This window comes from Dulcicalothrix desertica PCC 7102, assembly GCF_003991905.1.
In the GTDB taxonomy this organism is placed as follows: domain Bacteria; phylum Cyanobacteriota; class Cyanobacteriia; order Cyanobacteriales; family Nostocaceae; genus Dulcicalothrix; species Dulcicalothrix desertica.
This window is the reverse complement of sequence record NZ_RSCL01000001.1, coordinates 1-115,343: the sequence shown is the minus strand read 5'-3', so window position 1 is coordinate 115,343 and position 115,343 is coordinate 1. Positions and strand designations below refer to the sequence as shown.

The window sequence follows — 115,343 nt, the reverse complement described above, 5'->3', positions numbered from 1 at the left end:
CCGCTTTTCGTCAAAATAGGCAATGACCAGCAGGAACGCAACCCAAATTTTAAAGCGAAATCTCGATTTTGACTCCACAATGCGTCTTTTGAAATATCCTCTACAATTACTGACTCTTTAGTTCTCGCTGCCATAGTACAAGAACACGCATCGGCGCCAATATCAATACCATTCATGACTTGTACATATGTATCTGGTAAACTAGGAGCGGCGCCGTGATACAACTGTTTATTTTTCGGGTCTAACAGTAAAAACGAACACTTCATCTCCTTAGATAACCCTTCAATAACTAGAGCTAAGGCATTTAGCACTTCAGAAAGAGGAGTTCCTCGCACTATTAATTCTAAGACCTGGTTTTGCCCGATTAATATGGCTTCTGCGGTTTGCCGTTCTAATTCGAGTTTTTGTGACTGTAGCTGTCGCGATTTTACAGATTCGACCTCAAAGCTAATACTTTCGTGTAACCGACTAATTTCTGATGTCAAAATAATATCACTTACCCCTGCTTTCAAGGAGCGAACAGCGTCAACAGCATTAATTTGGTCGGCAATCAAAATTAACGGTATCGAATTAGAAGCTGCACGTAAAATTCTTAATATATCGACATGACACAAATTAGTATCACCGAAATCAGCGATAATCACATTCCAGTTGCTTGAAAATATCAGGTTCTCAAAATCAACCACAGTATTCACTTGCTGCCTTGCGACTATATACGACCGGACGTTGTTTAGTTGTTCAAATACTAAATCCGTATTTGTACCCGATTGCAATAGTAGTATGTGCAACGCTTGATTCACCATTTGCTCCTTCTCAAGCCTGCTGTCTAAAAAAATGTTTACAAATTAGGCAGTTGAAAACGCGCTCCTAACCTAGCTTCATAATGTAAAGTACAAGCCAATACACCGCTGACACAAGAAATCTAGCACTACACGTTTTCAAAGTTATTGCCAAATTATTTTTATTCTATTATCTCCCAAACATTTTTGCACTTGCTGTTTTTGATAATACATTTGATTTGCTTAGGTCAAGGATAATAATTTTTTTTAATTATTTATTGTCCCTTTTTTTATGCCAAAAAATAAAAATATATTAAGGAGACCAAGGGTTTTAGCTTATTTTATATTAACTTGATTTATACTTGCTAGTTTACCCATACTGTGTAGCAATACATCAAAGCCAGATTCATTCATTGGAATTAGCTTGATATTTGCTGGTTAGATAAACTATTAGATAAGACTTGAAGAAACCCGAAGAAACCAGGTTTCTAGGATTTTAAACATGGAACAACTATTTTATACTTAAACCTTATGATAAAAGTGCTGCTGGTAGATGACCAATACTTGATACGTCAAGGGTTGAGAGCTTTATTAGAACTAGAGCCAGATTTAGAAATTGTAGGAGAAGCTGAGAATGGCAGGGAAGCGATTGATTTAATAGCCCAGTTACATCCTGATGTAGTATTAATGGATATGCGAATGCCAGTTATGGATGGAGTAGGCGCCCAGCGAGAAATTCAGCAAAGATTTAGCAATACAAAAACACTAGTCTTAACAACATTCGACGATACAGAGTATGTAGCAGCAGCTTTACAGTATGGAGCAATGGGTTATTTACTCAAAGATACTCCATCAGAGGAGTTAGCGGTAGCAATTCGTGCAGTACATCGAGGTTACACACATTTGGGGCCAGGAATAGCTAAAAAACTATTTGCATTCTCTCAGGACGTAGAACCAACACCTCCACCACCAGCTTTAGAACAACTAACCCCACGTGAAAAAGAAGTATTACGGTTAATTGCAAATGGCGCCAGTAATCGCGAGATAGCCAAACAGTTATATATTTCTGAAGGAACAGTAAAAAATCATGTTACAAATATTCTCAACCGATTAAACTTGCGCGACCGCACTCAAGCAGCTTTATTTGCCAAATCATATTCATCTTTTCTCGAAGATACCTAAATCTAGGTAGGGCTATGCCTCACATACTATTATGTTTGAAACAAATCCATACATTCAAAGCGTAAAACTCCGCGTGTGACTGTAATATTTTTAAAACTCTTGGCAATTATTTCTTCACAAGAGATATCGATTTGTGATTGTTTTACTTCCATTAAATCTTTAATCGAGGCGCCGTAAACAATTTGTGATATTCCCGTCCATACACAAGCGGTGGCACACATTGGACAAGGCTCACCAGTTGTATAAATTGTATATCCTTCTAAAGAAGTATTTTTTAGATTAGCTGTTAATTTACGAATGGCGTTAATTTCTGCATGTGCGGTAGGGTTACAGTCTTGTCGCACGGTGTTATGGGCAACGGTAACAACTTCGTTATTTTTGACAATTACTGCACCATAGGGTGCATCACCTTTTTTTGCCGCTTCAAGTGCTATACGCATAAAATATTCATTATCCATATAATTTATCTCATGGGTTCTTTTTCTTCATTAAACAGTATTTATGCTACTGAGTAGAGAAAAAATCAATTTCTACCTCAAAGACCTTGACACACCAGCGGGAAAGATTATCAATCTAGCTATAGCTGGTTTAGTACTGATTTCATCTGGTATTTTTGTTGTTCAAACGTATACTTTACGTGCGGATTTTAATGAGTATCTAAATATAGTAGATAAAATTATTTTGGTAATTTTTGTCTTTGAATATGGTTTGCGGTTGTGGAGTAATAACTTTAATATTAGAGATTTATTAAGTTTTTATTCGATTATAGATTTACTAGCAATTTTACCTTTCTTTTTAGGCGCCACCGATATCAGTTATATTCGTTTACTACGTTGGTTCAGAATTTTACGTCTCATCAGGTTTGTAGATAGCAAGTACATGTTTGGTATCAGTAATGAAGATGGCGCCATTTTTGCACGGATACTATTTACATTATTTGCGATTATCTTTGTATTTTCTGGGTTAATCTACCAAGTCGAGCATCCAGTTAACCCTACTAGCTTTAGAACTTTTTTAGATGCATTTTACTTTTCGGTCGTTACAATGACGACAGTCGGATTTGGAGATGTAACACCGATATCGCAACCAGGACGTTTGCTTACAGTTTTTATGATTCTGACAGGAATAGCACTTGTTCCTTGGCAGATAGGTGATTTAATTAAACGATTGGTTAAATCAACAACTCAAATCGAAACCATTTGTACTGGTTGTGGTTTAGCGTTTCATGATGCAGATGCCCAGTTTTGTAAAAGATGTGGTACAAAGTTGGGTTAGTAGTGGCAACGGATAAAACTGATGTAACGGATAGTTTTATTAATTTTTTGTGGGGAATAAATATGAAGGTGTCGAAAATTTTAGGTTTGATTTTTATATTAGGTGGTATTTTTGGTTTTTCACAGGCGCCTGTAAGTGCAATGAGTCAAAGGTTGGTAGCAGCAGGTGATAATGTTGAGAGTGATACGTTGCCGACTATTAGTAGGAATGCGTTTTTCTATTTTTTGCGAGGTAACGAACGTTATAGTAGGGGAGATAAACGTGGAGCAATCGAAAATTTTAATCAAGCCTTAAAGTTAAAGCCTGATTTTGCCGAGGTTTATTATAATCGGGGTTTAGCGCGTGCGGAGTTGGGAGATAATTTAGGTGCGGTGGAAGATTTTAATGAAGCGCTACTAATAAATCCAGGTTATGCTGCTGCTTATAATAACCGAGGTAATGTGCGTAAGGAGTCTGGAGACGCAAAGGGAGCAATTGCAGATTATAATAAAGCGCTGCGGCTAAATCCTAATGATGCGGAAACATATAATAATCGTGGACGTGCGCGTTACAGCTTGGGAGAAATGCAAGCAGCAGTAAGCGATTATAATCAAGCGTTACAACTGAATCCGAAATTAGCAGAAGTTTACCTGAACCGTGCCAATGCGCGGGTAGACTTACAAGATATGGAAGGGGCAATGTCCGATTATAATCAAGCGTTACAGCTTAATCCCAAAGATTATCAAGCATATTACAATCGTGGATTAACTCGACGTGAGTTAGGTGATATGCAGGGGGCAGTTGCTGATTATACCCAAGCGTTGCAAGTGAATCCGAATTACGTTGATGCTTATAATAACCGGGGAACTACGCATTTACAAATGGGCAACAAGCCAGCGGCAATAGCTGATTTTAATCAAGCTTTGCTGCTCAACCCTAATCTTGCTGAAGCTTACTATAACAGAGGCAGAGCGCGCGCGGATATGGGAAATAAAAAAGGTGCGATTCAAGATTATAGTAGAGCGTTAAAAATAAATCCTGAGCTTGCTCAAGCTTATGGAAATAGAGGAGTTGCTCATTTTCAACTTGGTGACAGAAATAACGGCACTGCTGATTTACAGAAAGCTGCCCAAATGTTTAAACAGCAAGGACTTCCTGAATTTTCTCAGCGTGCGCTAGAAATCATCAAAAAGTTTGATAATTAAACACATTTACTCCCAATATTGTTTGTTGGGGGTAGTATGTTGATGTCTCGATAAATGTATAAATATGCCTCAAATTTACGTAAACCCGGTTAGTGGGAACGATAACGCCAATGGTAGCCAACAGGCGCCGTTAAAAACGATTACAAAAGCGCTTGAACGTGCAAGTGCAGGTATAACTATTCAGTTAGCTGATGGGAACTATAATACTACAAGTGGAGAAAAATTCCCTCTAAATATTCCAGGTGGCATTACAATTACAGGCAATGAAGCAAAAAAAGGTAGTGGAATTGTCATTGAAGGAAGCGGAGAATACTTAAGTCGTTTTTTCGCTCGCCAGAATGTAACTATACTAATGAATAGTGGCGCCGAGCTACGGGGTGTTACAGTTACGAACCCAGCAACTCGCGGAACAGGAGTTTGGATAGAATTAACAACTCCCTTAGTTGCCAACTGTACTTTTATAAAATGTAAGCGCGAAGGAGTTTTTGTATCTGGTGATGCCAACCCAATTGTTCGAGATAATATTTGTACTGAGAACGCAGCCAATGGAATTGCAATAGCAAAAAACGGTAAAGGTGATATACGTAATAACTCGTGCTTTAAAACTGGTTTTGGTATTGTAGTTAGCGATACAGCATCACCAAGATTAACCGACAACAAAATTTACGAAAACCGTTCAGGTTTTATTATCTCTAACGACGCGCGTCCAATATTGCGAACCAACGTATGTGAACGCAACGTTCAAGATGGTATGACTGTGATATCCAATGCTCTACCCGACATTGGTAGTACAAATAGCCCAGGTGGTAACATTTTCCGTAACAACGGTCAATTTGATATACAAAACGTTGGTTCCAATAAATTAGTATCAGTCGGAAACCAAATAGACCCAGCAAAATGCAAAGGAGAGATTGAAGTCGGGAATCAGGCGCCAACCCCTGTACCCACCCCTACACCAACACCCGTACCAACCCCTGTACCAATTCCCGTACCAACCCCTACACCACCACCAAACCCAACACCAGCACCAGTTCCGGCGCCACAACCTGAACCCGAACCTGAACCCGAACCTGAGCCAGTACCAGTGCCAGTACCAGTGCCAGTACCAATTCCTGTACCACCTCCAGCACCTCCAACACCCGTACCAGTACCAGTTCCAATTCCCGTACCACCTCCATCACCAGACAATAGTGAATTAAAAGATATAAATGGACATTGGGCAGAAGCATTTATTCGAGAATTAAATAAACTTGGTATAGTTACTGGGTTCCGCGATAAGACATTTAAACCAGATGCAACAATGACACGCGCACAGTATGCAGCGTTGTTAGTAAAAGCTTTTAACCCAACTGTGAAACGTCAACCGATAAAATTTAGAGACGTACCTGAAAGTTTTTGGGCACATGGCGCCATTCAACAAGCTTACCAAGGACAATTTCTCTCTGGATATCCAAACAATACATTCCGTCCTAACGAAAATATTCAACGAGTGCAAATAATAGTTTCGTTAGTTAACGGACTTGGACTTACCACTGCTACAAAATCACTCAAATCTTACGACGACCAAGGAAACATACCCAATTATGCAAAAGATGAAGTAGTAATAGCTAGTGACAAACGAATCATTGTGAATTATCCAAATATCAAACAACTTAACCCGACTCGCGAAGCAACACGCGCAGAAGTGGTGGCAATGGTGTATCAAGCTTTAGTAGATGCAAAACGTGTAGCAGCAATAGACTCTCCTTATATAGCTTAGATGTTAAGAAGTTGTGGCACAGGCATCCCTGCCTGTGCAATACGTATAATTCTTTTTACCACTAAGGCACATAGGACACAGAGGAACGAACCGCTGCATAGCGCTGCATAGCGCAAAGAAATAATTAAGATATAACCTAATTAACTACCTATTGGTCGAATGCTGCGATATCTATCGGTGCGAATATTTGTAATAACATTACGTATATGGCTTTCTTGTTCACCAAGAGTTGTGAGCAAGTGTCTACTGAGTTCTAATGCTGCTTCAAATTCTGGCTGCACAACTTCTTTGGCGCCCATCTGCGTCAAAATGTCAATTTCGCTGTTGTAGTGCTCATCAAAATTAAAGTCATAACCCGTTTATAGTATAATTGAGCCTATCTTTGGCATGAGCTTAAAGAAAAGGTGTAATAGAGAGTAAAAGGTTTATATTCGCCTTTACTCTCTATGAAAGCAAATCATTTTTACTAAGTATTTGTTAACTCTTGAATTAACTGCTCAGGAGTTATAATTCGCGGAGTCGTAATAGGATAATCTCTTGGGTTACGGGTAATAATCGCGTCTAAATTATTGTTGACAGCAGTACTATATTGAATAGCATCTTCAAAGTCTTTAAAGTTGCTGTTAAGTGCCATATTGATTGAAACGCTATCGACGTTAGCAATTTAGCAAAAAAGAACTAATTGTCTTAAATAAGTAATTGTCCACTCTCGACCTCTTGCTTTACGAATAATGTAATATAAATCACTAAAAGTTGAAGCTGAAATAAACCCTTCAACCCGTCTTTGTTCAATGAGTACTAAAACTTGCTCGCTTGTTTGCCAAAAAGGTTCGCGTTCAAGGGCATCATCGACAATAATATTAGTATCTAATAAAACTTTCACAAATTATATTTCTCCTTTAAAGCTTCCCACCTTGCTTCCAGAGGGTCAAAATCCGGAGGAACAGGAGGAGCATTTTCAAATAATCCCTCAAATGCTTTGACTTTAGACTTTCTTTTTGGTCTAGCTAATGGTGGCTCGCTTTTCTCTTCCGTGAAGCTAGCAATAGGTTCAAGATTTTGTAAAATAATCAATTCCACTTTACCAGGAGCGATGGTCAAAGGTTCGTCGAGAACTAAACTGCCTGATTCATCAATTGTTGCATTCAGTTTATAAGCTTGCATATCAAATTTCCTTTTTGCCTCAATATTAAATTATAAAAGAAGCATCATAGCTTATGCTTCTCGTCTAAATCTTTCCTGAAATTTTACTAGCGCCTTTCATGTGGGAGCTACATTAAATATCATCGGGTAAAATCCACTTGGGTGGTTCGGTTAATTTTTTGAGTCGTGCAGCTTCTGCCATTTCTATCATTTTATCGAGTGAGGTGTCTTCGATAAACTTGGATGCTGCTTCGCGAACTTCTTTGTTGGGACAATTTTCATCACCCAATACACAGCCATTAACGCATTGTACTTTGCAGTTGATTTCTTGTTCCACAGTGAATCTCCTCTCTATGCAGTGCTGGCCAACAGGTTATATGGGCGCCTGTGGGTAAGCATAATTACTAGTTATGATAGATAATTTTAGCTTTAAATGGAGGAGTTTTTGAGGCAGGCAGGGATGCCCGCTCCACAAGAGTCTATCCTATGGGTTCCTGTTTGGATGTTGCTGTATTTTGTTTGTTTAAGATTTGTAGGATAAGTAGTCCTGAGAGGGTACTTAATGCTATTGCTAACCATGCGTTTTGGGCAACGGTGCGTGACTGGTCTACTGCCCAACCTCCAACGATGGGCCCGACTACGTATCCTATTGTCCAGCATTGATAGGCTATTGCGGTGTAAACTCCCCGTAATGACGCAGGCGCCAGTTCAGAAATCCATGCGCTTGAGGTAGGTTTATAGATAATGCTTGCTATGGCGAATACTGCAAATATTCCTAATTCGTAAGCTTCACCCATATCAGCGAAGTAGCCTAAAACCCATACTAAGGCAAAACCTACACCCCAAATTGCCATTGATATAGAGAGTGAAGTTAAATAGCTCAATTTACTAATTGCTTTGACTACTGGTACTTGTAATAAGGCGCCTAACCCAACATATCCAATAGTAAATAAGTTGGCAACAGTCGCATCTGATGTACCACCAAAGTTGACAAAGTATAAGGGTAAGTTACCACCGACTAGGGCAATGTAAGTAATAAATAAGGTATTGACTAATAGATAAATCATTAAGCGCGCGTCGGTTAACGCTGTTTTCCAACCTTTCTGGATATTATGGGTTTCTCCCTGACTTTCGGAGCGAGTTTCTTTCATTGCCACAGCGAATAATAGCAGCAAAATCAAAAATGTAATTCCACCTGCTGCAAATAGCAATTTTTCAGGATGAAGTAATTTAAGCAACACTCCGCCACCAAACGTCCCAGCAGCAAAACCAACGTTATCTGCTACACCTAATAATGAAAAGGCGCCTTGCCGTTGTTCAGGAGTTGTGACATCCATTACCGAAGAATCTGCGGCAGTCCAGTACAAACCCGTACTAAACCCAAAAACTATATTAGTTACCAGTAGTAAAGTAAAAGTCGAAGTAAATACCGCTATAGCACATGTAATCACCGCAAATGTAGACGATGCAAGTAAAGTTCGCTTGCGTCCAAATTTCGGAGAGTCTGTGAGAACTCCACCCAAAAGGTTGCCAAGAAACCCTGCCACCGAACCACCACCAACCGCGAGTCCAACTTCGGTAGCTGATAAATTACCGTAGTTAACAAAAACAATTGGCATGTAAAACAGTAACACCGCCGAGCCAAGTTGATAAAGTCCGCGTCCAATTGTTTGTACCCACACTTGTGATGGGATTTGGTTGTTTGCCGGAAGTGAAATATTCATTGCTGAGAGTATAGGATGCCTTGTTCGATTATGTAAACAATTGTAAACGAGCTACACCCAACCATAGCGCATCTCTTGTAGCATAGGCGTCCTCGCCTGTGCAGTCACGTGTTTATTTTTACCACAGAGACACAGAGTCCACAGAGAGATGAGGAATAAACCGCAAAGGTACAAAGCGCACAAAGGAGGAATTATTAAGATATATGACCCACAAAATTTAATGATATGAAACGCTATTATCTTAATTTATGTAAATCACTTTTGAGTAATTATGGTTAGCATTTATGGCAGGCAGAAAGAAATTAGATAGAACAAATCTTCATGCACGAGTGGCGCCTTACACTGGAGATAAGCTTAAAGAAATTGCTTATGTGCTGGGATATGTACACGGTGGAGAGGGTTCAACAGGACAATTACTTGATGCTATAGCTGAGGGAAATTTAATATTAATAGCAACTATAAAAGTCAATAAAAATTAGCATAAATGGTTAATTTTATTATAATAAATGGTGTAAAACAAATATTGGGGATAAAAAAATCCCCCTTCTCGTGAAATTACAAAAAGGAGGTTATTTATTGAACAACAATGGTAACGGACATCGAGGTTTTTGGAATCCAGTTAAAGTTTTTATTCGGCTTATTCTTCAGAAATGGGAAAAAGACGATAAAGTATCTGGAGAAAAATACCTCGTTGACTCCGAAGATGTCAAAAGGGATTTGGACGATATAGCGGACGAACCGCAAAACAATTCCCATCCTGACAACTAATTAAATAAGTAGCCTTGCTTCTTGCCCAAGCTTGGCTATTTCCTGCAACAATTAATATTCTAATTACTATGTTAGATTCAGAGACTATTGTTCGTCCAGTTTACTATCGTATAATTGAGCGTCGCGGGAAAATCTGGGCGTTTAAGGAAGGTCAACCGTTTGTAAATTGGTTTAATGCTCCTAATCTGGAGATGGAGGACTTATTTTCCCTATTTGATACATCAATGGAAAATATTGCCGCTGAATTACGGCGCCATTTTGGTGGACAGCAAGGTTACTACATAGCAAATATCTTAGATAAAAAATACTACTACTGCGGCACTGAATGGAATGATGTAAAAACTAAATTTAGAGAATTAGGTATTGGTAGACCAGACCCAGCAGGAAGTTAAAATCTGACCATAAATGTGAATAAACAATAGTACAGACGTGACCTTTTTGTTTCAATGAATGCTATAATTATTACAAATTTGTTTTCTTAGGGATGCACGTAATTAGTAAAGCCAAGTTGCGCGAATTCTGGGTTCAGCACGCTGACTCTGAAGATGCTCTTAATGAATGGTATAAATTTGTCTCCAAAGCTAGATGGTATGACTTACTAGATGTTCAGCAAAAATATCCGAAGGCAGAAGCTGTTGGTAACTTTACTGTATTTAACATAAAAGGTAATAACTATCGTTTAATTGTTGATATTAGATATTTAGAACAAATAATTTATATTAAATATATTCTGACTCATGCTGAATACGATAAGGAGAATTGGAAAGATGACCCTTACTTCTAATCAAAAAACTTATACAGACCTGTTAATTCAATACCAGCCTAAGCCAATAACAACTGATGATGAGTATAAGGAGGCTTTGGCGATAGTAGAAGGAATGATGTCTGGTGAGCTAACGAATGCTGAAACAACTCTGCTTAAACTGCTGGTTCTTCTGATTGAGGTTTACGAACAAAAACATTATCCGATGGGTGAACCGACACTTGCCGCAACTTTGGAATCACTTATGCACGAGTTTGATGTGGTGCCAACTTCTTTAGTTGGCATATTTGGTTCTACTGATATTGTAAAGGAAGTACTCAGCGGTCAACGAGGAGTTAATGAAACTCAAGCAGAGTCTTTGGCTAAATTTTTTAATTCGTTAAACTCTGGACTTTGCCTCAAACCAGAGGATTTTTGGAAGTAGGTAATAAAGTAATGCGTGTTAAATGGCACCCGTTAATATTTCCCTTCCTAGCAGTAACTGTACTAATTATACTCACCAGTTGCAGTACCTTAACTGTTAACCAGTATGAAGCCACAGCCCTTACTAGTTATACATGGCAAGTTAAATATGCTGATAATTTAACTACAGCAAAATTACCGCGCTATGAAACTTTTGCTACTACTTCTCTACTTAATCGCAATGGCTTAAAACCAGATGGAGCGGTTACAGGCCCCGATGACAAAGGTTTGTGGTGGGCAGCTTTGCCAAAACGACCAACTGTTGATGAAATAGAACAACGGAAAGGGAAGGAACGAGAGGCAAGTACCCCTGAATTATTAAAATCTGTAAAGTACGAAATAACGTATGAAGCAGGCGCCCAACGAAGGACACTACCTACCAACTATGATGTCTACAGGCAAGTAGTAAAATCATATCCATCACGGGCGCCTTTAGAATTAACTTTAGCGTTAGACGAAAACTCGGTTGAAAAAGCTGAGGAACGTTGATAAATAATACTTTCGCCAATAATCAGGTAATCAAAACGTTAAAATGAGCCGTGTTAATTTTCTACAACAGGGATATACCATAATCAAACAAGTTATTTCTGAGCAAGAAGTTGAATATTGGAAAAGCGAAATATCTAAAAGTATTCAGCCTGACTCATTGCATGGGGCTAGACTTTTGCAAGAGACAATACCTATAATTTCTGACTTAGCTTATTCTTCAAAAATTATAGATAATCTACCAATATTGTTAAACATAAATTTCCAGTTAGTACGGGCACTATATTTTGATAAAACTAGTGAAGCAAATTGGAGTGTAGCTTGGCATCAAGATAAAACAATTGCAGTCAAAGAAAAAGTTAATATACCTGGTTATGAACCTTGGTCTATAAAACAAGGAGTTGTTCATGTACAACCACCAGTTGAAATTATGGAAAGTATAATAACTGTACGAATTCATTTAGATGATGCTGATGCAGAAAATGGTGCCTTGCGAGTAATTCCAAAATCTCATCTGCTTGGAATATTAACGCCAGATGAAATTCGTGATATTACCGCAAAAGAAAAATATGTTACCTGTAATGTAGAAGCTGGTGACGCATTAATAATGAGTCCACTAATTCTACACTCTTCGTTAAAAGCTAAAAATCCTAAACATCGCCGAGTAATTCACCTAGAATATGCATTTTGTGAGCTACCTGAGTGTTTAAGCTGGTATTAAAAAGGATTTCTACCTTTACGGCAAATTTTCTACTTGCTCTCAAGTGATATAGTTTCCTCTTGTAGAGCTTCTTCAACAATCACCTTTAGCTCTTCTAAAAGGTTCCTACCTTGGCGAGTTGCACGGACTTGGAGCTTTTCAATCACAACTGGGTCTAAGTTTTCAAGAATAATTTTATTAAAATCTACTTGCTTATTTGCCCAATTTGCAGCATTTTCAAGTATTGAAGTTGAGGCAAGTTTTGAGCTAGCGTCTTCCCAATTATCTATATAAAGTAGCTCAGGCGCCAAATATGTTTCTGCTATTTCTAGCATTGTGGAATTATTTTGTTGTTCTGATTGTATGTAAGCAGATTGGAAACGTTGTAATACCTCCTTATATGCTGGTGATGCTATTATTTCTGGTGTTAGCATACTCAGAATTACGGATGGGTCATAATATTTGTCGTTATTGCTTGTTTTAGGCGCCACTTTCTTCATCTGCGATAAACATAGTGCTGTTCCCGCTACTGATGGTTCGTTAATTGTTGTAACTAGGAATCTCTGAAATCTGGTATCTAAAAGTATAGGGCTAGATATTTTGTTCAGACCAGAACCTAAATCAATTAGTACATAGTCGGCGCCAACCGCTTGACCTAATTTATGAATGTAATCTCCTAATTCCCAACCTTTATTAGGATAAGTAATTATGTGTTCGGGTAAAATTTCAATGTCTAATAGTTGTTCATCATTAATATATGCAGGTAAAAAATATACAGTTGATTTTCCTTCTTGTTTAGAAGAATTTTGAAGCTCTTGAGCAATAAATAACAGTGTTTGCTCTTCATCAACAGGAGAATAATGGACAAGTTCTAAAAAATTAATATAAGAAATTGATGATTTGTCTGTTTCATTAATGTTCCAATAAGTTAACCCAGGTGTATTTAAGGCAGCATCAATAACTAAAACTTTTATCTGATTATCTAGCTGTTTTGCTTTATCTAGTAATGCCAAAAGATAAGCAACTAAATTTACTGTTTTTTCAACACCATCATTAAAAGAATAAAATGCCAATAAATTTGGATTTTCACGATATGGTTCTGGCAATTTGATTGCTGAATTCGCATCTATATAAGTAATCTCGTCCCAAAATGGGCGTATATACTTATCTTTTATACGTAACTGTTCTCCTGGGGAAAATTCCACTGATAAACTTTCATTACCTAAATCAAGCTGAATAATTGATTGGTTTTCTTGGTACGAATCACCAAACCATTCTTTTAAAGTGCTTTTAACGCTATCTATATTTTTGTCGCTATCAAGGCCAATCTCCAAAGCGTTGGAGAAACTATCCATCCTAGCGACTCCTTCTGGTAATTTAGTACCATAATTCGTTTTACGACAAATAGTTCTTCTAACATCAAGCCAAGTTAATAATCTTAAATTTTTCATGACTTTTATAGTTCTCTCTCAATCCATTCTACTATTTCTAGCAATTTGTTTTCTATATCGTGGTCTGTTACATCTGCAAGTGAACAGCTACCGCCATATCGCCACATCTGATTAACATCCCCAGGAGTAAACTTTCTTTCATCATAGCCATTCTGTGTTTTGATAGGTTTCATACTTATTTGTTCTGGTAGCCTTAAATCTGTTTTTGCAGACAAACAGATTAGTAGCTTGTTGATATCATGTTGGTATGCAGCAATTTCTGCACATAAATCGCTTCTTGTTATCTTACGCCTCTTCATCAAAACTGCTTTTAGTCCACATTCAACTGCGTAAAACAAAAGCAAACGGTGAGCATTAGTTCGTTGATTATTGTCAGAAGCTGACAAATTTTCACGCCAAGCTTTCTTCATCTCTTGGTATGTAAAAGGAATTGCCATTATGCAATTATCTGCCTCACACTTAAAAATTTTCTCTAATATATTACGTTAACAGTGTTTCAGTTTGAAATTATTGTATTTATATTTTGGTTATTTTTTTTGTTTGTAATGGTTGGTGTTGGGTTCATGCGAGCCTCCACCCAACCTACAATTTTAAGTTAAAATAGCGCCTCCCATTAAACGCTCATGTCGATATTTTAGTTCTTCTTTCATTAAGAACCAACGGTCTAATGTTGGGTCTATTTCCATGACTTTTTCTGCTGCATTACGTGCGAGTATTAATATTTGTTCGTCTTCTACTAAGCTTGCTAAGGTGAAGTCTGCTACTCCTGATTGTTTTCTTCCTAATACTTCGCCGGGACCACGAAAACGCATGTCCATTTCTGAGATGAAAAAGCCGTCTTGTGATTGTTCTAATACTTTTAATCGTTGTTGGGCATCGGCACTTTTGGAACTGCTCATTAATAAACAATATGATTGTGCGGCGCCTCTACCGACACGACCACGTAATTGGTGTAATTGTGATAATCCAAATCTTTCGGCGTTTTCAACGAGCATTACTGTGGCATTGGGTACGTCTACACCGACTTCCACAACTGTGGTAGATACTAAGATTTGTGTTTCTCCGTCCCTAAATTTAGTAATTGCTTCGTCTTTTTCTGCTGAACTCATGCGTCCATGCAGTAACCCAACTTTTAAGTCTGGAAATACAGCTTCTTGTAAGTTTTGATGTTCTTCTACGGCGGAACGTAAATCGAGTTTTTCTGATTCTTCTACTAATGGTAATACTACATATACCTGGCGCCCTTGAGCTATTTCGCGACGCATCAAATCATATGCATCTTCTCGCTGACTTGATGTTAGTGCGGTGGTTTTAATGGCTTGGCGTCCTGGTGGTAATTCGTCTATTTGGCTTACGTCTAAGTCCCCGTGAATAGTTAGTGCTAGGGTACGGGGAATGGGGGTGGCGGTCATTGTTAATACATGAGGTTGGGCGCCTTTTTGCTGTAGTTTGGCGCGTTGCTCGACTCCGAAGCGGTGTTGCTCGTCAATTACTACTAGACCAAGACGATTAAAGTTTACTGGGTCTTGAATTAAGGCGTGGGTTCCTACCAGTAATGGTAGTTCTCCGGTTTCGAGATGCGCGTGGATTTGGCGCCGTTTTGATGCCTTTGTTGAACCTGTTAGTAGTTCGACGGGAAGGTGCAATAAGTTAAACCAGCTTACTAGTTTACGATAGTGTTGTTCTGCTAATACTTCGGTTGGCGCCATTAATGCACCTTGATATCCTGATTGTATTGCTGCTAGTAATGCTATTACGGCTACTACTGTTTTACCAGAACCTACGTCACCCTGTACTAAGCGATTCATTGGTACTGTTTTTTGAAGGTCGCCAAGTATATCGTTTATTACTCGCTGTTGGGCGCCTGTGAGTTGAAAGGGTAATATTTTATAAAATTCGTCTACGAGTTGCCCTTTGGGAACAAGTACTGCACTAGTTTGAATTTGTTTGGCTTTGTGCTGACGTTGAAGTAAACCTAGTTGAAGGTAGTAAAATTCATCGAATACTAAACGACGACGGGCGCCTGTTAATGAGTCGCTATCAGGAGGAAAATGGATGTTGTTAATGGCATCTTTTAATTCCATTAAGTTGTATTTGTCGCGCAAACCTTTTGGTAATGGGTCTTTAATTAGTTGTGCTGCTGGCATTGCTGCTGTTACTGCTTGGCGAACTAAAGATGCAACAACTCCTTCGGTAAGGGCATATATTGGTACTACTCGTCCGATTGTTAAAGATTCTATTTCATCACCAGGATTGGCTAATACTTCTATTTCTGGATTATCTATTGTTTTACCGTATTTACTTGCTTTTACTAGTCCACATACTGCTACTACTGTACCAGCTGCATATTGACGCTTGATGCTTTCTTGCCAAGCTCGACTCGAATAACGGGCGCCTGCGTAAAAACGACCAATTTTAAGGCGCCCGGTGTTGTCGCGCAGTTGTAATTCTAATATTGTTAATTTTTTATTTTTTGGACTTGTAAAACAACTACAGCTTTTTATTGTTGCCACTATAGTTACTGTTTCTCCGGCTTGTAGTTCGTTGATGCGAACTTGACGCGCGTAGTCGATGTGGTCGCGTGGGAAATAATATAGTAAGTCACGCACGGTATATAAACCAAGCCGAGCTAATTTATCGGCTTGACGTGGACCAATTTCGGATAATTCGCTAATTTTTTGGTTGAGTGCTGGGGCAAGTCGGCGTGATATTTCGGGAGATAATGGAGATTTGGCGTTTGGAGTTTTATAGTTTGGTTTTGATTCTGATACTGAGATTTTTGGAGTGGCAATTTTCTCAACTTCCATCCCGGATTCAGTAGAAATAAATTGATGGATGTAGCGACGAGTTTGAGCGACTAAACTCTGGCGTGAGGCAATATCAAGACTTGAATAATCAGCATATTCGGCTGCTAGTTGTTGCCAACGGTCACGTTCTTCACTTGGTATTCCCGAAGGAAATTTACCAAATGTTAAGCACAAAAATTCACTGAAGCGGTATTGCCTCCCTACTAAGTCGGTGAAGCCTTGTTCCGCTTCTATTGCCAAAGCTTTTTGTAATCTTAACCAATCTGGTTTCTCAATAGCCATTTCGATTTCTGGATTTCGCTCTTTATCTATAAATCATCAAACCAACTTGCACGCCAAGCAGCTTCAGCTTGTGCAACTGCTAGTTCGCGTTGTTTTTTGAAGTAGTCACGACGCAGTTTATGTAACTGGCCATGAAGAATACGAAGTTGCTTACGGGTTACAGAAACTTGGGAATCAGCAAATTCAATTTCTGGTAACCGTAAGTTAACTGCCATAATTTGTGTCAGACTGGAGTCACCTTTTTTTTCACTTTCTACTTCTATTACAACGCTTAAAACATTGGGTGGTCCCGGCATCACATCGGCAGCTTCAGATACAGTTGCAGCAGCTTCTATAACTGGTTCGGGTAGTTTTTTAGGTAAAATGTCAGATTTTTGCAGTAGCAAATTAGCTTCGCGCGAAAGCTTTTTTAGTGCAAATTGTGTAGATATTTCAAGACTTTGCACCCATCGGTTAATTTCCATCGGGTTTGAAGCATTAATATCCGAAAAACGTAAAGGAACTGGATTTATTAGTGGAAATATTGGAATTTTAGGGAATCGACGAATCGTTTTCTTTGCTTCAGATTTTTTTTCAGGTTGCGATTGCGCCGATTCCTCTTCCTCGCTGTCGTCGGTGTCTTCGTCGTCGTCAAATTCCTCCATGTCCTCCATGTCCTCCATGTCCTCCATGTCTTCCATGTCTTCTATGTCCATGTCTTCTATGTCCATGTCTTCCATGTCTTCCATGTTAAAGGGAGACCCTTCGCTTGCTAATAACTCAATAAACGATAAAGGAATTGCTTCAGAGGAATTTTCTTGCTGATTTTTTCTCTCATCCTGCTCATCGTTTGCATATGCAGTGTCTATTTCTCTAGCATCTGCTTCTTTTACATCTGCTGGTTTTTGTTGTGTGGTATCGTGCAGTATTAATGTATCTTCTGGATTGGGTGCTGGCTCTGCTCCTGGCTTTGTGTACTTTTCTAACTGTTCTGCTGTCTGTGTGCCAAGATTACGGATTGATTGCTGCAATTTTTGCCTTTGATTCAAAGACAACTGTAAAAATATTTGTGGGTATCCTTGGGTACACAAGTGGTAGGTAGCTAAAATTAACTGCTGCCGTACTGCTTTACCTAGCGCGGCAAAATAATTAGTGTAAGAGTCTTGTAATGAGTTCGCAATTCCACTTGCGGCCTCTTCTAATGCTTTGATGTCTTTCTCAATTCGCTCAATCGCTCTCGCCATAAGCTTTTTCTGTCCATATATTTATATAACTACAAAAAATTTGAAAATCGTTACCTTAGTACTTGTGTATGTAGATATTATAGATTATAGAGTTTTGGAATGTTAAATCAAAAACAGGTCAGGCTCAAAGCTTGACCTGCCATGATATAAAGTGTTTATAAGCGCGCTCTTACTTGGCGCCTATTTGCGCTGCGACTTCATCAGCAAAGCTCATTTCTTGTTTCTCGATACCTTCACCTAGAACAAAGCGAGCAAAGCGCTTAACTTCGATGGTGTCACCGAGTTTGTTACTTGCTTGCTTAACTAACTCCTCAACGGTGATGCTTTGGTCACGAATATAAGGCTGGTCAACCAAAGTCATTTCTTTGAGACGCTTGTCAATTCGTCCCTGAACGATTTTTTCTTTGATATTATCAGGCTTGTTCGCGAGGTCATCGCGTCCCATTTCAATTTCTTTTTCTTTTTGAGCAATTTCAGTGGGTATTTCTTCGACGTTGACATACTCAACGTTTGGACATGCTGCAACTTGCATCGCGATGTTGCGTGCCAAAGTTTTAAATTCTTCGTTATTTGCAGCAGTATTTTGGCAGTCTAATTCAACTAGAACACCAACTCTTCCACCTGTATGGATGTAGCTTTCAACTACACCTTGTGTTCCGCTATTGAGTGAGAAATTTTCTAAGCGGCGCACTTGCATGTTTTCACCCAACTGTGCCACTTGTTGCTTTAAAATTTCAGCAACTGTTAAATCTTTATTCTCAATATAAGGTTGAGACAACAGTTCCGAAACGCTACTTGCGGTAACAGCTTGAAGAGCAAGATTGCTTACAAGAGCTTTAAAAGCATCATTACGCGCAACAAAGTCGGTTTGGCAGTTTACTTCTAGCAAAACACCAACGCGACCATCTTGTTGAACAGCAGTCTCAACAAGTCCTTCAGCAGTCACTTTTCCTGCTGCTTTATCAGCTTTGGAGATACCTTTTTGCCGTAACCATTCGGAGGCTTTTTCAATATCACCTTCGTTTTCTTTCAGTGCTTTTTTACAGTCCATCATGCCGGCGCCAGTTTTTTGGCGCAGCTCTTGGACAAGTTTTGCAGATACTTCCGCCATATTGCCTCAATCCCTAAACTAATGAGTTGAAAGTGCTGAGTGCTGAGTGCTGAGTGCTGAACCAAGAGTGCTGAGTTAAGAGTGCTGAGTGCTGAGTTAAGAGTTTAAATGTTATCTAACTCCTAACTCCTAACCCCTAACTCCTTACTTACTACTCAGCACTCAGCACTCAGCACTCAACACTCATTACTTACTATTGTTCTTCTTCGTCTTCCGACTTGTATTCGCTGTAGTCGGTATCATCTAACTCTTCTTCGCCACCTTCGTAGTCTTCGTACTCTTCTTCGGCTTCTAACTGACCGTGACGACCTTCGTAGATTGCGTCTGCGAGTTTGCCGATTATTAACTTAATCGAACGAATCGCATCGTCGTTAGCTGGGATAGGAATATCTACTACATCGGGGTCGCAGTTAGTATCTAACATTGACACGATGGGTATACTTAATTTTTGACATTCCTGAACAGCATTATACTCACGACGTTGGTCAACAATTACCACTACATCGGGTACTTTCCGCATCGTTTTGATACCACCGAGGTACTTCTGTAACTTTGTCATTTCTCGACGCAGCATTGAAGCTTCTTTTTTCGGTAATAAGTCTAAGGCGCCGCTTTCTTCACGACGTTCCAAGTCTTTTAAACGGTCTACACGGGTTTTAATTGTTGCCCAGTTTGTGAGCATTCCACCTAACCAGCGTTGGTTAATATAGTGTGAGCCACATCGAGCTGCTTCTTGAGCGATAATACCTGCTGCTTGGCGCTTGGTTCCTACAAATAGAAACTTTTTGCCGGACTCAGCTTGAGAACGCATATAGTTATATGCTTCATCCATCAACTGAGCGGTTTGCACCAAATCAATAATATGTACACCGTTGCGAGCAGTGTAAATATAAGGATCCATTTTAGGGTTCCAGCGGCGGGTTTGATGCCCAAAGTGAACCCCTGACTCCATCATTTGAGCCAATGAAACTACTGGCATGTCTACTTTTCTCCTATTCGGGTTAAACCTCCATCCTGGTGTATCTCCATATAAAATTGGAAACACCCGACGTATTCCAGGATGTGTGGAATTTAAAGAACCATACAAGGTTAACACATTTTAGCAGGGGCTTTGATGGCGGTTTTTATGAAAAAAACGGTGTATTTTCACCCAGTTGCACCTTGCCCTAGAAACCGGGCTTCTTTACGATAGATTACAAGTTCACGCACAAAATCTCATTAGAAGCCCGGTTTCTTTACGATAGATTACAAGTTCACGCACAAAATCTCATCATCAGCCCGGTTTCTTTACGATAGATTAGGTTTCATTTCCGCGTATGCTTGGTAAACTCCTTTAACGTTGTACCAATTTAGGAAAATTCTTGCTAGTTCTAATGCTAACTGCGATTTGCCAATACTTATCAACCAACGTAGTACGGGGAGCATCGTGCGTTCGTTCAAGAAACCGTTTAAAGAAAGGGTTCCCCACAAAATACGATGTAGCAAAGTCATTTGAATCATCATTCGCACTTCCCAAGTGGGATGCTTTTGATAGAATAAGACTCCCATGCGTCCACGCTGTATTTCTTTGTCTATTAAGTTGGGAATCTGGTCTGTGTTGAATGCTGGGTGCCAATGATAACCTACTGCTTGCGGACATTTGATTAATTTTATACCGAGATTTTTGAGCCGAACTCCAAGTTCTAAGTCTTCCCAGCCGTATAATTGAAAGCCTGTATCAAATAATCCTGCTTTTTCTAACCAGTGTTTAGGTATGGCAACATTACCTGTGGCAAAGAATGCTGCTGAAAAGTCTGTTATTTTATAGGGTTCTGAAGTTGGATTTTCAAAGTTAGCTGTGTTAATGACGGCGCCATATGTAAAAAATTTATCACTGCCTAGTTGAGCTTGCCCAGCCACAAGAGCATCAGCGTGAGACTGCAAAAAGGTTTCGGTAACAACTAAATCACTATCTATAAAGATAATTATATCACCATTGGCTTTCTCAACTCCCAAATTACGCGCAGCAGCAGGGCCAGCATGGTTTTGTTCAAAAGTTCGCACATGTGGAAACTCACTTTGATTTGAACTTAACCACTCTAAAGTTCCATCTGTCGAACCATCATCAACAACAACAACCTCATATCCTGTCACTGTTGATGAGCTAAGTTGCTGTGCTTCTAATGCTCGAAGGCATTTTTCTAATATAGGTTTACGATTATAAGTTGGAATAACAACGCTAAAATACACTTTCTCACCCACTATTTATATATACCTGTCTTTAAGAATAAGACAGTCACCACTTTATCGCAGTTCCTCTAGGTAACATTATCATCCCCTCTTGTGGCCATCTTGTGGAACAGGCATCCCTGCCTATCCAAAAATGTATGCTATTTATCATTATACATGTATCAATCAATAAATATTACAGAATGATTCACATTTGAATAAATATGATGAATAATCAAGTACCAATAAGTACAAAGACCAGCTGCATCCGCATATGATTGACCACGATGGTTTATTCAAAAAACTGTTAAAGAATTTTTTCCCAGAGTTCATAGAGCTATTTTTTCCAGATATTAGTAACTATTGGCAGCGCAACTCACTCCAATTCTTGCCACAAGAAATAATTACAGATATCATCGATGGTGAAAAGAAGATTGTAGATATATTGGTGCAAGCTTTGTTTCAAAATCAGGAAAAGTCATTTATTATACATGTCGAACACCAGTCGTATACTAAGAATAACTTTAACCAAAGAAATTTTTTATACTACACGCATTTGTATAAAGAGTATCGCCTGCCCATATATCCCATCGTTATATACTCTCATGATGCACCGTTAACCCAAGAGGCATCTTCTTTTAAAATTGACTTTCCTGAATGGGCGCCTCTTAAGTTTGAATACCGAGTTGTACAATTAAATCAATTAGACTGGCAAGATTTTGTTAATATCAGAAATCCAGTTGCTTGCGCTTTGATGTCTAAAATGCGAATGGGCACCGAAGAACGACCAACTGTAAAATTATTATCGCTACAATTACTTACATCTTTAGGACTTAACCCCGCACAAATTGAGTTAATCTCAGGATTTATCGGTACTTACCTTAAACTTAACGCGGCTGAAGAAGCTGAATTTCAAAGACTAATTGCTACTATAGAACCAAGAAAGCAGGAGGAAGTTATGGAAATCGTTACAGATTGGATGGAACGGGGAATAGAACAGGGAATGCAACAGGGAATGCAACGCGAAGCTGTCTTGTTCGCTCAACGTTTACTTAATCGTCGCTTTGGTAACTTAAGTACTCAGCAGCAGGAACGAATTCAAAGTCTTTCCACGCAAAAGTTAGAAGAATTGGGAGAAGCGCTGTTAGATTTTACTTCTATTGCTGATTTAGAAACTTGGTTAAGTGAGTGTTAAGACGATTCTGCCAAACCAGAAAATTTTAAATTTATTGTCTTATGGGGTTAGCATCCTTGCCCGCCCTGTTCTATATAATTAGTAAATTTTTGTAACAAGTATTAAGATTCCTCACAAGTTCCTCACATTCTCGAAATACTTTTGAAGTAGAGCAAGATTAAGCCTTGTAATACTACCAATGAAAGATGAGTGTTGAATATGAGTAACTGTCCTTGTTGTTCTAATGTATTGCTAAGGCATGTACGAGGTAATCAAGTTTACTGGTTTTGCCGTAATTGCTGGGAAGTTATGCCTGCTTTTGATGAAAAGTATGTTTCTTCAAGAGTCACTTTGCTAGAAACACGTAAAAAACAAGAGAAATGGGAGATATACTCCGCAGGATAGTTGTAAATTTAAAGTTTTAATTATTTAATTAGCGAAAAATTTGTTTAATTTACAATATGAACTCGGTTGATTAGGAAAACCGAGTTTATTTTAGTACTCTCATGTACAATTAAAGCTACTCAAAGTTAAAAGTTTAGATATAGATGATGTAACTAAATTTGGTAATCTAGTTAAAGCATTGCAGCAAGCAATCGAACTATCCCCTTTATCGACATCTGTGATAGAAGAAGTAGAAGAAGTAGAAGACGAACGAGCGGTTGCTCGGATTTTAGTAGTTGATGATGACCCCAAAATTTTAGCAGTTTTGGAAACTTTGCTTGCTCCGTGGGGGTTACAAGTTTGGACATTAGAGAATCCCCAGCATTTTCACAGTACACTTCAAACCGTTAAGCCAGATTTAGTAATTTTAGATATAGAAATGCCACAAATGAGTGGAATTGAACTATGTCAACAAGTCCGCAATGATAGCGACTGGAGCGATTTGCCTATTTTGTTTCTGACAGTTCATAATGATGCAGGAATTATAAATCAGGTTTTTACCGTCGGCGCCGATGATTTTGTCAGTAAACCAATAATTGGCCCTGAGCTAGTGAATCGCATTTTCAACCGTTTGGAACGTAATAAGCTGCGACTTTTGCAGGCACAAGCTTCGTTACGTCATGTAAATCGTATGCTTAAAGCTATGCAGGCTTGTAATAAATCATTACTACGCGCACAAAATGAGTTAGATTTATTACGCGATATCTGTAACACACTTACTGAATTTGGGAAGTATAAATATGTGTGGGTAGGTTTCGTAGAAACCGAAGAACCACTTAGTATTATTCCAGTAGCATCTTCAGGCAACACAGGAACAGATAATTTATTAGATGTCGCGATTAATGCTGTTACTACTGCGAAAACATGTCTATTTAAACAAGAAAATAATATTGGTGTCTCAATACCTTTGATATGGAAACACAAAGCATTTGGTATTATCAATATTTTTGGAGAACCAGATTCTTTTGATACTGAGTTTATTAAGCAACTAGAACAATTAACTGCTGATTTGGCGTATGGTATTATTTCACTACGTCGAGAACAAGAACGTACTAATGAACTAGTTAAAGTCAATCAAACTTTGCAGTGTGAACTTGAAAGACGTTTACAAATGCAAGAAGCACTGCGAAATTCTCAAGCTTTGTTTGCAGGTATTGTTAGCATTGCCTCGGATGCGATTATTTCGATTGATAGCGAACAGTGTATCACTTTGTTTAACTCCGGCGCCGAGAGAATATTTGGTTATTTAGCATCCGAAGTATTAGGTCAACCTCTCGATTTACTATTACCTCAAAGATATACTAAAATACATCGGCGCCATGTATCAGACTTTGAAACATCTCCAAACCAGTCCAGAAAAATGGGAGAACGACGGGAAATATATGGCCAACGAAAAGATGGTACAGAGTTTCCTGCTGAAGCTTCGATATCTAAATTAAAATTAGGGGATGAAACAGTTTACACGGTTTACTTGCAAGATGTCAGCGACAGAAAGCAAATCGAACGCATGAAAAACGAGTTTATATCAGTCGTCAGTCACGAACTGCGAACTCCATTAACATCAATTCATGGTTCACTGGGTATGTTAGCGAGTGGTTTACTCAAACCAGACTCACAACAAAGTCAGCGTTTACTGCAAATAGCAACTGATAGTACCGAACGTTTGGTCAGATTAATTAATGACATATTAGATATAGAGCGTATCGAGTCAGGTCGGGTTAAAATGTCTAAGCAAACTTGTAACGTTGCTGATTTGATCACCGAAGCTGTTAATGTCATTCAACCTCTTGCCGAAAAAGCAGAGGTAGTTTTATCGGTAACGAAGTTATCTGTAGATGTGTGGGTAGACCCAGACAGAATTGTTAGAACTCTGACTAATTTATTAAGCAACGCGATTAAATTTTCAAAATCAAACACAAATATTTGGTTAGAAGCTATTCAGCAAGAGAAAGAAGTGTTATTTATTGTTAAAGATAATGGACGTGGTATTCCGGAGGATAAACTAGAAATTATTTTCGATCGATTTCAACAGCTTGATGCTTCTGACGCACGTCGGCAAGATGGCACAGGTTTAGGGTTAGCAATTTGTAGAAGTATAATTCAGCAGCATAATGGAAACATTTGGGTAGAAAGTACCTTGGGTGAGGGAAGTACTTTTTACGTAACTATTCCAATCGAGTAAGGGCATTTGTTTATGGTGTGTATATGAAGCGCATTTTAGTAGTAGATAATGAAGAGTATATTCAAGAAGTTACGAAAATTTGCTTAGAAACTATTGCAGGTTGGGAAGTAATAACAGCAGGTTCTGGAATGGAATGTGTCTCAAAAGCTGAGACTGAGCTACCTGACGCGATTTTACTCGATGTGATGATGCCCGATATAGACGGTATTGCCACCTTCGAGAAACTTCAAGCAAATTCTGTCACCAAAAATATACCAGTAATATTACTAACAGCAAAAATTCAAGCTAGCGATAGGCGCCGTTATGCAGAGCAAGGCATAAAAGACGCTATCGCCAAACCTTTCAACCCAACAGAATTAGCAAATCAAGTTTCGGCTATTTTAGGATGGAAAGAAATAAGTAATGAGTAAATTACGTGCGCTTCTGAAAGGGAATTCAAAATAATTTCAGGCATATTTTTATACTAGGGTAAATTCCAGCAATCAAAAAGAAAAGCAATTTTTATCAAATATCTGTAGTATTTGCTACAAAATTATCAGTAAAGAAATTATTCGGCGCTCCGGGATGCCCGCTCCACAAGATACAAGATACAAGAGAAGAAAATAGTTTATACAAACCCTAAATAAATGATAGGGCAATTTATGGTTACATGTGATATACCCGAAGTAAGGGGGTATTTTCCCTGGTAACTAAAGCATCTATTTTAGGAGGTATGCAAGCTATGGTATTAACCAAGAACACTTTATCTCAATCCTCCATAGAACAAGCTTTTATCCTTTGGTTTGATTCGGTTGGTATAAAAGATATTCCTTTTGTTGGTGGGAAAAATGCCTCGTTGGGAGAGATGATTCAACAGCTTAAACCTCAAGGTGTTAATGTTCCTAATGGTTTTGCCACCACTGCATACGCTTATCGATATTTCCTACAGTCCGCACAGTTAGAAGAGAAGCTCCGCAAGCTGTTTCATGACCTTGATGTTGAAGATATTAATAATCTTAAACTTGTTGGTTCCGAAGCGCGCGCTTTGTTAATGAATACTCCTTTCCCAGCAGATTTGGAGGATGCAATAAGTGGCGCCTATCAAAAGCTTTGCGAGCAGTACAATGAAAATACTGATGTTGCTGTGCGTTCTTCTGCAACTGCTGAAGATTTACCTGATGCTAGTTTTGCAGGACAGCAAGATACATATCTTAATATTACTGGCATTGAAGCGGTTTTAAATGCGTGTCATCGCTGCTTTGCTTCCATATTTACTGACCGTGCAATATCTTACCGTGAAGCTAAAAACTTTAACCATTTTGATATTGCCCTTGCTGTTGGAGTGCAAAAAATGGTGCGTTCTGACTTAGCGACATCGGGGGTAATGTTTAGTATTGATACTGAAACTGGTTTTGAAAACACTGCACTTATTACTGCTGCTTATGGGTTAGGTGAAAATGTAGTCCAAGGAACCGTAAATCCCGATGAGTATTATGTATTTAAACCAACATTAAAAGATGGTTTTCGACCCATTATAAATAAAAAATTGGGTAGTAAAGCTTTAAAGATGGTTTATGAAGGGTCAACAACTAATAATATTCCAGTATCTAAAGAAGACCAAAATAGATATGCTCTTACGGATGATGAAATATTACAATTAGCTTCGTGGGCATGTTTAATTGAAGACCATTACTCAATTGTAAACGGCGCCACAAGTCCAATGGACATTGAGTGGGCAAAAGACGGTATTACAAACGAGTTATTTATAGTGCAAGCACGTCCTGAAACCGTACAGTCACAGAAAAACCATGCAGTATTAAGAACATATAAGCTGCTAGGAGAAGAGAAAAATCTTTTGGTGACAGGTCGTGCAGTTGGGGAGATGATTAATCGAGGTAAAGTTAGGGTAATTGTTGACACAGATAAAATTAATGAGTTTCAACCAGGGGAAGTACTCGTCACAGATAGAACTGACCCGGACTGGGAACCAATAATGAAGCGTGCAAGTGCTATTGTCACAAATTCGGGTGGAAGAGTATGTCACGCTGCAATTATTGCGCGGGAATTAGGAGTTCCGGCAATTGTTGGCTGTATTAATGCAACACAGGTGTTAGAAACTGGTCAAGAAGTAACTGTTTCTTGTGCAGAAGGTGAAGAAGGACGAGTTTACAGTGGGTTATTACCTTTTGAAGTTGAAGAAATACCGTTAGAGAATTTACCTCGTACACGTACTAAAATTTTAATGAACGTTGGCAACCCACAGGAAGCGTTGAAATTATCAATGATTCCTAACGATGGAGTAGGTTTAGCGCGCACTGAGTTTATTATTGCCAACCAAATTCAGACACACCCAATGGCTTTGCTACGTTACAACGAGTTAAAAGACGAAGTTGCAAAAGCGAAAATAGCCCAGATGACGGCACAGTACGAAGATAAATCGCAGTATTTCGTTGATAAGCTAACACAAGGTGTTGCGACTATTGCAGCAGCGTTTTATCCTAAACCTGTAATTGTCAGAATGTCGGACTTTAAGAGTAACGAATACGCTAATTTACTTGGTGGTAGACAATTTGAACCCAACGAAGAAAACCCAATGTTAGGATGGCGAGGCGCCGCGCGTTATTATGATGCAGGTTATCGCGATGCATTTGCGTTAGAATGTCGCGCACTCAAAATTGCTCGTGATTGCATGGGTTTAGTAAATTTGATACCAATGATACCCTTCTGCCGTACTCCATCCGAAGGACGTTTGGTGATTGAAGAAATGGCGAAAAATGGATTGAAGCAGGGTGATAAGGGTTTACAGATTTATGTAATGTGCGAATTGCCCAATAATGTCATTATGGCAGAAGAATTTGCTGAAGTTTTTGATGGATTCTCGATTGGTTCAAATGACCTAACACAGCTAACGTTAGGAATTGATAGAGATTCTTCTTTGGTCGCTGCGTTATTTGACGAACGTAGCGAAGGTGTCAAACGAATGGTAAAAATGGCAATTCAAGCAGCAAAGCGCAAAAATCGTAAGATAGGTATTTGTGGACAGGCGCCTAGTGACTATCCAGAGTTTGCCCAGTTTCTAGTCGAAGAAGGAATTGACACAATTAGCTTAAATCCTGATTCGGTTTTAAAAACAATGCTAGAAATCGCTAAAGTAGAAAATGGCAAGTAGAAAGTGCTGAGTGCTGAGTTCTGAGTAAAGAAGTTCAAAGCACTCAGCACTCAGAACTCATTACTTCTAACTCATGACTAAAAAATGGTTTCAAATAGGTTTGGTGAGTGTGTTTTTGCTATCACTCGCTTTACGGTTTTGGGGACTGGGAAGATTCAATACGCTTGTATTTGATGAGGTTTACTACGCGAAGTTTGGTAATGATTATCTGACAGGTGTGCCGTTCTTCGATGGTCATCCGCCATTTGGTAAGTTAGTTATTGCTTTGGGTATTTGGATTGGTAAACATGTACCTTGGTGGCAAAGTGAAGTTAATGGTTTAGCGGGGTCGTTAATGTCTCCGCTTGCTTACCGTTGGATGAATGCTTTTACTGGTTCGTTTATTGGGTTACTTATTGCTGGTATCGCTTATCAACTTAGTCACCGTCGCAGTTTTGGTTTAATTGCTGGGTTATTTACCGCATTGGACGGTATTTTTATTGTCGAAGCGCGCTACGCTTTGATTAATCAATATATAGTTATCTGCGGTTTACTTGGTCAGTTTTTGTTGCTTTTAGCACTTAATAAGAAAAATCAACGGCGCCATATATATTTAGCAGTGGCAGGTATTGCTTTTGGCGCCTCAATTGCGACAAAATGGAATGGTTTATGGTACCTTTTGGGCGCCTATAGTATGTGGGTTATCGCTTGGGGATTTCAGATATTACGCAAAAAAACAAGCGATAGTGAGACACATGAAGAATATGCACATAAATTGAGCAATAAAGCCTTTAGTAGTCAGACTGCAACTAAATATCGCGTAAAAACTCTGCAAATATCTCCACTTCAAAACCTGACGCAGTTAAACATTTTTCACGTTGCCCTATATTTGGGAATTATTCCCGTTATAATTTACAGTGTTATTTGGATTCCCCATTTATTACTTGACACGAAGTACAACTTTATTGAGGTTCACAAACAAATCTTGGGGTTCCACGGACGTATGGGTGGGAACAACGCTGCTGTTCACCCTTACTGTGCAGCTTGGTATAAGTGGCCCCTGATGACGCGACCGATGGCGTATTATTATCAAACTACTCAGAGTTTTCAAGACCCTTTACCTGTGTTTGGCCCACCGTTACCACAAGGTGCAGGCAAAGTTATTTATGATGTTCACGCAATGGGGAATCCGTTTTTGTGGTGGTTTGGGTTAGCGGCAATTATACTTTTATTTGGGATGCTTGTTTGGAAATTGGTGGCGCCTTCGTTACAGCAACAGCGCTTAGTAGTACCGGAGCTAAGTATCGATATTTGGATTGGTTTGTACTTAGTAGTAAATTATTTAGTTAATTTAATGCCGTGGGTAAAAGTAACGCGGTGTTTGTTTATCTACCACTATATGACGGGGGTAGTGTTTGCTTTTATGGCAATAGCTTGGGTTGTAGACCAATTGCTTCGCAGTTATATAGCTACGTTACGCGCGCTAGGTGTAACTATAACATTTTTAATTATCGGGGCTTTTCTATTCTGGTTGCCATTATATCTTGGTTTACCACTCACTTCAGAAGCGTACAAATTACGAATGTGGTTTAATTCCTGGATTTAATCTTGTAGCACAGGCATACGAACTGTGCAGTCAGTAATTATTTTTACCAAAGAGACCACGAGAGTTCACAGAGAAGAGAGGTTTGCAACGGATGAACACGGATGTAACGGATGAGTTATATCATGTCTGGTTGATTGCCCACAATGTAGAGACGTTACATGTAACATCAGGACAAGGATTTTATTACGGTTACGCTACCGGACATGATATTATTTATTGCAAACAAAGATTTTTTCAGTAACAGTAACCTATCGTATTCTGTATGGGAACCAACCCAAAACCAAATAATTGTATCTCCTTCTAATTTTCCAACTGCTCGATAACTTTTGTTAATTCGAGCAGAGTAAATAGGTAATTCTGGATTCACCTTTTTAAAGCGCAAGCTAGGATGGCTTGGATCTTGTTTAAATAGACGGTATGCTTGACGGGTTTGCTCTTTAACTTGTTCAGGTAGATAACCAAAGCTGGTGCGGAACTGAGCATTAATACGCGAATTCACAATGTGTCTGGGTCTAACTCTTCAGTTTTTCCTGCATAATAATCAGCCGTTGCCTGAGCAGCAAGGAGAGCAAGTTTATCTTTTGAGCGGCTAAAAGCTTCATCCCATAGCCTTTCTTCTTCCAATTCTTCTAAAATCATTGCAGCCATAGCATCTTGCTCATTAGTCGGCAAGGTCTTGAGTTTGGCTATTGCTTGTTCAAGTAACTCGGTCATATATTAATTTTATCAGCACAAAAACTATATTATTTATTCAATTTTACTATAAATATAGTCAATCTGGTACTCCGCATATCATTCATAAACCGCACATTGTAGAGACGCGATATATCTCTACATTTGTGTTTTTTATCACTTCTTATCTTTTCTACACATATATACTTATTACTTAACAAAAGCGAGATTAGGTAAATTAGTATATTTTACATTTATTATTCATCAGTGAATTTACTTGTTGTTAAAATCTTAAAGCTAGAAAATAAAATCAAAATTAATTTGTATCTTGGTAGGTTGGGTGGAGGAACGGAACCCAACAAATCGCGAGTATTTATGTTGGGTTCCGCAAAGCCTCCACCCAACCTACGTTTTGAGAGGGGACTGTAATGATTAATGATACAAGTTTACAAAGCGTTAATTTGACGCAATTAAGAGAGGCGCCAATTCATCTCAATACTCAAATTCAGCCGCATGGTGTGCTGATTGTTTTACAAGAGCCTGAATTAAGCATATTACAGGTGAGTAGTAATGTGTATACTCACTTTGGCATAACTGAGTCAGATTTGTTAGAAGGAACGCTTTTTGATTTACTCGACCCTTTCCAGGTTGAGCAAATTCAAACTGGGTTGACAGCCGAAAGTCTTGATTATTTGAACCCAACGAAAATATGGGTGCGGAAAAGAGGTGATGATTATGCTGTGTTTGATGCTGTTTTTCATCGCACGTCGGAAGGTTTTTTGGTTTTAGAGTTAGAACCAACTTTTGCACACGAAAATATTCCGTTCTTAAGTTTTTATCATTTAGCGCGTACTTCCATTAATAGGCTTGAGTCTACTACTAATCTTCGCGATTTTTGCCAAATTATTGTGCAGGAGGTTAGAAAAATTACTGGGTTTGACAGGGTAATGCTGTATAAGTTTGACCATGATGGACATGGTTCTGTCATTGGGGAAGAAAAGCTCAGTCATTTGGAGTCATATTTGGGATTACATTATCCTGAGTCTGATATTCCTAAACCTGCACGTAAATTGTTTGCTTCAAATTGGATTCGGTTGATACCTGATACTCACGCTGAACCCGTAGAAGTTGTACCTGCTATAAATCCAATTACCGAGTCACCAGCAAATTTGACTAATTCGGTATTGAGAAGTGCTTCAAAGTGTCACATTGAATATCTACATAATATGGGTGTCGGCGCCTCGATGACAATTTCTTTGATAAAAGACGGTCAGTTGTGGGGTCTTATTGCATGTCATCATCAAACACCGAAATATGTTTCTTACGAATTGCGTAAAGCTTGCGAGTTTTTAGGAAGGGTAATATTTTCAGAAATATCAGCGCACGAAGAAACTCAAGATTATGATTACCGAATGCAGCTTACACATATTCAATCGAAATTAGTTGAATATATGTCGCAATCAGAAAATTTTGTTGATGGTTTGGTACAGCATCAACCGAATTTACTAGATTTAGCGGAAGCACAGGGTGCAGCAGTTTATTTTGGCGGAAAATACACGTTAATTGGTGAAACTCCCAAAGAAGAAGATTTAAATTATCTTATTCAATGGCTACAAGCGAACGTAAATGAAGATGTATTTTATACCAATTCGCTACCACAGCATTATCCAGATGCGGAAAAATATAAAAATGTTGCCAGTGGTTTACTAGCGATTCCGATTTCTAAACGTAATTATGTGCTGTGGTTCCGTCCAGAAGTTATACAAACTGTAAATTGGGGTGGAGACCCAAATAATGCCTTTGAATATAGTCAAACAGAAGGACATTTACGCATCAGTCCACGTAAATCGTTTGAATTGTGGAAACAAACGGTACGGTTGACTTCGTTACCTTGGAAGTTGGTTGAGGTAAAAGCAGCGTTAGAATTACGCAAAGGGATTGTTAATATTGTATTGCGGCAAGCTGATGAATTAGCTCAACTCGCGCGTGACTTAGAACTATCTAATGCTGAGTTGAAAAAGTTTGCTTACGTTGCATCGCACGATTTGCAAGAACCATTAAATCAAGTGGCAAATTATGTGCAGCTATTAGAGATGCGCTATAGTAATGAACTTGATGAGGATGCGACTGAGTTTATTAATTATGCCGTCGAAGGTGTTAGCTTAATGCAAACCTTAATCGATGATGTATTGGCATATTCTAAAGTTGATGTGCAAGCGGTTGAATTTGAACTAACAGATGCAAATACATCATTAGAACGTGCGTTAACACATTTACGTCAGCGCACAGCAGAAACCAAGGCAATAATTACGCATGATGATTTGCCGACGGTTATGGCAGACCGCACCCAGCTAATGCAGTTGTTCCAGAATTTGGTTGGTAATGCCATTAAATTCCACAGTGACGAAACACCCAAAATTCACATTAGTACAACTCGACTCGAAGACGAGTGGTTATTCTCGGTGTATGATAACGGTATTGGGATTGACCCGAAATTCAGCGAACGTATCTTTGTAATTTTCCAGCGTCTACATACGCGCGATGAGTATCCAGGTACGGGAATGGGACTAGCAATTTGCAAAAAAATCATAGAATGTCACCGAGGACGCATTTGGGTTGAGTCCAAACTTGGTGAAGGCGCCACTTTTTACTTTACACTTCCGGTTGGAGGACAGCGTAGTGAGCGGAGAGGACGTAAAGTCCAAAACAATATTTTTGGTCGAGGACAATAAAGCTGATATTCGTCTTATCCAAGAAGTATTGAAGAACAGCATACTTCCTCACCAAGTAATCACTGCTCGTGATGGTGTTGATGCAATGGCGTATTTAAATCAGGAAGGTGAGTATAAAGATGCACTACGTCCAGATTTAATATTGCTTGACTTAAATTTGCCTAGAAAAGATGGACGTGAGGTACTTGCGGAAATAAAGACAGACCCAAAATTACGTCGTATTCCCGTAATAGTACTTACGACTTCGAGTAACGAGGAAGATATTTATCACAGCTACGATTTACACGTAAATTGCTACATTACTAAATCTCGCAATCTCAGCCAGCTTTTTCAAATTGTCAAAATAATTGAGGATTTTTGGCTGTCTGTGGTGACTTTGCCCCTTGAATAAAACAAAATCTGGAGACGTGATATATCACGTCTCTACATTTATTGCTTATGGTTGAAAGCTTGGTCAAAATTTTGCTAATTGAGGACAGCTTGGCTGAAGCTAGGTTGTTACAAGAGTTGCTGACTGGCGCCACACATAAATCTTCCGAGTTTTCGTTATTACATGTAAAACGTTTGGGAGATGGGCTACGCGAGTTAAGTCAATGTCAAATTAGTGATATTAAATGTCCATTTGATGTAGTTTTACTCGATTTAACGCTTCCCGATAGCGATGGACTCGCTTCGCTCCCACCTTTGATTAATCTGGCGCCAAGTTTACCAATTGTTGTGTTAACTAATACTAACGATGAAGAATTAGCTTTAGAAGCGGTGCGACAAGGCGCCCAAGATTATTTAGTTAAGCGTCAAATAAACGGCGCCATGTTGTTACGTTCTTTGAGGTATGCTATCGAGCGGAAACATGCGCTAGAAAATTTACGTACAGTTAACCACACGTTAGAAATGCGTGTAGAAGAATATACTGCCGAATTAATTAAAAAACAAGAAATCAACGAGTTCAAAAGCGAATTTGTCTCAATGCTATCTCATGACATTCGCAATCCACTTAATACAATCTTACTTGCCGCAGGATTACTACAAAACAACGAAGCTAGATTATCACCAGAGAAAAAGCACTTACACTTTCAGTTGATACGCTCTGCGATTAAAAATATGGCACAGCTTTTAGACGAAGCGTCATTTATCGGTAAAGCTGATGCTGGAAAAGTTCATTGTGAATTAGACGAAATTAATTTAGAAACATTTTGCCGTCAACTCATCTCAGAAGCACATCTTACAATCAGCGAAAAACACCTTAATGTTATATACGAAACTGGTGGCGCCTACAATACCGGGTTATGGGACGAAACTTTGCTGAGACATATTTTAGGTAATCTACTCAATAACGCAATTAAGTATTCGCACAAAGGTGGAGATATTCGTTTTGAGTTATTTAGCGATATACATCAGGTCACTTTTAAAATCCAAGACTCTGGTATTGGTATACCACACGAAGATTTACCTAAACTTTTTCATCCTTTCCATCGTGCAGAAAATGTTGGCGCCATACCAGGTACAGGGTTAGGATTATCAATTGTCAAGAAATGCGTTGATGCTCATGGTGGTCAAATATCAGTTTCAAGTCAAGTAGACGTAGGTACTACTTTTACTGTGGTTTTGCCTCTAGTTCCTGAGTGATTAATCTTGTGGAACAGGCATCCCTGCCTGTTATTCAATATTATTAATTAAGAGGCGGGCAAGGATGCCCGCTCCACAAGATGTTATTTAACTTCTAGCTAATCTTTCTTCTCCACCTAATGCAATCATTTCAAAATCTGTTGATAACCCTTATTTGTTAACTCCTCTGTGTAAATAATTTTACCTGCATCATGTAAAGCAACGCCTAAGCGCACAAAATTTGCATCTACTTTAATACCAATTTGTTCAATTTTATACAGTAATAAATCAGCAGCTTCTCCAACTAAACGTACATGGCAAATTAACTTAGGAGAGGCGCCAAGCTGTTGTAATAACTCATAAGCGTCATTTAGGCTTTTAAGCTCTTTCATAAAAATTCATTATTTTCAGCCATTACAGATGACTTTTGCTATACAATTATACTACTGGCAAGCAAGAAGAATATTTTATTATGGTTACTATTATTGATTCTCAAAGCGGTTTAAGCGATAACGAAATGCTTAACCGAGGAATGTATCACAAAATCGCTAATGAGATTGCTATTCTCAAAAGTATCGCTTTTCGCATTTTACACTTTTCAGAAACTGAAGATCCCTTACTCAGTAGTATCATCAAAAATATTGAGAATGTATCTGAGCAGATAGGACGTTTTAAGGCAGAACAAAAATCACAAATTGCTCAAATACCTCATGATGATTATGAAGAAATCTTGGCAATAATTTCTAAGACTGCTCACGATATTTCTGATTTTGTCAATAACGAGTTAGCGACAATCAAGTCTAAAACTCAACGAGCAATACTAAAAATTCAACCTGATACTCCTCAGTATAGTCGATTTAATAAGTTACTTACTCAATTGGAATTTACCCAAGCTGCATTAAATGACTTAAAAACAATAAATCAGGGAATTATAATTAAACGTCATCGTTTTCTAGTTAAGAAGTTATTTGAGAAATGGGAAGCCAATCAGAAAATTGAACATGCAACTATTTACTTAGATATTCGTAATGGTGACCAAGAATTTGAAGGTGATGAGGAAAAAATTAAGAGCGCCATTCAAGAATTACTGGAAAATTCTCTTAAGCACAACTCTGATAAAACTGATTTGGAGATTTACATTACTTCTAAGGATGTAGTTAATCCTTCAGCAATTTGCAATTCTAACATCTCTGGTAAACAAAAATTTCTTTCGATTGAGTTTTCAGACAATGGTAAAGGCGTACCAGATGACAAAAAAGATTGGATTTTTCAACCTTTTAAAACAACTTCTTCTGAAGATAGAGGTAGTGGCTTAGGACTTTTTATTATTCGTAAGACCTTTGGTATGATGGATGCCTATATCCGTGAAAGCGGAAAAAACGGAGTTAAATTTGAAATTTTTATACCGTATGAGAAAGATAATCATATAATCTATCATTATGAATAAATATAAAGTTATGCAGTAATAAATCAAGAATGAGTTATATTTGACTATGAACTAATACAAGGTGCATTAAATAAATGCAAACAGGGAATATTCATTTGCTCATAGTAGAAGATAATCGTGGGTTCAGGGAGGAGTTTGGCTATAAAAATATTGAAACAGCTTCTAGTGTTGCTGAAGCAACTCAAAAACTAAACGAATCATTTGATGTGATAATTTCCGATATGAGAATGGAGCAGGATGATAGCGGTTTTACTATTGTTGAGCGAGTAAAGGAGCTAAATATTTCTTCAGTTGTCATTATATTAACTGCTAACGATACTGTTACAGATTGTAGAAATGCTTTGAAGATGGGCGCCTGGGATTATATGTCTAAAAATATATATGGAAATGTATTTGAGCCATTACACCAATCGATTCAAGAAGCGATAGCATATTTTAATCGTTGGGGAAATGTCCAAAATGAACAATGGATTGATGAAAATAGAGAAAATTTAGAAAACAATTATTGGGGACAGTATATTGCCGTTATTAACAGAACTGTAATTGATGCTGCTGACAGTAGGGAAATTTTAGAAAAGCAAATAGACGAAAGGAAACTACGACGTTTTCTGACTACTTTCCGTAAGATAGGTGATTTTCGACCAATAGCAGAATTAATCAAGTTACCAGAAAGCCCTACCCTTGAATATAAAAGTACCCTGCAATGGGATGTTAGGCAAGAGCGCAAAAACGAAGACCTGAGACTGAGTGTTCTCAAAACAATTGCAGCATTTCTCAATTGCGATGGAGGAACTCTTATCATTGGTGTAGAAGATAATGGTAATATATTTGGTTTAGAAAAAGACCTGTCATTACTTTCTAAGAAAAATGTTGACCAATTTGAACAGACAATCATCAATCTCATTTGCGACCGTATTGGTGCCAGCTTTACCCAACTAGTTAAAATTAGGTTTGAAAATCTTGAAGGTAAAGATGTTTGTGCTGTTGACGTTAGAAAATCAGCTAAACGAGCTTTTATGAAAGGTAAGGAAAAACTAGAATTTTATATTCGAGCGGGTAATACTTCTAAATCTCTTGAAGTCCCAGATATCTATGATTATATGTGAGTTACAAGATTGTAACTAAATTATATAATCCCCCCAACAAGAACGATGTTTTGGGGGGCTAAGAATACTTCTCTTGTCCCCCCGAATTCGCGTTCTTGTTAGGGGGGATCAATTTCCAATTTTTTTATAAAAATTCATAATTTCTCTGTAAATATTCACAGGTAATAGGCGCCTTTTTTATGCCATATTAGTTTCATTAACAGTATAAGCATACTACTAAGTGTGAATAATATGACAGAATTAGCAGTGATGAGCGTTGAAACTGCACGTACTGTTGCACAAGACCCTTTGACGGCGCCTTTCTTACTTGAACTGATAGCGTTGCATGGGGATGTAGAACTACGTCAAGCTGTAGCAAGTAATCCAAATACCTAATCTAAGATGTTGTTTGGATTAGCTGATGAATTTCCAGGTGAGTTTTTTAATAATCCTGTTTTTCCATATACAACTCATCCGTTACATCCGTTACATCCGTTGCCAATTTTCTCAAACACCACCCTATAAACTGGTTCACCTTTGCTTTGTGTCGAAATTTCTCTTTCAGTAGGTACAGGTAATGGATTTTCTGCTAACCATTCTCCGGTGCCTTGTATTTTAAATGCTGGGTTTTCTAAAAATCTCGCGCGCATTTCTTCGGCGACAAATTCAATATCTGATTGTAAAAATACAATACCCGATGGCGCCATAAATTCGGCTAATTCTGTGACTAGTTCAGGTTGAACTACACGTCTTTTGGCATGACGATTTTTAAACCAGGGGTCAGGAAATTGAATTGAGACTCGCTGTAATACGCCTGGAGGTAGTGTAGATAATAATGGTTTGAGTGAATTATTGGCGTTGCAAAATAAATAATGTACGTTGGTTAAGTTTAATTCTGAGCGTGTGATGTTCGCATCTTCTACTAATGGTTTGCGAATTTCTAAACCTAAAAAATTCCAGTCAGGTTGAAGTGGCGCCATTTGTAATATAAATCTTCCACGCGCACAACCGATATCTAAGTGTAAAGGTTGATTAAGTTTGGTGTAGATTTGTTCCCATTTAATTGGGTTTGTTGATGCTAGGTACTTGTATGATAGCGGATTGACGTGCTGCCGAACTCTGACGCGAGCCATATTGTTAAACGTTATACTTTTTTATAATGATTGTTTTTTTGGCTTTTTTTACACCGTTACTTTAAAATTACCCTTAGTTCAATGATTCCGAACTTTCGTTTTGCTGTAGTCAGCGATTTGCATATCGCACTTCCTCATACTATTTGGGATCACCCTAGTCGGTTTCATTTGGTTGAGGTGAGTATTCCTGCTTTTGAAAGTGTACTTGAACATTTGATGCAAATCGATTTAGATTTTATTTTGTTGCCTGGTGATTTAACTCAACATGGCGAACCTGATAATCATAACTGGTTGCAGCAACGTTTGGCTAAGTTACCAATTCAAGCTTATGTAATTCCTGGTAATCATGACGTTCCTGTTCTGGAAGCAAATAGTCAATCGATTGCTTTTAAAGATTTTCCCAAGTATTACCGTAAGTTTGGTTACGAGAACGACGAACTATATTATACTCGTTTGATTTTACCAGGTGTACGGTTGGTTGCTCTTAATTCTAATGCTTTTGATGAACAAGGAAACCTTGTTGGGCGCCTAGTTCCACAACAATTACAGTGGTTAGACAAAGTGTTGGCTGATGCGAAAGATGAACTTGTGTTAGTAATGATACATCATAATGTGGTGGAACATTTACCGAATCAAGCGCGCCACCCAATGGCTAATCGCTATATGCTGGAGAATGCAAGCGAGTTATTAGAGGTGTTACAGCGTTATCAAGTCAAGCTTGTTTTTACTGGGCATTTACACGTTCAAGATATTGCCGAAGATAACGGGGTATATGATATCACTACTGGTTCATTGGTAAGTTATCCACATCCTTATAGAATATTTGAGTATCGACAGGATGAAGTTGGAAATAGTCGGTTGCAGGTTTTATCGTATCGCGTTGAGTCAGTACCTGAATTTCCTAATTTACAATCTTATTCGCGCACTTGGATGGGCGACCGTAGTTTTTCCTTTCTCGTTAAGCTGTTAACGTTGCCACCTTTAAGTTTACCTGTAAGTAAAGCTGAAGAGTTGGCGCCGACTTTACGCGATTTTTGGGCTAATATCGCTGACGGTGATGCAGTGTTTGATTATCCGCAATTTCCAAAAGAGGTTAGTAATTATTTTTACAAGTATGCTGCGATGACGAAAGAGGGTCATCCGGCGTTGATTGATAATAATATTTCGTTGTTGTTGTAATACGCTATTACAATTGACGGCAGATACCAAAGACGGATGTGAAAGCGTGGAGAAATGTTCTGCCTTTAACGGGGCCAATTTCGCCACCGCAGAAAAATCCGCTTAGGGGTATGTTGTGGAGGTAGCGTTGGAATAAGTGCGAGTCAAAGTTAGGTTGACCATATAGTCCTTCACCTCTTCCTAAACAAGAAAACATTAAGGCGCCTACAGGAGTTTCTTGTCCAAAATGCTCTTTTTGATAACTTTGTAGAAATAATTCTAGGTCTTCGGCACTGGTTTGGGCGTCACGAATATGAAATTGTAAGCGCTGTCCTGGACGCACTACATCTCCTATCGCGATGGCGCCTGCTGAGGGATCAACGCCAAGAATGCTACGTATCAAAAAGTCGCCTTGCTGTAAATTTTGTTTAAATTCGTCCATTGCGACCCCCACAAATAACCAGTTCTGCGCTAGCATTTTTTCTTCTTCGCTCAGGTCAGCAACTAAGTCACGCAACACTGCGAGGGGCACTTTGTCGTTGAGTTCAAGGATAATATTGCGGTCACCTCTGGTTACTTGTAGCGGTTCGCCAATGGGTCGGCATCCTTGGGCAACTATTGTATCTACAACAATATTGCCACTCAAAGCTACCCCTACCAAACCATCACGGTGCATTTTGCCGTTGTAAAACAAAGCAACTCGACTGCCAAACCCACCACTACCACTCGCTTGACCACCTAATGTCACCGAACCAGGATAAGCAAAATCTAGTCCTTGAAGTAAATCATTAACACCCGTTGAGAATGTCCCAGAAAACAAAATAAATTTTGGGACTGGGTTTGCGGGCACACCAATAAAATCAACCCAAGCATCTGGCGAACTATCTAAATCGGGTAGTTCATCTAGGGTAATATGAAATGCCTGGACATTAACATCTGGTAAGTAGGCTAAAGTTAACGCGAGCGCGGGTTCCGCTTCGAGTTCCTGTGTTTGATTTTGAGCATTTGTACCAACTATGCCACCACCACTACAACCTATTAACACAGGTACAGAAAGCTTTTGGGCCAACAACGGTAATAACCTTGAATACTCGCTTGTAAATGCACTGGATATAAATACCAGTCCTAAATGAGGTTCGTGCGTTAACTGCGAAGTGGCTTTCTCCACTACTTCGTTAACAGCAGCTTCTAATGAAGGACGGGTTGATAGGGCATTCGCCCATTGCATTCGTGCCATGAGTTTGTGTGAGGCTTCGGTTTAAGCGTGGTGTTATACCTAATCTTAGACTAACCGTAATTGTATATTCGGGTTTTCCAGTAAAAATTATTCGCCTAAATCTTAAAAAATCAATAAGGATATCCAGAATTGGTACGAGTTATTGTGTATTGATAGTATTGAGATGTAAAGTATAGGAATATATACCCAGACGTAGCGTCCACTCGCTAAAATGGTGTTTACATCAACCTAGAATGTGTTTTTTCCATCAAAACCATACTGGTACAATCAGAAATAATCTGTTTGACAATCACTTAAGGTAATACCAATGAGTATCCAAGAAAGAATCCAACAAGAACTCGAACAAGCTCGCGCTGTTTGCGACGCCACTGGTGGTGAGTCGTCTGAGTGCGCTGCTGCTTGGGACGCTGTTGAAGAACTTCAAGCTGAAGCTTCACACCAACGCCAAGAAAAACCAAAAAACTCTTTAGAACAATACTGCGACGCTAACCCAGACGCTGCTGAGTGCAGAGTATACGAAGAATAACCCAGTTAGAGCGCGTCTAAAGTCAGGCAAGCAACTAAGATTTTTGAGCAAGTCTAGCACCCACCGTGTAAGATAAGCATTCCTAAATCTTAATTTTGCTTGTCTTTTTATTTATTAATGCTATCATGTGTCATTTGTTACACGTTGAGAAACCCAGAAACCTGGTTTCTTATTGATATCTTGTAATCAAAGCAACGATTTGTCTGCGACAATGAATGGCTAGAAACCGGGTTTCTTAGCTGTATATATATTTAAAATTGATTAATTATGGGAAATGAAGGTTGGTATCGTGGACTAGTTTGGCTTGATTATCGATTAGCTATATTATTTACCGTAGTTATTCCTTTAATCTTGCTAATTTGGGCGTTTGTTCAAAAAGCTCAACCAATACAGCATTTGTTGATGATTTACTGGCGAGTGGCTAGTTTGTTAGCTATTACGCTTTATTTAATGATTGCTCAGTATCCGGTTGCTTTTCTTTCTGGGTTACTTGCGCGGATTCTGGTTCCAATTTCATTATGGTTTTGGGTAGACTTGAATGATGAAATTGAATATCAGTCTGGCGCCTTAAAGTTAATTTTTACCTCGTGGCGATGGGCAACCACCTTTTATTGTATTCTAGGTATTATCGCATTAACTCCTGCACTAGGTTGTGGGTTTTCTGATACCGCTATCAAGACTAGTACTTGTCAACTGTGGTTAGAGGCGCCTTTAGCATTTAAAGATATTTTCCACGGTAATACAAAAGTACCGTTCTTAGGAATACTTGGTATTTTGGGTTTGATAATTTATGTTATTTACCTAAGTTATTTCGTAATTGTCAGACTTGGCAAACAAGGACGGTCAGCAACCGAACAATAAAACGAAACCTGGGTTTTAACCCAGGTCATACAAATAATTATTATGAACTCAGTTGAAAAAAGACTGGAAAGTTATACAATTAAACGCCCTTTTCACGTTTTAGTCGTAACTGCGCTTATAGATGGTGAAGAGGACGAGATTACTGTTTTTAAAGGATTTTCTAGTTCGTTGGTACGTGGAACACCATCTGACCCCGATGTGCCAGTTTTACCAGATGATGCTAATATACTAAGTATCGATATAGTCGCTAGCCCTTATAATCCCGAAGCCCCTCGTTATATCGAGCAAAAATTATCTTGGTCGGTTATGCAAGCTCGGTTGTCAGATGTTGGTGTGTAATTAATGCAGTGGGCGATTCAAAAAGCTTTATAGTTATCTCAGTACAGGTAAAGTAATTAAATTCACAATGTAACAAAAGCTTCCGCATCAAGATATTGTAAAAAGTCTAACTCTTTGTTACCCAATCGCAAAATTATGTTAACTTATTATGAATAATCATAAATATCAGAATAAATAGTGATTTATCGTATCCACTCTAGGGTAGATTTTTGTTTTTAACGCCATTCCCAATTATAGTCACGAGGCAGACGTAGTTTAATTTAAGCGTCTGTGAGAGTTTCGTATTATCCTTCGCGTAACATTTACACTCCCATTCATCATGAATACAGCGGTGACTCTACTAACAGAACAAGTGTCTCAGGAAAAGCAGTCTTTGAGACTTATTACTCGCCAAATAATAGTTATCCTCGATTTTGGCTCTCAGTACTCTGAACTGATAGCTCGTCGAGTTCGCGAGACTCAAGTATATTCCGAAGTCCTTTCCTATCGCACCACAGCAGAGCAAATTCGTCAACTAAATCCCAAAGGAATTATTCTTTCGGGTGGTCCAAGTTCAGTTTATGATACAGGCGCCCCACATTGTGACCCAGAAATTTGGCATCTGGGCATACCCATTATGGGTGTTTGCTACGGTATGCAGTTAATGGTGCAGCAGTTGGGTGGAGAAGTATCGCGTGCCACTAGAGGTGAATATGGAAAAGCCTCATTATATGTAGATGACGCAACAGACCTACTCGCAAACGTTGAAACTGGTACGACAATGTGGATGAGTCACGGTGACTCTGTAAACACCATGCCATCGGGTTTTGAGTTATTGGCACATACCGATAACACACCCTGCGCTGCCATAGCTAATCATGCTCATAAACTTTACGGAGTCCAATTTCACCCAGAAGTCGTTCACTCACATGGTGGAGGAGCATTAATTCGTAATTTCGTTTACGACATTTGTGAGTGCGAACCAACTTGGACGACTGACGCATTTGTAGAAGAAGCAGTACGCGAAATCAAAGCACGTGTTGGCAACAAGCGCGTTCTACTTGCTTTATCTGGAGGAGTTGACTCTTCGACACTCGCATTTTTACTCTATAAAGCGATTGGTGAACAGCTTACATGTATGTTTATTGACCAAGGCTTTATGCGGAAGTTGGAGCCAGAACGATTAGTAAAATTGTTCAAAGATGAGTTTCATATACCTGTAGAGTATGTCAACGCACGTCAACGCTTTTTAACTGCGCTTGATGGTATTACTGACCCAGAAGAAAAACGACGTATTATCGGACACGAGTTCATTAGAGTCTTCGAGGAAGAATCAAGACGTTTAGGGCCATTCGATTATTTAGCACAAGGAACGTTATATCCTGATGTTATCGAATCTGCTGATACTAACGTAGACCCACAAACAGGTGAACGGGTAGCAGTAAAAATTAAGAGTCATCATAACGTTGGTGGGTTGCCCAAAGACCTACGATTTAAACTGATTGAACCGCTTCGCAAGCTTTTTAAAGACGAAGTACGTAAAGTCGGACGTTCAATTGGTTTGCCAGAAGAAATAGTTCAACGTCATCCTTTTCCAGGCCCCGGTTTGGCAATTCGTATTTTAGGCGAAGTTACTGCTGAGAGGTTGAATATATTACGCGATGCTGACTTAATTGTACGGCAAGAAATTAACCAAAATGGTTTGTATCATGATTGCTGGCAAGCTTTTGCAGTATTACTACCAATAAAAAGCGTTGGTGTAATGGGCGACCAACGTACTTATGCGTACCCGATTGTTCTGCGAATTGTTACTAGCGAAGATGGAATGACAGCAGATTGGGCCCGCGTACCTTATGACGTTTTGGAAGTAATTTCTAATCGTATAGTTAACGAAGTTAAAGGTGTTAACCGCGTTGTCTATGACATTACCTCGAAACCACCTGGAACTATCGAGTGGGAATAGGCGCCTTTTAATTTCCAATATTTCGTCTATATATAGACAGTGAAAAGTTCAAATACTTGATAAGTTCTTGAATCAAGTATTTGGACTTGTAATAGTGTGTGTAAATCGTGAGATTTATTGAATTGTAAAAAAATTTAGTAGCTTTTTGCTTCGGAATTATTACTGAATAAAATATTGTGTATTTTTTAGTTTGCGTGATTTATCTGAGAAGAAAAATGTTACAAAATACACAAAAATATAATTAATCCCCCCAACCCCCCTTGATAAGGGGGGCTAAGAATTTACTTTTTGCTCCGTTTTTATAAGAGACTTTTTTATAAGAGACTTTGAATTCTTGTTCCCCCCCTTATTAAGGGGGGGTTAGGGGGGGATTATTATTAAAAGGGAATCGAATTGTAAAAGTACTTCCTTGTCCTTCACCTAGACTTGTGGCAGTAATTGTTCCACCATGTAATTCAATGATGTGACTTGCAATTGCCAGTCCTAAACCTAAACCCTGGTGCCTGCCATTAGAATTATCTTGTTGATAACGTTCAAATACTTGGGGTAAAAACTCTGGCTTGATACCTATACCTGTATCTTTAACGTCTATTTGAATGTAATTTAAATCTTGATTTCCTTGCCAAGCGTGTTTAATTGATAAATATACTTCGATACGCCCACCTACGTCGGTAAATTTTAGCGCATTGGAGAGTAAATTTCCCATTACCTGTTGCAAGCGATGAATATCCCCAGAGATAGGAGGTATTGAGTTATCAAGTACTGTTACAAAACGAATGTTTTTAGCGTTGGCGCCTGGATAAGCTGTTTCGATAGCCGCTGTGACAACAGTATAAAGGTTAACTGGCAAAAGTTCTAATTGCAGCTTACTTCTGAGGATACGCGACATATCAAGCAAATCTTCAAGAAGTTTAGCCTGAGACTTGGCGTTGCGTTCAATTGTTTGAAGTGCTTTTTGAGTTGCTGCTTCGTCAAATTTGCGCGTTTGAAGTAACTTTGCCCAACCTAAAATAGCATTTAGAGGAGAGCGCAAGTCGTGTGATACCATCGCGACAAATTCATCTTTGGCACGGTTTGCTGTTTCTGCTGACTGTCGTGCTTTTTCTTCGAGTTTTAATAAATGTTTGTAACGTTCTTCGCTTTGCCGTAGTGCCGCTTCTGTTTGTTTAAGCTGAGTTAGATTTATGATAAAACAAGCACTGTAACCATCTTCTCTACCCTCCATTTGGGCAATACCAAGTAAGATGGGGACGCGCGTACCGTCTTTGTGAAAATACTCTTTTTCAAATGGAGTACAAATTCCGTTTAATTGTAGTTCTTGAATTTTTTCAGCATCGAGTTCCTTAAATTCTGATGGGGTCATTGTATCCCAACGTAGAACCCCTGTCTCAATATCGGCACCTGTGTAGCCAAACATTTCTAAAAAAGCATTGTTTGCTTCAAAAATGCGACCACTGGCATCACCAAAATAAACACCTACAAAATTTGAGTCAACAATGCGCCGAAATTTCGCTTCACTTTCACGCAATGCAGCTTCAGTTTGTTTTGCAACAGTAATATCTGTAGCATTACCAACTACTCGTGCGACATCTCCTTCCGAATTACGAATTATCTTACCTTTCTCTTCCACATACCGATAGTTTCCATCTTTAGAACGTACTCGGTAGGATAAAGTATAACAATCTTGCTCGGCGATTATAGCATCAAGAGCGCTTTTCAAATCATTAATATCATCAGGATGAATTAACTCATACCACCATTCAACTGTTGGCTCAACTTCCGCAGTATCATAACCGAAAATCCGCGTTATTCCATCGCTACGTTCTATAGTGTTACCAAGAGTGTCCCAATCATAAATCAAGCTATTAACAGCACGCGCTGCCAATTGAAACCGCTCATTACTTTTGCGGAGTGATTCCTCAGTTCGCTTATGTTCTGTAATATCGAGTGCAGTCCCAACAATTTGACGGGGTGAATTATCAAAATTACGCTTAAAAATAACTTCTTTACTTAATAACCATCTCCATTCCCCATTTTTATGTCGCATCCTATACTCAGTTTCAAGAGTATCACCATCCTGAAGTGTATTAAAACGCTCAAGCAGTTGAGGCAACCGTAACACATCCTCTGAATGCATAAGTAAAGTAAATAACTGGGTGCCCATTGCTTCAATCTCGGATGTCGTATAACCTAACACTTCGCCAATTTGACGATTTACATAGACGTTACGTTGCTCAACTAAGTCATAAACGTATAGTAAACCAGGTGTAGCTGTGGCGATGCGCTCGATAAAGTCCTCAGCTTGCTTTTTGGCTGTAACATCACGCCATGATGCAACAATTCCATCTCCCATTTTGGAAATCCGAATATCGAATACGCGCGTTGACAACTGTTTGCCAAATACATCGGTATATATAAGTGATTCCTTTATTAAGGGTTGACCAGTTTCAACGACATAACAATATTTATCGAATAAACCACTGGTGCGTGTTGCAGGAAATAATTCGCACAGTAACTTACCTAGCTGCTCCTCTTTGCTCAACATATTCGCTTCACAAGCAGCAGCATTGACATATTCAAACCGAAAATCAACTATATTACCTTCGTTGTTACGAACTGCCGAATAAAAGCCGAAGCAGTCGAGTGAATTTTCGATTGAAGTACGAAAGCGTTCCTCACTAGAAAGCAATTTTCGGCGTAATCGTACATTTTCGACGGCTGAGTGTAATGTTGAGCGTAAAATATCCGGTGTAGTCTCTCGCTTGACTAAATAATCTTGTATACCGCTCTTCATTGCTTGGACTGCAACTGCTTCGTTACCCTGCCCAGTTATCATTATTGCAGCAGGCAGCCAGGTACGCGGTTGCTCATCGATTTGCTTTTTTAATTCGTCAATTACCTCTAACCCGTCGATATCAGGAAGCAAAAAGTCGAGTAAAATTACATCTGGCTGAAATCGGCGCCATGATTCAAGACCGCTTTTGCCAGTGGAAGCTTCAATAATTGTATAGTTATATTTCGCGTCTTGCTGTAAACAATGGCGGTAAAGCTCCCGTTCATTGGGAGAATTATCAATGATAAGAACGGTTAGCTCAGTCGTCATGTTTCCCAAGCCACAGTGTAAATATATACATTATTTGGCAAATTAGTAAATCGGTTTGCTATAATTAATACAGACAATATTATTTGCCACAAAATATTAATAACATATTTCAATCTCTTATAACTTTAAAGACATTGTGAATACCACTGCCGAAAAATTTTTAGTAACTAATTTGGTTGGATAGATAGCTGGGTGGTTCTACATGTATCATAACTCTGGCGGGAGAAAATCTCTCTTCTAGAAGTTTTTCTACTTGTTCGGTGATACGGTGAGATGTTTCTACGTCGTTTGCATCTACTATTAAATCCATTTCTATAAATACTTGGCGCCCAATAACTCCACGTGAGGCAATATTATGACAATTGACAACTCCAGGGACTGAGAGTGCCAAGGAGTGAATGACTTCGGGAGCAACTGCCATTTCATCTACAAGCCACGGTAAATTTTCTTTTAATACTGTCCACCCACTCCAAAATACTAGAAGTGCGACGGGGAAGGATAAGACTATATCTAACCATTGATATCCTAACCACACACCAATCAATCCTGCGATAACTGTTATCGTTACCCAAATATCGCTCATTGTGTGGGTTGCGTCAGCAATCAATATATTACTTTTTACCCGCCTACCTACGCGACGTTCATAAAATGCTACAAAAATGTTTACACCCAATACTAGTAGTAGTATCCATAGTTCTGAGGGAGTAATTTTTACTGGTTTGCCACCGTTGATTATTTTTTCGACGGCGCCTTGAATTATTTCAAAACAGGCAATTCCCAAAAAAGCAGCAATTCCCAATGCTCCCACAGCTTCAAATTTCTGATGTCCATAAGGATGTTCACGGTCGGGATAAGGAGAAGAAAAGCTACTGGTAATCAATCCTAGTACATTATTGGCACTATCGGTAACACTGTGCAGCGCATCGGCAAGCAAGCTCAAAGAACCGGTCAAAGTTCCAACAAAACCTTTTAGCACCATCACAAAAATATTCAGCAGTAGTGTGATGAGTAAAACTCTTCTAACAACACCACGATTATCATAATTCATACAGTATATTTTACATCCATGCCTCTATTTATACTGTAGAACAAATAGCACAAAATAAATGTTGCAAACCCTTACATACTATAGCTTATATATTTCTTTAGCTGCTATATTATACTTGAGTTTGTTGCAAGTATTTATCAAATTATTATCTCAACATAGACTTAATTAAATAAGTGACTTATCTTACCTGTTATTCAACTACTTGATTACTTATTGCATTAATACCAGTAAGGTTTTCATAAATTTTATTTCTTCAGGAATAAATCTAAGGTAAGAAACCGGGTTTCTTTGGTTTCTTCGTCAAAATTTAGAAACCGGGTTTCTTGTTGATATATAGTAATGAAAACGAGATTGTCCATAGAAACCCGGTTTCTTTGGTTTCTTTGTGTAAACAATTGTCAATAAGTGACGATAATAAAATTATGTCTAGTACTCACTTAACATTAAACTTGGGCGAAGGTTCTATATCTTTTAGCTTTTCTGAGTCTGCTGCACGCGACTTGAAAGCTGCACTCGACCAATTGATAATGAGTCTCAAAGCTGTTTCGACGGCAAAAAGTGGTGGAGGCGCCAAACCAACTCCTCAACGTCCTGTAGAGTATAGATACACAGGAGAAGTGTTTCTAGAAATTTTTTGTAACCCAAATATCTGGGCAACACCTTTTGCTGCTAAAGTTCTAATTACCGTGCGCGATGCCACCATCAAATTAACTACAGAAGCTGAACTCACTCGAGTTATAGAGGACGTGAATCAGTACTTAGAACAATTTTGATCAGCGGATCAAAATTAAAAAAGGAGCAAGTGTTGCTGCCAGCACTGCTCCGGGAATTCAAAAAGACTCAAGCAATGAATTTTTATAGTTCCTTCTCTGATGACACCGACGCAATTAAGCGCTAAAAATGATTTTGATATATCCCCACTACGACAGGGATGAATAAGGACTCACGGGTGTAATAAATCCGTATTATGTAGGTTTTACTATTTTGGAACTTTAAAGTTTTTAGCCAAGATTTAAGTTAACAGGGAACAATTAAATCATGGATTGGGAGTAAGCGGTTGTAAGCAGAGATTTTTCAGACTAGCAGTCTGTGCAACCGTACCTTGGTTGTCAAATCTATGGTGACTTAATCTTAAGCCCAACCCAAAAACCGAACGTTCAGATTAATTAGTCGTTTTCCCATTCCTCACGACCAATTAAGTCGGCAATGCGGTCTCGCAGCAAAAAGTCGCATTTTTCTAATTCACACTCAATACAAACCCATTCTCTGGCTGGAATGTACTGGCACAAGGTATAAATGGGCTGCTGTCTGCTTACAACCCCTTTCTGCACCAGCCGACGTGCTTCGTCTTGAATCACGCCTAGAGAATAGTAACTGATAGAAGGCACCGTATTGACACTCATATTATTTACTCACGAATTACACTTAACTAGTGTTCCCAAAATTGCACTAAAACTAACGCAGCAAAAAAAATTTACTTATGGCTTGAGTTTTGTAGTTTGCTATACGGAACTATTTTCATTCTGGCGCTACACACCTTCAAATTATCTAAAGAAATGTGAAAAAAATCAATATCTCCTGACATATTTCCCACCTGCTATCTTCCGGTCTCAGTGTAGAGCTACGCTTTTCGACACATATTACTTTGCGATGCCGACAAGCCATTGCTTAAACACTCCAAGGCAAAAGAGAGTGTTTTCATAAGTGGAGAAACAGCGAGAAAGTAAGAACTGAAGGGCAGATTTGGGCGCCCGCTATCGATGAAATATGTGGCGGTGGCGTACAATCAAAACTGTTCTTCTAGATAAGATATACACAAGTTACCTGCCTAGGTGAAAGGTATAAACTAGCTCAAGGACTAAGTGTTAACATACCTCATTTGCTCTTACGATTTATCTTGTCTTAAGGGTTTCTTAAACAAGTATTAAATTAGGTTAAGAATTTACTGAGTATATGATTACAGATTTTTCTGTGTAACAAAAAGGCGATTGCCTAGCGTTTCAATACTATTATATCAAATAATGGCAAGCATAAAATGCCATCAAGGCAGTGCAATTACATAAATTATCGGGCTAAAAATATAACGTTCCGAGGGAATAATGCTTCAAAACAGCAGGCGCCTTGAAAAGATTAACTATTATAAATTTATATAACATTTATTAAAAGAACCAATATCAAGCGACAAAACTGTGATGAATGAATGAAAGCAAAAGCTTGGGGGAACAATTTTCAGAACCTTAGTCTGTATTGATCCCCTGCTTTGGAGGTACCTCTTACTGCTCTTCTTGGTCTTCTTGGTCTTCTTGTAAATCATCTACTGAATCATCTACCGGACGTTCGTTGCGAATACGATTGAGCAGCGACAAAACATTTGTACCACGTTCAATTGAATCATCCTCAACAAACATGACTTCTGGAGTACGACGTAAACGTACCCTTGAGCCAAGTTCACTACGGACGTAACCAGTGGCAGATTTTAGACCAGCCATTGTTTCGGCTTTGGCTTCTTGGGTTCCGTAAATGGAAACGTAAATTTTGGCATGTTGCAAATCGCCAGAAACATTAACATCTGTGACGCTGACCATTCCTGTTCCCACACGGTCATCTTTAATGCCGTTAAGCAGCATTTGACTGACTTCTCGTTTAATCAATTCTGCAACGCGCTCAACGCGACGATTGTTAGCCATAATATTTTAAGTCTCCTCAATCAAAAATAGCACTCAGTACTCAGTACTCAGCACTCAGCACTCAGCACTTTAAACTAAACCGGGGTTAAGCCGAGCATTGCGCGTAATGTTAAGCTTACAAACACAAGGCTGCTTACTAAGATACCAATTAAGGCGATTACAGTTACTGGACGCTTGAGTAATGGCGCCATTGGAGCGAAGAGGTTGAGTAAAACGCCAAGAAGGGTTGTAATAAAGTAGCGGGGGTAACGGGAAATATTCTCCCAAAAACCGTCAAACATTTGATTTTATACTGCCTTAGTTTTACTATAGGTTGTCAAGCACATACAATTCATTCTAATGTACGTGGCAACAATTTGGCGCCCTTTCGAGATGTTGACGAGTGGGAGCTTGACAGATGATATTAAAAAGAAATCCCGCTCTGCGATAGAACGGGATTTCCTATAATTAATGATTAAGTGTAATAATTTCACGTATTTAGAATTAGAATAAACGCTACAAACTAATTTGAAATATTTTTAACTCTAAGTTAATAACTTGAAGTTAAGTTAATTCAATTAACCAGCTTGTGCTTCGGCATGACCGTTACGAATTGTCCATGCTAATTCCAAAAGTTGAGTCCAGCGTTTTTGCAGTTGTTTTGGTGTGCATTTAACAGTTTTAGCAATAACTTGGTCATTAATAAGTGCTGTTTTTAGTTGCAGAATTTGTTGCTGTTGCTCTGTTAGCTGGCTGACAAAATTGTCCCACTGCTGCGAAGATAAGCCCAATTTCTGCTCGATACCCGCACCCAACCACTGATGTACTAGTTGCCAATTGTGAGTACGAGCAAATTTTTCAACGTGGTATTTAAAGCGTTGTTGCAAGTAGTCGCGTTGACGGCTAGTTAAACCTAAAATATGATCTATTTCAGGAGCAGATAAGTCTTGGAGTTTGAGTGTTAAATAATCGATACAGTCTTTTTGACCTTGCGCTTCGAGGTAGCTCATAAGTTCTTGAACAACACGGTTACGTTCTGAATCTTCAGCGGGATCAAAGTTTCCTTGTGACACTAACTGTGCGCGTAATTGCTGTACAGTTGAGTTACGTTGGTAAGCTTCAGATTCTTCGGTACGTGAACCTTCGAGTGCTGCTTCAAAGTCAACAGTTGTTTCTTGTGGTTGGCGCCGGCTAAAACCTTGAGCGCGTAAAATAATCAATTGTTGGTTACAACCACCAGGTAGGTTAATTCGGCGTTTTGCATATTGTTCAGTGAATGCCATATACTCAGCTAACTGTAACTTGGTACGTGGTGAGTAATTTTCGGCTAGTTCATTTTCACGGCGAAAAGCTTTGATGGCCTCGATATAAAATGCTTGTAAGAAATCTTCAATCAAATTAATAGCGTGCGTCAAATCCTAGCTGAACATTAGGAGTTGAGATATGGCGGTATACCATTGAACCCAAGCTGCTATGTAATTCTACACGACCTCTTTGAGAACCAAGCTTGTAGTAATGCAGGCACTTTTGAATACGATGTTTTGCTAAGGTTAGTAACCAGGAATTAATTTCTCCGGAAGTTTGAATACGAGAGCTTTTATCGCAAATGCGTTCTACTTCGCGTGCAATGCGTGCTGAGACAGATTTAACACAGGCTTCGGAGGCTTTGATTTGTGGTTGTAATTCCTGACAAAGTAAATCGACTAACGTATTATCTGTGACAGCAGTAAATTCAGTAGAGAATTCGACGGAAGCGGACTGGTTTGCGATTGAGACGTTGTTGATGAAGTTAGATTTCATGATTTTTTTTCCTGGAAGATAGCACCGTAACAAGTGCGAGCTAATTTTAGGCGATTGCTTTTTAACCGCTCACATCTATGACTGTATAGAATTAAAAAAAGTTACGGGTATCTACTTGTGTCGGTTTCTTTGAAATGCCACACTGCGACTGGCACATGGGCGCCCGACAATAGCTATTATGGTCTCAAACGCTTATACTGCAAGACTTCGACCACCCTCTACATCTGTCTATTTTTAGTGGAGAGAGTGTGACACTTTTAAAAGTGGCGCCAAACACGACTTTTTGTTTTAGGAATAAAAATCAACAATACCCAGACCCTGACGGACTAAAACTGCTTCATCCCCTGTTAGGTCTAAAATTGTGGATGTATTGTTGGTTGGTGCCTCGCCTGTATCGACGATTACATCAACAAAATCATCCAAACGGTCAAATAATTCTGCTTGTGTAATACCAAGTTTAAAATTTGTATCAAAATCTGTATCAATACCATTCTCGGTTGGCAAGTGCGCGCTCGTTGAGATTATGGGATTCCCCAAAGCTGACAATAAAGCTAAGCACACATTATGATTGGGTACTCGAATGCCAGTAGTTTTGCGTTTCGGATTTTGTACTAATTTAGGTACTAGTTTAGTGGCAGGTAACAAAAATGTGTATGGCCCAGGAATCAAGCGCTTCATAGTTCGGTAAGCGTTATCGCTAACAAAAGCGTATGTGGCTATATCTGAAAGCGAGGAACATAAAAACGTTAAAGGTTTGTTATTTGCTAGCTGCTTTATTTGTCGAACTCGTTCCACCGCTGATTTAGCATTCAAGTCACAACCTATGGCATAAACTGTATCAGTAGGATACAGCATTACTGCACCACGCCTCAGTTCTGCTTGTATTTGTTCTATTCCACGGGTTTGGGGATTTTCAGGATGGATTGAAAAAATTTTTGTCATAGATTGGAGTCGCCGTTAACCACTAGTCATTTACTATTATTAATATGAGTAAAGTTGTTTATCTTCAATGTCCGACGGGTATTTCAGGCGATATGTGTCTAGGCGCCTTGGTAAGTTTGGGTGTCCCAGTTGAATATTTGACAGAAAAGCTTAATTCTTTAGGAATTGAGAACGAGTATACTATTACCGCTGAATTAGTCCACCGCCACAGCCAAGAAGCAACAAAAGTTCATGTAAATTTGGTGGGACAACATCATGGGCATCATCATCACCATCATCATCATCATGGGCGCCATTTGCCAGAAATAGAGGCGATGATTTTGAAGGCACAGTTACCAGCGCGTGCAGAAGTATGGAGTTTAGCGGTGTTTCGGCAGTTAGCGGTTGCGGAGGGTGCAGTACATGGTGTGGCACCAGAACAAGTACATTTTCATGAAGTTGGCGCCGTCGATGCGATAGTTGATATTGTAGGCACTTGTTTGGGTTTAGATTGGTTAGGTATTGATAATAATGAAGATGGTTTACCTTTACTTTATTGTTCAGCATTGCCAACTGGTGGTGGAACTGTGAAAGCAGCACATGGAGTAATGGCGGTTCCTGTTCCTGCGGTATTAAAGTTATGGGAGGCGCGCGGAGTACCTGTTTATAGTAATGGTATTGAGAAAGAATTAGTAACGCCAACTGGTGCAGCGATAGTAACGACTTTAGCAAAACAATTTGGCGCTGCTCCAGCAATGGTCATGACGCAAGTTGGACTAGGGGCTGGAAGTTTAAATTTATCTATATCAAATGTTTTGCAGGCTTGGTTAGGTCATTCAGACTCAGAACCAAATTCTAATCCAAATACCAATCCAAATATTCTATCATCGAATAGCAGTCCTTACATTGAAACAGTTTCTGTTCTTGAAACACAAGTCGATGATTTAAACCCGCAAGCTATAGGTTATTTGTACGATGAATTATTGACTGCTGGTGCATTAGATGTATTTACGCAGTCCATCGGTATGAAAAAATCACGTCCAGGAATTTTATTAACTGTAATTTCGAGGCAGGAAAAAATACAGCAAATTCAAGAAATTTTATTTCGCGAAACTACAACTTTAGGAATTCGTTGTTCGACGCAGCAACGTACTACACTGCAACGACAAATTGAAACGGTTGAAACTAATTATGGAACTGTATCTGTAAAAATTGCATGGCTTGGAGAAGCGACAAATAAAGTAGTGACGAATGTTCAACCCGAATACGAAGATTGTGCTTCTTTGGCAAGAAAATATAACATACCTTGGCGCCAAATTCAACGTCTAGCTTTACAAAGTTGGTATCAAAACAATAAGGATAATTGATCCCCAACCCCCTATAATGCAAATTCCCCCTATTTAAGGGGGATAATTGGGATTATATTATATCCGTTTTTACTTAGATTCCTTAAAACCGCGCTTTACTGTTTCAGTTTCATCTTTGCCTGCTTGCTTAATGCCTTCAATTGGATTTCCAATTGTTTTTTCAGTTTGGTCTGCTGCATAGCCAGGAGCATCTTGTGCATTGTTCTTGATGTTTCTCAAGCCCTTCTTGGTAGACTTACCGAAACTGTCTGCTTCGTCCTGTAATTTATCTTTAACAGACTCAGCTTTTTCTTGAACGTTTTCTCCTAATTTGTCGCTATCTCTTGCAACGCGACTTGCATTTTTGGCAACGTTAGATGAACTTTTCTTAATATTTTCTTCTGCTTGACGCTTAAGTGCTTCAGCACGAGATTCGATGCTACCAAGTGCGCGTGAATCTCTATCGCTAAAGTTATTCATTCCGCCTTCGTAATCGTTAATAGCACCTGTATCTTTTGGTGCATAATATTCAGATTTTTCTCCGGCATTAGGCTTTAATGTAGCAGCTAGGGAAGTACTGACGCTTGAAAAAAACAAGAACAAGCCTAATACTACAACAGCTAAAGCCTTTAACGGACGCAAGTTTTTCATTACTACTGCTCCTCTCTATTTAAGTTTCTGATTGATTTGGGATAAATTTTTACCTTTAAGCGAATCGCGCTTTTATTTGCCAACAGCAGGATTTTTTTGTAGCTCAGGTCGAGCAGATGCTTCATCCGCCTTATCTTTTAAAAACGCTGATGCATCTTTAACTGATTCAGTTACTGTTTCAACTCGGTCTTTAAGCCGTTCACCAACACCTTCAGAGCGTTGAATTAAACCACCTGGTTTTGGTTGAAAATCTTTTTCGGTGATGATGGGCATTTCAGCCTCTTTTTGAGCGCGACCCGCTGGAGTTTCCGCACCTGGATATAACATTTCGGTTTCGCGAGTTGCTACTCGTTGTGTAGTATTCAAGCTCGCTTTTTCGTTACCCTTTTCATTTCTTGTAAATTTATCCCCACCACCCTTGTAAGGATTATTGGCGCCACCCATTTGTACTGGTTGGCTATTTGGATTGGCAGCTTGTGTATCTGCTGATGCACAGGCAGTTGTTATCATCAACAAAACTGCAAATAGGGTAGCAGTTACAATTTTACGTAAGCTTACTAGCTTGATACTAGAAAATAAGGCTTTCACTTAGCCCTCCTGGGATTCAAGATTAATTTGTATAGCAATTCGGACGCGCAGCAATTTCCACACGTCGGTTGTGGTCATGAATGCGATCAGCAAGACAACAACAATTCACAATATAGAAAGATTAAAGAGTCGTTGTCCTCTAACAAAAGACTAGTAATTATTAATCTTGAGAGTGATATGCTATAACTCAAGAGGGATATAAGCTAGTTTAATTATTTAGTAAATATCCTACTCGTATTTGTTTGATACAGTAGTTCTCAAGAAAATTGTGATGAATCTGAATAAGTAGAATTTTAATTTTTTTTACAATCAATGAACTTTTTTATATAACATTGCATCTACTTGTAAAGGCGGGTTTACAAGATAGGAACGCGCTTATTGCAAGATATTTGTCAACCCGCCCTACTACAATGCTATAAAAACAATGATGTCGATGTTCAAGCGGATACTGCGCTGGTTAATTTTGGGTGGAACGTTATTTTTTTTGGCAAAAGCCTTGAAAGATAATTGGTACTCAGTAGTGGCGATTCAAATTGATGAAGCCGGATGGGCTATTCTTAGTATTGCCACTGGTGTAACTTTACTAGCACATACTTGGGCAGGTTTGGTATGGACTTGGGTGTTAAGAGAATTAAAGGCGCCTGTGCCAACTTTCGATTTTATCCAAGTTTACCTCAAAACTAACATTGCGAAATATTTACCAGGTAACGTTTGGCATCACTGGGGAAGAATTGTTGCAGCCAAAAAAGCGCAAGTACCTACAGGGGTTGCGACATTAAGCGTTTTACTCGAACCATTATTAATGGCAGCAGCAGCAACAGTAGTGATTGTTTTATTCGGCAACCAGTTTACCGCATTAACAGACAACACAATTGTGCAAATTATGCAAGTGCTTTTGTTAATAGTAGTGCTTTGTATTTTCCATCCCCGCTTTCTCAATCCGATTTTAAGTTTTCTACAAAAGCTGAAGTTAAAGAATAAAAAAACTGGTTCTACCGAAGAATCCTCGGAATCTACCACAAGTTTACGTTTAGAACGCTATCCTTTAAAGCCGTTATTAGGAGAACTTACTTTTTTAGTATTGCGTGCTTCAGGATTTATTTTAACTGTATTTGCACTTGCCCCTGTACAGTTACATCAGCTTCCCATACTCTTGAGCGCATTTAGTCTTGCTTGGTTGCTCGGATTGATTACACCTGGCGCCCCAGGTGGTTTAGGAGTTTTTGAAGCAACAGCGATTGTTATATTACAGTATCACTTCCCTAGCGCCTTAGTAATTAGCGCAGCTGCTTTATACCGCTTAATCAGCATTTTCGCTGAAAGCGCAGGTGCAGCACTCGCGTTTGCAGATGAGCGATTAACCATTAACTTTTAAGCTTTTAACTGGGAAAACACTCGGTAAGCGTCTAAGTCGTTATTTTGATTTTTATTCTCATTCTCATGGACTGCTTTTTCTTGTTCCATCATGATTAAGTTGTATTCAACGTTTTCAGCGTAAATAGCAAATGTAATATTAAAAATTTCGATAAAATTAATTACCCATTTACATTCGTCTTCTGGATATTTATCATAATAACGAATTAAATCAGCAATTTTCATATCTAAATGATTACGTGAATTTTTGGAAATTAAAACTATCTTAAGTAGCACAACCACTAAAGTCAGCGGATTTCCTTGAGAAAGTAACATAATGAATAAAGTCGAGGGTTCGCGTCCGTTTTCCGTAGTCAAACAGTCGATTACTCTGTTACAAGTCCTTAGAACAAAATCTTTATTGATGGTGCGTTCGTGATATTCTTGTTTCCATAAATCAAGTTTATCAGCTAGTTGCTGTTTAAGAGTTTCAACAAAATCTTGCTGTTGAACCGAAAAAATTAAATACTTTTGTAAACTAATTTTAAAATCTAAAAAGCTTTGATTTTGAACTTGTTTTATAAAAATATTGGCAATATTCTCATAGCTAAAAACACCTTTCTTTAAAACGATAGTTTTGATTAACCTAAGAACATTATCTCCTAAAATACTGGGATTTCGATAGCGTGTAGTAATTGAGCTTGTCGGCACACATGCTTGTGATTGTGAGCGCGCGATATACATTGCTAGCTCAAACTTATACTTTTCTTTCAAAACCTTAGAAAGTTTCCTAGCAGCTTCTTTCTGCTCTTTAGGATTATCTTCGTTCAAAGATTGAGCTAGTAGTAAATATGAACTATAACGATTAACCCAATGTCCCTTCACTTGTTCATCATGACGATGAGCAAATAGCTGTAACTCTTGATAATCTGTACTTTTAAGAAAATTATCTAACCAAGTTCGAGCTATTTTAATTTTAGAAGGAGTATTAGGCGTAACCTGAAGTTTATAGTTACCTATTAACTCAACCAACTCACGAATATATTTGTTTCTTCTAGTACTTTCCCAGTTATTAATCAAAATATAGCAGCAGCGCTTAATAGTATTGCGAAACTCCTGCTCTGAATGTTCTAAAAAAACGATATATAGCCCCAAAGAAGACTTTGAGGCTTCTGAGTCCAGGCAATCGATAAAAGAACGCTTAAAAACTCGTAGAACTTCCTCTGGTTGCCAGCTTTTTACAATTCGCAGTAAAAAACTGTACATTTTTTCTTGGACGTTCTGTAATTTAATGCGTTTGTCCTTCGATTTTGGAAGATGTCGATTACCCTGACCATGTGGCAAGCTATTAACGGTCATTATGCTACCCAAGACCAACAGTCCTCTTTCTCCTTGTCACCAGCTTAACCTTGCTCCTATGCGAGTATCAATCTATCCTCACTAAAATATTTATTTTTTTCACAGAAAATTAATAAACTCGCAATTTTATATGTAAATTCATTGAACTTTATTTAAGTAACTACTGATATCCACCAAGACAAATGTAACAGTTACACTACATATCTATACGTATTGATAAACATAGGTACTATTAAAATGAGAAGAATCACAATGGCGCCTAAAATTCCTAGAGGATAAGTTCTATATCTATATATCCTCTAGGAAAATTAACGCTCGGCACCCAAAATTCCTAAAGGATAAATTCTATATCTATATATCCTCTAGGAAAATCAACGCGCGGCGCCTAAAATTCCTAGAGGATAAATTCTATATCTATATATCCTCTAGGAAAATTAACGCGCGGCGCCTAAAATTCCTAGAGGATAAATTCTATATCTATATATCCTCTAGGAAAATCAACGCGCGGCACCCAAAATTCCTAGAGGATAAGTTCTATATCTATATATCCTCTAGGAAAATCAACGCGCGGCGCCTAAAATTCCTAGAGGATAAGTTCTATATCTATATATCCTCTAGGAAAATCAACGCTCGGCGCCTAATGGTATTGAACTCGCGCAAATGCTGAAACTGTATAAAAATTACGCTAGCTATACATATGAATTAGTAAAATAGCGGCTTTTTTGCGTTAACGCAGTTTGCCGGGAGGGCGAAAAACACGTAATTATTCAAAAAATAAGTAGTAATATTTACGTTAATTTTATCGTGTGAACGCTGGATGCCCGTAATGTTCTACTGGGGGATATACAATAAGTACGAGTAAATAAGACAAGAGACCGATTATAATCGGTCTCTAAGGAAGTGTATTATATGGGGGCGGAGGGACTTGAACCCTCACGACCGTTTAAGGTCAACGGATTTTCATCCTTTTGTAGCTTTCACTACTACCAACTTTGAATCAACTGTAGGTTTTAAGGATTGGACTCTCCCTTTACCCTCGCCTTAACGTTAGGGTAGCTCCCGTCGAGTCTCTGCACCTTCCAAGATTTTGGATTTTGGATTTTGGATTTTGGATTGAAAATAAATCTAAAATCTAAAATCTGAAATCTAAAATTGTTTGGCTTGGCTCAGGATTGCCATATCTATAAAAATATAGAATTAGGTTTCCCTGAATTTGAGAGCTTACACTTGAAGGATTTCTCACAGCAAGGCTCAGTTGTCTAAGTCCGTAGCGTCTACCATTCCGCCACGCCCCCAAGATATAATTTGGGTTTATTTGTAAGGGCATCAACTGCCCCCTATATATTTGAGCATCAATTATGTGATTTGTCCAACATTTTTCTAAAAAAAATTGAAAAATATTTTTGAATCAGGATTTATGAGTAGCTGGCGCCGTTAAAATCAATCAAACTGGACTTCCCGCAAGTGGGCATTCACCCTATGATAGGAATAGTGCAGTTATCTCAAAACAACAGAACTTTATATGATGACGACGCTTTTATCTTCGACGATGATTGTACCCCTGCTGTACTTGGCTCTCGCTGGAGCTTATCTTTTGGTGTTGCCGTTCATCATCGTGTATTACATGAAGCTACGCTGGTACACAGTAAGCTCTTTCGAGCGTGCATTTATGTACTTTTTAGTATTTTTGTTTCTACCAGGGTTGCTCGTTTTGTCTCCTTTCCTCAATTTTCGACCCAAGCGTCGGCAAATTGAAGCTTAGAATAATAAATCAGGCTCAAATAATTTTTCGATAGGTCATGACAACTTTATGCGACGTATAGACGCGATTGTTATTGTATTAGGCGTTTTCTTATCAGGTGGCTTAGGGTACATAATATTCCAGCAATTTGGCTTTGATAGTCAATCTGCTGGTATTTGGACTCAAGCGGTACTTGTCGTCGGCTTGATTGGTTGGCTCGTGACCTATCTCGGACGCGCGGTCGGTAATAAAATGACTTACCATGAGCAACGTCAACAATATGAAGAAGCTTATTTTGAAAAACGTCTAAACGAGCTTACCCCCGAAGAACTAGAAAAAATTCAAGCCGAGATTGAACAAGAAAAGAAAACTAAATAGTTACTAAGTACTAATAAGATTTGAATATTTGATAATGACTGCTATTTCTGATTGTTTCAAGACTTTGGCGCAAACAAATTCATGTGCCTTAATTCCTTTCATTACTGCTGGAGACCCCGATTTACATACTACTGCGGCTGCTTTACAAGTTCTTGACACTAGCGGCGCCAGTATAATTGAGCTGGGGGTTCCATATTCAGACCCGCTTGCAGATGGGCCTGTAATTCAGGCAGCAGCAACACGCGCACTTCAAAATGGAACGACGCTGCCATCTGTGTTAGAGATGTTGAAAGCAACCACACCACAAATTTTGGCGCCCATAATTCTTTTTACTTACTACAACCCAATATTAAATCGCGGTATTGATAATTTTCTACTAGACGTAAAATCATCGGGTGTTGCTGGGCTGGTAGTTCCCGATTTACCTTTGGAAGAATCTGCTACCCTACTCGAACCCGCTGCTGCTATGGATATTGATGTAACGCTGTTAGTGGCGCCAACTAGCTCAAAGGAACGAATTGAAGCTATTGCTCGCGCGTCACAAGGTTTTATTTACTTAGTCAGCGTTACAGGAGTAACAGGAGTACGTACTAAAATCGAAACACGGGTATCAGATTTAATTGGTCAAATACGTGCCGTTACTGATAAGCCAATCGGTGTAGGCTTTGGAATATCACAAGCAGAACAAGCTCGTCAGGTCAAAGATTGGGGTGCCGACGCGGTAATAGTCGGCAGTGCTGTAGTTAAACGTTTGGCTGAAGGTACGCCACAACAAGGTTTAGAGTCGGTGAGTCAATTTACGAAAAGTCTCAAACACGCAATTACTTAGTTCATAAATAATTCCAATACTAATTAGTGATTTTTACCCTGAAAGGTGATTATAAAAAGTGTTAAGAGTAACAAGAGTATCACCCTACGTAGTAGACAATTTAACAGTTATCGTCTTGAATATATAAAGCGTATGTCGGACGGGCGCGCTAATTGGCGCCATGTATTTTTTGAAGGCGGTCATATAAAGTTAATTGAGGTATAAATAGATGAATAAGTGTGAGAGTGTATAAGGAAATTATGAATATTGTTACATCGCTTGAAGGGAAGGGGGCGCGATGAGCGAAAGCATGGCATTTATTGGTGGAGTAGCAGTTGCTGGACTCGCAGCATTAGTACTACTCAAAGGAACAGGCAACCCAACTCAATCTGGTTTTGTTCCTCCACAAATTCAGGCACCGATTGTACCACAGCAGGTAGTACCACAGCAGTTTGGACAATACGGTTATCCCGGACAAGGTGTTGTTCCAAATCCTGTCCCAAATGCTCCTAATGACCAGTTACGTTTGGACAACGAGCGCGCAAAAATGCAACTCGATGCTCTTCAACGTGACAACGACCGACTCAAAGCCGAAAACCAACAACTCAACTTCCAACTTCAATCCGTTATTGGTAGTGCCCAACAAAGAGCATTACAAGATCAACAAAACCAACAGCGAGCAAATGCATTACAGCAAACCCAAACTCCTTGGTGGTCGTCTGGAATTATTTTGGCTGTCGGAGGAATGGCTTTAACGGTTGGTGGGGGTATTGTTGTAGCTGGTGTGTCAAGTTTGTTCTCACAAAAACCACGCCCTGTTCGTACTGTTCAAGTAGTACATCCATATACCGGGCCGACACCACCACTTGCTCCTAAGATTCGTGCGGAATTTTTACCAGGTCGCAATGACGCTAGACGAGTTGAAACTCACGAGTATGAGGATACATATTAGACATTTGTCTAGCACAATTAAAAATTAATTATGGGACGATGATTTTAGTGATAACCATTGCTTGAAATTGCCTTTATCACTAATATTCTTTGTCCCTTTTGATTTGTTACATTATTTCACTATTAGCTTGAGTCCTACATAAAGTCGCTACAAGTTTGCGTGGACAGTTTTTGAACTGTCTTTTAGGTATTTAATACTAGTTCAAACGTTATCTCTATATAACTTTGTATCAATTTAATATTATGCTTGATTAAAATATATCGATTAAGTAGTTATTTAAAATGTATATAAAAGTATTGGTGTATACTTGCACTTAGACAATACTGAGACTTTCATTAATTAGTTATTCAATCAAATTTATTGCGGCGCCACAAAATAAATTAAGCAGTTATTAAATATTTACTCTAAGCAAAAAACGTGGTATTATAAATATATAATAAAGCATTGAAACTTTGCTTCAAGGCTGAAATTAACCCTTAAACCATCATAATTTTTATAAGTACTATACTTCTTGAATACGAGCAATATAAATCTGCGTTTCTGTTCATAAAGGAATTTTATATTATTGCCCGATTCTGGAGACAAATCTCGACTAATTGCTTCTACCTCTCAGGACATATCGTATAAAAGAACACATATACTCCAAATGAAGTATATACGGATAAATCTGCACGTGGCAATATAAGAAAAAATACTGAACAATTTTTCATCACCCTGATTGCTTATGGTTCATTTCTGGGTAATATTACTTAAGTGTTACCTTTAGCTTTTAGGGATTCGGCTGCATCGACTAAAGTGTTGTGACTCGGATAAGCCTCCATGAGTTCTAGGTAGCGACAGACATCATGATTATTCATGATTAAAATATGCGCGGATATGTTTTTTTTTACAGGAACATAATAATCCAAGAATGCGTCTGCGCTTTTTGAACAGTCTCTTTTATGAACGTGTTCTATATCCTCACACAGAGATCATTCGCAAGCTCTCTCGTAGAAGAGCAAAGATATCATCAACACAGCAGCAGTAATCGTTGCTTTATACGAAGCTGTTGATGTTGTTGAAAATTATAGTGACTGTTGTAGTTTAGTTGAATAAATTCAGCTTAATTTGATATGCTTGCTATCTTTTATTGTTAGCAAGTAATACAACTGTCTCTATATGCTTCTACTATTTTTGTTATTCCTAAAGAGAGATTGCAAAGATAATTAAAATAAAGCAAAAATTGCCGTAAAAATGTCAACTATATTGTGAGGATGGATAGAATGAGCGATAATGTGCCTTAAATAGAAAAAATTTTTACAAAGAATTTAAAGGAAAAATGCATCCTTTTTTTACGCCTGTAAGCATTTAACTATCAAAAATTTTAGCTTCACTCCCCCAGGAGTAAGGCTTTGATAACAAATCGAAACATCCAATGGTTTTTGAATTTAATTGAAAGCCTTGATTTAAAGTAAATCCAATTCTATTAGTTGATGCCTAACAATGACATCTATATTATCGTGGTTGAGGCGTAAGCACCTCTTTTTTCCGGTTTTTACACTCAGTATATTTACTTACGGAATTATCCCTGGTTCTGCTCAAACTGAAATACCAAACACTGCGCGTGTAGGCGCCGACAATATCCCCGAAACACCAAATGGTAGGGTTGTTGACTCTAACCAAGTGGTAGTTAGAGCGGGACAAGCAGCATTAGAAATTATCAAAACTGGAGACCGTGCAGCGGCTGAACCAGGTGATACCGTTATTTACAGACTAGCAATTAGAAATACAGGTAGGGTCGCAGCAAGAAATATCACGGTTACAGACAGGTTGCCGTTAGGATTGCTTTTTATTAATAGGTCAGTTAGAGGCAGCATTGGCGACCGAACTGTACCAATAAGTCTAAGCAGTGGTACTAGAAATACGGTAACAATAAGTACACCAGAAGAACTTCAACCAAACCAATCATTAAATGTTTCTTATGCGGTAGAAGTAACACCTGATGCAGTACGCGGAACGGGTAGAAACCTTGCACAAGCGCGCGCGGGCAACCTCACGAGTAATCAAGCGAGTCATACATTGCGTGTGCGCGCTGGTATTATATCAGACTGTGCTACTTTGATTGGGCGAGTATTTGTTGATAAAAACTTTGATGGAGAACAACAGCGTAACGAACCCGGAGTACCAAATGCTGTTATTTACATGGATGATGGCAACCGCATTGTCACCGATGCAAATGGTCTGTACTCGTTAGCAAATGTTGTATCTGGGTATCGGTCGGCAGCACTTGATTTGACGAGTTTGCCCGGTTACGCTTTAGCACCGAACAAGTACTTTATCGAAAGAAACAGTCAGTCACGAATGATTAGACTGGCGCCAGGAAGTATGGCACGAGTAAATTTTGCAGTCACGCCAGCGTTTTCAGAGGGTAAACGATGAAAACAAACTTAGAAAAACCAAATTCAGAAGCGAATATTCCTAATAAATTGCAGCTAAATCACTACGGATGTCAAAGGGTCAAGACCCCACACACGATAAGCAAACCAGGTTCTTCAGTTTTACGCTTCGCCCTACACAAGGCAATGTCGGTCAAAGGTAACGCAGTCGTCCCTTTCCTTGCTGCTATTTTTATACCTTCATTAAGCATATTTAGTGCTTTTGTACCGAAATCAGCACAAGCAGCAACTTTGACGGCGCCATCACTTTCAACGAGTCGCGATAATGCTAGCTCTACTTTAATAGCCGAAGCCGAAGAAGGAACAACACCAGCGAGCGGACAAGGAAGTAGTAATTTAACGAATCCTACATTCAACAATCAGATAATTCCTTCTTCCACCCCAACGGTACCAAACCCGGAAAGTTCTGTACAAAATCAAGAGCCGAATTCAACGGCACAAGAAGTAAATCAACAACAAACGCAACCAACTGCTTTACCCCAAGGACTTACCGCCCAGAAAGTTAAGTTAGATATTGCGCCAGCAGGAGACCCACGAGCGCAAGCAGATGGACGTTCGACAATTAGGTTACGTGGGACATTAACCGACGAAAAAGGTCAGCCCATTACAGGTGATGTACTTGTAACATTAACTAGTTCAGCTGGTAAATTTGTTGGCGCCGACCAAAGTCGTGATGCTTCTGGTTTCCAAGTTATCGCACGTGATGGGGAATTTACCGCCACACTGCAAACGGATATAAAACCCCAACAAGTAAGGGTTCGGGCGGCAGTTGATAAAATTCGAGTCAGAGATAACGCGCGCATTTCTCCCAGAGTTGACCAACTTGATCCCCGCATCGTCGGTCCACGCTCGGATGATTTTTTTCCACAGCAAAACGACACCACGATATTAAATAGCACCATTGACTCACCGTTAGAGGCTTATACCCAAGTTGAGTTTGTGACGTTTTTACGTCCTTCACTCGCTACAGGTATTATCAATTTGCGAATTGGTGCGGGTGGTACCGATTATTGGGGTAGTTTTAGTGACTTTCTTAACCCTAGTAGAATTGACGATGGAACAACGGTAGATTTTAAAGCGAGCGTTTTTGCCACGGGTAAAGTTGGCGAATGGTTATTTACTGGAGCATTTAATAGCTATCGTCCCATAAACCAAGATTGCGAAGGCAGAAACAGATTATTTGGCAGTATTCAGTTTTGCGAACAGCAATATCCTGTTTACGGTGATAGTTCGACGATGATTCCGACTACACCGTCTATTGATAGTGTTTACGCAAGATTTGAACGAACTCCATCAATACCAGGCGCCGAACCTGATTATTTGATGTGGGGTGATTACAACACCGAAGAATTTTCCCGCATCTCACAGTTATATACAGCGACAACACGCCAATTGCACGGTTTGAAGTTGAACTACAACTTTGGACCATTGCAAGTCACGGGGATGTACGCGAATAACATCGAAGGATTTCAACGTGATACTTTTGTACCTAATGGTACGAGCGGAAATTACTTTTTATCGCGGCGCTTACTTGTACCAGGAAGTGAAACTGTATATGTTGAAGCTGAAGAAATAAATCGTCCCGGTACAGTAGTTGAGCGTCAACCTTTATATAGAGACTTAGACTACGAAATCGATTACGACCGAGGTACATTACTATTCCGGCGCCCAATATTAGCCACTGATTTAAACCCGTTTGGTGCAACTTTGGTACGGCGAGTAGTTGTTTCGTACCAAAACGAAGGTGGTCAAAACTCTAATCTCTATGCTGGACGAATTCAATATAACTTCTCGAATGACCTGGAAAGAAAATCATTTTTAGCAGGAAGTTATTTGCGTGAAGACCAAGGAGATAATGACTTTGAACTTTATGGCGCCGACTTTTTAGTTTCACTTGGTAACGTTGGCAAAATTATCGGTGAAATAGCACGCTCGAATAGCGATTTAATAACCGGAGATAACGTTAGCGGGAATGCCTACAGACTCGAAGCAAATGTAAATTTTGGTGAAAGAGTTTTAGGTGAAGGTTATTACAGAGCAGTAGAACCTAATTTTGTCAACAACGCTACGACCAGTTTTTCACCTGGACAGACTCGTTACGGAGCATCAGTATTGGCTAGAGCGACATCCACTACTAGCTTCCGGTTTTCTTATGACTTTGAAGAGAACTATGGTACTGCACCCGGTCGTGTTGTAGACTTCTTCGACTTATTCAACCCGCAACCCCTGGCACGTCCTGGTGAAAGAATTAGTAACGAACTAAGAACTTTCCGCGCTGGTATTTTACAACGCTTTGGTACTAGTCGATTAAGTCCAGAAGGAAGTGTGGAATATGTGAATCGTTCTCGTGAAGACCGGGTAAATAACACTCTTAGCGGTGATGCAAATCAACTAGTATCACGTCTGAAAGTACCTTTAGGAGAATCGTTACTATTCCAGGCACAGAACGAACTCAATATTGATGGGAATGACCCCTTGTATCCCAACAGAACAACACTGGGATTAGATTGGAGAGCATATCAAGGGGTGACATTCCGATTAGCGCATCAATTCTATGACAGTAGCGAATTACTTCAAGGTAACTCTATAACTACTTTTGACACCTTACTAGACCATAAGTTCTCTGAAAACACTGCAATTACAGGACGTTATTCAGTACTAAGTGCATACAACGGACTTCAAGGACAAGGCGCCGTTGGACTAAATAATAGATGGGTACTGGCGCCTGGTTTGCGGATGAGTGTCGGTTACGAATACGTTTTCCGAAATCTTTTCAACGCTACTGCTGCTGGTCCTCGTTACGAGCAATACTATACAGTTGGACAAACCGCATCCTCCCTAGGATTATTTTCTGGTTCAGTTTATAGCCTTGGTCTTGAATATACCGATAACCCAAATTTCCAAGCTAGTACTCGATTTGAATATCGTGATGGCGACGAAAGCAATAACTTAGTAATTTCTGCTTCTGCGGCTGGTAAAATTTCGCCAGCATTAACAGCTTTAGTTAGATATCAACAGGCAGGGGAAGCAAACGTATTCTTACCAACCTCTTCAAGTATTGGTGGTACTGATGGCGTTAGATTCCAAGACCTTGGTGATACCTCAAACTTAAGAATTGGGTTAGCATATCGCGACCCAACAAACGATAAATTTAACGCCTTATTCAAATACGAATGGCGCCAGAATTTTGACTCAATACCCGAAACACAACTAATTGGTTCAACGGTAACTGGTCATGTACTTTCAATGGAAGGTATTTATGCACCTGACTGGCGTTGGGAATTTTTTGGTAAGTTTGCACTACGTAACGGTGTAACTTTTGCTAGTGGTGATAGATTTGATGGCACAGCGAAATTAGCTCAATTGCGTGCTACATACCGTTTAGGTTATCGCACCGATTTAGCTGTAGAAGGTCGGTGGATTGGTCAAGATTCTAACAGTAACAACGGCTACACTGAATATGGTTTAGCAGTTGAAAGCGGTTATTACTTAACACCAGATTTACGATTAGCAGCAGGTTACAGTTTTGGTAGCGTCGATGTTAACGGTGATAGAGACTTTTCGGGTTATCGTTCCGAAGGTGGCTTTTATGTCAACGTCAGCTTGAAACTTAACGAACTGTTAGGTGGATTTGGGTTACAAAAACCTGTACCTAGACAACAGCAAGAATCTGAAGTTCAACCAGTTTCAACGGCGCCTCAAACACCTCCCAACCCATTCCCAGTTAATCCAAGCAACGAGTCTCAACCTCAAACTACACCTCAAACAGTTCCAGAAACAGCACCGCAAACTACACCTCAAACAGCACCAACACCTGGTAATCAATCAAGTAGCGAGTTAAACACACCAAATATACAGTCAAATCAAGAACAAACAACTCCTACTCCTAATACTTCAGTTATTGAACAGCAACCAACTTTGCAAGAGCAAGGAACTAACAAAACTGATTCATTGTTAAATCCAAATCAGCAAAGTGAGTTGAAACAGCCAACAGATGTTCAATCTTTCGTAAATCAACGCACGAACGATTTTGACGAACCCCAAGAAATAGCTATAAATTCTAAGTTGACGAGTGAAAATGCATGGTTCCAACCTCAAAAGGACATAAATAATAAAAATATCCATTTAGAGGAGCAAAATGTAGTTTCATATCCAGCACACTCGGAAAATCAACTAGGAATTAAAACTCTAGTACCAGCTAATAAATCGGGGCAACAGCAGCTTTTAGACAAACTCAGAAAATTTACCAAAGCGCCAATTGACTTCAACCAGTCTTTAAACGCTGTTACTGTTCAAGGTGTAGAGGAGAGGAGCAAGGATTAATGGAAGAATTTAAACATTATTGGTCAAAACAAAGGAGTAAAAAAAAGGAAAAAGGGAAAAAGAAATTAACTTTATTACCCTTTACCGCTTACCCTTTACCGCTTACTTTACTGGCTTTAAGTTTGTCTTTATTACCATCTAATGTTGCATTGAGTCAACAAAATGGTGTTAATAGTGGTAGTAGTATTAATAAAAATAATATTGCCCAGCAATCAACGAAGGCGCCTGCGAATACACCAATCCCGACTCCGGCACTGCGAATAATAGTAAATAGCAACCAAGACGGCAATATTCAGCAAGATAACCAATTAACATTACGGGAAGCAGTTGAACTTGCCAACGGGACGCTAAAAGTAGAGCAACTTAGTCCTGCTGAAAAAGCACTTGTCACACCTTCGACATCTGGGGGTTCCAGGATTGAGTTTAATTTGCCAGCAGGCGCCACTACAATTCAACTACAAAGAATATTGCCTGACTTGGCTTCTGCCAACTTAGTAATAGATGGTACAAGCCAACCAGGTTATGATGCGACGAAATCAGCGACAGCGGAAATTGCAATTCCTGTACCAGTTGTTGCCATAACTCCGGCGCCTAACGTTGAAATTTTCCGTGGGTTTACAATAGTTGCCGATGCTATAACAGTGCGTGGGTTAAGTTTATATGGATTTAATGCAAGTCCTGTTAAACAGCAATTGGGAAACCTACTTATATATGACGGTATTCCCAAACCTGTGACACTAACCACACCACCTGGAAATATCGTCATTGCCCATAGATTTCCACCACCCGACACAAGTAAGCAACAACCTACACCCAGTAATAATTTCCCCTTCTCTAATAAAGATGTTCCACCAAAGAATGTTGTTATTGAAGATAACTGGTTAGGGTTAACAGTTGATGAACAAATACCTCAAGAAACCTCAGCGTTTGGGGTTTATGTGTTTAACTCGCAAGGTACAACAATTCGCCGCAACCGTATTTATTACAGCGACGGTAGCGCAATTATTACTTCTGTACGTGGTGAAAATACTTTAGTAACACAAAATATTATTGTGGGTAATGGTTTGGCTGGAATGCCAGACGCATTAAGATTTGAGGGTATTGTTACAAATTCCCAAATTACAGGCAACTTAATTTGTGCGAATGACGGTGCGGGTGTGTATCTATTTAAACCCGATGGGAATGTATTGCTGCAAAACAATAAAATTACTTACAACGGCAGGCGCCTGCGAAGGGCAGCAGTATATTTGATGGGTAGTAACCATCAAGTTATTGGTAACGAGATTGATAATCAAACCGGGCCAGGGGTAAGCGTCACATCATTTCCACGTAACGATATTGGTAGCAGTAGTCCTGCGGTTCGCAATATTATTCGTGGTAATAGGTTTGCCTCGCTTGAAGGATTAAGTATCGACTTAATTACACAGCAAAATCTTGAAGTTAGCGACTTTCAACGTGGAGACGGCGCCAACCCCAAACGAAATTCTGGCAACCGTCGTCTAGATACCGGAAACGGTGCAGTAAATGCGCCCGAATTTAGAACGCGCGCTTTCCCACCAACAGGTAGTTCTATAACCGTTCAAGGTAAAGCTGACCCAGGTTCTGAGGTAACAATTTACAAATTAAGCGATTATCAACGTGGCAAACAAGCTATATACGACTATGGCTACGGCGCCTTAAATGTTCCATTAGCAACTGTCCAAGCTGATAAAGACGGTAATTTTAGTACCAGTATTGCGAACGTTACCGAGGGAGATGGAATTAGTGCCATTGCTACTGACCCCAAATATGGAACATCAGAACCATCGGTAGCAGCAGTTATTGGTCAAGCAGGGACTTTTCCAAATCTGACTCCAAATTCGCGACCGCAACCAATAGTGCCTCCGCAGTGTACAACGCGACCGAAACCACCGGCACCCCCACCACCACCACCCCCACCACCACCACCACCACCATTAAAGATTCGTGTACCGCGTAATATCCACTTCGCGTTAGACAAATCGTTTATTAGTCCAGCTTCTGCACAAGTTCTGGATAGGGTGGCAGAAGTGTTGTTACAAAATCCTGTAATTGTAATTGAAATTGTTGGACACACTGACCCACGTGCAAGTGACGCTTATAACTTAGCACTAGGTAGACGGCGGGCATTATCAACACGTAACTACTTATTACGTAGGGGTGTGGCGCCTGAGCGAATGACAATACGTTCAGCGGGTGAATCACAACTTCTTAACCCAGGTTCGACAGATATTGTGGACTACGCAAGAGACAGACGCGCGGAAATTATCTTTAAAGATATTCGAGGAGTAGACATCATTATCGAACCACAAGAAGACGATTTACAAATCGAACAGCGAAGACAAAATCAAACACCACCCGCGCGGCGTCCCCGTAGGAGGTGAAAATAATAAATGGTGATGTAGAGACGTTACATGTAACGTCTCTACATTGCAAACAAAATTGTGTGTTGTCTATAGGACTGAGGAACATGAAAGCTTTTTTTAAACGAACCTTATTAATGTTTAATAGCGGCTTGCATCGTTCAGCGGAGCAACCTCTCAAAGTCAATCGAAAATGGCAAAAAGTTCTTAAGTCTCTACGTTATTATTTTCTGGCTTTATTGCTAGCAGTAACGCAAATAGTTTTTTCTGGAGGTATGGTTAAACAAAAAGTAATAGCACAAACTCAAAATTTATGTCCTGCGGGGGATGTGCCGACACCTGTTAACTGGAGACCAGCAGTTGGGGCGCCTGCGATTTCTGCTCAAACAATTAATGTTGGTGAAGTAGCAGTAAGTTTCGAGTTTGCAGAAACTGTTCCTGGGCAAGTTATCGATAATGTCGAAACTAGAATTGATAATGATGTTTATGGTGGGATACCAGGTCCAAACTTACGCTTTAATATCGGTCAAGATAAAACTCCGTCACCTGGAAACGCAACTCTAAGTATAAACTTTTCTAGACCTGTAATAATTGCATCACCTCTTACGATTCTTGACGTAGACCGTGATGGTGAACGCGATATTGGATTTACCTACCAGGATAGAGTGACAGTTACCGCATTTAATGGCGATGTGCCTGTTGGAGTTGCTTTAAGGTCACTTACTCCTAATACTCGTGTAACAGGAAATACTGTTGTAGGTATTAACGAAAATTCTTTTCCAGATAGACCAGATGCAAACGCTTCGGCAACACCAGCAGGTCAGTTAAATCGTATAGACTTGCTTTACGAACCAGGTACAGAATTTGGTCAACCTCGACAAGATGAAACTATTGGTTTGGCGAGATTTAGTATTTGTCTTCCTGCTCCTCCTGGCGCCACTATTGGTGATACGGTATTCAACGACCGTAACAGCAACGGTAGGCAAGATGAGGGAGAACCGGGTATAGCTAACGTAACTTTGATATTACGTAATTCACGCGGTCAAGAGGTTCGTAGAACCACAACAAACAGCAACGGTATTTATAGTTTTACGACTTTACCGTTAGGCAACTTCACAGTTGAAGCGCTACGACCAAACAATGACTTTAACCCAACAACAAATACGACTTTACCAGCCAATCTTACCGAGCCAAACCAATCATTATTAACTGTTGATTTTGGCTTTAATACAAATCGTCTCGGTGCTGCGGGGGCGCCAAATATTCGTTTAATTAAGCGAATAACGGGAGCTACACGCAATGGTCAACCAATTAGTGGCATAAACTTTAACACCTTTGTTGGAGACCCCAACAATAACAACGACGATGAATTACCATCACCAGAACGTTTTAGAGGAGTTTCGACGTTTGAGGCGCCTGTGCAGTCACGAGATGAAATTGAATACACAGTTTATTTCCTTGCTGAAGGTAATGACTCTAGTAACAATGTTCGATTTTGCGATTTAGTGCCAAACGGAACTACTTTCGCGAACAACAGCATCAACATTAATGGTGCTGGTAGTGGAGCCGACAGTGGTAGATATTTAACACCGCTTGCACCATTAGAAGCATTTACTAACATTTGTTCAGGCAGCAATAATAACGGTGCCGTAGTAGCAAATTTAGGAAACATACCTAGTGGGAATTTTGGGTTTGTACGCTTCCGTGTTGGTATTAATTAATTATTTTTAGGCGCGAACAACATCGCGTCTTCTTTTACTCTATTATTCTATCATTAATTAATAATTAATGAAGAATTAATCGCATCTTAACTTTTTTATTATTTATTAGATGATTAACTAGGAAAAAACTAATGAAACCTTTAATTATTAAAATCAATAATCGAAAAATACGAAAAGTTATTAAACCTCTTCGGTATTTTTTTCTAATTTTAATGATGGCAGTAACACAAATAGCCATCTTTGGTACAACACCGAATCAAAAAGTAGTTGCTCAGACACCAGGAGTATGTCCAGCAGGTACAACTCCAACAATTGTTAACTGGCAACCAACAGTTGGTGTAGAAGCAATTGCCGCTCAAAACTTAAATGCTGGTGGAGTAGGAGTCCGGTTAAGTTTTGCAGAAAGTGACCCAGGACGAGTTATTGAATCAAATTTAGTTGAGTTTAATAGAGAGATTTACGGAACTCGAATTGATAATGATGTTTATGGTGGTTTACCTGGACCAAACTTAAGATTTCATATTGGTATTGGTAAAGCACCTGCACCAGTTGGTAGTAATGCGACTTTAACTGTAAATTTCGATAGACCCGTTACGCTCGCATCTCCTTTAACTATTCTTGACGTAGACCGAGATGGCGCCAGAGATATAGGATTTACATACCAAGATAGAGTGACAGTTAGTGCATTTAATGGTAGTAATCCTGTTAGCGTTGCACTCCAGTCACTTGGTACTACAACTCGCGTGACAGGAAGTACAGCAGTAGGTATTAACGAGAATTCTTTTCCAAGTAGACCAGATGGTAACGTATCTGTTACACTTGCTGGTCAAGTAACTAGCTTTCAACTTTTGTATGAACCAGGTACCGAATTTGGTCAACCTCGACAAGACGAAACAATAGGTCTTGCCAGAATAAATATTTGTGCCCCCTCGAATACTGGTTCGATAGGTGACACAGTATTTAATGACCGTAACGCTAACCGTGTTCAAGACCAAGGGGAAAGGGGTATACAAGGCGCCACCTTAATTTTACGAGGCGCCAACGGTGAAGAGATTTCTCGAACTACCACTAACAGCAATGGTATTTACAGCTTTACAGGTTTACCGATAGGTAATTACACAGTAGAAGCACTGCGACCCAACAATGATTTTAGACCAACAACGAACACCACTTTAGCCGCAAACTTAACGCAAGAGAACCCAAATCGACTTGATATAGACTTTGGATTCCGTTCAACAGCATTAGGCGCCGCAGGAACACCAAATATCCAGCTAATCAAACGAATAACCAACGCTACACGCGACGGGCAACCGATTACAGGTACTAATTTTAATACTTTTGTACCTGACCCCAACAACAATAATGATGATTCGCTCCCAGCAGCAGAGAGATTTCGAGGAGTTCCCAACTTAGAGGCGCCAGTACAATCGGGTGATGAGATAGAATACACAGTTTATTTCTTGACCGAGGGAGAAGAAAACATAACTGGTGTACGCTTCTGCGACTTAGTACCCAACGGCACTACATTTACCAGCAACAGTATTGGTATAAACGGTGCAGGTAGTGGCGCTGATGGTGGTAGATTTTTATCTCCACTCGCACCATTAGATACATTCACCAATATATGTCCTGGCAGCAACAACAACGGCGCCGTAATTGCGAACCTAGGCAGTGTTCCTGGTGGTCAATTTGGGTTTGTCCGTTTCCGCGTCAGTATTAATTAGTTAAAAGTGCTGAGTGCTGAGTGCTGAGTGCTGAGTGCTGAGTGCGCTCGTGTGATAGAGGTTATGAGTTAGTTAAAAGTGTGCTTGTGCGCTCGTGCTGAATTGTAACTCCTGCTATACTCAGCACTCAGCACTTTCTACTCAGCACTTTACTGTATGATGTGGATGGTTTTTACCCGTCACCGATAGATTAATTATTCATATTTATGCGAAAAACTCAGAAAATTAGCTTGATTGCTTCTTTAATTACTAGCGCACTTGTTTTTTCTTCGGTTTTGATAGGTGAAAGTATTGTACAAGCGCAACGCTCACCACGTCCAGTAGATTTACTCAGATCAACATGTGTTGCCAGTGGTTCTGGTACCGCACGTGAAGACAATACAAATGTTTCAATAGGAAGGGCTGTATATTCAAGTCGATTTTTTTTAGGTCCTGGATATCGTTCGGCATCACTAACTTGTAGAATCAAGCCAGATAATAGCCCAAACCCAATTTTTCAAACATTGAATTTAGGGTTTGGGATGCGTGATAGTGATAGTCGCAGTTCCAATGTAGATGTCAGAGTATATTTAGACGGCAAACCAGCAGATTCTCGTACTGTATCTCCTTCACAGCAAAATTCACTATCATTAGATGTTAGTAATGCCAGCAATGTCTCTATTGAGGCAGTTTGTAATAGCGGTTCCCAATATTGTGACCGCGTTTACTTTTACGAAGCAAATCTATTTCGTCCCAATATTCAAAAGCAGTCTACACCTGAACCCCAACCAACTCAACAATTTAATGTTCCTGGGGCGCCTACACCCGTACCACCCCCACCAACAACGGCACCTGCCCCTATAACTCCACAAAAATATTAATCCCAGTGGCACCGTGGCACAGGCGGGACGCCTGTGCATTCAAGGAGGAGCCTACAAATTTATCGGGTTTTCGTAGATTTAGGAGTTGCATTCGGTTCTGGACTACCAAAGAAAAATTGTTGTAGATTTTCTTCAAGAGTGAGGTTGTCCTGTTTTTTAGGCGCCTTTGTTTCGGTTTTCGCGGGTCTGCCAAGATTAGGAACCTGCTGTTGAGACGATAAATTTTCGGCACTAGTAGCTATATTATCAGCGGCTTGTTGCAACAGCGGATTGATTTTGTCACGCCAGTACTGAATATTAGGTAGTTTTTCAGGCTGCTTCTGATAAGAGGTGACTTTATCCCAGTTACCTTTAGCGACTGCCTCATCAATATCTTTAAATAATGATTCGGCTTTTGACCAGTCTTGCTGCCATTGAGAAATCATTTTACCTGTCTCCTCAATTCCCGCAGGTACCGATTTTAATAAATCAATAGCTCCTTGTAAGTCACCAGATTCATATTTATCGCGTGCTTGTTCAACTACTTTGCTGTCTTGCTTTTGAGTTTGTTCATCAATATTTGGTGTAGTTACTTTATTTTCGTCTGTATTTTTATCTATATCTATATTACTTTCTGTATTGTTATCCTGATTTTTATTTGGCAACGGCAACCAATCAACTATTGTTTTTGGTTTTGGTTCGGGACGTGCGGCAATAGCACTACTATCGTTAATAATTTTCGTAGCAATACCCTTATCGCGTAGACAGTTCGCCCATTCAGAGCTATTACCAATAACATCCGAGTGAACCCATGCGACCTTACCTGTATCTAGTCGTATTTGTACCCATCCACGTTTTGTACGTGTACCAGTAACTTCTAAAGCAGTACGACCTGAGACGGTTTGCAAAATTGTATCAGAGGATATGGCCGCAGGTTCAGAACGAATATTGGCTGTTTCGCTGGTTATAGCCATACAAGTTTGTGATGCTAGAGTATCACCACCTTTTGTCCAATTTGCCGTAAGACTTTGGACATTTTTTACTACTTGTGGCGCCGCATAAGCTGCACCACCAGCAAGCAAAGCTAAAATGAATAACTGTAATATATCGGGGCCTGTTGCTGCTTTACGTATAGCCTTGACATTTTCTGGTGCATATCCACCACTACCACCTCTATTTCCAGGCGCCACAGCAATTGTTTGCTGTCGAGAAGAGAGCGAGGAATGTTTTACAATTGGGTACTGTGTTTTGCGGTACTCTTGATTCTCTGGTGCAGCAGGTACAAACGCACGCAATGCTTGTAGAGCTTCGGTAGCGTTTTGGAATCTGTCTTTAAAGTGATAGCGAATCATCTGATTTAAGATGACACCTAACTGCGGACTGATAGAAGCATTTTGCCAAAGAATTTCGCCAGTGTGGGGGTCTTCTTGTAAATCTACAGGCGCCACACCAGTGAGAGCTTGAATAGCAATAATACCTAGGGCATAAATATCACTGTTAGGACGAGGTTTGCCTTGACCTTGTTCGGTAGGCATATAGCCAGGTGTACCAATTGCTACCGTAGATGAATGTTGAACACCGACAGTGCGAGTGTAGGCAGTAGCGCGTAATTGTTTAACGGCGCCGAAATCAACTAATACTAGCTTATTGTCACCACGGCGCCGGATAATATTATCGGGTTTAATATCGCGGTGAATAACTCCCTGTTGATGGACAAATTCGAGAATGCTAAGGATTTCATCTAAAAGTTGAACAACCTGACCTTCGCTCCAAGTTTCTCCCGGAACGAGTTCTTCACTAAGAGTATGACCTTCAATAAATTCTTGTACTAAATAAAATTCTTGATTATCAACAAAATAAGCCAAAAGCCGAGGAATTTGGTTATGACTCCCCAGTTTTTCCAGCGTTTCTGCTTCGCTTTGAAACAAGCGTTTAGCAGTATCAAATATCTTAGAATCGTTACTAGAAGCAGGTTTAAGATGCTTGACTACACAGATAGGGTTGCCAGGTCGTTTGGTGTCCTCAGCAATATAAGTTTCACCAAAACCGCCCGTGGCAAGAACTCTGATAACTTTATAACGATAGTCTAGTAGCTTGCCAATCATATATCCTCCAAGCTTGTTGACACCCGACTAAACAGGTGGTAATAAATATCTCCAAATCCTCCGCAGCAAAATCCGCTATCTTAATAAAAGATTTTGCTAAAAACCCAACTTTTTCGTAAATATTTTTTTAAACATAGTTTTTGAATTTAGTTCGTGAATTTTAATACTAGAGTATAAAAAATCACTTATGCCACCCAAGATAACCGACTCCAACATATGGCAGCAGGCAGAAACCCTGATGCAACCAGCATTTATCCGTCTTATCGACAATATCCGCAAACAGCTTGACGTATCAAACTGGAAAGGAACCTACCAAGACGTACTAGTATGGGCGCCGGGTACCAGCGATGAAACCAAGGCAATGGTGACTTCGTTAATAGAGGAACTCGAAACTGCAACCCCGGAACGAACAGAAGATATCAAGCGCACCCTCGAAAAACTACCAATGCCCCATCCAGGATATCATCTGTGTCTACAGCGTCAAGAGCAGCGACTCAACATCGATATATGGGAATTATGCTACCAAGTATGTTTCCAAAATTATGCGTCAGGCGAAGCAGTATCTATAGATACTAGTTTAATCGATGAACAAGGAGAAGTCGGATTGGAATACATTAGATATCAAAGCCAAACAAATCATTGACACCGTGTTCCAAAATTTACCTTAATCTGATCCCCCCTAACCCCCCTTAATAAGGGGGGAACAAGAAGCATCTCGCTTTTGTCATGCTGAGGCACGAAGCATCTCGCTTTTGTCATGCTGAGACACGAAGGGCGCAGTTTTCCCGTTATCCGTAAACGAAGTTTTCCCGCAGGGTAGGATATCCCGAAGGGTAGGGTAGCATCTTAAAGATTTTGAAGTTTATTTAAAAGTAAAGTTTTAACCCGTTTTCAAGATAAAGCAAGTAACAAGTAAGAGAAATAACCACAAAGGCACAAAGGACACAAAGAAAGAATTATTAAGCCAGCTAACTTAATGAAACAAACCAATAGCTCACGTTGTTGATTTTGGTAATAAAGATATTTACCACACAGACACAGAGGGCACAGAGAGGAGAGTTTCTTGAGCTTAAAATTAGGCGCCTATCTTCTAGAATTAATGACACTAAGGAAATGTTTTGAAGGCGCCCTTTTATGTCATGAGTCTACCCTATCATAAGTAGCAATCCTTAAGATTACGGGTAATACCATACCATAAGCGGAAATCTTACCATCATTAAAATGCTACACTTTAAATTGTTAACCAAGCATTATAGGAATCTGCTTAGGTTTCCAGCTATCTAAAGAAGTGCGAAGCGGAACTAATTCGTTTAAATACTCATTTAACTTAGCTTTATGAACATCAAGACTAGCACGAATTTGCATTTTTTCAGATTCTCTAGTTTCCCGTTCCTTCAACAAAGTATCAAACTCATCCTGAAACTTTTTAATGTAATCATTAACTTGAGATTCAGCATTTATAAAATCTGCTGAAACCTGTTTATCAATGACTCTCTCCAAAAGATGCTGGTTTCTCTTAACCTGTTCTTTGAAGCAAAAGCTAGTTAAAACACGTACAGCTTAAATTAACAAGTCAAATAATGCCTTCAGTAACAACACCGAGATTAAAAAATGCAAGTTACAATATTTCAAATTCTTCAATGCTTATCCCAGCTTGTCGTAAAATACTGCCAAGCGTACCAATACTTATTTCCCGCTTGTTAGGTACTATCGCAGTACGTATTCCTTCATCGATTATTTTCGCAAACTTTACGTGACTACCTTTTTGACTAACTTCCTCAAAACCAGCAGCTTCCAGCTTACGTTTTACTTCACGAAAAGGTAATGGTTTAAGCGGCACCTATTTCTACCTCAAAAGTCTTAATCTGGGGTACTATCGTAGCTATTGGTGGCTCAAAATGCAGTGACAAAGCTTCGCTTAAATTTGATAAAGCTTCAGCTTCAGTTTCTCCTTGACTTGCAATATCCACTTCCAAGCATTGTGCGACAAACCAGTTATCCTCTTGCCATACACTTGCTGTAAATGCCTGTTTCATAAGTTTCGCTTTTTAAATCTTTATATTGTTTTTAATTAGATAAGTTTATATTCTGTATTATAACATATTTATTAAGCTACGCTAGTTACTTGCTCGGAAAGAAAACTGTATGAAGAATCCTGAAGAAATTAAATTACATATACGTCCTCGTCCGACTGAGACGGTTTCTATTAAAATACCAACTGATACATTAGAATCGCTTCAAAAAATAGCTGCGATAAGGGATATGTCTGTAGAAGCTCTACTTAAGTTTTATATTGGTCAATGTTTAAGACAAGACTTAGCGAAACAATTTTCTGGGCGCAAATTTCTGTAATTCTCATACTTAGATATTAATATTTATAGGTACAATATTTAAAGAATGGTGCGTGACGCTACAAGTATGACGTAAAAGTACACGATTTTTTATGGCGCCACACACCCTACGTTTTAATTTTACTTGCGAGCAAAGTTAGATGGGTCTTGATCTCGTCGATGGTTAGTGGGAATGGGAGCTGGCTGACCATTACCCACAAGGGAGGCAGTTTTTTCTAGGGATTCCCTCAATCTCTTGGCTGCGTAGATGGACATGTCTCGTGGTACATTAATGCGGTCGCGTAAATATCGCAGAGCGACATCAGAACCTGATGGAGGTATACAGTCTTCGCCTGTCATCATGTATGTTAAAGCACAACGGAGGGCTTGATCGAACAATTGATTATCGGCGGGGTTAACTCGAATAATATTAATGCGGTGTTTGATGGTTCGTTGAAGAGCTTCCATACGGGAGTTTTCGGGTTCTGGATAAGTAACATCTGGTAGCCCAAACCAGGGGCCGTTATCCACCCGCGCTTTATTGAGAAGCATCTGGGTTTCGCCGTTTTCCCAACAACCCCCCATTTGGGGTGGCAAATCATGTACGTGGGTGTGAAAGTCGCTCTGGGTACCGCAGTAAGTAGGTCGGCTTTCCATTGCCGCAAACCATGCGTTAAATCGAGGGTTTTCTTCTCGCAGGGAATAACCTTTGTAGTAATAAAGACTCGCATTCATCCGTTCGACATAGGGTGTAAAGATAACATCAACTGTGCCAAAGTCCGATAAAAAGTAAGGTCCTGGAGTACGACCCAAAGCATCCTCGACTTTAGCCACCACTTCTATAAATTGTTCTCGGTTGCGTTGTTCTTGTTGAGAAGAAACTGCTCTTGTACACAGCCAACCGCACCAAGCTCTAAATAAAAGTCGTTCTAATTGACGTAAAGGAAGCACAGTGCGGTCTTCCATTCCTTGGTTCAATGCTCCAAAAACCTTTTCTAAAGCAAGCAATATGTCATCGCTTTCCTTAATAATCCGCCCCGAAAGCTCGATTGCGGGTAGCATTCCTGATGGTACCTTACGTTTGTACCAACTTTCTTTGTCCCCATAGCAAAACATTGTTACTTTTTCGATGCGGTAGGGAATCTGTTTTTCTTCTAACCATAGCCAAACTTTTTGACAGTAAGGACACCAAGCGTGGTTATCACGGTACAGCGTCACCCGCACATCAGATTCGGAGTGCCCAAATAAGCGCAACGTAGCTCTTGAGTTGGTGGGACCATTAACGGTATCTATTTGATAGTTCGTGAGGGTTTCTAGTTCTTGCCAGCTTAGGGGTGCGGTTGTCATAAGGTGAGCTTCTGCTAAATAATCAATTAAGAATTAAGATACACTTTTACTTACCAATACAAAACCGACTAAATATTTTATCTAATACAGACTCTGTTACTTCTTCTCCTGTAATTTCACCTAGGGCGTAAATGGCGCCACGTAAGTCAATACTCCAAAAATCAAGAGGTAAGTCTTGCTCAATAGTTAATAATACTTGTTCTAAACATGACTTTGCTTGTGTCAGTGCGGCGCCTTGACGTTGGTTAATGGCAAAATCTAAAGAAGCAGCAGTAATTTTACCAGATTGGATTTTTTCTAGAATAGCTGTTTCTAAAGCGTCTATTCCTTGATTTTTTGCTGCTGCTGTTTTGACAACATTATTTATTTCTTCAGGATAATGTTGTTGTAATGACGCGATATCTATTTTATTAACAACCAAAATTAACGGGCGCCCTTTCACGTTAATATATATTTCTTCATCTAATGGTGTCCAACCAGTAGAAGCATCAATAGTTAATAACACTAAATCTGCTGACTCGGCAGCTTTGCGCGAACGTTCTACACCAATCTTCTCTACAGTATCTTCTGTCTCTCTTATTCCAGCAGTATCTAATACTTGTACAGGTATACCACCTACAACTAATTGCGACTCCACAACATCGCGCGTTGTGCCAGGTAAATCAGTGACAATTGCCCTATCGCTACGACTCCACGCATTTAGTAAACTAGATTTTCCGACATTTGGGCGCCCAACTATAGCAACTTTTAAACCCGTTCGCAGCAATTCCCCTTTTTCTGCTGTAGCAAGAATACGATTTATTTCTAGGCTAATTTTTTGAATTTCCGCAGTGATAAACTCATAATCTAATGGTGGTAAATCGTCTTCAAAATCGATACGTGCCTCAATTTCCGCTAAAACATCCAAACAATCTGCACGCAGTTTTTTAATTGGTTGAGCTAATTTACCTGTAATTCCAGCTAACGCAGTTTGTGCAGCTTGTGGAGATTTGGCGCCAACTAAGTCAGCAATACCTTCAGCTTGCGTTAAATCTAGGCGCCCATTTAAAAATGCTCGTAGTGTAAACTCTCCTGGTTGTGCAAGACGGGCGCCTGCTTCTAAACACAACTGTAACACTTGCTGCACTGCCATAATTCCCCCATGACAGTGAAACTCCACCACATCCTCACGGGTATACGAACGTGGTGCTTGCATTATTAATAACAGCACTTCGTCTACGAGTTCTTGGGTTTGAGGATGACGAATGTAACCATATAAAATGCGGTGACTTTCCCAAACTTGCTTACCTGGTGCATGAAAAAGCTTTTTAGCAATATCTAGAGCTTCGGAACCAGACGCGCGTACTATCCCGACGCTACCTTGTTGTGGGACAATAGCGGTAGCGATGGCAGCAATGGTTCCTGTAGTGGCGAAAGGCATGAGATTTTAAATTTTAAATTCTGCTATAGCAATCCTAGATTATTCGTGAAAGAATCGATGCTCGAAATTAACCACAGAGACTATTAGGACACAGAGAAAAGGCTTGGTGTCGGTTTTCATAAAATCTTACAATCTAGTACTGAGTTGAAATCCTTTACGAATAGCCTTCTTCATTTAGTTGTTTTAAAGCTTCTTGAAATATTTCAATATCTTTAACCTTGAGATTTCCTATAAATCCATCACTGCATGAACGAAAAACTTCTCGTTTAGTACTCTTTTCTATAATTGAAATTTCATTGTTAGTTTCAGAGATTTTATAGCGATTTCCACTTAGAACACGCTGACCTTTTCCTGCATTAGTAACGCTAGCTAAAGCATTTATCGCAAACTTTTCAACTTCATAGCTATAGGCGTAAATTAATATTCGGCTAGCAAACTTTGGTTGTTCGTTCTCAAAATTTGAAAGGAATTCTAAAAAAGTCATAGGCGGCTTTTTATACCCCGCAATCTGTGTAGAGATTAAATCATACAGAACATCATCACCATTTTCATTACATAAGTAATTTAGAAAATCATCAGGATGCATGACTTCCATATTCCAAGGCGCCAGAGACGATGCAGGAAAATCTTTTAGATTCGATGTGACGATTACATCGACTTTTGCATGAACAGCAGCAGCAAGTACATGCCTATCTTTAGGATGGTTTTCCATCTTTTCCTCTAAGGAAACTGGAGCTTCCACCAGCGCATGAAAAAAACCTTTAATCAAAGCGGCTCTAAATCTATCTGCTGTCACTTCGTCCATTCGTCCCCTTTTTACTCGGTTCCGAATAGCCTCGTCCAAGATTTTATCAGAAAAATGAACTCGGTACAGCCCCTGATACGCTGCTTCTAGTAATACATTAGACAGAGAATAAGGAAAAATTACGCAAGCGTCGAGAAGCGCAGAAAAATTACCCACGATTAGAAAAAGTACTCAACATTACTTATTGCTTTAGTCAAACAAACCATTCTCTTGCATAATCTCCGTCATCTCTGACAGCGATTGACGACACTGAGAATCTTTCTTTTCCTTATAATCCATTAAATCTTTTACTTTAATCCGACGATGACTACCCGTCTTTGTATAAGGAATCTCATTATTTTCTAGCAGCTTTATTAGATGGGGACGAGAAACATTCAGAATGTCAGCCGCTTCTTGGGTAGTCATTTCACGATTATTAGGTGTAATTGTTATTGTTGTTCTACCTTGCTCCAACGCGGGTAAGATTTGTTGCAATACTTGAAACACATTATCGGAAATAGGTAACTCTGTACCGTCTGCTCGAACTAATTTATGTGTGCCATTTTGGTAACGTTCTTCAAGCTGTTTCCTTAAATTACTAGAACGATTTCCTTCTGCGTCAATAGTGACAAGTAAGTTCTTGGACATAGTTTTATACCTACGCGCAAATCATTCAAATTATCTGTTTTTTTACTCAGTACAGGAGGTAAGAATCCAGAATTGTGCAGTTGTACAAAAAACAATAAACGAGAATAATTTGGTTTAAACTAGCTTTACCTGTAAGTGTTTACAAGGTAAGATACTCAAAACCTGGGGTTATTTAGCACAATCCTTACGAATAGATAGCTGAACCATACTGTATATCTGGATTTTTTTGTTCCTAGTTACGTTATTGTACTCCGATAATGGAAAAATCGCAATATTCGCAATATTCGCAAAAAACGAAATTTAATGGAATTATTGGCTGGTAACACCAATTATCTAGTACAGGCGGTTGCTAAAACCTCTTGTATAATAATTAACCTTAATAAGGCGATCCTTCTTCACTATCTGTTGGACTTTGACCACTATAATAATTTTCTCGAAGAGTTTTAAGTTCCGGCAAGTCAAATATGCTGGATGGATTACCTTGAAGCGCAAGATATCGCGCGTTGACAAGCATAGGGTCGTTTACATTTATGGAGAATTCTTCAACAGCACTTGGTTCAAACTGTCCCAAGATTAAAAGATAATTTTTCTCTAATCGACTTGGTAGTGATGGTTCAGAACGAAGGGCCTTTTTAACTGCCTCAATATGATGGCTTTGCTTAAAATCATTATATTTGTGCCCCAGATATAGCCATGATTCTGTGGACATTAGCCTTTCGGGTATACTAACTGAACCATCTGAGATAGTGGCAAATTCAACAATTAACTCCCATTCTTGAGCATCAATATTCGGCAAGAAGCGCATTGCTCTAATTGTTACTGCTTTAAGATATTCAACGGGTTGCTTAAGGTTTTGATAATATGCCAGTAAACTTCTAATTTGAGCAAGGTAGCCTTGCCGTGCTAGATTTTCTAACACATTTATGGGGTCGCGAATTATCCAATAAGCTTCACGCAAAATTTCCATCAGGCTGCCGAGAATATCCCCAAGTCCTAAAATAGAAAGTCTGTGGAGGGCAAAGCGAATATGCCTTTGCAGCTTGCGTATCTCACTTGAATTACTATTGTTTTCTTTACGTAGCTCTTGCCAGCTATTCTTGAATAGTTCAACTAATTGTATACGTATGTTATTTCTATTTTCGTTCCAAATATTATTAGAACTTGTAAAGGAAGCAGCCCACTGGATAATTGCATCAAAAGACTCACTATTCGGTGGTTCTGTGAACATTAATTCTCCTTCCAGCCCAAAAACTTCCTTTTGTTTCGCTAAGTCTCTCTCTCGACTTTTTGAGTTGAATAGATATTTGTATATCCTACGGCTGAGTTCTGTCTCGTGTGTATAAATTATTACTGCTTTTAGGCACCTATTTTTTCTGCTGAAGCTAGTAGTGCTGCACGGTATTCGGATGCTGGTGGTGCATTACTACCCAACGCCTTTTTAAAAACTTTGGGGTCAATCAAATAATTTTCAATTTCTTTTCTCTCCCAGTACCAACCTAAAAGAACTTGTGTACCACCTTCTGTAATGTACAAATTGCGTGCGTAGTAACGTCCCGCGAATTGGTAGTACTGAGCATCAGTTGCAGTATAACAGCGTTCTCCATCAAGGATTAAGCGGACGCGCTTACTGTCTCCTGGTTCAATTAAAGAACGTTCAGTTCTGGTTGCAGCCCATCTTTTAAATAACGCGCGCGTAGCAGTAATTTCTTCATCCGTAAATAATACAGACAATTCAATACGCGGCGCCCCCCAACGTTGGTAGCGACCAGGAAGAAACCCTAGCCAATCAAAATCTGTGACTCGTTGAATTTGCTTTGTTGCCAGTGCCAAGGGAAGCGCAATAGCTTGTAGCAAGGTTGTCTTCCCCGTACCATTATCGCCTAACACCAAAAACCTGTTACTAATGGTATTGATGGTTTGGTTTTGAAACGACACCTCCAAATTCTCGAAGCGCTTAAAATTAGTAATACTGATGGACTCAACTTTCATAGAAATCCTGAGCTACACAGAAGTTCACCTAGTTCCAATATAAAACGCGCTTTCTTCAAAGCGTTTAAGAAAAAGGCGCCTTTACTTATATTATGGGTAATATAAACTTACAAAGTAAAAGCCTTCGGACTCCTCAAGTTATAAATATGACATCAGAACTAATTGCGAAACTAAAAACTTTGGCGCCTCAACAGCAACAATAAGTGTTAGATTTTGTTGAGTTTTTAGTAAATAAATATACTTATTCTCAAGAAGCACTGCAACAACGAGTACCAGACTTAAATAAAGGTCAGATTTGGATGAGCGATGATTTTGATGACCCACTGCCGGATGAATTTTGGTTAGGTAAGGGTATAATATATAAATACCACTAATGCCTACAACCTAATTTTATAGGTGTACTGCAATATGTGGATAAGTATACAAAAGTATATATTCAAAAGGGATTAAGATGACTCCTCAAGTTCTTGATACGACATCAGAAGTAATTACCAAGTTACAAACACTACCACCTGAACAGAAACAGCAAGTGCTAGATTTTGTTGAATTTTTAACACAAAAGTATGCCCAACCTGAAAAAACACGAAAAAAACGAGTTTTAGGTTTAAATCGGGGAAAGTATCGGATGAGCGATGATTTTAATAAACCTTTACCAGATGAGTTTTGGTTAGGTGAAGGTGTAATATGAGATTGTTATTAGACACACATGTTCTGATTTGGTTAGCTGTAAATCCAGAACTTCTTTCAGAGAAAGTTAGTAATTTATTAACAGATGATAACAATTTTTGGGTACTGAGCATTGCTAGTGTTTGGGAAATACAAATTAAGGTTCAGCTTGGTAAGCTTGATTTACCTGTATCAGTTCCGGAGTTAATCGCGAGTCAACAAGAAGTTAATAACATGCAAATTTTACCAATTGAGTTAAGTCATGTTTATGCATTACAAGACTTACCCAATCATCATCGTGACCCCTTTGACCGTATTATAATTGTTCAAGCTATTTTTGAAAAAATGCCTTTACTAAGTGTAGATGAGGCTATCGCTGCTTATTCTGTGGAAAAGATTTGGTAATGGTTTAATTATTATTGTTTGAGATAATATTGTTGTATGTTGGGTTGCGCGTTGCTTACCCAACCTACGTTTATTGGGGGTTATCGTTCGTAGTGAGAAACCCGGTTTCTTTTGGTAACGCTGAAAATTGTTGTGTTTAGTGTGGAAGAAACCGGGTTTCTGGGGGTTATTTGGCGAATGTCCATTCTAGGGTTTTGATGGGCGCCTTTTGTAGTGCTTCTGTGAGTTCGTTGTTGTCGGTAAATTGTAGTTGGTCTAGATAGGTAGCTTCGAGTCTAACGGTGAATTTGTCGTCTTTGAATGCCCAAGGTTTGACTGTGATGTTACCGTCGCTACGCATTGATACGCTATAGCTTTGTCCGTCACCGTCTTTGGCTATTTCTAGCGCGCGGAAATCATCGGTTTCTTCGGCGCTGGTGGTACCTTCGGGAACTTCTTTGTTGCAGAGAATGAGTGACATTCTATCGCACCATTGGAAGAAGGCATACGCTTTAGCGGCGTCGTCTTTTGTTATTTCTAACTCTTCAATCCATTTTTGTTGATTTGCTATCTGTTCGTCTAAAAATTCGTCTATTTCTTTTGATTCACCGCGCATTCCTTCGATTAAAAAGCTCATGTGCATCGAGATCAACATTGCTACCCAGCGTCCGCGATACTGAGCGTTTTGTGTAAGTTTACGCACACGTTCTAAATCAACTTCTTTTTCAAGAGTAAAATCGCGTGGGGCGCCTGCTGGTGTAAGATGGTTTCCTTCCCACTCTTTTTCTAAGTCATCGTGGTGGGAAATTGCGGAAATTGTTTCTAACCAACGTTGCGGGCGTAATTCTGGGTGCCAATTTCCGGCAATTTGGGCAGCGAGTAATGCGTGGGCACGATGGTATATTACCTCCCATCCTTGTTCATGTAGGTTAACTATCATGCTTCTACCTGGAACTTTGGTGTAGTATTAGTTTGCATTTATATAATGCAAAAGTTAAACTTTCTTAATCATCTACCGACAGAACGAAAATACTACTATCGAGAGGTAGATTTACAAATTAAAACTTATACTCAATTAGTCAGCTTATGTTTAAATATATAACCAAAAATGAACTTCGTATTCAGCAACTACTAACACCTTATTTATTTTTACTACCTGCTTTAGTCATTTTAGGCTTAACAGTATTTATACCTGCGCTTCAAGCATTTTATTTGACTTTTACGCAAATTCAAGATTTCGGCGGGTCGCAAACATGGGTGGGTTTGGCTAATTTTGTTCGTTTATCTAATGATTCTACATTTTGGAAGACTTTGGGTAATACTATATTATATCTAATTGTAGTAGTGCCAATTCTAGTGACGGCGCCTTTGGCTCTCGCTATTTTAGTCAATCAAAAACTACGCGGTATTACCTGGTTTAGAGCAGCATATTATGCACCAGTTGTAATTTCAATGGTGGTTGCTGGTATTGCATGGAACTGGTTATATCAAGAAAATGGCTTGATTAATCAACTTCTTCAAAGTTTAGGTATTATCAAAGAAGGTATTCCCTGGTTAACTAGTCCAAGATTTGCCCTTTTCAGTGTAATGGCTGTAACCGTGTGGAAAGGTTTGGGTTATTACATGGTTATTTATCTAGCTGGGTTACAATCAATTCCTGCTGATGTATACGAAGCTGCTTCAATAGATGGTTCGGACGGAGTGCGTAAACATTGGGACATTACTTTACCTTTAATGCGTCCTTACTTAGCTTTAGTTGCTGTAATTTCCGCAATTTCTGCGACAAAGGTGTTTGAAGAAGTATTTATTATGACCCAAGGTGGACCACGCAATAGTTCCAAAACTATTGTTTATTATTTGTACGAGCAAGCTTTTACTAATTTAGAGATTAGCTATGCTTGTACTATCGGTTTAGTATTGTTTTTGATTATTTTGGCTTTGTCTGTTTTACGATTATTGCTCAATAATGGCGCCGAACATGGCAACGGATTATAACGGATGTAACGGATGGTTAATTAGTTGAAAGCAGGGTTTGAGGGGGTTGATAACCTTACACAAAATTTTGTGCGTAACAAACAAATCATCCGTTACATCCGTTGCATCTGTTGCCTATCTTTCACATTTAGTTTTCTCACTTGGATTAATTGGTAAGTAAATACGAAAACTCGTATTTCCAGGTTTAGATACAAAGTGAATATCACCGTGATGCTTCTTCACTATAATACGGTAGGTAATATCCAACCCTAACCCAGTTCCGGCGCCCATTTCTTTAGTAGTAAAAAATGGTTCAAATATACGCGGTTGTATAGCTTCTGGTATTCCTGTTCCGGTATCTGTAATTTCAACTAATATACAAGTATTATCTGATTCTGTACGAATTGTTAATTGCCCTTTGCCTTTCATGGCATCTATAGCATTATCTATTAAATTAGTCCAAACTTGATTGAGTTCACTGCCGTAAGCTTGGATACGCGGTAATGTTAAATCATATTCTCGTTTTACTGCTATACCTTTTTTGAGTTTGTGCCCAAATATAATTAAAGTGTTTTCTATTCCTTGATGTACGTCGATTTCTTGTAAAGGCGCCTGGTCCATGTAAGAATAACCTTTAACTGCTTGAACTATTTCTGAAATGCGCGCAGTGCTTTGTTCAATTTGGTTTAATAAACAAGTTTGGGCAAGTTTTGCTTCTAACCAATGTAAAACTATTTCAAGTTTATCTTGTGGTATTTGGTCTGCAAGATTATCTAGTTTATCTGTATCTATAGCTGTATTCACAAATGTTGGCGCCATTTTCCAACTATTTTTAATATCATGGTCTTCCAACCAGTCGGTTACAGCGTCTTCTTTATCACTTTGGTCTAAAGGGTCGAGTTTTATAGTAGGGTTTGCTTGAAGTTCAAAGTCACGAAGAAACTTTAATTGCTCTTGCGATAAAGAATAAAGCTCACACATTAAAGATTGCAAAGTCTTTGAAATTTCACGTAAGTTTGATGAAGCGCGTTGTGCTGCTGCTGCGGGATTATTTAATTCGTGTGCTAAACCTGCGGAAAGTTTACCAAGTGCTGCAAGTTTTTCAGAATGACGCATTTGCACTTCTACATCTTTGCTGCGTCCTACCATTGCCGTTAATATTACATCCGCTATTGGTGAACATTCAGCAATAATACGTTTAAATGTTTCGCTATCTATTTCTAAAACTGTCGCATTTGTTAATGCACGCGCGCTAGCTGAGGCGCCATGCCCAGTTAACATTGATACTTCACCCATAAACTCACCTCGACGGTGAACTGCAAGCAATTTTCTCTCTCCACCGAGTTGCTTTGTTATTTCAATTTCTCCATCTAAAACAATACAAAATTTATAATCTGCTTGCCCTTCTGTAAATACAGTATCACCAGCATTTAAATGAATTTTGGCGCCGACTTTTTGCATTTTATGTAATGCTTCTTCGGGTAACTTGGGAAATAAAGCGTTTTCGTTTGGGTCGTGCAGCATAAGTTTTCTTGTGAGGTGGGCTTTAAGAATGCCCCGCCCTAAATATAATATTGCTTTGAATGTCTAACAGGCAGGGATGCCTGTTCCACAAGAGACTACAAAACTTTACTTAGATATTGGTGAACAAATTGGACACATATTGAACCTTCTCCTACTCCTGATGCTACACGTTTGACTGAGTTATGACGCACATCTCCAACTGCGAATACTCCTGGGACGTTTGTTTCTAGTAGGTATGGGTCGCGTTCTAAGTTCCATCCTTTTGGGCGCCTTTCTTCACGTTTCAAGTCGGGGCCTGTTAATATAAACCCACGTTCGTCACGTTCGACTATTCCATCTAACCATGTAGTTGCTGGTTGGGCGCCTATAAATATGAATAGTGAGTTCGCGGGTACTGTTTGCGTTTCTTGGGTTAATACGTTTTGAAGTGTGATTGCTTCTAAAGAGGTTTCACCTTTTGCTTCGATGACGCTGGTGTGTACTTTGACTTCGATGTTGGGTGTTGATGCTATTTGCTCTATTAAATACTGCGACATGCTTTTAGTCAATGAGTCTCCGCGCACTAACATGGTGACTTTTGCTGCATATCTAGAAAAGTACATCGCTGCTTGTCCAGCAGAGTTGGCGCCTCCTATTATATATACATCTTCTCCTTGACATGATAATGCTTCGGTTTGTGCGGCGCCGTAATAAACACCTGCACCTGTTAACCGTTCTACACCTGGTATATCTAAACGGCGCCATGATACACCCAGTGCTAATATCAATGCATGACAACTAATCTCACTACCATCTGCTAGTTGTATAAATCTATATGGCTTTTCTACGCGAATACCTGTAGCTTCTTGGGGTGTGATAATTTCGACACCAAACCGCCGAGCTTGGGTTACAGCACGACGCGCCAAGTCTCCACCGCTTAATCCAACTGGAAAGCCTAGGTAATTTTCGATACGCGAACTTGTACCCGCTTGCCCTCCAGGCGCCTCGCGTTCTAGCATAACTGTACGCAATCCTTCCGATGCACCATAGACAGCAGCAGCTAAACCCGCAGGGCCACCACCTACAATCACTAAATCATAAAAGGGTTTTCCCGCTTGGGTTTGTAAGCCTATTTTCTCGGCAATTTGTGTATTAGTTGGTTGTAGAGTACTTGTACCATCAGGGAAAAGTACTAAGGGTAGTTGCAAATGGTCGCATTCTGCATATTCGACTAATTTCTGTGCTTCTTGCGATAACTCAATATCCATCCATTCGTATGGTACTTGGTTACGCGCGAGAAAGTCTTTTACTGAATGTGAATGCGGTGACCAACGGTTGCCAATTACTCGTATTCCTTCAAATGGGGGACTAAACGAAGCTGACCAATCATCGAGTAAATCATTTAAGACTGGATATAACCGTTCTTCTGGAGGGTTCCACGGTTTCATTAAATAGTAATCTACTCTTGTTGTGTTGATTGCGCGGATTGCTGCATCTGTATCAGCATACGCTGTTAGTAACGCTCGCTTGGCGCCGGGATATATTGATAAGGCGCCTTCTAAAAATTCTACACCTGACATTTGGGGCATTCGTTGGTCGGCAAGGAACAATGCCACCGTTTCGTTACGAAGTTTAAGCTTTTCGAGTGCATCTAACGCTGTTGCTCCCGACTCCGCACGTACAACTCGATAGCGGTCTCCATACTCTTGTCTTAAGTCACGCGCAATTGCTTGTAAAACTTCTGGGTCGTCGTCAACCGTCATTATTACGGGTTTAGCCATGAGTTTTCTCAATAACCAGGTAGTTAATTATCATCGTATATAATTTTGTGCCAAGGTATTTCCAAGGCGCCACGAATAATTATTTCCCGTAGCACAGATACAATTTTAACTTCAACTGCTACCCCCACTGATATACGCTGTTCGCGTAAATATATTATCAATAGTTTAAATAACTCAACTAAAATTAAAATAAATAATATATCTGATGTAATATTTTGAAACTTAATTGGTACAATGAGAGAGCTAAATAAATCGTACAAACGAATTACCATCACTCCAAATAAACCTATAGCTAGGACAAATACGATAATATTCTGGATTGTTTCTAAAAATTGAATAAAATTTTCAATATCAAACCAATTCCGTTACTCATTTTGATTTTTTGGCAGCATCTTTCCAATATGAAGAATTTTGCTAATCGACAAAACACTTTTTATATTAGCAAGAATATTTATATTGGCAAGAGTATTAATAACAAAACTAAGACCAAAAAATTGTCATCCACAACACAGTAAAGCATCTCTAAGATTCTACACGTAGTAAGAATGACAATTTTTCGTTGAAATATTATTTCTGGTAGTCAGCATCTAACCAGCAGCGAGGTAAGCTTTCACCAGAAGGAAAAATCAAATTTGATTTCTTTAAAGGTTCTGGGTCTTGTTCTTCTTGTCCTGATTGGTCTTGCACTGTCACACTATCTTGATTAGGGCTTATTAGTGCCTGCAAGTCATTTATCTCTACTAAAGTTCCGGTTTCTTTGTCTTGTAGAAGCATAAGCCTTGATTGTTATTGTTGAAAATGGCTATTTGATTTAATTCATTTTCAGACTATCTCAGATGTTACACGCTTTTCACCAATCTAAAGAGAGATATTAAAGATTATTTAAGCCTAATTATAATTATATATCTTTTGGATTATCAGATATAAATATTTATACAACTTGAGTGGGATGCCAATACTCACCTATGACGAGATATTAGGTAATAGGTGGGATAAAGAAGTTTATCTCATTGAATTGATAAAAAAATCAGTTTGACAATTAATAAGGAGCTAAGACAATGAGTTTAGAAGAAAAAGCAAAAGCTGCTGCGAAAAATATTGAAGGCAAAGCGCAAGAAGCACTTGGTAATGTAACTGGTGACCCCGCAGATAAAACTGAAGGTCAAGCGAAGCAAGTAGAAGCTGAAGCACGCAACGCTAAAGAAGATGTCAAAGATGGCGTTAAAGACATCGTTGATAAAGCATAATTTCTAACATAACGAAATTTTGTAGAGACCGTATTAATACGGTCTCTACGTGTGTATATATATTATTTAAAATATGTGTCGTCTACAATAGATTCTGGTATATACTCACTACCATCAGGCATAATGGCGCCACGTAAAAACGCATCATTAAAGTTGGCGCCTGTCAATACCGCTTCTAGCATAAAAGCATGACTAGCATTTACTTCTACCAAAATAGCATTCGTTAAAATTGCAGCGTTCAACTGAACTTCACTCAAATTAGCTTTGAGAAGCATTGCATGATTTAAATTTGCTTTCATTAAATTGGCTTTGACTAAATTCGCTTGACGTAAATTAGCAAAACTAAGATTTGCGCTCGATAAATCTGCTTCTACTAAATTTGCTCTACTCAAATCTATACCACGTAAATCCATACCAGATAAACATACGTTCGCCAAATTAATTCCTGCAAAATTTCTTTTCCCTTCGGCATATTTTTGCAATAACTCCTCTGCGGTCATTGAATTCTCCTCAAATTAAATATATGTATAGACCCGTAATTTTGGTGCTGGGACGCAGAATTACAGTGTATGAGCAGCAATTTTCAATGTAGAGACGCAAGATTCCGCTATATAGACGCACGCTCTTAGTGTATAAACACGGTATGTCGCTTCCTACAGTAGTATTCGATTAAATGGAAGTTGGCAGTCTGAGAGTAGCGGTTGTTCCCTGACCTTCTCCAGCACTGTAAATATCAATTGTACCACCATGCATTTCGACTAAATGCCGTACTAAAGATAATCCTAATCCTAACCCTCCATGTATGCGAGTAAAAGAACCATCTGCTTGACGAAAACGGTCATATATATAAGGTAGAAAATTTGTGCGAATACCTTGTCCTGTATCCTTAACCTCTAGCTGAACATACTGCTGTTGAAAAAGACGAACTGTAACGCTTCCTCCTTTGGGTGTAAATTTGATAGCGTTAGAAACTAAATTCCAGACAATTTGTCTTAAACGTTCCGCATCTCCACGCACTGGATTAATATTTTGGTCGAGGTATGTCTCGATATGAATTGATTTTGCTTCTGCTGCTAGTTGTAACGACGATATCGCCTCCTGAGTTATCATTGCAAAATCTACAGTCGCTGCATCTAAACACAACTTACCTGTAATAATACGGGAAACATCGAGCAAATCATAGACAATTTTTAGCAAATTTTTAGCATTGCGCTCAATCGTCTCGACTCCTTTTTGGACAGCACTATCTGTTGAACTGCGACGCGCGAGCGTTTGTGCCCATCCTAATATAGAGTGTAGTGGTGTGCGAAGTTCGTGAGACATCGTAGCCAAAAATTCGTCTTTGAGACGATTTGATTCTTGCGCTTGCTGGTATAATTGCGAGTTATCGATAGCCATTGCTGCGCGACAAGCTAAGTCAACAGCCAATACCAAATCTGACTCTGTATACCTACGTTGTGACTCAGATGTTGCTAAAAATAACGTTCCAAAAATTTGACCGCGCGCAATTAACGGTATCATCATACATGAACAAGGTTGTAATTGCTCATATATATTGAGAAGTTCCTCGTCTTGCGTAACTGAAGTTGCCGTATTATAGTCACACTCAGTTATTAAAATCGGTTCTCGACTTTGAAAAACTCTAGCAGTCAAACTATTTGGACTCTTGATATGATTTTGATAACGGTTGGCTAACTCATCAACTAGTCCTTGTTTCTCGCTCATACAGTGCATTGCAGCAACCGACTGAAAAGAACCATCCGAACCCAGTTTCTGCACTAAGCAATAATCTGCCAAAAATGGTATAACCAAACGTACTACTGATGATAAAGTAGTTTGAATATCTAACGAAGTTGCTAACACTCGTCCTGCTTCCGATAAAAAAGCATACCTAGCTTGTGCAAGTTCGACTTCTTGACGTGCATTTTGTTCGCGTATAAATAATGAATGTCGTTCTGTTTCTATTTGTTTACGCTGCGTAATATCTCGAAAATAAATCGAAATTCCATTTACCGAGCGGTAGATATTATGTTCTAGCCAGAGATTAAGCTTTGGGTAGTAAGCTTCAAATTGTACTGAAGTTCCAGTATCGGCAACTTCGTGACATTTTTGATAAATTGCTGTATCAACTAACTCTGGGTATACTTGCCAAATATTTCTACCCAGTAACTCACCTTCGTATTTTTGTAGAATCTGTGTGGCTTTTTCGTTAACAAAAGTGTAACGCCATTCATGGTCAAAAGCCACAACTCCATCTGTAATGCTTTCAAGAATTTTTGCGAACTGAGCATTTGTATGACGTAGTGCAGCTTCCGCCATCAAATGCTGTATCATTTGATTTAAAGCGGCGCCATCAGTTTCAGCTAGTTTTACAGTTTGATAAAGCAGCTGATATTCTAATGGATTAGACACAAATGGTAGTCCAGATTGCTGTTTCTGAAGCGTTGAAACTTCTTGAGTCAGTACAACCAAACCATTTTCTGAAGGATAGACGTAAAATTCTATACATTTATCAAGCAAGGTGTTGAACTCTTGCCAGCGCATTGGCACTTGCTGACTTACTGCGTTGTGGCAGTTTTGATAAAAAACAGGTGTTCCCGCTTCTGTCAATACTTCATAAACATTTTTACCTATCAACTCTTCTTGACATTTATCAAAAATTTTGGCGCCTTCATCATTGATAAAGATAAACCGCCACTGTCGGTCAAGAATAATTACACCATCGGTAATACTATCTAGAAAAGTAGCCATTTTAGTTTTTACCTCGGACGAATCAACATTTAAATTAAAATTCATCCTCAAGGTGTGAGCATAAAAATGTCAGTTTGTTGTCCGCCTTTAGCTAGAATATAGTTTATGTAACATTGTAGTTTACCTTATGCTTATAACACCGTGTACTCTTTGCTTCGAGGCGCCTGTGAACTTGACGAATTTACTCTTACAGCATTGAGGACGCACGCATTGTTCAAAAAAGTTTTTATTTTAGTTCCATTTTATTAGAATACTTGAATTTTTTATAAAGTCTTCCCTCTTATTGGTGAACCAGCTTTATTTATTGCTCAGTCATAAGACCTATATATCTAATCTCCATAAGTATTAGTTTTGTTAATACTATCTATAAGTAAAACTTAATTTATTTATCTAAAAGTTTATGCATCAAGGTAGAAGGCGCCTGTAAAAATTAGAATTAATATAAATACATAATAGAAAATAAAAAAGCATCACAGAGGTCAGCTAGTATAAAGACCTTGAAAATAATAATGGTAGGGCGCTAAGTTCAATATATAGAACTAGCGCTTTACTACTATTAAACCCAGTAAAATCAAAACTCATGCTGCGTAGATTCCTTAAAATCCAACTCAAATTTCTCAGAATTGTTCCATCGAATAAAAAGCGCGACAGCAACAGCAAAAATCAAAGTCAAAAGCAGTTGCAAGAAGCGAGCAATTCGTTACGTTTAAAGTATCGTCTTTACAGAGGAAAACTACCAAATCGTCTACAAGTAGTATTACAACCTGTTAGTTCGTTACTTCCGGCAGTGATACCGTGGACTATCTTTTTTGCCGCGTATGCTTTTTTGGTATCGTTACTTTTTCATTTGGGGTTTTCTGTAGCGCTGTCTGAAGACGGTAATATTCTTACCAAAATAATTTGGAGTTTTAATATTATTTTGACTTTGTTACTGGTTTTCCGGACTAATACTGCTCACGAAAGATTTTGGGAAGGCAGAAAACTCTGGGGAGGTTTAGTCAACGCAATACGAAACTTAGCTCGTGATATTTGGATAATAATTAAAGAGAAGTCACCCGAAGACCGACAGGAAAAGGAAGCAACATTATTGCTCATTGCTGCGTTTGCCATTGCCATGAAGTTACATCTAAGAGGGCAACCAGTCAACGAAGAGTTAGAATTATTGATGAGCGAAAGTCAATACCGGAAACTCCAGCAAGTAAACCACCCTCCATTACAAATTGCTTTTTGGATAGGAGATTATTTACAGCAGCAACATGACCAGAAATGTTTAGATATTTATCAACTTACAGCTTTAAATACACTAGTGAGTGAATTAGTAAATATTTTAGGAGGTTGCGAGCGTATTTTGAAAACACCTCTACCGTTAATATACGGTATTATATTAAGAATGTTGGTAATTGTTTACTGTATAGTTTTACCGCTTGAACTTGTTGACAATGTACAGTGGTGGACAGGCGCCATTAATGCATTCGTTGGTTTTAGCTTACTGAGTATCGAACATGTCGGAGGTGAAATCGAAGAGCCTTTTGGTTCTGACTCGAATGACCTACCTTTAAATGTTATATGCAACACTATTCTATCAAACGTGCAAGAAATCATTTCCTTTACCCCACAAAGTGCCCGTGCAAGTTCAAAATTAAATTTCTAATTACTTTGTATAATTAATTCTGGCAGGTTGTAGCATAACCCAAGGCGCCTGTGCAGTTCATTTGGCGCCACCATTAGTATAGTGACAATATGGGATAAAGCACTACCTTACATAAATTTTTATCTATACATTGATTATATATTCCTTCGCTATTGTAATAACCTAACTAAAGGGAGAAGGGGACTGCCCGTTAGCATCTGAGACAATATAGACAAATTTAATAATAAGCAAGTAAAGCTTGATATCACTCTAATTTGATATCGAGTGTATATTTTCATGACCATACATACTTTTTAAAATCAAGGTTTTTTAATCATGCGTAACATTTTTTCTACTCAAAATTTAGGTAAAAAGCGAGTTCTTGTCGTTGACGATAATATCGATAATGCCTTACTTTTAGCAACATTATTAGAGATGGAAGGATATCTAGTTGATGTTGCGAATTGTGGATACACAGCAATTTCTAAAATTGAAGCAAATCCGCCAAATATTGTGCTACTAGATTTAATGATGCCAATAATTGACGGTATTGAAGTTGCTCGCTGGGTACGTCAAAATAGACCATCTGTTGCTGTTGTATTAGTCACAGCTTACAGTGATTTAGATGATTTGCTTCCTGACAAAATTAAATTTGATGGTATAATTACTAAACCTCTTAACTTTGAAGAAACAATCTTGCTAATACAAAACATTTTAGAGTATGGAAAACAGCCAATAAGCCAAACGTATAAATAAATACGTTGACTGCTTCTCGTTGCTAGTGGTAAAAGTTCCATCTTGAAAAAAATTGTCATTCTGAGCGCAGCGAAGAATCTCGATTATCTTCAAAGTTTTTAGATGCTTCACTACGTTCACCATGACATTGAAAAACTAATTAATCTCTTCTTTTATCGAGTCAATTGTTCCAGATAGCTCTTTGCGCTTTGATTCGTTCTTGAGATAACGGTTCACAAACCAAGCACTATAACCAATACCAATCAGTTGGAAAGATTCTTTAAGCAATGGAAAAGTATTGATGGCGCCAACAACTGCTAGCATTATCCGCAGAGCAAAGACTGTTGCGACTAATGCACCAAAACTAATAAACAAAAACTTGTATTCGCTATAGAACCAAGCTGCATTATTAGGTAACTCTGCCAAAAAGTCAGAAATTTGGGCGCCGATTTTTTCTAAGTCGGTTTCAGTCTCGGTGGCAGGAGGCAGCATTGGACGGGTCGCAAGCTGTGAACTTCCTAACGCAGCAGTATTTTGAGAAATCTCTGAAATTTCAGAGATACTGTCAACGTACTCTGCCTCTTTATATTCTTGTGTTGGTAGTTGAGCTGTCATATGTGCCTCCTAGTATACTAAACAATGGGTTTTATTGCTTTAAATCAAGCTTTAAACCAAACTTGTAAAAATTTATTGAGCATTATTACTATTATTTGCACATTTCTAAAAAAAAATTAACTCAATCAGTCGGAGTAAGCTGCATATTTCTTCCGATGGATTATTACAATATAAAGAACTAGACATTAGCTGTATCTACCTTTAGAAGCATTTTACACTAAAAGCAGCACTATAAAATAAAATTGTCATCATAAAATTGCTATATGTATATACAACATTTTATTCAAAGCTTGTTAGGTCAAGCTCCAAAGCCTGTGTTACTATTCGATTCAGTCGAAAAAGCCAACGATATCGCTTTTATGCTCAAAGGCAAGTGGGATGGTTGCAATGGTGTGGTTATATACCCATGCGATGAAGTTGCGGTGAACACTGCTGCAAGTCTGCTCGAAACGTCATGGTGTTATCAAGGTGATGCAAAAGCTGTTATTGAGAGTTTAAAACCCTTAGAACTCAAAACTAGTTACGCAAGAGGAGAGCGAATTTTTATCAACGCTAACTTGAGATGTGCTGAACTTGTAGGCGCCGACTTAAGCGAAGCTAACTTCAGTTGCGCTAAACTAGATTGTGCGAATCTTAGTGAAGCTAATTTAAGCAAAGCCACTTTAACTGGGGCATCAGCGACCGAAATCAACTTAAAGCAGGCAAATTTGAGCGATTCACAGCTAATAAGAACGAATTTCAAACTCGCCAATTTGCAAGGTGCTGATTTGAGAGGTGCAAATTTGACTCACGTTTGCTTAGAAGGAGCTAATTTAACTGGCGCCGACTTTAGAGGAGCTAAACTTCAGTATACTAATTTAACTAACTGTAATTTGACCGATGCTGTTTTCGACTAACATATAAGAAATAAATATAGTGCATTTGTTCGGTTTTCCTGACAGTCAACTCACCCTAATTTAAAAAAAACTTCGTGACAATATAAATAGAGTTATATGGTATGTAATTATGTTCCCATTTTATTTTTGGAATAATTCCTGCTACAGCAGTGATACAATTTCCCGTAAAGCCCGCTTGGAGCGAAAGCTAAGTTTTCTGAAAACGATGCGTGATGATATTGAAACTAGATTAGCTGGTTTAAATGCTGCTATTGGCAACATAGAACAGCAGTTAAATCAAGAAGACGCGACTAGAGTATAGTTTTAGAAACCGGGTTTCTTGGGAAACCCGGTTTCTTTATGTAAAAAGAATATAATAAATGTTGAATTTACTCTGGTGCCGAATGGCAAAAACGATGCATGATAAAAGATAATGGTTTGTATTTATGTTATCTATGCATCATTTGGTAGAATCAACAAACGTGTCATTGATTTTAACGGGCGAGAATATAATCATAGCTTGTTGTTATTTAGCCATATCATCGGGAATTGCGTATGGTGTATGGCGTAACAGACATGCTGGGGTAGATCCACTTGTAATGGCAGTAGCAGGAATATTTTTTAGTTGTGCAATTGGTCATGGTATGCATGGTGCTGGGATGCTGGGACTACCTAACCCAATTGCTTGGCAAGCAGCAACAGATTTAGCGACGGTAATAATTGCCATATATTTTCTGAGTTTTTATCGAAGCTTTGATTTGTTAGCACGCTTCAGTCAAATATTTTCTTCTCAAGTCGAGCTTGAAAATAAAAATGAAATTTTAGAAGAAGCAATGCGGAAATTACAGCGTACTCAAAGCCAATTAATACAACAAGAGAAAATGTCTAGTTTAGGGCAGTTAGTGGCAGGTGTTGCACATGAAATCAATAATCCTGTAAATTTTATACACGCTAATTTCGATTATATGCAGGAATATACTCTTGACATGCTCGGATTTGTGGAGCTTTATCAAAAATATTATCCGACACCAGTCGCAGAAATTAGCGTGCGAGCAAAAAAAATTGATTTAGAGTTTATCAAACAAGATTTGTTCAAAATTCTCAACTCGATGAAAATAGGTACTGAGCGTATCCAAGAGATAGTGCTATCGCTGCGTAACTTCTCACGTATGGATGAAGCGGAATTGAAAAAAGTAAATATTCATGAGGGAATTGACAGTACATTGTTAATTTTGCAGCATCGTTTTATCGCTAGTTCAGAAAAGTTAGAAATAGAGATTATCAAAAACTATGACACCATTCCAGAAGTAGAGTGTTATCCAGGACAATTGAACCAAGTGTTTATGAATATTTTATCAAATGCGGTTGATGCTTTAGAAGAAACAAATCACAAACGAAAAAAGCAAAATATAAAGGGCAATTCAAATAAAATTACAATTAGCACCTCCATAGTGGATTCACAGTGGGTAGAAGTAAAAATTGCTAATAATGGACCAGATATTCCCGAACATCTACACCAACGTATTTTCGACCCATTTTTTACTACAAAACCCGTTGGTAAAGGTACAGGTATGGGAATGTCTATCAGCTATCAAATTATTACTGAAAGACATCAAGGCAAGTTAATGTTTACATCAATGAGTGGCGCCGATACAGAGTTTATAATCCAAATTCCCATTTGTCAAAAGTCTCTTGCGGCGCTACGAACTTGATAAAAATTAAGATTTTAACTAGCTTGCTAAATAACTATGTAATCTATACTTGTACCTTTTTAAAATTTTGAAAGCTTGTTGCTCAATTTGTCTAATTCGTTCTCGACTCAACCCCATATGTTGAGCAACTTGAACTAAAGTTTGCTCTTTTCCATCGGCTAAACCAAAACGTAATATCAATACTTCGCGTTGTTGTGGGTTAAGAATTTGCAATAAAGTTTGAATTTCTTGATATAATAATTCGCGCTCAGTATATTCTTCAGGAGGTGGAGCGCTGTCTTCTTTGCATATCACGCAGTTCGGTATCTTGTGCGGCGCCTATTTTAATATCTAAAGAAATTGGCTGACGAATTAAAAGTAAATATTCACGAATTTGACTTGGCTCTAGGTTTAGAGCTTCGGCAATTTCAGAAATAGTAGGTGTATGTCCTAATTGTTGAGATAGTTCTCTTTGAATTTGCTTAATTTTATTTAATTTTTCAGTAATATGAATTGGTAGGCGAATATCGCGAGATTTTTGTGCTATGGCGCGTGTGATACCTTGACGAATCCACCAATAAGCGTAAGTAGAAAACTTATAACCTTTTTCCGGGTCAAATTTTTCAACTCCCCTTTCTAAGCCCAATGTGCCTTCTTGAATAATATCAAGAAAATCCATATTCCGACGCTGATACTTTTTAGCAACTGCCACAACCAAACGCAGGTTGGCTTCAATCATGTTTTGCTTGGCTTTTTGCCCTTGATTAATTTGACTCAGCAGTTCTTAAGTACTAATATTTAGATATAACGCCCATTCTTCGTCTGTAGGTAGGCGCTTATTTTCTTTAAGTGTCGAAGATAGTGTGTTACTCATGATATCTTAGCTTGAATGAGGATGCTGTCTATCTTAAGAACACGGTATTACGTTGTTATGTCAAAACATTGAAGAAACGATGTAAACTCACAAAAAAACCAAGAAGCGCTTCTCAGAACGATGTTTTTATCATCAAACGGTGCGTATTGTGGAGTTAGGTTTGGCGACCCGTTAGCATTTTTGATGGCACAAGCAGCCTTTGGACATCGTTCTGCGGCTGGTGTAGACTTACATAATTGGAGATTACATTTTATTCGTGGCGCCTTTGGTTCGATAAACTGGAATAATTACACGCTCATCGTGATTACGAAGAAAATCCAGACCAAGAACAAAATAATGGCTTAGATTTCCCCGAAGAAAAACAACCAGATTACTGGGACTTCATGTCTTTTTCTTTCATCATAGGAATGACCTGTCAAGTATCAGACGTGCAAATAACATCACGTTCAATGAGGCGATTAGCATTAACACATGGTATATTAACCTTTTTCTTCAACACAGTAATTTTAGCTTTAAGTATCAATATCATCGCTGGTATAATTTAAACTTTTATAGAACTATTAGGAAAATCTTCACATGGCGCCAAAATTCCTAGAGGATAAATCAGATGTAAATATATCCTCGCTTGTAAATCTTCACACGGTGCCAAAATTCCTGGAGAAAAAGTCACATCCACGTATATTTTCTAATACTTTATGTCACTTATGAAAGGGGTGGACACTTAACTCGGACTTTCTAATAGCTATGGTCTACTCAAAAAGATTTTCGACATCTCGCGCACTGTGGAGTACCCGCATTACTTCAATACCATCATCTATTAAGCAATAAAATATAATGTTAGGACTTACACCTATAAATAAACTACTTAGGGTGCATCAAGATAGATAAGCTTCTTAGCTTTATGAGACCAACCACAAAACTGTAGATCAGTATATGAGAGACGAGCAAGTCCGTTTGCCCATTGAAGTGGAGCAGGGAGACGACTGGGTTGGTAAGAGAGAGTAGCTGAATGGCACAGAGCAGTAAGCAACGAAGCTATTTCTAATGGGCTATGTCCATTAGGGTTGATTGATGTACGGAATTTTACTGCTGTTGTTAGTATTCCATATTGCGGTGAAATACAGGGGTATAGGGCGGTGAAATCTGACCCCTCAAGCAAAATTGTTGTACCTGGTTCGGGTTCTAGTGGCGCACAATGGATTAAAGGAGAGCCAGATTTTGAGTACTCAATCAGCGTAAAATTAGGGTTGAGCATAGCTTCATAATAAGAGTTTGTTGATTCGTTATGTGGTCTAAGTCCATCACGTATAAGATAAATATGCCGATTAGGCGCCAATAATTCTGCTTGGGAAGTAATCCAAGATAAACCCTCACAAAGCACTTGTTTTGAAAGTGTTTCATCTTCGTTCTTTCTAGCTCGCCAATGAGCCTGTAATATACCCTCTGGGCTAGTGAGTGTAATTGCTAAAACTTTTCCCTTGTAGTAACCACCTCTACCCATATCAAGTCCAACAAACCAACTATCACGGAAATGAGGAAAGTTATCGGGTTCTGTAACAAAGATGCTCCCGTTAGCTTTTGCGAGGATAGCAATAGCAAGACCGTGCCTTGAATAGAGAGGGTTTGATGTAGTTGAGCAAAGTTGGAAAGCTGCTTTTTCAGAATCAAGGTATTTCAACCGATTTATAATTGTGTCAGGTGGACGAACTGCTGCACCAGTAGCACTGACAGTACCAGAAAGAACCCCAAGCCTCACAGAAGCTGGTATAATAGCCTTGCCAGTTTTGACTGCATTCAACAAGTTTTTTGATAACCCTGAATTTTGAACAATCTCAGCTAGGGAGAGAGAGCCATTACCAAAGTAGTAACGTATGTTTGTGGCAGGATGCGCTTCTGTGTAATCGCTGTAATGTTTAAGCTCTGTCTGATTAAGAGAATAATTGAAAAACTTTATTAATTTCTCAATACCAGCAATCATTTGCTGGTGGCGCAAAACTTCTGGATACTTACCTTTAGTAAAAAGCTCGTCGGTGGAAAAGAAGGTTGGAAACTTTGACCCAGGCTCAAAAACTAGACGGGTGAGAGAAATACCAACTAAAGTACCTTGTTCGGTTCGTCCAAAGGCTACTCTTGAAAGCTTATAGCCATTGCGACATGTGTACTTAGAGCCTGGAACCTTTATTTCTGGCTCTTTTGGGTTCCAAATCCGTAGTGATGTATCCAGAATATCATAGCGGTAGGGGCAGTGTACTGTCTCAAGGCATTTTTCAAGCACTTCTCTCCAACCATCTGGGCGTAAAATTCCAGGCAGTTGGTAACATTCCCAAATTGAGGTGCCTTTATTCTTCATTAGAGTCCTCTGCTTCTATCACGACCTTTGACCAAACTAAAGCAAGGTTAATCAGATACAAAATTGATCTGCTCCACTGCTCCCATTGCTCGGAGTCATAAGAATGTCCAAAGCGATTACGATGAGTATTCAGGTTAAAAAGGATTGGTATCGGTCTATCTACTGGGTCACTTTTGTCAAAGAAAATTAGTTCTTCATGTTTAGCTTTATCAATAAGGGCACCAAATCTTGTATTAGGATTCTCATCTCCCACAAGCTTACCCAGTTGCTTTTTAAGGTATTCGTGAGTATTTATAACAAAAACTGTCGGTTCTCTAAGAGGCTTGTATTTATTTATCCAGTCGCAAAATGACTTCTGCTGACCCGAAGTAAAGCAGGCAATTGTGATAAGTGCTTTTTCTATCAACTCGATTTCTTTTTGCTTGGTTGGGTCAAGCTTGTCAGGAAGTACCTCAACTATATGAGTTTCTACTGATGGTTGGATAGGCGCCTCAAATTTATTAAGTATCTTAGTCGCTTCTTCTTGCGTCTCACGCAGTTCTTCAATAGTACGACTTTGGTTAGCTGCTACATCTTTAAGTGATTCAAGCATGACTCGGATGTGTTCAAGCTCGCTCGAAATCTTGCCTTGTGAATCACTACTATCTTCAAGCGAAGGTATTTCTTCATCTTCAAGAAACTGGTCATCAAACTCATAATAGTTTGATTTTTTAGCAGGCGCCTTGATATCAGCAGGACGTTTTGTTGGTGGCCGCCGGATATTAAAACTGTCGGCATCCTTCTGAAACTCTTCTAAAAGGGCTTCAAAGGTAGTCGCGTTTTTAGGATAAACCCATGCTTCACGATTTCCATCCCATTGCCGTCCTGGAATTTTCTTTGCACGCTCACGATTTCCAGGATGAATTTGAACTAGAAAATGTGTATTATCCTCTGAAACCTTGATTGGACCTAATTTTCCAGGGTTAAAACTTAAAACCATATTTATATCAAGACGAATAATATTTGAATAAGCAAAAAAATATAGCGCGATAATTAAAACGCGGTAAAAGCGAAAAGTAATATTCTGTCATGATATACAAAATATTTTTATTTGAGAATTGTGGATATTACACAAATAGTGAAAGTAAAATTACTTAAATATGTTTTTTACAGCATTGTCTAAATATTTAATGTTGGGTTTTCCTATCATAAGCGGATATCCTAGCATAAAGGAAAACTACCCTGCGGGAAAACTGCGCCCTTCGTTTCTCAGCATGACATGAGATGCTACCCTGCGGGAAAACTGCGCCCTTCGTTCGCGACTCATGACAAAAGTATAGATTTTACCCGTTTGCAGTATACAACATCCGTTACATCCGTTATATCCGTTGCCAGTTTATTCTTCGATTCCAAATTCATTAATAACAGCATTTAAATCGCGTATGCGACGTGAGAGAACGCGAATAATATTTAAAGCAATTTCGGGTGTTTCTTCGATAGCGTCGTGTAATTGTTCTTGAGTTAATTCTAAACAATCTGATTGTTCGAGGGTTGTTGCAGTAGCAGAGCGAGGTTGAGCGTCAAAAACTGCCATTTCTCCAAAGGATTCACCTTGAGGAAATACAGCAAGTTGTCGGTCTTCGATATGAACTTTGACGCGACCAGAAACTACTATAAACAGTGAACGTCCTTCTTCTCCTTGTCGAAATATTGTATGATTGGCGCCAAACGACCATTCGTCCATAACAGAGGCAAGACGAACAATAAAATCATCGCGTAATTCTTGAAAAATCGGAACTCGACGAACGAATAATAAACGGTCAACGCTGGTTAACATATTAATATATTGGCTTAGGTTTACTAGTGGTTCTTTTAAAGATATTTTTGAATTAACTCTTTGACTTGTGCTGCTATTAAAGGATGGGGGTCTTTTTGTAACTGTGGTAATAGTTCAATAAGTATACGACGTGAAGCTATATTTAGATAACAAATAGCTGCTTCACGCACAAAACTAGTGGGGTGACGTAAGTTTTCAATTATTTGCTCTGTGGTCAAACGAATATGTGCAGCAGAAGCAAAATGAAAACAACATGCTAAACACCAGTCAGATAGTGAGTTTTCGAGAGTCAGTAAATGACGAATTCGGTCACTGACTACCATTTGCTCGTATTTACATATTTTTGCTTCCATTAAAGCTTGAAGTTTTTGCTCTGGGTGACGTTTATCTAAAATTATTAGCAGTAGCGATTTATTGGGTAATGTAACTGTATGCTCTAGTATTTCTAAACCCCGCGCTAGGTTTTTTGGTGATTCTGATAAAACATTGAATGCTGCCGCTTGGATTGTATCTTGAGAATAAAGTAGCTTTAAAAACAAAAATAATCGCTCCTTGATATCTAATTCTAAATCGAGTAACGCACGCTGTAACAATTGGCATATATCCATTACTTTACGACTAGATAGATAATCGGTAATAAATTCGCGTGTTTTATATTCTAAATAATTTGCGTATACTTCACCTTGTGTTTCTAAATCTCTGTACGCAGCATATATCTCACTTAAAAAGGCTATTTCCTCATCGATTAATCGTTCTACGTGAGTTTCATACGATTTCTCGACTAAACTAGAAATTCCTTCTTTTTCATGTCGCTTCAGTAAGCTACGAAGAATACGGTCGCGGTCTTTACCATTCGATGTTTCTAAGCTTTTCCATAACGTATCCATTGCTTCCCACGTCGGAATTTCTCCTATTGTTCGCCATGCATACATTCGCACTATTTCTGGTTTATGCGGATTTGTCGCTAAATCCAGTATTAATGGTAATCCTTCGTTTTCGAGTTTGACGATAGCACGCATCGCACAAGTGCGCGTTGATTTATAGTAAAGTCCACCTAAAAGTGCGGGGTAGTAATCTTCTAATCGTGTTGCTGCTATCATTTCTAGCACAGCACGACGCACCCGCAATGATTTGTCTTCTAATAAGTTTGGAATTAAAAGCCGTAACGTTTGTAAATAAACTGCTGCGTTTAATGCTCTGACTGCATCTACTCGTTCACGTTCACTCGAACTAGTTAGCATTGCTTTGAGTGTGCGAGTACCTGCGACTTTTTGCTGCGTTGTTCCTTGACGCAATAGTAATGCTGCGGCAGTTGCGCGAATGATGGGATGTTCTTCGTTGAGAAATTGTTCGAGCTTACTTAAGTTGGGATTATCTTCTGCTAGCCAAACATAACGCAAGACTAACGCGAATGTTTCGGGGTTTACCTCGGTTTCTGATTGTTTGAGTAGTAAATTGACTTGTGGTACGTATGTTTTTGTCGCACCTGCATCAAGCATTGCTTCTAAAGAAGATATTTGTAGCGTGCTTGGTAGTTTGGTTAATAATGGCGCCAGTACTTCTGCTGCTCCTTGTGGGTCAATAGTAGCTAACAATTCAATACATGAACGTTTATCACTTTCGCTACCTGATTCTTTTAGTGCTTTGACCACCGCTTGTTTAAATGTACGCACGTCAACATCGGCACCTGTTAGTTTACCCCTTCCTGCACTTAACACCAACAAGTCAACATAAAGTGACCGTAGTATCCAAAGTAGCCCTAAAGTTAGGAGTGCGACAATTGTTGTTTCAGCTACTAATGCCCAATTTTTTGCTAACGGAATTCGGTTAGCCCCGATAAAAAGAGTAATTAAAATTACAATACCTGCGATACCTGTACCCCAAGCTTCAGCAATACCCCCCGATAAGGTTTGTACACTCGAACGAAATTTATCAGGAATTGGTTGAAATAGCAGAGGACTACCACTAACTACTAATGTGTAACGCAGTAGTTCGTCAAAAAACTTCAAAATTACTAAACCCCAAAAAAAGTGTTGCCCTTGTGTAATTGGCAGCAAACTCAATGATGTAATCGATAAGGGTAGTAAAACCGCAATACAAATTGGTAAAGTTGCTGTGGCAAAAAAGACTCCAAACTTTTCGAGGACTCGACTGGATACAAATAACTGCATCAATAGTTCGCAGACCCCAGTCACCCCGCTAAATATCCCTAAAAAGCTTGCTATCTCTTGACCACTATAATTTGTTTCGATTTGAGTTAAATATTGAAAGTCGATTAATATATTAATTATTTGTAATAATCCAAAAAAAGCAAATAAGAACAGTGAGTAGTGTCTGAGCTTACCAGAAAGTTGTGGTCGTGCGCGTCCTTCTTTTGAAGCTACCTTTTCAGGTTCGGGAAATGAACTTTTTTGTTCGCTGCTTAAATAACGGAGGATTAAGGCGCCTGCGATAATAAAAATTGCCGAAACGGGAATGATAATATTTTTAAGTCCTACGAATATCAACAGCAGTGGCAAACTAAAACCGCTGAAAATATCCGCAACCAATAGTCCACTACTGATTATGGGGTATGCTCGCTTAATTTCACGAATATTAAAGATGTGATTGGCAGCAATAGAAGTGTTGAGGTCGTTAAGCACATAAAACGCATCAACCCATAACCGTAATAGAAATACGGTAGCTACAGCAAGAGTTGGATATTCTAAACCCACACGCAGTACTATTAGCGGTATGAACATGCATGGTGCAATTCCCGCTATTACGTAACGCAAGGAAAACATTTTTTGCAAACGGGAGTAAAAAAAAACGAGTAGCGTACCCATTACGGCACTGGCAAGATAAATTAAAGGCAACCAACTGGCGCCATACTTACCCAAAAACAGCGCTACAGTACTATCTTCTGTCCAACGTAACCCTACGGATGTTGTGGTATAAAAAGCCAACATTAGCCACGTGCGTCTACTCTCCTCTGGACGCAAATTTACAATCGCCAAGATTTGCTCATTTAAGTTTTTACCTAACCCTTTAGCCGACCAATGATTGAGTTCCATGCATTTGTACGAAAGTGGTGAGCGTCACCCAAGTGAACGATAAACGAACAGAACAATTGTTCGTATAGACAGCACTCACGACAAAAGTCCTGAGCTACTGAGTATTATTTTTCCCACTCAGCGCTCAGGACTATCATGTTTTATGTAAATTTTTGGTAATCGTGCAATTGAATAACGCTATTATTTTTTTGGCGATATCAGCATCATCATGTTCCTACCCTCTTTTTTGGGCATTTGCTGCACTTCACCAACTGAGTCTAGGTCAGTTGCCATGCGCTTTAGCAGTTCTTCTGCCAAGTCGCTGTGTTGAATTTCTCGACCCCGGAACATGACGGTAGCTTTTACCTTGTCCCCATCTTTCAAAAAGCGCTCTGCTTGCTTGACGCGCACGTTATAGTCATGCTCTTCTATCTTGTAGCGCATCTTGACTTCTTTAACATCAGCAGTATGCTGTTTCTTCCTCGCTTCCCGCGCTTTCTTCTCTTGCTCAAACTTGTATTTGCCATAGTCCATAATACGGCATACAGGCGGTTCGGCTTTATCTGAGAGAAGCACTAGGTCTAGCTCTTTTTCTTCTGCTAGTTGTAATGCTTCATTGGGTGTTAAAATTCCCAATTGGGCGCCGTCGGTATCAATGACCCGAATTTTTGGGAAGCGGATCCGTTCGTTAATTTGGGGCAGGTCGCGACTTCTTCTTTTTTCAATCACAGCCATTTATGATTTGTAGGAGCTATTTGCTAAGATTTTGGTTACTATCCGAATGTGTACATAACAGTCAAAGCTAAATACCTTCGATAATCAAAGCTTTCTAAACAATAGAAACCTCTGTTCCGAGTTTAGCTAATTCACAAACAGGTGCGTTTGCGATAACTTTATTTAGCTATACTTGTTATTCTACTCACTCCAACCCAATTTCTGTCAAATTGTTAACCCTTATTACAAAATGTCAGTCTTCATCTACTATTCTAACAGCTACGACCCGCTAATTTATCAAGCTTTTTATCCGTAAATATACTTAATATTTCCGCTGACAATTTTACTGATAGATACCATAAGTATTATTAATAGTGCCTCAACAAAGTATGTTTTATCGGTATTTGCAAACATACACCGATTAATTTACTTAGAATAGATTTAGTAACTGGTAATTATGTCTCTTCAAACTTAAAACTGTTTACAAAATTTAACGTGCGGGAGGTGTGGATGGTACAATTGACGTGGCAGCAAAGAGTTGGGGCACAGCGCGATTGGGTTTGGCGGGGATGGCAAACTCGCTATACATATATTCGGGGTTTACAAACTGGTTGTGATTCTGTACCCATCATTCTTTTACATGGTTTTGGTGCTTCTATTGGTCACTGGCGCCAAAATTTAGAGGTATTGAGCGAGCATCATACAGTATATGCCCTTGATATGTTGGGATGGGGCGCCTCTGTGAAAGCACCTGTAAATTACAGTGTTAGTCTTTGGGCTGAACAAGTATACGACTTTTGGCAGAGTTTTATTAATAAGCCAGTGGTGATAGTGGGAAATTCGCTAGGTTCGTTAGTTTCCATAGCTGCTGCTGCTGCCCATCCTGAAATGGTAAAGGGTTTAGTAATGATGAGTTTACCTGACCCATCATTAGAGCTTGAAGCTATTCCGCCATTTTTACGTCCAACTGTTGCCACAATTAAAAATTTTGTAGCTTCACCTTTGTTTCTTAAGCCTTTGTTTTATTTTCTGCGTCAACCAGGGGTGTTACGTCGTTGGGCAGCAATTGCGTATGCTAATCCAGAAGCGATTACTGATGAATTGATTGATATTATTGCGGGCCCTACGCAAGACAGAGGCAGTGTTCGTGCATTTACTGCTTTGTTTAAGGCCTCGATTGGCGCCAATTTTAGTCCTAGTGTTAAAGCTATTTTGCCGACTTTAAATATACCAATGTTGTTGGTATGGGGGAAGAAAGATAGATTTGTGCCACCTGCATTGGCGCCGATATTCGCGCAGTACAATAGTAATTTACAGATACTTAACTTAGAGAATGTTGGGCATTGTCCCCATGATGAAAGTCCGGAGGAAGTAAATCAAGTGATTTTAGACTGGATTGATAGAACATTAGTTCTAGTTACGTCAAGTTCTGTAATGGAAGAATGCTAGCCTGGATTGCTTGAGAGTTTGTATCGTAGAAGTGAAAATAGAATCTTACAATGCAGCCAAAATCCTTGAAATCTACCCTAGCGACTTTTTCTGTAACTTTTGGTTTCGGAGCCGTTGCAGCTTTTTTGTCACCTTCGTTTAAAACTGGTGCAGCAGTATTTAGTAGTGCAATTGCTAGCGCAGGTATGGCTGTACTGAATATTCGAGAAGACAAACAAAACGAACGATTGCTTCGAGAGGTTAAACGTTTAGCAACAGCCTATGCGAATTTAGAATTAAAGGTAGAAAATTTAGAGAGGTTTTATCAGCTTCAAAGTAGTAATCAGCTTGTAGTTAACCCTGTTAATTCGATATTAACTTCATATACACCTCCAATTATTGCAGCAACAGGCGCCGATAAATTAATAGCTGAATTAAATAGATTGAAGGTTAATTTAAGGTTGCCTTACAAGCAGTTAGAGAAAGATGATTTATTTGATACAGCTATTTTTATGGGAGATAGCTATCCTGCATTAGCTTTAGTGTATCGAAAGATGAAAGCGAGTATAAGCGGTGACATGCAGGGTGGTTTTTCGTATAAATTATCTGGCAGTGAGGATAATGATGAGATATGTTTACGTTTTAGAGCCATTTTAGAGAGTAAGGGGTTATGGACTTCTAAGTATATTAAGTCTGAGAAAAGGATTCGGTTTCAACCACATAGTGGAGATACAAAGGTTAGAAGTTTTTTTGAGGGAGGTTGGTTAGAAAAGTTTGTTGTTTACAAAATATGTAGTTTGCTTTCACTGCATGGTATAAATTTTGAATATTTAATTAATCCTCATGTGAGTTATTCTTTTGAGGAGTCGAAGTATTATGAGCTTGATGCTTTATTTTTAGTTGATAATCAATTAATTTTGTTTGAAGTCAAAACTGGTGATAAAAGTAATGTATATCTTAATCAAATCAATGAACATTCTAAACGCAGGCGCCTAAATCTTTCTAAAAATCGAGCTTTTTTGGTTACATTATCATTAACTGATAGTGAGACTGAGGACTGGAATCGAAATAATAATAATATTACTGTAGTTAATCTGAATAACTTAACAAATTGTTTTGCGAATAGTTTGGGGTTAGTTACTACTGAAGAATCAAAAATACAAGCTTCTATATTTAGCACAGAAGAATTATATACATTTTTGAATCACAAAAAACTGCGTCCTTCACCAGAACACCGTTTGAATGTGATTACAGAGTTAGTCAGCACGATAAAATCCCTTGAGGAACCATTAACTTTTAATGAAATTAGAAATAAAATTGCTGAAAAGTTACAGATATCAAAAGCGTTAACAGAAGAAATTTTACGTGCTATTCGACGTTCTAGTTGTTTTGTTAATGCTGAGGGAGGATCAATATCCCAGTTTACACAGTTGAGTGAGCCAATAAAAGGTTTATTATTTGAAGATATTTCAGTTTTAGATAGTAAATGTATTGAGACTTATGCTTCTACAGTTGTAGCTGAGTATCCAAATTATTTTAACAGCTTACAGAATATTAAAATCTTTGAAGAAACTGTTGGCGCCGAAGCTCCTGATATAGAAACAATCAATCAACTCAAGCTTAGAAATATCAATTAATCATCTTGTGGAACATCTTCATCTTGTGGAACGGGCATCCTTGCCCGTAATATTCAGAGGTGTATGCTAGATTTTTACCACAGAGACACAGAGTACACAGAGGTAAAAATTCAAACAAGCGCTTATGAGTGGCGCCAATAGAACTCGCTTAAGCTTGAAAAACAAGAATAAGTAGGTGGGTCTAAAACAAAAACCTCCTCTTATATGCAAGAGAAGGGTTTTGTTTGTATTATTGCCCTGGCACCGAGCAATTGTTGCAGGAGACAACTCTCCAACTATCGTAGCCGCTGCGGCGTTTCACAA

104 protein-coding genes and 7 pseudogenes (1 of these 111 running past the window's edge) are annotated in these 115,343 nt (G+C 39.0%); 57 read left to right on the top strand and 54 right to left on the bottom strand.

The window, feature by feature from the left end; all coding sequences use genetic code 11:
* Nucleotides 1–803 carry the 5' end (the start) of a GAF domain-containing sensor histidine kinase gene (locus tag DSM106972_RS00550; RefSeq protein ID WP_127077852.1) on the bottom strand. 1,453 nt of this gene lie to the left of the window's left edge, so only the first 803 of its 2,256 coding nucleotides appear in the window; its start codon is at nucleotides 801–803; its stop codon lies off the left edge, out of view.
* A 507-nt stretch (nucleotides 804–1,310) separates the two neighbouring features.
* Here DSM106972_RS00550 and DSM106972_RS00545 point away from each other — a divergent pair.
* On the top strand, nucleotides 1,311–1,961 hold the full coding sequence (locus DSM106972_RS00545) for a response regulator (protein WP_127077850.1): 651 nt from the start codon (nucleotides 1,311–1,313) through the stop codon (nucleotides 1,959–1,961).
* A gap of 29 nt (nucleotides 1,962–1,990) precedes the next feature.
* Here the strand turns inward: DSM106972_RS00545 and DSM106972_RS00540 are convergent, their stop codons facing one another.
* Complete coding sequence (locus DSM106972_RS00540; protein ID WP_127077848.1) at nucleotides 1,991–2,419, bottom strand: nucleoside deaminase; 429 nt, start codon at nucleotides 2,417–2,419, stop codon at nucleotides 1,991–1,993.
* Between the two features lie 43 nt (nucleotides 2,420–2,462).
* Here DSM106972_RS00540 and DSM106972_RS00535 point away from each other — a divergent pair, with 43 nt between their 5' ends.
* The 3 genes from DSM106972_RS00535 to DSM106972_RS00525 all read left to right on the top strand — a co-directional run bounded on the left by DSM106972_RS00535 (nucleotide 2,463) and on the right by DSM106972_RS00525 (nucleotide 6,179).
* Nucleotides 2,463–3,236 carry an ion transporter gene (locus DSM106972_RS00535; protein ID WP_127077847.1) on the top strand — a complete coding sequence of 258 codons (774 nt, stop codon included), beginning with the start codon at nucleotides 2,463–2,465 and terminating at the stop codon, nucleotides 3,234–3,236.
* Nucleotides 3,215–4,420: a tetratricopeptide repeat protein gene (locus DSM106972_RS00530; protein WP_127077845.1), complete on the top strand. Its 1,206-nt coding sequence runs from the start codon at nucleotides 3,215–3,217 to the stop codon at nucleotides 4,418–4,420. Before DSM106972_RS00535 ends, DSM106972_RS00530 begins: the two co-directional genes overlap by 22 nt.
* Nucleotides 4,421–4,484: 64 nt before the next feature.
* Nucleotides 4,485–6,179 carry a DUF1565 domain-containing protein gene (locus tag DSM106972_RS00525; RefSeq protein WP_127077843.1) on the top strand — a complete coding sequence of 565 codons (1,695 nt, stop codon included), beginning with the start codon at nucleotides 4,485–4,487 and terminating at the stop codon, nucleotides 6,177–6,179.
* 140 nt (nucleotides 6,180–6,319) lie between these two features.
* Here the strand turns inward: DSM106972_RS00525 and DSM106972_RS00520 are convergent.
* The 5 genes and pseudogenes from DSM106972_RS00520 to DSM106972_RS00500 all read right to left on the bottom strand — a co-directional run.
* Nucleotides 6,320–6,511 (bottom strand): annotated as a pseudogene (locus DSM106972_RS00520) (sodium:calcium exchanger); the annotation flags it as partial.
* A gap of 134 nt (nucleotides 6,512–6,645) precedes the next feature.
* Nucleotides 6,646–7,062 (bottom strand): annotated as a pseudogene (locus DSM106972_RS00515) (type II toxin-antitoxin system VapC family toxin).
* Complete coding sequence (locus tag DSM106972_RS00510) at nucleotides 7,059–7,343, bottom strand: hypothetical protein (RefSeq protein ID WP_127077841.1); 285 nt, start codon at nucleotides 7,341–7,343, stop codon at nucleotides 7,059–7,061. Before DSM106972_RS00510 ends, DSM106972_RS00515 begins: the two are co-directional and overlap by 4 nt.
* 112 nt (nucleotides 7,344–7,455) lie before the next feature.
* On the bottom strand, nucleotides 7,456–7,659 hold the full coding sequence (locus DSM106972_RS00505; RefSeq protein WP_127077839.1) for a hypothetical protein: 204 nt from the start codon (nucleotides 7,657–7,659) through the stop codon (nucleotides 7,456–7,458).
* A 142-nt stretch (nucleotides 7,660–7,801) separates the two neighbouring features.
* Nucleotides 7,802–9,046 carry an MFS transporter gene (locus DSM106972_RS00500; protein ID WP_127077837.1) on the bottom strand — a complete coding sequence of 415 codons (1,245 nt, stop codon included), beginning with the start codon at nucleotides 9,044–9,046 and terminating at the stop codon, nucleotides 7,802–7,804.
* A 284-nt stretch (nucleotides 9,047–9,330) separates the two neighbouring features.
* Here DSM106972_RS00500 and DSM106972_RS00495 point away from each other — a divergent pair, with 284 nt between their 5' ends.
* From DSM106972_RS00495 to DSM106972_RS00465, 7 genes are all read left to right on the top strand, one after another.
* Nucleotides 9,331–9,525 (top strand): hypothetical protein, encoded by a 195-nt coding sequence (locus DSM106972_RS00495; RefSeq protein ID WP_127077835.1) that lies wholly within the window; start codon nucleotides 9,331–9,333, stop codon nucleotides 9,523–9,525.
* A 97-nt stretch (nucleotides 9,526–9,622) separates the two neighbouring features.
* Nucleotides 9,623–9,814, top strand: coding sequence for a hypothetical protein (locus DSM106972_RS00490; RefSeq protein ID WP_127077833.1), 192 nt, complete (start codon nucleotides 9,623–9,625; stop codon nucleotides 9,812–9,814).
* Between the two features lie 68 nt (nucleotides 9,815–9,882).
* Nucleotides 9,883–10,206, top strand: coding sequence for a hypothetical protein (locus DSM106972_RS00485; protein ID WP_127077831.1), 324 nt, complete (start codon nucleotides 9,883–9,885; stop codon nucleotides 10,204–10,206).
* 92 nt (nucleotides 10,207–10,298) lie between these two features.
* Nucleotides 10,299–10,598 (top strand): type II toxin-antitoxin system HigB family toxin, encoded by a 300-nt coding sequence (locus DSM106972_RS00480; RefSeq protein WP_127077829.1) that lies wholly within the window; start codon nucleotides 10,299–10,301, stop codon nucleotides 10,596–10,598.
* Entirely contained in the window at nucleotides 10,582–11,001 is a 420-nt protein-coding gene (locus DSM106972_RS00475; protein ID WP_127077827.1) for a helix-turn-helix domain-containing protein, read from the top strand. Before DSM106972_RS00480 ends, DSM106972_RS00475 begins: the two co-directional genes overlap by 17 nt.
* A gap of 11 nt (nucleotides 11,002–11,012) precedes the next feature.
* Nucleotides 11,013–11,528, top strand: a complete 516-nt coding sequence (locus DSM106972_RS00470) for a hypothetical protein (protein WP_127077825.1) — start codon at nucleotides 11,013–11,015, stop codon at nucleotides 11,526–11,528.
* A gap of 43 nt (nucleotides 11,529–11,571) precedes the next feature.
* Entirely contained in the window at nucleotides 11,572–12,246 is a 675-nt protein-coding gene (locus tag DSM106972_RS00465) for a phytanoyl-CoA dioxygenase family protein (RefSeq protein WP_127077823.1), read from the top strand.
* A gap of 29 nt (nucleotides 12,247–12,275) precedes the next feature.
* Here DSM106972_RS00465 and DSM106972_RS00460 read toward each other — a convergent pair whose 3' ends face one another.
* The 7 genes from DSM106972_RS00460 to DSM106972_RS00430 all read right to left on the bottom strand — a co-directional run bounded on the left by DSM106972_RS00460 (nucleotide 12,276) and on the right by DSM106972_RS00430 (nucleotide 21,328).
* Complete coding sequence (locus tag DSM106972_RS00460) at nucleotides 12,276–13,676, bottom strand: KGGVGR-motif variant AAA ATPase (RefSeq protein ID WP_127077821.1); 1,401 nt, start codon at nucleotides 13,674–13,676, stop codon at nucleotides 12,276–12,278.
* 5 nt (nucleotides 13,677–13,681) lie between these two features.
* Nucleotides 13,682–14,113 (bottom strand): hypothetical protein, encoded by a 432-nt coding sequence (locus DSM106972_RS00455; protein ID WP_186538557.1) that lies wholly within the window; start codon nucleotides 14,111–14,113, stop codon nucleotides 13,682–13,684.
* Nucleotides 14,114–14,266: 153 nt separating this feature from the next.
* Nucleotides 14,267–16,765 (bottom strand): ATP-dependent DNA helicase RecG, encoded by a 2,499-nt coding sequence (gene recG / locus DSM106972_RS00450; protein WP_127077817.1) that lies wholly within the window; start codon nucleotides 16,763–16,765, stop codon nucleotides 14,267–14,269.
* Between the two features lie 26 nt (nucleotides 16,766–16,791).
* Entirely contained in the window at nucleotides 16,792–17,988 is a 1,197-nt protein-coding gene (locus tag DSM106972_RS00445) for a hypothetical protein (RefSeq protein ID WP_127077815.1), read from the bottom strand.
* 169 nt (nucleotides 17,989–18,157) lie between these two features.
* A complete protein-coding gene (gene tsf, locus DSM106972_RS00440; protein WP_127077813.1) occupies nucleotides 18,158–19,099 on the bottom strand; it encodes a translation elongation factor Ts in 942 nt (313 codons plus the stop codon).
* Between the two features lie 193 nt (nucleotides 19,100–19,292).
* On the bottom strand, nucleotides 19,293–20,078 hold the full coding sequence (gene rpsB, locus DSM106972_RS00435; protein ID WP_127077811.1) for a 30S ribosomal protein S2: 786 nt from the start codon (nucleotides 20,076–20,078) through the stop codon (nucleotides 19,293–19,295).
* A 308-nt stretch (nucleotides 20,079–20,386) separates the two neighbouring features.
* A complete protein-coding gene (locus DSM106972_RS00430; RefSeq protein ID WP_233787285.1) occupies nucleotides 20,387–21,328 on the bottom strand; it encodes a glycosyltransferase family 2 protein in 942 nt (313 codons plus the stop codon).
* A 253-nt stretch (nucleotides 21,329–21,581) separates the two neighbouring features.
* Between DSM106972_RS00430 and DSM106972_RS00425 the strand changes: the two genes are divergently transcribed.
* The 6 genes and pseudogenes from DSM106972_RS00425 (at nucleotide 21,582) to DSM106972_RS00400 (ending at nucleotide 29,840) form a co-directional block, all read left to right on the top strand.
* Nucleotides 21,582–22,502: a DUF4351 domain-containing protein gene (locus DSM106972_RS00425; protein ID WP_127077807.1), complete on the top strand. Its 921-nt coding sequence runs from the start codon at nucleotides 21,582–21,584 to the stop codon at nucleotides 22,500–22,502.
* Nucleotides 22,503–22,700: 198 nt separating this feature from the next.
* Nucleotides 22,701–22,886, top strand: coding sequence for a hypothetical protein (locus tag DSM106972_RS00420; RefSeq protein ID WP_127077805.1), 186 nt, complete (start codon nucleotides 22,701–22,703; stop codon nucleotides 22,884–22,886).
* 268 nt (nucleotides 22,887–23,154) lie between these two features.
* A pseudogene (locus DSM106972_RS00415) lies at nucleotides 23,155–25,107 on the top strand (ATP-binding response regulator); the annotation flags it as partial.
* A 23-nt stretch (nucleotides 25,108–25,130) separates the two neighbouring features.
* Nucleotides 25,131–25,517, top strand: coding sequence for a response regulator (locus tag DSM106972_RS00410; RefSeq protein WP_411675264.1), 387 nt, complete (start codon nucleotides 25,131–25,133; stop codon nucleotides 25,515–25,517).
* A 302-nt stretch (nucleotides 25,518–25,819) separates the two neighbouring features.
* Complete coding sequence (gene ppsA / locus DSM106972_RS00405; protein WP_186538553.1) at nucleotides 25,820–28,255, top strand: phosphoenolpyruvate synthase; 2,436 nt, start codon at nucleotides 25,820–25,822, stop codon at nucleotides 28,253–28,255.
* Nucleotides 28,256–28,328: 73 nt separating this feature from the next.
* A complete protein-coding gene (locus DSM106972_RS00400; RefSeq protein ID WP_127077799.1) occupies nucleotides 28,329–29,840 on the top strand; it encodes a dolichyl-phosphate-mannose--protein mannosyltransferase in 1,512 nt (503 codons plus the stop codon).
* Between the two features lie 166 nt (nucleotides 29,841–30,006).
* Here the strand turns inward: DSM106972_RS00400 and DSM106972_RS00395 are convergent, their stop codons facing one another.
* Nucleotides 30,007–30,339 (bottom strand): ParE family toxin-like protein, encoded by a 333-nt coding sequence (locus tag DSM106972_RS00395; protein WP_233787284.1) that lies wholly within the window; start codon nucleotides 30,337–30,339, stop codon nucleotides 30,007–30,009.
* Entirely contained in the window at nucleotides 30,336–30,554 is a 219-nt protein-coding gene (locus tag DSM106972_RS00390) for a hypothetical protein (protein ID WP_127077797.1), read from the bottom strand. Before DSM106972_RS00390 ends, DSM106972_RS00395 begins: the two co-directional genes overlap by 4 nt.
* Nucleotides 30,555–30,940: 386 nt before the next feature.
* Between DSM106972_RS00390 and DSM106972_RS00385 the strand changes: the two genes are divergently transcribed.
* The 3 genes from DSM106972_RS00385 to DSM106972_RS00375 are packed head-to-tail and all read left to right on the top strand — an operon-like array spanning nucleotide 30,941 to nucleotide 34,870.
* Nucleotides 30,941–33,244: a sensor histidine kinase gene (locus DSM106972_RS00385; RefSeq protein ID WP_127077795.1), complete on the top strand. Its 2,304-nt coding sequence runs from the start codon at nucleotides 30,941–30,943 to the stop codon at nucleotides 33,242–33,244.
* Nucleotides 33,228–33,635: a response regulator gene (locus tag DSM106972_RS00380; protein ID WP_411675263.1), complete on the top strand. Its 408-nt coding sequence runs from the start codon at nucleotides 33,228–33,230 to the stop codon at nucleotides 33,633–33,635. Before DSM106972_RS00385 ends, DSM106972_RS00380 begins: the two co-directional genes overlap by 17 nt.
* A gap of 47 nt (nucleotides 33,636–33,682) precedes the next feature.
* Nucleotides 33,683–34,870 carry a hybrid sensor histidine kinase/response regulator gene (locus DSM106972_RS00375; RefSeq protein WP_127077791.1) on the top strand — a complete coding sequence of 396 codons (1,188 nt, stop codon included), beginning with the start codon at nucleotides 33,683–33,685 and terminating at the stop codon, nucleotides 34,868–34,870.
* Nucleotides 34,871–34,995: 125 nt separating this feature from the next.
* Here the strand turns inward: DSM106972_RS00375 and DSM106972_RS00370 are convergent, their stop codons facing one another.
* Nucleotides 34,996–35,241, bottom strand: coding sequence for a hypothetical protein (locus tag DSM106972_RS00370; protein WP_127077789.1), 246 nt, complete (start codon nucleotides 35,239–35,241; stop codon nucleotides 34,996–34,998).
* Between the two features lie 80 nt (nucleotides 35,242–35,321).
* Here DSM106972_RS00370 and DSM106972_RS00365 point away from each other — a divergent pair, with 80 nt between their 5' ends.
* From DSM106972_RS00365 to DSM106972_RS51085, 3 genes are all read left to right on the top strand, one after another.
* Nucleotides 35,322–36,296 carry a sensor histidine kinase gene (locus DSM106972_RS00365; protein WP_127077787.1) on the top strand — a complete coding sequence of 325 codons (975 nt, stop codon included), beginning with the start codon at nucleotides 35,322–35,324 and terminating at the stop codon, nucleotides 36,294–36,296.
* Between the two features lie 74 nt (nucleotides 36,297–36,370).
* Complete coding sequence (locus DSM106972_RS00360; protein WP_127077785.1) at nucleotides 36,371–37,402, top strand: RNA-binding domain-containing protein; 1,032 nt, start codon at nucleotides 36,371–36,373, stop codon at nucleotides 37,400–37,402.
* A 231-nt stretch (nucleotides 37,403–37,633) separates the two neighbouring features.
* Complete coding sequence (locus tag DSM106972_RS51085) at nucleotides 37,634–37,777, top strand: hypothetical protein (protein WP_158632739.1); 144 nt, start codon at nucleotides 37,634–37,636, stop codon at nucleotides 37,775–37,777.
* A 74-nt stretch (nucleotides 37,778–37,851) separates the two neighbouring features.
* Here DSM106972_RS51085 and trmB read toward each other — a convergent pair whose 3' ends face one another.
* Complete coding sequence (trmB, locus tag DSM106972_RS00355) at nucleotides 37,852–38,514, bottom strand: tRNA (guanosine(46)-N7)-methyltransferase TrmB (protein WP_127077783.1); 663 nt, start codon at nucleotides 38,512–38,514, stop codon at nucleotides 37,852–37,854.
* An 81-nt stretch (nucleotides 38,515–38,595) separates the two neighbouring features.
* Here trmB and DSM106972_RS00350 point away from each other — a divergent pair, with 81 nt between their 5' ends.
* Entirely contained in the window at nucleotides 38,596–39,693 is a 1,098-nt protein-coding gene (locus tag DSM106972_RS00350; RefSeq protein ID WP_127077781.1) for a metallophosphoesterase family protein, read from the top strand.
* A gap of 7 nt (nucleotides 39,694–39,700) precedes the next feature.
* On the opposite strand, the gene DSM106972_RS00345 is transcribed toward DSM106972_RS00350, so the two are convergent.
* Nucleotides 39,701–40,900 carry an FIST signal transduction protein gene (locus DSM106972_RS00345; RefSeq protein ID WP_127079063.1) on the bottom strand — a complete coding sequence of 400 codons (1,200 nt, stop codon included), beginning with the start codon at nucleotides 40,898–40,900 and terminating at the stop codon, nucleotides 39,701–39,703.
* 316 nt (nucleotides 40,901–41,216) lie between these two features.
* Here DSM106972_RS00345 and DSM106972_RS00340 point away from each other — a divergent pair, with 316 nt between their 5' ends.
* The 4 genes from DSM106972_RS00340 (at nucleotide 41,217) to guaA (ending at nucleotide 44,577) form a co-directional block, all read left to right on the top strand.
* Complete coding sequence (locus tag DSM106972_RS00340; protein WP_127077779.1) at nucleotides 41,217–41,435, top strand: Calvin cycle protein CP12; 219 nt, start codon at nucleotides 41,217–41,219, stop codon at nucleotides 41,433–41,435.
* A 267-nt stretch (nucleotides 41,436–41,702) separates the two neighbouring features.
* Entirely contained in the window at nucleotides 41,703–42,296 is a 594-nt protein-coding gene (locus DSM106972_RS00335; protein WP_127077777.1) for a DUF3177 family protein, read from the top strand.
* Between the two features lie 42 nt (nucleotides 42,297–42,338).
* Nucleotides 42,339–42,635: a DUF7734 family protein gene (locus DSM106972_RS00330; RefSeq protein WP_411675262.1), complete on the top strand. Its 297-nt coding sequence runs from the start codon at nucleotides 42,339–42,341 to the stop codon at nucleotides 42,633–42,635.
* A 319-nt stretch (nucleotides 42,636–42,954) separates the two neighbouring features.
* Nucleotides 42,955–44,577, top strand: coding sequence for a glutamine-hydrolyzing GMP synthase (gene guaA / locus DSM106972_RS00325; RefSeq protein ID WP_127077773.1), 1,623 nt, complete (start codon nucleotides 42,955–42,957; stop codon nucleotides 44,575–44,577).
* A gap of 349 nt (nucleotides 44,578–44,926) precedes the next feature.
* Here the strand turns inward: guaA and DSM106972_RS00320 are convergent, their stop codons facing one another.
* Nucleotides 44,927–47,680: a hybrid sensor histidine kinase/response regulator gene (locus DSM106972_RS00320; RefSeq protein WP_127077771.1), complete on the bottom strand. Its 2,754-nt coding sequence runs from the start codon at nucleotides 47,678–47,680 to the stop codon at nucleotides 44,927–44,929.
* A 160-nt stretch (nucleotides 47,681–47,840) separates the two neighbouring features.
* Nucleotides 47,841–48,728: a CDF family zinc efflux transporter Cdf31 gene (gene cdf31 / locus DSM106972_RS00315; protein ID WP_127077769.1), complete on the bottom strand. Its 888-nt coding sequence runs from the start codon at nucleotides 48,726–48,728 to the stop codon at nucleotides 47,841–47,843.
* A 422-nt stretch (nucleotides 48,729–49,150) separates the two neighbouring features.
* Between cdf31 and DSM106972_RS00310 the strand changes: the two genes are divergently transcribed.
* Entirely contained in the window at nucleotides 49,151–49,501 is a 351-nt protein-coding gene (locus DSM106972_RS00310; RefSeq protein ID WP_127077767.1) for a hypothetical protein, read from the top strand.
* Nucleotides 49,502–49,894: 393 nt separating this feature from the next.
* On the opposite strand, the gene DSM106972_RS00305 is transcribed toward DSM106972_RS00310, so the two are convergent.
* The 5 genes and pseudogenes from DSM106972_RS00305 to DSM106972_RS00285 all read right to left on the bottom strand — a co-directional run bounded on the left by DSM106972_RS00305 (nucleotide 49,895) and on the right by DSM106972_RS00285 (nucleotide 54,136).
* Nucleotides 49,895–50,131 (bottom strand): DUF4327 family protein, encoded by a 237-nt coding sequence (locus tag DSM106972_RS00305; RefSeq protein ID WP_127077765.1) that lies wholly within the window; start codon nucleotides 50,129–50,131, stop codon nucleotides 49,895–49,897.
* A gap of 870 nt (nucleotides 50,132–51,001) precedes the next feature.
* On the bottom strand, nucleotides 51,002–51,415 hold the full coding sequence (gene rbfA, locus DSM106972_RS00300) for a 30S ribosome-binding factor RbfA (protein WP_127077763.1): 414 nt from the start codon (nucleotides 51,413–51,415) through the stop codon (nucleotides 51,002–51,004).
* Between the two features lie 74 nt (nucleotides 51,416–51,489).
* Nucleotides 51,490–51,696, bottom strand: coding sequence for a DUF751 family protein (locus DSM106972_RS00295; RefSeq protein WP_073620550.1), 207 nt, complete (start codon nucleotides 51,694–51,696; stop codon nucleotides 51,490–51,492).
* Nucleotides 51,697–51,972: 276 nt separating this feature from the next.
* Nucleotides 51,973–53,194, bottom strand: a pseudogene (locus DSM106972_RS00290) (HetZ-related protein).
* 288 nt (nucleotides 53,195–53,482) lie between these two features.
* On the bottom strand, nucleotides 53,483–54,136 hold the full coding sequence (locus tag DSM106972_RS00285; RefSeq protein WP_127077761.1) for an L-threonylcarbamoyladenylate synthase: 654 nt from the start codon (nucleotides 54,134–54,136) through the stop codon (nucleotides 53,483–53,485).
* 44 nt (nucleotides 54,137–54,180) lie between these two features.
* Here DSM106972_RS00285 and larC point away from each other — a divergent pair, with 44 nt between their 5' ends.
* A complete protein-coding gene (gene larC / locus DSM106972_RS00280; RefSeq protein ID WP_127077759.1) occupies nucleotides 54,181–55,482 on the top strand; it encodes a nickel pincer cofactor biosynthesis protein LarC in 1,302 nt (433 codons plus the stop codon).
* A 69-nt stretch (nucleotides 55,483–55,551) separates the two neighbouring features.
* Here the strand turns inward: larC and DSM106972_RS00275 are convergent, their stop codons facing one another.
* Both DSM106972_RS00275 and DSM106972_RS00270 read right to left on the bottom strand, forming a co-directional pair.
* Entirely contained in the window at nucleotides 55,552–56,112 is a 561-nt protein-coding gene (locus DSM106972_RS00275) for a hypothetical protein (protein WP_127077757.1), read from the bottom strand.
* A gap of 72 nt (nucleotides 56,113–56,184) precedes the next feature.
* Nucleotides 56,185–56,700, bottom strand: a complete 516-nt coding sequence (locus tag DSM106972_RS00270; protein ID WP_127077755.1) for a DUF6658 family protein — start codon at nucleotides 56,698–56,700, stop codon at nucleotides 56,185–56,187.
* Between the two features lie 433 nt (nucleotides 56,701–57,133).
* Between DSM106972_RS00270 and DSM106972_RS00265 the strand changes: the two genes are divergently transcribed.
* The gene (locus DSM106972_RS00265) at nucleotides 57,134–58,075 is read left to right on the top strand and encodes a lysylphosphatidylglycerol synthase domain-containing protein (RefSeq protein ID WP_127077753.1); all 942 of its coding nucleotides are present in this window, start codon (nucleotides 57,134–57,136) and stop codon (nucleotides 58,073–58,075) included.
* Here the strand turns inward: DSM106972_RS00265 and DSM106972_RS00260 are convergent.
* Entirely contained in the window at nucleotides 58,072–59,412 is a 1,341-nt protein-coding gene (locus tag DSM106972_RS00260; RefSeq protein ID WP_127077751.1) for a Sll1247 family protein, read from the bottom strand. The two genes, DSM106972_RS00265 and DSM106972_RS00260, sit on opposite strands and share 4 nt — an antisense overlap.
* A gap of 1,525 nt (nucleotides 59,413–60,937) precedes the next feature.
* On the opposite strand from DSM106972_RS00260, the gene ndhL reads away from it, so the two are divergent.
* The 10 genes from ndhL to DSM106972_RS00210 all read left to right on the top strand — a co-directional run bounded on the left by ndhL (nucleotide 60,938) and on the right by DSM106972_RS00210 (nucleotide 76,735).
* Nucleotides 60,938–61,174, top strand: coding sequence for an NAD(P)H-quinone oxidoreductase subunit L (gene ndhL / locus DSM106972_RS00255; protein ID WP_127079061.1), 237 nt, complete (start codon nucleotides 60,938–60,940; stop codon nucleotides 61,172–61,174).
* Nucleotides 61,175–61,222: 48 nt separating this feature from the next.
* Nucleotides 61,223–61,531 carry a DUF3007 family protein gene (locus DSM106972_RS00250; RefSeq protein WP_127077749.1) on the top strand — a complete coding sequence of 103 codons (309 nt, stop codon included), beginning with the start codon at nucleotides 61,223–61,225 and terminating at the stop codon, nucleotides 61,529–61,531.
* Between the two features lie 34 nt (nucleotides 61,532–61,565).
* Nucleotides 61,566–62,360, top strand: a complete 795-nt coding sequence (trpA, locus tag DSM106972_RS00245) for a tryptophan synthase subunit alpha (RefSeq protein ID WP_127077747.1) — start codon at nucleotides 61,566–61,568, stop codon at nucleotides 62,358–62,360.
* Between the two features lie 277 nt (nucleotides 62,361–62,637).
* Nucleotides 62,638–63,291, top strand: coding sequence for a heterocyst differentiation related protein (locus DSM106972_RS00240; RefSeq protein WP_127077745.1), 654 nt, complete (start codon nucleotides 62,638–62,640; stop codon nucleotides 63,289–63,291).
* 1,482 nt (nucleotides 63,292–64,773) lie between these two features.
* On the top strand, nucleotides 64,774–65,709 hold the full coding sequence (locus DSM106972_RS00235; RefSeq protein WP_127077743.1) for a DUF11 domain-containing protein: 936 nt from the start codon (nucleotides 64,774–64,776) through the stop codon (nucleotides 65,707–65,709).
* A complete protein-coding gene (locus DSM106972_RS00230) occupies nucleotides 65,706–70,049 on the top strand; it encodes a hypothetical protein (RefSeq protein ID WP_127077741.1) in 4,344 nt (1,447 codons plus the stop codon). Before DSM106972_RS00235 ends, DSM106972_RS00230 begins: the two co-directional genes overlap by 4 nt.
* Nucleotides 70,049–72,451 carry an OmpA family protein gene (locus DSM106972_RS00225; RefSeq protein ID WP_127077739.1) on the top strand — a complete coding sequence of 801 codons (2,403 nt, stop codon included), beginning with the start codon at nucleotides 70,049–70,051 and terminating at the stop codon, nucleotides 72,449–72,451. Before DSM106972_RS00230 ends, DSM106972_RS00225 begins: the two co-directional genes overlap by 1 nt.
* 86 nt (nucleotides 72,452–72,537) lie before the next feature.
* Complete coding sequence (locus tag DSM106972_RS00220) at nucleotides 72,538–74,151, top strand: SdrD B-like domain-containing protein (protein WP_127077738.1); 1,614 nt, start codon at nucleotides 72,538–72,540, stop codon at nucleotides 74,149–74,151.
* Nucleotides 74,152–74,282: 131 nt separating this feature from the next.
* Nucleotides 74,283–75,875, top strand: a complete 1,593-nt coding sequence (locus tag DSM106972_RS00215) for an SdrD B-like domain-containing protein (RefSeq protein WP_127077736.1) — start codon at nucleotides 74,283–74,285, stop codon at nucleotides 75,873–75,875.
* A 206-nt stretch (nucleotides 75,876–76,081) separates the two neighbouring features.
* Nucleotides 76,082–76,735, top strand: coding sequence for a hypothetical protein (locus DSM106972_RS00210; protein ID WP_127077734.1), 654 nt, complete (start codon nucleotides 76,082–76,084; stop codon nucleotides 76,733–76,735).
* 59 nt (nucleotides 76,736–76,794) lie between these two features.
* Here the strand turns inward: DSM106972_RS00210 and DSM106972_RS00205 are convergent, their stop codons facing one another.
* Nucleotides 76,795–78,819 carry a serine/threonine protein kinase gene (locus DSM106972_RS00205; RefSeq protein WP_127077732.1) on the bottom strand — a complete coding sequence of 675 codons (2,025 nt, stop codon included), beginning with the start codon at nucleotides 78,817–78,819 and terminating at the stop codon, nucleotides 76,795–76,797.
* 187 nt (nucleotides 78,820–79,006) lie between these two features.
* On the opposite strand from DSM106972_RS00205, the pseudogene DSM106972_RS00200 reads away from it, so the two are divergent.
* Nucleotides 79,007–79,487: pseudogene (locus DSM106972_RS00200) on the top strand (hypothetical protein).
* A gap of 571 nt (nucleotides 79,488–80,058) precedes the next feature.
* Here the strand turns inward: DSM106972_RS00200 and DSM106972_RS00195 are convergent.
* From DSM106972_RS00195 to DSM106972_RS00185, 3 genes are all read right to left on the bottom strand, one after another.
* Nucleotides 80,059–80,319 (bottom strand): hypothetical protein, encoded by a 261-nt coding sequence (locus tag DSM106972_RS00195; RefSeq protein WP_127077730.1) that lies wholly within the window; start codon nucleotides 80,317–80,319, stop codon nucleotides 80,059–80,061.
* Between the two features lie 118 nt (nucleotides 80,320–80,437).
* Nucleotides 80,438–80,659, bottom strand: a complete 222-nt coding sequence (locus DSM106972_RS00190; protein ID WP_127077728.1) for a type II toxin-antitoxin system HicA family toxin — start codon at nucleotides 80,657–80,659, stop codon at nucleotides 80,438–80,440.
* Nucleotides 80,649–80,855, bottom strand: coding sequence for a type II toxin-antitoxin system HicB family antitoxin (locus tag DSM106972_RS00185; protein ID WP_127077726.1), 207 nt, complete (start codon nucleotides 80,853–80,855; stop codon nucleotides 80,649–80,651). Before DSM106972_RS00185 ends, DSM106972_RS00190 begins: the two co-directional genes overlap by 11 nt.
* Before the next feature lie 109 nt (nucleotides 80,856–80,964).
* On the opposite strand from DSM106972_RS00185, the gene DSM106972_RS00180 reads away from it, so the two are divergent.
* Entirely contained in the window at nucleotides 80,965–81,171 is a 207-nt protein-coding gene (locus tag DSM106972_RS00180; protein ID WP_127077724.1) for a hypothetical protein, read from the top strand.
* Between the two features lie 119 nt (nucleotides 81,172–81,290).
* Here the strand turns inward: DSM106972_RS00180 and DSM106972_RS00175 are convergent, their stop codons facing one another.
* The 6 genes from DSM106972_RS00175 to DSM106972_RS00150 all read right to left on the bottom strand — a co-directional run bounded on the left by DSM106972_RS00175 (nucleotide 81,291) and on the right by DSM106972_RS00150 (nucleotide 87,337).
* The gene (locus DSM106972_RS00175) at nucleotides 81,291–82,496 is read right to left on the bottom strand and encodes a glutathione S-transferase family protein (RefSeq protein WP_127077722.1); all 1,206 of its coding nucleotides are present in this window, start codon (nucleotides 82,494–82,496) and stop codon (nucleotides 81,291–81,293) included.
* 46 nt (nucleotides 82,497–82,542) lie between these two features.
* The gene (gene mnmE / locus DSM106972_RS00170) at nucleotides 82,543–83,916 is read right to left on the bottom strand and encodes a tRNA uridine-5-carboxymethylaminomethyl(34) synthesis GTPase MnmE (RefSeq protein ID WP_127077720.1); all 1,374 of its coding nucleotides are present in this window, start codon (nucleotides 83,914–83,916) and stop codon (nucleotides 82,543–82,545) included.
* A gap of 154 nt (nucleotides 83,917–84,070) precedes the next feature.
* Nucleotides 84,071–84,877, bottom strand: coding sequence for a PIN domain-containing protein (locus DSM106972_RS00165; RefSeq protein ID WP_158632738.1), 807 nt, complete (start codon nucleotides 84,875–84,877; stop codon nucleotides 84,071–84,073).
* Between the two features lie 33 nt (nucleotides 84,878–84,910).
* On the bottom strand, nucleotides 84,911–85,348 hold the full coding sequence (locus DSM106972_RS00160) for a helix-turn-helix domain-containing protein (protein WP_127077716.1): 438 nt from the start codon (nucleotides 85,346–85,348) through the stop codon (nucleotides 84,911–84,913).
* A gap of 376 nt (nucleotides 85,349–85,724) precedes the next feature.
* Entirely contained in the window at nucleotides 85,725–86,576 is an 852-nt protein-coding gene (locus DSM106972_RS00155; protein ID WP_127077714.1) for a hypothetical protein, read from the bottom strand.
* A gap of 128 nt (nucleotides 86,577–86,704) precedes the next feature.
* Entirely contained in the window at nucleotides 86,705–87,337 is a 633-nt protein-coding gene (locus tag DSM106972_RS00150) for an AAA family ATPase (RefSeq protein ID WP_233787283.1), read from the bottom strand.
* A 203-nt stretch (nucleotides 87,338–87,540) separates the two neighbouring features.
* On the opposite strand from DSM106972_RS00150, the gene DSM106972_RS53025 reads away from it, so the two are divergent.
* The 3 genes from DSM106972_RS53025 to DSM106972_RS00135 all read left to right on the top strand — a co-directional run bounded on the left by DSM106972_RS53025 (nucleotide 87,541) and on the right by DSM106972_RS00135 (nucleotide 88,408).
* On the top strand, nucleotides 87,541–87,711 hold the full coding sequence (locus tag DSM106972_RS53025) for a DUF2281 domain-containing protein (RefSeq protein ID WP_233787282.1): 171 nt from the start codon (nucleotides 87,541–87,543) through the stop codon (nucleotides 87,709–87,711).
* 77 nt (nucleotides 87,712–87,788) lie between these two features.
* Nucleotides 87,789–88,025, top strand: a complete 237-nt coding sequence (gene vapB, locus DSM106972_RS00140; protein WP_127077712.1) for a type II toxin-antitoxin system VapB family antitoxin — start codon at nucleotides 87,789–87,791, stop codon at nucleotides 88,023–88,025.
* Complete coding sequence (locus DSM106972_RS00135; protein ID WP_127077710.1) at nucleotides 88,022–88,408, top strand: type II toxin-antitoxin system VapC family toxin; 387 nt, start codon at nucleotides 88,022–88,024, stop codon at nucleotides 88,406–88,408. The genes vapB and DSM106972_RS00135 overlap by 4 nt, the downstream gene beginning before the upstream one ends.
* Nucleotides 88,409–88,574: 166 nt before the next feature.
* On the opposite strand, the gene DSM106972_RS00130 is transcribed toward DSM106972_RS00135, so the two are convergent.
* A complete protein-coding gene (locus DSM106972_RS00130) occupies nucleotides 88,575–89,327 on the bottom strand; it encodes a DUF3891 family protein (RefSeq protein WP_127077708.1) in 753 nt (250 codons plus the stop codon).
* Nucleotides 89,328–89,473: 146 nt separating this feature from the next.
* Between DSM106972_RS00130 and DSM106972_RS00125 the strand changes: the two genes are divergently transcribed.
* Nucleotides 89,474–90,382: a carbohydrate ABC transporter permease gene (locus tag DSM106972_RS00125; protein WP_127077706.1), complete on the top strand. Its 909-nt coding sequence runs from the start codon at nucleotides 89,474–89,476 to the stop codon at nucleotides 90,380–90,382.
* A 114-nt stretch (nucleotides 90,383–90,496) separates the two neighbouring features.
* Here the strand turns inward: DSM106972_RS00125 and DSM106972_RS00120 are convergent, their stop codons facing one another.
* From DSM106972_RS00120 to DSM106972_RS00105, 4 genes are all read right to left on the bottom strand, one after another.
* Nucleotides 90,497–91,885 (bottom strand): ATP-binding protein, encoded by a 1,389-nt coding sequence (locus DSM106972_RS00120; RefSeq protein WP_127077704.1) that lies wholly within the window; start codon nucleotides 91,883–91,885, stop codon nucleotides 90,497–90,499.
* A 95-nt stretch (nucleotides 91,886–91,980) separates the two neighbouring features.
* Nucleotides 91,981–93,645, bottom strand: coding sequence for a response regulator (locus DSM106972_RS00115; protein ID WP_127077702.1), 1,665 nt, complete (start codon nucleotides 93,643–93,645; stop codon nucleotides 91,981–91,983).
* Between the two features lie 23 nt (nucleotides 93,646–93,668).
* Nucleotides 93,669–93,953, bottom strand: a complete 285-nt coding sequence (locus tag DSM106972_RS52400; protein WP_411675270.1) for a phosphate-starvation-inducible PsiE family protein — start codon at nucleotides 93,951–93,953, stop codon at nucleotides 93,669–93,671.
* Between the two features lie 259 nt (nucleotides 93,954–94,212).
* On the bottom strand, nucleotides 94,213–94,419 hold the full coding sequence (locus tag DSM106972_RS00105; RefSeq protein WP_127077700.1) for an acetyltransferase: 207 nt from the start codon (nucleotides 94,417–94,419) through the stop codon (nucleotides 94,213–94,215).
* 284 nt (nucleotides 94,420–94,703) lie between these two features.
* Here DSM106972_RS00105 and DSM106972_RS00100 point away from each other — a divergent pair, with 284 nt between their 5' ends.
* Entirely contained in the window at nucleotides 94,704–94,892 is a 189-nt protein-coding gene (locus tag DSM106972_RS00100; RefSeq protein ID WP_127077698.1) for a CsbD family protein, read from the top strand.
* 62 nt (nucleotides 94,893–94,954) lie between these two features.
* Here DSM106972_RS00100 and DSM106972_RS00095 read toward each other — a convergent pair whose 3' ends face one another.
* Together DSM106972_RS00095 and DSM106972_RS00090 are read right to left on the bottom strand one after the other, a co-directional pair.
* On the bottom strand, nucleotides 94,955–95,392 hold the full coding sequence (locus DSM106972_RS00095; RefSeq protein WP_127077696.1) for a pentapeptide repeat-containing protein: 438 nt from the start codon (nucleotides 95,390–95,392) through the stop codon (nucleotides 94,955–94,957).
* 169 nt (nucleotides 95,393–95,561) lie between these two features.
* A complete protein-coding gene (locus DSM106972_RS00090) occupies nucleotides 95,562–97,643 on the bottom strand; it encodes a sensor histidine kinase (RefSeq protein WP_158632737.1) in 2,082 nt (693 codons plus the stop codon).
* Nucleotides 97,644–98,223: 580 nt separating this feature from the next.
* Between DSM106972_RS00090 and DSM106972_RS00085 the strand changes: the two genes are divergently transcribed.
* Both DSM106972_RS00085 and DSM106972_RS00080 read left to right on the top strand, forming a co-directional pair.
* The gene (locus DSM106972_RS00085; protein WP_127077692.1) at nucleotides 98,224–99,294 is read left to right on the top strand and encodes a bestrophin family protein; all 1,071 of its coding nucleotides are present in this window, start codon (nucleotides 98,224–98,226) and stop codon (nucleotides 99,292–99,294) included.
* Nucleotides 99,295–99,609: 315 nt separating this feature from the next.
* Nucleotides 99,610–100,029: a response regulator transcription factor gene (locus tag DSM106972_RS00080; RefSeq protein ID WP_127077690.1), complete on the top strand. Its 420-nt coding sequence runs from the start codon at nucleotides 99,610–99,612 to the stop codon at nucleotides 100,027–100,029.
* A 135-nt stretch (nucleotides 100,030–100,164) separates the two neighbouring features.
* Here the strand turns inward: DSM106972_RS00080 and DSM106972_RS00075 are convergent, their stop codons facing one another.
* Nucleotides 100,165–100,623 (bottom strand): CAAD domain-containing protein, encoded by a 459-nt coding sequence (locus DSM106972_RS00075; RefSeq protein ID WP_127077688.1) that lies wholly within the window; start codon nucleotides 100,621–100,623, stop codon nucleotides 100,165–100,167.
* 263 nt (nucleotides 100,624–100,886) lie between these two features.
* On the opposite strand from DSM106972_RS00075, the gene DSM106972_RS00070 reads away from it, so the two are divergent.
* The 3 genes from DSM106972_RS00070 (at nucleotide 100,887) to DSM106972_RS00060 (ending at nucleotide 103,210) form a co-directional block, all read left to right on the top strand.
* A complete protein-coding gene (locus tag DSM106972_RS00070; RefSeq protein WP_127077686.1) occupies nucleotides 100,887–101,519 on the top strand; it encodes a pentapeptide repeat-containing protein in 633 nt (210 codons plus the stop codon).
* A gap of 109 nt (nucleotides 101,520–101,628) precedes the next feature.
* A complete protein-coding gene (locus tag DSM106972_RS00065; protein ID WP_127077684.1) occupies nucleotides 101,629–101,820 on the top strand; it encodes a hypothetical protein in 192 nt (63 codons plus the stop codon).
* A 160-nt stretch (nucleotides 101,821–101,980) separates the two neighbouring features.
* Nucleotides 101,981–103,210: a sensor histidine kinase gene (locus tag DSM106972_RS00060; protein ID WP_233787857.1), complete on the top strand. Its 1,230-nt coding sequence runs from the start codon at nucleotides 101,981–101,983 to the stop codon at nucleotides 103,208–103,210.
* A gap of 18 nt (nucleotides 103,211–103,228) precedes the next feature.
* Here DSM106972_RS00060 and DSM106972_RS00055 read toward each other — a convergent pair.
* Nucleotides 103,229–104,036 (bottom strand): annotated as a pseudogene (locus DSM106972_RS00055) (sigma-70 family RNA polymerase sigma factor); the annotation flags it as partial.
* 147 nt (nucleotides 104,037–104,183) lie between these two features.
* Between DSM106972_RS00055 and DSM106972_RS00050 the strand changes: the two are divergent.
* Entirely contained in the window at nucleotides 104,184–104,408 is a 225-nt protein-coding gene (locus DSM106972_RS00050) for a hypothetical protein (protein WP_127077682.1), read from the top strand.
* An 8-nt stretch (nucleotides 104,409–104,416) separates the two neighbouring features.
* Nucleotides 104,417–104,608: pseudogene (locus DSM106972_RS00045) on the top strand (DUF1345 domain-containing protein); the annotation flags it as partial.
* Here the strand turns inward: DSM106972_RS00045 and DSM106972_RS54695 are convergent.
* The 6 genes from DSM106972_RS54695 to infC form a co-directional block, all read right to left on the bottom strand.
* Nucleotides 104,605–104,739 (bottom strand): hypothetical protein, encoded by a 135-nt coding sequence (locus DSM106972_RS54695; RefSeq protein WP_267901033.1) that lies wholly within the window; start codon nucleotides 104,737–104,739, stop codon nucleotides 104,605–104,607. The pseudogene DSM106972_RS00045 and the gene DSM106972_RS54695 overlap by 4 nt on opposite strands.
* A gap of 189 nt (nucleotides 104,740–104,928) precedes the next feature.
* Entirely contained in the window at nucleotides 104,929–106,413 is a 1,485-nt protein-coding gene (locus tag DSM106972_RS00035) for an argonaute/piwi family protein (protein WP_127077680.1), read from the bottom strand.
* The gene (locus DSM106972_RS00030) at nucleotides 106,403–107,392 is read right to left on the bottom strand and encodes a hypothetical protein (protein ID WP_127077678.1); all 990 of its coding nucleotides are present in this window, start codon (nucleotides 107,390–107,392) and stop codon (nucleotides 106,403–106,405) included. Before DSM106972_RS00030 ends, DSM106972_RS00035 begins: the two co-directional genes overlap by 11 nt.
* 396 nt (nucleotides 107,393–107,788) lie before the next feature.
* The gene (locus DSM106972_RS00025) at nucleotides 107,789–108,229 is read right to left on the bottom strand and encodes a Crp/Fnr family transcriptional regulator (protein ID WP_019493536.1); all 441 of its coding nucleotides are present in this window, start codon (nucleotides 108,227–108,229) and stop codon (nucleotides 107,789–107,791) included.
* A 35-nt stretch (nucleotides 108,230–108,264) separates the two neighbouring features.
* The gene (locus DSM106972_RS00020) at nucleotides 108,265–111,282 is read right to left on the bottom strand and encodes an Npt1/Npt2 family nucleotide transporter (protein WP_127077676.1); all 3,018 of its coding nucleotides are present in this window, start codon (nucleotides 111,280–111,282) and stop codon (nucleotides 108,265–108,267) included.
* 180 nt (nucleotides 111,283–111,462) lie between these two features.
* Nucleotides 111,463–111,996, bottom strand: a complete 534-nt coding sequence (gene infC, locus DSM106972_RS00015; protein ID WP_019493538.1) for a translation initiation factor IF-3 — start codon at nucleotides 111,994–111,996, stop codon at nucleotides 111,463–111,465.
* 489 nt (nucleotides 111,997–112,485) lie between these two features.
* Between infC and DSM106972_RS00010 the strand changes: the two genes are divergently transcribed.
* Nucleotides 112,486–113,424, top strand: coding sequence for an alpha/beta fold hydrolase (locus tag DSM106972_RS00010; RefSeq protein WP_127077674.1), 939 nt, complete (start codon nucleotides 112,486–112,488; stop codon nucleotides 113,422–113,424).
* A 50-nt stretch (nucleotides 113,425–113,474) separates the two neighbouring features.
* Nucleotides 113,475–115,040 carry a PDDEXK family nuclease gene (locus tag DSM106972_RS00005; protein ID WP_127077672.1) on the top strand — a complete coding sequence of 522 codons (1,566 nt, stop codon included), beginning with the start codon at nucleotides 113,475–113,477 and terminating at the stop codon, nucleotides 115,038–115,040.
* The last annotated feature ends 303 nt before the right edge of the window (nucleotides 115,041–115,343 follow it).

Excerpts from the sequence above, each read along its gene's own strand:
- DSM106972_RS00545 (WP_127077850.1), top strand. The coding sequence starts at position 1,311 with ATGATAAAAGTGCTGCTGGTAGATGACCAATACTTGATACGTCAAGGG.
- DSM106972_RS00540 (WP_127077848.1), bottom strand. The coding sequence starts at position 2,419 with ATGGATAATGAATATTTTATGCGTATAGCACTTGAAGCGGCAAAAAAA.
- DSM106972_RS00535 (WP_127077847.1), top strand. The coding sequence starts at position 2,463 with ATGCTACTGAGTAGAGAAAAAATCAATTTCTACCTCAAAGACCTTGAC.
- DSM106972_RS00530 (WP_127077845.1), top strand. The coding sequence starts at position 3,215 with ATGTGGTACAAAGTTGGGTTAGTAGTGGCAACGGATAAAACTGATGTA.
- DSM106972_RS00525 (WP_127077843.1), top strand. The coding sequence starts at position 4,485 with ATGCCTCAAATTTACGTAAACCCGGTTAGTGGGAACGATAACGCCAAT.
- DSM106972_RS00510 (WP_127077841.1), bottom strand. The coding sequence starts at position 7,343 with ATGCAAGCTTATAAACTGAATGCAACAATTGATGAATCAGGCAGTTTA.
- DSM106972_RS00500 (WP_127077837.1), bottom strand. The coding sequence starts at position 9,046 with ATGAATATTTCACTTCCGGCAAACAACCAAATCCCATCACAAGTGTGG.
- DSM106972_RS00495 (WP_127077835.1), top strand. The coding sequence starts at position 9,331 with ATGGCAGGCAGAAAGAAATTAGATAGAACAAATCTTCATGCACGAGTG.
- DSM106972_RS00485 (WP_127077831.1), top strand. The coding sequence starts at position 9,883 with ATGTTAGATTCAGAGACTATTGTTCGTCCAGTTTACTATCGTATAATT.
- DSM106972_RS00480 (WP_127077829.1), top strand. The coding sequence starts at position 10,299 with ATGCACGTAATTAGTAAAGCCAAGTTGCGCGAATTCTGGGTTCAGCAC.
- DSM106972_RS00475 (WP_127077827.1), top strand. The coding sequence starts at position 10,582 with ATGACCCTTACTTCTAATCAAAAAACTTATACAGACCTGTTAATTCAA.
- DSM106972_RS00470 (WP_127077825.1), top strand. The coding sequence starts at position 11,013 with ATGCGTGTTAAATGGCACCCGTTAATATTTCCCTTCCTAGCAGTAACT.
- DSM106972_RS00465 (WP_127077823.1), top strand. The coding sequence starts at position 11,572 with ATGAGCCGTGTTAATTTTCTACAACAGGGATATACCATAATCAAACAA.
- DSM106972_RS00460 (WP_127077821.1), bottom strand. The coding sequence starts at position 13,676 with ATGAAAAATTTAAGATTATTAACTTGGCTTGATGTTAGAAGAACTATT.
- DSM106972_RS00455 (WP_186538557.1), bottom strand. The coding sequence starts at position 14,113 with ATGGCAATTCCTTTTACATACCAAGAGATGAAGAAAGCTTGGCGTGAA.
- recG (WP_127077817.1), bottom strand. The coding sequence starts at position 16,765 with ATGGCTATTGAGAAACCAGATTGGTTAAGATTACAAAAAGCTTTGGCA.
- DSM106972_RS00445 (WP_127077815.1), bottom strand. The coding sequence starts at position 17,988 with ATGGCGAGAGCGATTGAGCGAATTGAGAAAGACATCAAAGCATTAGAA.
- tsf (WP_127077813.1), bottom strand. The coding sequence starts at position 19,099 with ATGGCGGAAGTATCTGCAAAACTTGTCCAAGAGCTGCGCCAAAAAACT.
- rpsB (WP_127077811.1), bottom strand. The coding sequence starts at position 20,078 with ATGCCAGTAGTTTCATTGGCTCAAATGATGGAGTCAGGGGTTCACTTT.
- DSM106972_RS00425 (WP_127077807.1), top strand. The coding sequence starts at position 21,582 with ATGATTGACCACGATGGTTTATTCAAAAAACTGTTAAAGAATTTTTTC.
- DSM106972_RS00420 (WP_127077805.1), top strand. The coding sequence starts at position 22,701 with ATGAGTAACTGTCCTTGTTGTTCTAATGTATTGCTAAGGCATGTACGA.
- DSM106972_RS00410 (WP_411675264.1), top strand. The coding sequence starts at position 25,131 with ATGAAGCGCATTTTAGTAGTAGATAATGAAGAGTATATTCAAGAAGTT.
- ppsA (WP_186538553.1), top strand. The coding sequence starts at position 25,820 with ATGCAAGCTATGGTATTAACCAAGAACACTTTATCTCAATCCTCCATA.
- DSM106972_RS00400 (WP_127077799.1), top strand. The coding sequence starts at position 28,329 with ATGACTAAAAAATGGTTTCAAATAGGTTTGGTGAGTGTGTTTTTGCTA.
- DSM106972_RS00390 (WP_127077797.1), bottom strand. The coding sequence starts at position 30,554 with ATGACCGAGTTACTTGAACAAGCAATAGCCAAACTCAAGACCTTGCCG.
- DSM106972_RS00385 (WP_127077795.1), top strand. The coding sequence starts at position 30,941 with ATGATTAATGATACAAGTTTACAAAGCGTTAATTTGACGCAATTAAGA.
- DSM106972_RS00375 (WP_127077791.1), top strand. The coding sequence starts at position 33,683 with ATGGTTGAAAGCTTGGTCAAAATTTTGCTAATTGAGGACAGCTTGGCT.
- DSM106972_RS00370 (WP_127077789.1), bottom strand. The coding sequence starts at position 35,241 with ATGAAAGAGCTTAAAAGCCTAAATGACGCTTATGAGTTATTACAACAG.
- DSM106972_RS00365 (WP_127077787.1), top strand. The coding sequence starts at position 35,322 with ATGGTTACTATTATTGATTCTCAAAGCGGTTTAAGCGATAACGAAATG.
- DSM106972_RS00360 (WP_127077785.1), top strand. The coding sequence starts at position 36,371 with ATGCAAACAGGGAATATTCATTTGCTCATAGTAGAAGATAATCGTGGG.
- DSM106972_RS51085 (WP_158632739.1), top strand. The coding sequence starts at position 37,634 with ATGACAGAATTAGCAGTGATGAGCGTTGAAACTGCACGTACTGTTGCA.
- trmB (WP_127077783.1), bottom strand. The coding sequence starts at position 38,514 with ATGGCTCGCGTCAGAGTTCGGCAGCACGTCAATCCGCTATCATACAAG.
- DSM106972_RS00350 (WP_127077781.1), top strand. The coding sequence starts at position 38,596 with ATGATTCCGAACTTTCGTTTTGCTGTAGTCAGCGATTTGCATATCGCA.
- DSM106972_RS00345 (WP_127079063.1), bottom strand. The coding sequence starts at position 40,900 with ATGCAATGGGCGAATGCCCTATCAACCCGTCCTTCATTAGAAGCTGCT.
- DSM106972_RS00340 (WP_127077779.1), top strand. The coding sequence starts at position 41,217 with ATGAGTATCCAAGAAAGAATCCAACAAGAACTCGAACAAGCTCGCGCT.
- DSM106972_RS00335 (WP_127077777.1), top strand. The coding sequence starts at position 41,703 with ATGGGAAATGAAGGTTGGTATCGTGGACTAGTTTGGCTTGATTATCGA.
- DSM106972_RS00330 (WP_411675262.1), top strand. The coding sequence starts at position 42,339 with ATGAACTCAGTTGAAAAAAGACTGGAAAGTTATACAATTAAACGCCCT.
- guaA (WP_127077773.1), top strand. The coding sequence starts at position 42,955 with ATGAATACAGCGGTGACTCTACTAACAGAACAAGTGTCTCAGGAAAAG.
- DSM106972_RS00320 (WP_127077771.1), bottom strand. The coding sequence starts at position 47,680 with ATGACGACTGAGCTAACCGTTCTTATCATTGATAATTCTCCCAATGAA.
- cdf31 (WP_127077769.1), bottom strand. The coding sequence starts at position 48,728 with ATGAATTATGATAATCGTGGTGTTGTTAGAAGAGTTTTACTCATCACA.
- DSM106972_RS00310 (WP_127077767.1), top strand. The coding sequence starts at position 49,151 with ATGTCTAGTACTCACTTAACATTAAACTTGGGCGAAGGTTCTATATCT.
- DSM106972_RS00305 (WP_127077765.1), bottom strand. The coding sequence starts at position 50,131 with ATGAGTGTCAATACGGTGCCTTCTATCAGTTACTATTCTCTAGGCGTG.
- rbfA (WP_127077763.1), bottom strand. The coding sequence starts at position 51,415 with ATGGCTAACAATCGTCGCGTTGAGCGCGTTGCAGAATTGATTAAACGA.
- DSM106972_RS00295 (WP_073620550.1), bottom strand. The coding sequence starts at position 51,696 with ATGTTTGACGGTTTTTGGGAGAATATTTCCCGTTACCCCCGCTACTTT.
- DSM106972_RS00285 (WP_127077761.1), bottom strand. The coding sequence starts at position 54,136 with ATGACAAAAATTTTTTCAATCCATCCTGAAAATCCCCAAACCCGTGGA.
- larC (WP_127077759.1), top strand. The coding sequence starts at position 54,181 with ATGAGTAAAGTTGTTTATCTTCAATGTCCGACGGGTATTTCAGGCGAT.
- DSM106972_RS00275 (WP_127077757.1), bottom strand. The coding sequence starts at position 56,112 with ATGAAAAACTTGCGTCCGTTAAAGGCTTTAGCTGTTGTAGTATTAGGC.
- DSM106972_RS00265 (WP_127077753.1), top strand. The coding sequence starts at position 57,134 with ATGTTCAAGCGGATACTGCGCTGGTTAATTTTGGGTGGAACGTTATTT.
- DSM106972_RS00260 (WP_127077751.1), bottom strand. The coding sequence starts at position 59,412 with ATGACCGTTAATAGCTTGCCACATGGTCAGGGTAATCGACATCTTCCA.
- ndhL (WP_127079061.1), top strand. The coding sequence starts at position 60,938 with ATGACGACGCTTTTATCTTCGACGATGATTGTACCCCTGCTGTACTTG.
- DSM106972_RS00250 (WP_127077749.1), top strand. The coding sequence starts at position 61,223 with ATGCGACGTATAGACGCGATTGTTATTGTATTAGGCGTTTTCTTATCA.
- trpA (WP_127077747.1), top strand. The coding sequence starts at position 61,566 with ATGACTGCTATTTCTGATTGTTTCAAGACTTTGGCGCAAACAAATTCA.
- DSM106972_RS00240 (WP_127077745.1), top strand. The coding sequence starts at position 62,638 with ATGAGCGAAAGCATGGCATTTATTGGTGGAGTAGCAGTTGCTGGACTC.
- DSM106972_RS00235 (WP_127077743.1), top strand. The coding sequence starts at position 64,774 with ATGACATCTATATTATCGTGGTTGAGGCGTAAGCACCTCTTTTTTCCG.
- DSM106972_RS00230 (WP_127077741.1), top strand. The coding sequence starts at position 65,706 with ATGAAAACAAACTTAGAAAAACCAAATTCAGAAGCGAATATTCCTAAT.
- DSM106972_RS00225 (WP_127077739.1), top strand. The coding sequence starts at position 70,049 with ATGGAAGAATTTAAACATTATTGGTCAAAACAAAGGAGTAAAAAAAAG.
- DSM106972_RS00220 (WP_127077738.1), top strand. The coding sequence starts at position 72,538 with ATGAAAGCTTTTTTTAAACGAACCTTATTAATGTTTAATAGCGGCTTG.
- DSM106972_RS00215 (WP_127077736.1), top strand. The coding sequence starts at position 74,283 with ATGAAACCTTTAATTATTAAAATCAATAATCGAAAAATACGAAAAGTT.
- DSM106972_RS00210 (WP_127077734.1), top strand. The coding sequence starts at position 76,082 with ATGCGAAAAACTCAGAAAATTAGCTTGATTGCTTCTTTAATTACTAGC.
- DSM106972_RS00205 (WP_127077732.1), bottom strand. The coding sequence starts at position 78,819 with ATGATTGGCAAGCTACTAGACTATCGTTATAAAGTTATCAGAGTTCTT.
- DSM106972_RS00185 (WP_127077726.1), bottom strand. The coding sequence starts at position 80,855 with ATGAAACAGGCATTTACAGCAAGTGTATGGCAAGAGGATAACTGGTTT.
- DSM106972_RS00180 (WP_127077724.1), top strand. The coding sequence starts at position 80,965 with ATGAAGAATCCTGAAGAAATTAAATTACATATACGTCCTCGTCCGACT.
- DSM106972_RS00175 (WP_127077722.1), bottom strand. The coding sequence starts at position 82,496 with ATGACAACCGCACCCCTAAGCTGGCAAGAACTAGAAACCCTCACGAAC.
- mnmE (WP_127077720.1), bottom strand. The coding sequence starts at position 83,916 with ATGCCTTTCGCCACTACAGGAACCATTGCTGCCATCGCTACCGCTATT.
- DSM106972_RS00160 (WP_127077716.1), bottom strand. The coding sequence starts at position 85,348 with ATGTCCAAGAACTTACTTGTCACTATTGACGCAGAAGGAAATCGTTCT.
- DSM106972_RS00155 (WP_127077714.1), bottom strand. The coding sequence starts at position 86,576 with ATGTTCACAGAACCACCGAATAGTGAGTCTTTTGATGCAATTATCCAG.
- DSM106972_RS00150 (WP_233787283.1), bottom strand. The coding sequence starts at position 87,337 with ATGAAAGTTGAGTCCATCAGTATTACTAATTTTAAGCGCTTCGAGAAT.
- vapB (WP_127077712.1), top strand. The coding sequence starts at position 87,789 with ATGACTCCTCAAGTTCTTGATACGACATCAGAAGTAATTACCAAGTTA.
- DSM106972_RS00135 (WP_127077710.1), top strand. The coding sequence starts at position 88,022 with ATGAGATTGTTATTAGACACACATGTTCTGATTTGGTTAGCTGTAAAT.
- DSM106972_RS00130 (WP_127077708.1), bottom strand. The coding sequence starts at position 89,327 with ATGATAGTTAACCTACATGAACAAGGATGGGAGGTAATATACCATCGT.
- DSM106972_RS00125 (WP_127077706.1), top strand. The coding sequence starts at position 89,474 with ATGTTTAAATATATAACCAAAAATGAACTTCGTATTCAGCAACTACTA.
- DSM106972_RS00120 (WP_127077704.1), bottom strand. The coding sequence starts at position 91,885 with ATGCTGCACGACCCAAACGAAAACGCTTTATTTCCCAAGTTACCCGAA.
- DSM106972_RS00115 (WP_127077702.1), bottom strand. The coding sequence starts at position 93,645 with ATGGCTAAACCCGTAATAATGACGGTTGACGACGACCCAGAAGTTTTA.
- DSM106972_RS00105 (WP_127077700.1), bottom strand. The coding sequence starts at position 94,419 with ATGCTTCTACAAGACAAAGAAACCGGAACTTTAGTAGAGATAAATGAC.
- DSM106972_RS00100 (WP_127077698.1), top strand. The coding sequence starts at position 94,704 with ATGAGTTTAGAAGAAAAAGCAAAAGCTGCTGCGAAAAATATTGAAGGC.
- DSM106972_RS00095 (WP_127077696.1), bottom strand. The coding sequence starts at position 95,392 with ATGACCGCAGAGGAGTTATTGCAAAAATATGCCGAAGGGAAAAGAAAT.
- DSM106972_RS00090 (WP_158632737.1), bottom strand. The coding sequence starts at position 97,643 with ATGGCTACTTTTCTAGATAGTATTACCGATGGTGTAATTATTCTTGAC.
- DSM106972_RS00085 (WP_127077692.1), top strand. The coding sequence starts at position 98,224 with ATGCTGCGTAGATTCCTTAAAATCCAACTCAAATTTCTCAGAATTGTT.
- DSM106972_RS00080 (WP_127077690.1), top strand. The coding sequence starts at position 99,610 with ATGCGTAACATTTTTTCTACTCAAAATTTAGGTAAAAAGCGAGTTCTT.
- DSM106972_RS00075 (WP_127077688.1), bottom strand. The coding sequence starts at position 100,623 with ATGACAGCTCAACTACCAACACAAGAATATAAAGAGGCAGAGTACGTT.
- DSM106972_RS00070 (WP_127077686.1), top strand. The coding sequence starts at position 100,887 with ATGTATATACAACATTTTATTCAAAGCTTGTTAGGTCAAGCTCCAAAG.
- DSM106972_RS00065 (WP_127077684.1), top strand. The coding sequence starts at position 101,629 with ATGTTCCCATTTTATTTTTGGAATAATTCCTGCTACAGCAGTGATACA.
- DSM106972_RS00050 (WP_127077682.1), top strand. The coding sequence starts at position 104,184 with ATGTTTTTATCATCAAACGGTGCGTATTGTGGAGTTAGGTTTGGCGAC.
- DSM106972_RS00035 (WP_127077680.1), bottom strand. The coding sequence starts at position 106,413 with ATGAAGAATAAAGGCACCTCAATTTGGGAATGTTACCAACTGCCTGGA.
- DSM106972_RS00030 (WP_127077678.1), bottom strand. The coding sequence starts at position 107,392 with ATGGTTTTAAGTTTTAACCCTGGAAAATTAGGTCCAATCAAGGTTTCA.
- DSM106972_RS00025 (WP_019493536.1), bottom strand. The coding sequence starts at position 108,229 with ATGTTAACCAGCGTTGACCGTTTATTATTCGTTCGTCGAGTTCCGATT.
- DSM106972_RS00020 (WP_127077676.1), bottom strand. The coding sequence starts at position 111,282 with ATGGAACTCAATCATTGGTCGGCTAAAGGGTTAGGTAAAAACTTAAAT.
- infC (WP_019493538.1), bottom strand. The coding sequence starts at position 111,996 with ATGGCTGTGATTGAAAAAAGAAGAAGTCGCGACCTGCCCCAAATTAAC.
- DSM106972_RS00010 (WP_127077674.1), top strand. The coding sequence starts at position 112,486 with ATGGTACAATTGACGTGGCAGCAAAGAGTTGGGGCACAGCGCGATTGG.
- DSM106972_RS00005 (WP_127077672.1), top strand. The coding sequence starts at position 113,475 with ATGCAGCCAAAATCCTTGAAATCTACCCTAGCGACTTTTTCTGTAACT.